This window comes from Faecalibacterium faecis (assembly GCF_040096475.1).
Taxonomy (GTDB): domain Bacteria; phylum Bacillota; class Clostridia; order Oscillospirales; family Ruminococcaceae; genus Faecalibacterium; species Faecalibacterium taiwanense.
Map to the genome: position 1 here is coordinate 56,508 of NZ_JBBMEP010000005.1, position 89,021 is coordinate 145,528.

General features: G+C 58.2%; 79 protein-coding genes, 1 rRNA gene and 2 riboswitches. Of the genes, 41 read left to right on the top strand and 39 right to left on the bottom strand.

All coding sequences use genetic code 11. The annotated features are described in order from the left end of the window. Window positions 1–74: 74 nt before the first annotated feature. The 10 genes from WMO17_RS03660 to WMO17_RS03705 form a co-directional block, all read right to left on the bottom strand. On the bottom strand, window positions 75–1,037 hold the full coding sequence (locus WMO17_RS03660; RefSeq protein ID WP_349137499.1) for an AEC family transporter: 963 nt from the start codon (window positions 1,035–1,037) through the stop codon (window positions 75–77). A gap of 3 nt (window positions 1,038–1,040) precedes the next feature. Continuing rightward, entirely contained in the window at window positions 1,041–2,579 is a 1,539-nt protein-coding gene (locus WMO17_RS03665; protein WP_349137500.1) for an ATP-binding protein, read from the bottom strand. Between the two features lie 11 nt (window positions 2,580–2,590). Next, entirely contained in the window at window positions 2,591–4,042 is a 1,452-nt protein-coding gene (locus WMO17_RS03670; RefSeq protein ID WP_337679872.1) for a vWA domain-containing protein, read from the bottom strand. A 172-nt stretch (window positions 4,043–4,214) separates the two neighbouring features. Continuing rightward, on the bottom strand, window positions 4,215–5,318 hold the full coding sequence (locus WMO17_RS03675; RefSeq protein ID WP_349137501.1) for a leucine-rich repeat protein: 1,104 nt from the start codon (window positions 5,316–5,318) through the stop codon (window positions 4,215–4,217). Window positions 5,319–5,461: 143 nt separating this feature from the next. Further along, entirely contained in the window at window positions 5,462–7,381 is a 1,920-nt protein-coding gene (locus tag WMO17_RS03680; RefSeq protein ID WP_349137502.1) for an ABC transporter ATP-binding protein, read from the bottom strand. Continuing rightward, entirely contained in the window at window positions 7,381–9,132 is a 1,752-nt protein-coding gene (locus WMO17_RS03685; RefSeq protein ID WP_349137503.1) for an ABC transporter ATP-binding protein, read from the bottom strand. The genes WMO17_RS03680 and WMO17_RS03685 overlap by 1 nt, the downstream gene beginning before the upstream one ends. 302 nt (window positions 9,133–9,434) lie before the next feature. Continuing rightward, window positions 9,435–9,920 (bottom strand): MarR family winged helix-turn-helix transcriptional regulator, encoded by a 486-nt coding sequence (locus tag WMO17_RS03690; RefSeq protein ID WP_349137504.1) that lies wholly within the window; start codon window positions 9,918–9,920, stop codon window positions 9,435–9,437. A 417-nt stretch (window positions 9,921–10,337) separates the two neighbouring features. Further along, window positions 10,338–10,928: a TVP38/TMEM64 family protein gene (locus WMO17_RS03695; protein ID WP_349137505.1), complete on the bottom strand. Its 591-nt coding sequence runs from the start codon at window positions 10,926–10,928 to the stop codon at window positions 10,338–10,340. Between the two features lie 156 nt (window positions 10,929–11,084). Further along, complete coding sequence (locus WMO17_RS03700; RefSeq protein WP_349137506.1) at window positions 11,085–12,074, bottom strand: 3'-5' exonuclease; 990 nt, start codon at window positions 12,072–12,074, stop codon at window positions 11,085–11,087. Window positions 12,075–12,092: 18 nt separating this feature from the next. Next, on the bottom strand, window positions 12,093–12,908 hold the full coding sequence (locus WMO17_RS03705; RefSeq protein ID WP_005944024.1) for a Cof-type HAD-IIB family hydrolase: 816 nt from the start codon (window positions 12,906–12,908) through the stop codon (window positions 12,093–12,095). 95 nt (window positions 12,909–13,003) lie between these two features. Here WMO17_RS03705 and WMO17_RS03710 point away from each other — a divergent pair, with 95 nt between their 5' ends. After that, window positions 13,004–13,141, top strand: a complete 138-nt coding sequence (locus WMO17_RS03710) for a hypothetical protein (protein ID WP_154255525.1) — start codon at window positions 13,004–13,006, stop codon at window positions 13,139–13,141. A 78-nt stretch (window positions 13,142–13,219) separates the two neighbouring features. After that, on the top strand, window positions 13,220–14,767 hold the full coding sequence (locus tag WMO17_RS03715) for an alkaline phosphatase (protein WP_349137507.1): 1,548 nt from the start codon (window positions 13,220–13,222) through the stop codon (window positions 14,765–14,767). A gap of 231 nt (window positions 14,768–14,998) precedes the next feature. Here the strand turns inward: WMO17_RS03715 and mscL are convergent, their stop codons facing one another. The 7 genes from mscL to WMO17_RS03750 form a co-directional block, all read right to left on the bottom strand. Then, complete coding sequence (gene mscL, locus WMO17_RS03720) at window positions 14,999–15,451, bottom strand: large conductance mechanosensitive channel protein MscL (RefSeq protein ID WP_349137508.1); 453 nt, start codon at window positions 15,449–15,451, stop codon at window positions 14,999–15,001. A gap of 171 nt (window positions 15,452–15,622) precedes the next feature. Continuing rightward, the gene (locus tag WMO17_RS03725; RefSeq protein WP_349137509.1) at window positions 15,623–16,114 is read right to left on the bottom strand and encodes a cytochrome C; all 492 of its coding nucleotides are present in this window, start codon (window positions 16,112–16,114) and stop codon (window positions 15,623–15,625) included. Window positions 16,115–16,418: 304 nt separating this feature from the next. Continuing rightward, a complete protein-coding gene (locus WMO17_RS03730; RefSeq protein ID WP_005944040.1) occupies window positions 16,419–17,219 on the bottom strand; it encodes a gluconate 5-dehydrogenase in 801 nt (266 codons plus the stop codon). Between the two features lie 81 nt (window positions 17,220–17,300). After that, window positions 17,301–18,149 carry a 5-dehydro-4-deoxy-D-glucuronate isomerase gene (gene kduI / locus WMO17_RS03735; RefSeq protein ID WP_349137510.1) on the bottom strand — a complete coding sequence of 283 codons (849 nt, stop codon included), beginning with the start codon at window positions 18,147–18,149 and terminating at the stop codon, window positions 17,301–17,303. Window positions 18,150–18,168: 19 nt separating this feature from the next. Continuing rightward, a complete protein-coding gene (locus tag WMO17_RS03740; RefSeq protein WP_005944043.1) occupies window positions 18,169–19,194 on the bottom strand; it encodes a sugar kinase in 1,026 nt (341 codons plus the stop codon). Window positions 19,195–19,287: 93 nt separating this feature from the next. Further along, a complete protein-coding gene (gene eda, locus WMO17_RS03745; RefSeq protein WP_154260708.1) occupies window positions 19,288–20,250 on the bottom strand; it encodes a bifunctional 4-hydroxy-2-oxoglutarate aldolase/2-dehydro-3-deoxy-phosphogluconate aldolase in 963 nt (320 codons plus the stop codon). Window positions 20,251–20,463: 213 nt separating this feature from the next. Then, window positions 20,464–21,375, bottom strand: coding sequence for an HAD-IIB family hydrolase (locus WMO17_RS03750; protein WP_349137511.1), 912 nt, complete (start codon window positions 21,373–21,375; stop codon window positions 20,464–20,466). Window positions 21,376–21,522: 147 nt separating this feature from the next. On the opposite strand from WMO17_RS03750, the gene WMO17_RS03755 reads away from it, so the two are divergent. The 3 genes from WMO17_RS03755 (at window position 21,523) to WMO17_RS03765 (ending at window position 24,172) form a co-directional block, all read left to right on the top strand. Continuing rightward, entirely contained in the window at window positions 21,523–22,158 is a 636-nt protein-coding gene (locus tag WMO17_RS03755) for a phosphatase PAP2 family protein (protein WP_005944050.1), read from the top strand. A 199-nt stretch (window positions 22,159–22,357) separates the two neighbouring features. Next, the gene (locus WMO17_RS03760) at window positions 22,358–23,032 is read left to right on the top strand and encodes a GntR family transcriptional regulator (protein ID WP_337679883.1); all 675 of its coding nucleotides are present in this window, start codon (window positions 22,358–22,360) and stop codon (window positions 23,030–23,032) included. Between the two features lie 210 nt (window positions 23,033–23,242). Further along, window positions 23,243–24,172, top strand: a complete 930-nt coding sequence (locus tag WMO17_RS03765) for a hypothetical protein (RefSeq protein ID WP_120120856.1) — start codon at window positions 23,243–23,245, stop codon at window positions 24,170–24,172. A 72-nt stretch (window positions 24,173–24,244) separates the two neighbouring features. On the opposite strand, the gene WMO17_RS03770 is transcribed toward WMO17_RS03765, so the two are convergent. The 5 genes from WMO17_RS03770 to WMO17_RS03790 all read right to left on the bottom strand — a co-directional run bounded on the left by WMO17_RS03770 (window position 24,245) and on the right by WMO17_RS03790 (window position 29,663). Then, on the bottom strand, window positions 24,245–24,991 hold the full coding sequence (locus WMO17_RS03770) for a J domain-containing protein (protein ID WP_005944056.1): 747 nt from the start codon (window positions 24,989–24,991) through the stop codon (window positions 24,245–24,247). Window positions 24,992–25,089: 98 nt separating this feature from the next. Then, window positions 25,090–25,929 (bottom strand): DUF5685 family protein, encoded by an 840-nt coding sequence (locus WMO17_RS03775; protein ID WP_097777430.1) that lies wholly within the window; start codon window positions 25,927–25,929, stop codon window positions 25,090–25,092. A 6-nt stretch (window positions 25,930–25,935) separates the two neighbouring features. Beyond that, window positions 25,936–26,331 carry an RING finger protein gene (locus WMO17_RS03780; protein ID WP_005944061.1) on the bottom strand — a complete coding sequence of 132 codons (396 nt, stop codon included), beginning with the start codon at window positions 26,329–26,331 and terminating at the stop codon, window positions 25,936–25,938. Between the two features lie 126 nt (window positions 26,332–26,457). Then, a complete protein-coding gene (locus WMO17_RS03785) occupies window positions 26,458–28,845 on the bottom strand; it encodes a glycoside hydrolase family 2 protein (RefSeq protein WP_349137512.1) in 2,388 nt (795 codons plus the stop codon). A 197-nt stretch (window positions 28,846–29,042) separates the two neighbouring features. Next, the gene (locus tag WMO17_RS03790; protein WP_005944067.1) at window positions 29,043–29,663 is read right to left on the bottom strand and encodes a flavodoxin family protein; all 621 of its coding nucleotides are present in this window, start codon (window positions 29,661–29,663) and stop codon (window positions 29,043–29,045) included. Window positions 29,664–29,851: 188 nt separating this feature from the next. Here WMO17_RS03790 and rsmD point away from each other — a divergent pair, with 188 nt between their 5' ends. The 11 genes from rsmD to WMO17_RS03845 all read left to right on the top strand — a co-directional run bounded on the left by rsmD (window position 29,852) and on the right by WMO17_RS03845 (window position 43,505). Continuing rightward, entirely contained in the window at window positions 29,852–30,439 is a 588-nt protein-coding gene (gene rsmD / locus WMO17_RS03795; RefSeq protein WP_044953972.1) for a 16S rRNA (guanine(966)-N(2))-methyltransferase RsmD, read from the top strand. Then, on the top strand, window positions 30,436–30,897 hold the full coding sequence (locus WMO17_RS03800) for a hypothetical protein (protein WP_005944071.1): 462 nt from the start codon (window positions 30,436–30,438) through the stop codon (window positions 30,895–30,897). The genes rsmD and WMO17_RS03800 overlap by 4 nt, the downstream gene beginning before the upstream one ends. Window positions 30,898–31,136: 239 nt before the next feature. Next, window positions 31,137–32,102 (top strand): 16S rRNA (cytosine(1402)-N(4))-methyltransferase RsmH, encoded by a 966-nt coding sequence (gene rsmH / locus WMO17_RS03805; RefSeq protein WP_005944076.1) that lies wholly within the window; start codon window positions 31,137–31,139, stop codon window positions 32,100–32,102. Window positions 32,103–32,138: 36 nt separating this feature from the next. Further along, on the top strand, window positions 32,139–32,618 hold the full coding sequence (locus WMO17_RS03810) for a hypothetical protein (RefSeq protein WP_005944079.1): 480 nt from the start codon (window positions 32,139–32,141) through the stop codon (window positions 32,616–32,618). A gap of 127 nt (window positions 32,619–32,745) precedes the next feature. Continuing rightward, window positions 32,746–35,229, top strand: a complete 2,484-nt coding sequence (locus tag WMO17_RS03815) for a penicillin-binding transpeptidase domain-containing protein (RefSeq protein ID WP_349137513.1) — start codon at window positions 32,746–32,748, stop codon at window positions 35,227–35,229. Window positions 35,230–35,423: 194 nt separating this feature from the next. Then, window positions 35,424–36,806, top strand: a complete 1,383-nt coding sequence (locus WMO17_RS03820) for a UDP-N-acetylmuramoyl-tripeptide--D-alanyl-D-alanine ligase (RefSeq protein ID WP_118528655.1) — start codon at window positions 35,424–35,426, stop codon at window positions 36,804–36,806. Between the two features lie 29 nt (window positions 36,807–36,835). Beyond that, window positions 36,836–37,846, top strand: a complete 1,011-nt coding sequence (locus WMO17_RS03825; RefSeq protein WP_349137514.1) for a glycosyl transferase family 4 — start codon at window positions 36,836–36,838, stop codon at window positions 37,844–37,846. A 32-nt stretch (window positions 37,847–37,878) separates the two neighbouring features. Further along, a complete protein-coding gene (locus WMO17_RS03830; protein WP_097774339.1) occupies window positions 37,879–39,207 on the top strand; it encodes an FtsW/RodA/SpoVE family cell cycle protein in 1,329 nt (442 codons plus the stop codon). Between the two features lie 92 nt (window positions 39,208–39,299). After that, window positions 39,300–40,424 carry an undecaprenyldiphospho-muramoylpentapeptide beta-N-acetylglucosaminyltransferase gene (gene murG, locus WMO17_RS03835; RefSeq protein ID WP_097774340.1) on the top strand — a complete coding sequence of 375 codons (1,125 nt, stop codon included), beginning with the start codon at window positions 39,300–39,302 and terminating at the stop codon, window positions 40,422–40,424. 33 nt (window positions 40,425–40,457) lie between these two features. Continuing rightward, window positions 40,458–41,999 carry an FtsQ-type POTRA domain-containing protein gene (locus WMO17_RS03840; RefSeq protein WP_349137515.1) on the top strand — a complete coding sequence of 514 codons (1,542 nt, stop codon included), beginning with the start codon at window positions 40,458–40,460 and terminating at the stop codon, window positions 41,997–41,999. Window positions 42,000–42,026: 27 nt separating this feature from the next. Continuing rightward, window positions 42,027–43,505 (top strand): UDP-N-acetylmuramoyl-L-alanyl-D-glutamate--2,6-diaminopimelate ligase, encoded by a 1,479-nt coding sequence (locus WMO17_RS03845; protein WP_349137516.1) that lies wholly within the window; start codon window positions 42,027–42,029, stop codon window positions 43,503–43,505. 57 nt (window positions 43,506–43,562) lie between these two features. On the opposite strand, the gene WMO17_RS03850 is transcribed toward WMO17_RS03845, so the two are convergent. From WMO17_RS03850 to serC, 4 genes are all read right to left on the bottom strand, one after another. Further along, a complete protein-coding gene (locus WMO17_RS03850) occupies window positions 43,563–45,665 on the bottom strand; it encodes a heavy metal translocating P-type ATPase (RefSeq protein WP_349137517.1) in 2,103 nt (700 codons plus the stop codon). 144 nt (window positions 45,666–45,809) lie between these two features. After that, window positions 45,810–46,091: a DUF6110 family protein gene (locus tag WMO17_RS03855; RefSeq protein ID WP_005944105.1), complete on the bottom strand. Its 282-nt coding sequence runs from the start codon at window positions 46,089–46,091 to the stop codon at window positions 45,810–45,812. 448 nt (window positions 46,092–46,539) lie between these two features. Beyond that, complete coding sequence (locus WMO17_RS03860; RefSeq protein WP_349137518.1) at window positions 46,540–47,700, bottom strand: phosphoglycerate dehydrogenase; 1,161 nt, start codon at window positions 47,698–47,700, stop codon at window positions 46,540–46,542. Window positions 47,701–47,865: 165 nt separating this feature from the next. Next, complete coding sequence (gene serC, locus WMO17_RS03865; protein WP_349137519.1) at window positions 47,866–48,948, bottom strand: 3-phosphoserine/phosphohydroxythreonine transaminase; 1,083 nt, start codon at window positions 48,946–48,948, stop codon at window positions 47,866–47,868. A gap of 331 nt (window positions 48,949–49,279) precedes the next feature. On the opposite strand from serC, the gene WMO17_RS03870 reads away from it, so the two are divergent. Then, window positions 49,280–49,702 carry a BlaI/MecI/CopY family transcriptional regulator gene (locus WMO17_RS03870; RefSeq protein WP_349137520.1) on the top strand — a complete coding sequence of 141 codons (423 nt, stop codon included), beginning with the start codon at window positions 49,280–49,282 and terminating at the stop codon, window positions 49,700–49,702. A 15-nt stretch (window positions 49,703–49,717) separates the two neighbouring features. Further along, window positions 49,718–51,145, top strand: a complete 1,428-nt coding sequence (gene rlmD / locus WMO17_RS03875) for a 23S rRNA (uracil(1939)-C(5))-methyltransferase RlmD (RefSeq protein WP_349137521.1) — start codon at window positions 49,718–49,720, stop codon at window positions 51,143–51,145. A gap of 62 nt (window positions 51,146–51,207) precedes the next feature. Here rlmD and WMO17_RS03880 read toward each other — a convergent pair whose 3' ends face one another. The 6 genes from WMO17_RS03880 to ribD are packed head-to-tail and all read right to left on the bottom strand — an operon-like array spanning window position 51,208 to window position 55,530. Further along, the gene (locus WMO17_RS03880) at window positions 51,208–51,660 is read right to left on the bottom strand and encodes a low molecular weight protein-tyrosine-phosphatase (protein WP_005944118.1); all 453 of its coding nucleotides are present in this window, start codon (window positions 51,658–51,660) and stop codon (window positions 51,208–51,210) included. Continuing rightward, complete coding sequence (locus WMO17_RS03885; RefSeq protein WP_349137522.1) at window positions 51,657–52,073, bottom strand: winged helix-turn-helix domain-containing protein; 417 nt, start codon at window positions 52,071–52,073, stop codon at window positions 51,657–51,659. The genes WMO17_RS03880 and WMO17_RS03885 overlap by 4 nt, the downstream gene beginning before the upstream one ends. Before the next feature lie 20 nt (window positions 52,074–52,093). Beyond that, the gene (ribH, locus tag WMO17_RS03890) at window positions 52,094–52,570 is read right to left on the bottom strand and encodes a 6,7-dimethyl-8-ribityllumazine synthase (protein WP_097781396.1); all 477 of its coding nucleotides are present in this window, start codon (window positions 52,568–52,570) and stop codon (window positions 52,094–52,096) included. Between the two features lie 21 nt (window positions 52,571–52,591). Next, window positions 52,592–53,788, bottom strand: a complete 1,197-nt coding sequence (locus WMO17_RS03895) for a bifunctional 3,4-dihydroxy-2-butanone-4-phosphate synthase/GTP cyclohydrolase II (RefSeq protein WP_097781397.1) — start codon at window positions 53,786–53,788, stop codon at window positions 52,592–52,594. Between the two features lie 12 nt (window positions 53,789–53,800). Next, window positions 53,801–54,442, bottom strand: coding sequence for a riboflavin synthase (locus tag WMO17_RS03900; protein ID WP_349137523.1), 642 nt, complete (start codon window positions 54,440–54,442; stop codon window positions 53,801–53,803). Then, the gene (gene ribD, locus WMO17_RS03905; RefSeq protein ID WP_338427636.1) at window positions 54,406–55,530 is read right to left on the bottom strand and encodes a bifunctional diaminohydroxyphosphoribosylaminopyrimidine deaminase/5-amino-6-(5-phosphoribosylamino)uracil reductase RibD; all 1,125 of its coding nucleotides are present in this window, start codon (window positions 55,528–55,530) and stop codon (window positions 54,406–54,408) included. Before ribD ends, WMO17_RS03900 begins: the two co-directional genes overlap by 37 nt. A gap of 151 nt (window positions 55,531–55,681) precedes the next feature. Continuing rightward, window positions 55,682–55,796, bottom strand: a riboswitch (FMN riboswitch). A 319-nt stretch (window positions 55,797–56,115) separates the two neighbouring features. Here ribD and WMO17_RS03910 point away from each other — a divergent pair. Beyond that, window positions 56,116–56,619: a resolvase gene (locus tag WMO17_RS03910; RefSeq protein WP_338427634.1), complete on the top strand. Its 504-nt coding sequence runs from the start codon at window positions 56,116–56,118 to the stop codon at window positions 56,617–56,619. A 144-nt stretch (window positions 56,620–56,763) separates the two neighbouring features. Then, complete coding sequence (locus tag WMO17_RS03915; RefSeq protein WP_349137524.1) at window positions 56,764–57,279, top strand: hypothetical protein; 516 nt, start codon at window positions 56,764–56,766, stop codon at window positions 57,277–57,279. A gap of 58 nt (window positions 57,280–57,337) precedes the next feature. On the opposite strand, the gene WMO17_RS03920 is transcribed toward WMO17_RS03915, so the two are convergent. The 4 genes from WMO17_RS03920 to WMO17_RS03935 all read right to left on the bottom strand — a co-directional run bounded on the left by WMO17_RS03920 (window position 57,338) and on the right by WMO17_RS03935 (window position 61,670). Continuing rightward, window positions 57,338–58,219: an aldose epimerase family protein gene (locus WMO17_RS03920; protein WP_120120846.1), complete on the bottom strand. Its 882-nt coding sequence runs from the start codon at window positions 58,217–58,219 to the stop codon at window positions 57,338–57,340. A gap of 3 nt (window positions 58,220–58,222) precedes the next feature. Continuing rightward, window positions 58,223–58,387: a hypothetical protein gene (locus tag WMO17_RS03925; RefSeq protein WP_005944144.1), complete on the bottom strand. Its 165-nt coding sequence runs from the start codon at window positions 58,385–58,387 to the stop codon at window positions 58,223–58,225. A 77-nt stretch (window positions 58,388–58,464) separates the two neighbouring features. Then, window positions 58,465–59,955, bottom strand: coding sequence for a UxaA family hydrolase (locus WMO17_RS03930; protein ID WP_005944146.1), 1,491 nt, complete (start codon window positions 59,953–59,955; stop codon window positions 58,465–58,467). 200 nt (window positions 59,956–60,155) lie between these two features. Further along, complete coding sequence (locus WMO17_RS03935) at window positions 60,156–61,670, bottom strand: tagaturonate reductase (RefSeq protein ID WP_349137525.1); 1,515 nt, start codon at window positions 61,668–61,670, stop codon at window positions 60,156–60,158. A 326-nt stretch (window positions 61,671–61,996) separates the two neighbouring features. Here WMO17_RS03935 and uxaC point away from each other — a divergent pair, with 326 nt between their 5' ends. Continuing rightward, window positions 61,997–63,430, top strand: coding sequence for a glucuronate isomerase (gene uxaC, locus WMO17_RS03940; protein WP_349137526.1), 1,434 nt, complete (start codon window positions 61,997–61,999; stop codon window positions 63,428–63,430). An 86-nt stretch (window positions 63,431–63,516) separates the two neighbouring features. On the opposite strand, the gene WMO17_RS03945 is transcribed toward uxaC, so the two are convergent. Together WMO17_RS03945 and WMO17_RS03950 are read right to left on the bottom strand one after the other, a co-directional pair. Next, a complete protein-coding gene (locus tag WMO17_RS03945) occupies window positions 63,517–64,191 on the bottom strand; it encodes a hypothetical protein (RefSeq protein WP_349137527.1) in 675 nt (224 codons plus the stop codon). 151 nt (window positions 64,192–64,342) lie between these two features. Next, window positions 64,343–66,034, bottom strand: a complete 1,692-nt coding sequence (locus WMO17_RS03950; RefSeq protein ID WP_349137528.1) for a M3 family oligoendopeptidase — start codon at window positions 66,032–66,034, stop codon at window positions 64,343–64,345. Window positions 66,035–66,236: 202 nt separating this feature from the next. Beyond that, window positions 66,237–66,332: riboswitch (THF riboswitch) on the top strand. 155 nt (window positions 66,333–66,487) lie between these two features. Between WMO17_RS03950 and WMO17_RS03955 the strand changes: the two genes are divergently transcribed. The 7 genes from WMO17_RS03955 (at window position 66,488) to WMO17_RS03985 (ending at window position 74,019) form a co-directional block, all read left to right on the top strand. Beyond that, the gene (locus tag WMO17_RS03955) at window positions 66,488–67,000 is read left to right on the top strand and encodes a folate family ECF transporter S component (RefSeq protein ID WP_097781364.1); all 513 of its coding nucleotides are present in this window, start codon (window positions 66,488–66,490) and stop codon (window positions 66,998–67,000) included. 14 nt (window positions 67,001–67,014) lie between these two features. After that, window positions 67,015–68,289: a bifunctional folylpolyglutamate synthase/dihydrofolate synthase gene (locus WMO17_RS03960; protein WP_349137529.1), complete on the top strand. Its 1,275-nt coding sequence runs from the start codon at window positions 67,015–67,017 to the stop codon at window positions 68,287–68,289. Window positions 68,290–69,372: 1,083 nt separating this feature from the next. After that, complete coding sequence (locus tag WMO17_RS03965; RefSeq protein ID WP_223388192.1) at window positions 69,373–70,749, top strand: MATE family efflux transporter; 1,377 nt, start codon at window positions 69,373–69,375, stop codon at window positions 70,747–70,749. Window positions 70,750–70,768: 19 nt separating this feature from the next. Then, window positions 70,769–71,521, top strand: coding sequence for an exodeoxyribonuclease III (locus WMO17_RS03970; RefSeq protein WP_097781367.1), 753 nt, complete (start codon window positions 70,769–70,771; stop codon window positions 71,519–71,521). A gap of 51 nt (window positions 71,522–71,572) precedes the next feature. Then, window positions 71,573–72,058: a COG2426 family protein gene (locus WMO17_RS03975; RefSeq protein ID WP_005944184.1), complete on the top strand. Its 486-nt coding sequence runs from the start codon at window positions 71,573–71,575 to the stop codon at window positions 72,056–72,058. 129 nt (window positions 72,059–72,187) lie between these two features. Beyond that, complete coding sequence (locus tag WMO17_RS03980; protein WP_337680211.1) at window positions 72,188–73,576, top strand: Sapep family Mn(2+)-dependent dipeptidase; 1,389 nt, start codon at window positions 72,188–72,190, stop codon at window positions 73,574–73,576. An 8-nt stretch (window positions 73,577–73,584) separates the two neighbouring features. Further along, complete coding sequence (locus WMO17_RS03985) at window positions 73,585–74,019, top strand: DUF3842 family protein (protein WP_044954000.1); 435 nt, start codon at window positions 73,585–73,587, stop codon at window positions 74,017–74,019. A 307-nt stretch (window positions 74,020–74,326) separates the two neighbouring features. Here WMO17_RS03985 and epsC read toward each other — a convergent pair whose 3' ends face one another. Beyond that, window positions 74,327–74,998 carry a serine O-acetyltransferase EpsC gene (gene epsC / locus WMO17_RS03990; RefSeq protein WP_005944190.1) on the bottom strand — a complete coding sequence of 224 codons (672 nt, stop codon included), beginning with the start codon at window positions 74,996–74,998 and terminating at the stop codon, window positions 74,327–74,329. Between the two features lie 495 nt (window positions 74,999–75,493). Here epsC and WMO17_RS03995 point away from each other — a divergent pair, with 495 nt between their 5' ends. The 13 genes from WMO17_RS03995 to WMO17_RS04055 form a co-directional block, all read left to right on the top strand. Continuing rightward, window positions 75,494–76,684 (top strand): dihydroorotase, encoded by a 1,191-nt coding sequence (locus tag WMO17_RS03995; RefSeq protein WP_097777454.1) that lies wholly within the window; start codon window positions 75,494–75,496, stop codon window positions 76,682–76,684. Between the two features lie 57 nt (window positions 76,685–76,741). Further along, window positions 76,742–77,608, top strand: coding sequence for an orotidine-5'-phosphate decarboxylase (gene pyrF / locus WMO17_RS04000; RefSeq protein ID WP_349137530.1), 867 nt, complete (start codon window positions 76,742–76,744; stop codon window positions 77,606–77,608). Next, window positions 77,589–78,362 (top strand): dihydroorotate dehydrogenase electron transfer subunit, encoded by a 774-nt coding sequence (locus tag WMO17_RS04005; protein WP_308595067.1) that lies wholly within the window; start codon window positions 77,589–77,591, stop codon window positions 78,360–78,362. Before pyrF ends, WMO17_RS04005 begins: the two co-directional genes overlap by 20 nt. After that, window positions 78,362–79,288: a dihydroorotate dehydrogenase gene (locus tag WMO17_RS04010; protein ID WP_294648827.1), complete on the top strand. Its 927-nt coding sequence runs from the start codon at window positions 78,362–78,364 to the stop codon at window positions 79,286–79,288. Before WMO17_RS04005 ends, WMO17_RS04010 begins: the two co-directional genes overlap by 1 nt. Before the next feature lie 133 nt (window positions 79,289–79,421). Then, entirely contained in the window at window positions 79,422–80,015 is a 594-nt protein-coding gene (gene pyrE, locus WMO17_RS04015; RefSeq protein ID WP_005944207.1) for an orotate phosphoribosyltransferase, read from the top strand. 21 nt (window positions 80,016–80,036) lie between these two features. Further along, on the top strand, window positions 80,037–81,146 hold the full coding sequence (locus WMO17_RS04020; RefSeq protein WP_005944209.1) for a carbamoyl phosphate synthase small subunit: 1,110 nt from the start codon (window positions 80,037–80,039) through the stop codon (window positions 81,144–81,146). Window position 81,147: 1 nt separating this feature from the next. Continuing rightward, on the top strand, window positions 81,148–84,399 hold the full coding sequence (carB, locus tag WMO17_RS04025; protein WP_097774361.1) for a carbamoyl-phosphate synthase large subunit: 3,252 nt from the start codon (window positions 81,148–81,150) through the stop codon (window positions 84,397–84,399). A 219-nt stretch (window positions 84,400–84,618) separates the two neighbouring features. After that, window positions 84,619–84,924, top strand: a complete 306-nt coding sequence (locus tag WMO17_RS04030; RefSeq protein ID WP_005944215.1) for an HU family DNA-binding protein — start codon at window positions 84,619–84,621, stop codon at window positions 84,922–84,924. Between the two features lie 256 nt (window positions 84,925–85,180). Beyond that, window positions 85,181–86,368: a DEAD/DEAH box helicase gene (locus WMO17_RS04035; protein ID WP_120080637.1), complete on the top strand. Its 1,188-nt coding sequence runs from the start codon at window positions 85,181–85,183 to the stop codon at window positions 86,366–86,368. Window positions 86,369–86,584: 216 nt separating this feature from the next. Continuing rightward, a complete protein-coding gene (locus WMO17_RS04040) occupies window positions 86,585–87,238 on the top strand; it encodes a MerR family transcriptional regulator (protein ID WP_207698913.1) in 654 nt (217 codons plus the stop codon). Beyond that, a complete protein-coding gene (locus WMO17_RS04045) occupies window positions 87,219–87,530 on the top strand; it encodes a heavy metal-binding domain-containing protein (protein WP_005944222.1) in 312 nt (103 codons plus the stop codon). The genes WMO17_RS04040 and WMO17_RS04045 overlap by 20 nt, the downstream gene beginning before the upstream one ends. After that, complete coding sequence (locus WMO17_RS04050; protein ID WP_207698912.1) at window positions 87,527–88,417, top strand: CPBP family intramembrane glutamic endopeptidase; 891 nt, start codon at window positions 87,527–87,529, stop codon at window positions 88,415–88,417. Before WMO17_RS04045 ends, WMO17_RS04050 begins: the two co-directional genes overlap by 4 nt. Before the next feature lie 542 nt (window positions 88,418–88,959). Then, a 16S ribosomal RNA gene (locus tag WMO17_RS04055) occupies window positions 88,960–89,021 on the top strand; the annotation flags it as partial.

Sequence of the window (89,021 nt, forward strand, 5' to 3'; positions counted from 1 at the left end):
TTCCCCAAGCAACATCTGAAAAGCAAACAGCGGACAGCCTGCAGGCCGTCCGCTGTTGTGCTATGCAAAAGATGTTATAAAATATATCCGAGGCTCCGCAGCACGAACAGCCAGAAGGTCAGGCTGAATGCGCTGAACAGGGTGGTGGTAACGCACACGCTGCCGGTAAGCACACCTTCGTGGCCCATCTGCTTTGCCATAACGTAGCACGCCGGGGTGGTGATGCTGCCCAGCATCACCAGCAGGGCCACCAGCTTTTCGTCGGTAAAGCCAAAGCGCACAGCCAGCGGCAGGAACAGCGCAGGCAGCACCATCAGCTTGACCACAGTAGCCACAGCGGTAGGCTTGAGGTATCCCAGAGCTTTTTGGCCCTTGAAGCCTGCACCAATGGCAAGCAGGGCCAGAGGGCTGGTCAGGCCGGCCACATTGGAAAGGGCCTTATCCAGCATGGCAGGCATGGAAATGTGCAGCATGCTCCACCCAAAGCCCGCTGCAATGCCCAGAAGGATGGGGTTCGTCAGGATGCCTTTCACACTCTTTTTGAGCTTTTCAGCCATATTGCCGGTCTGAGCCTGCGCAGTGGGCGCTTCCAGCATCAAAATGACCACTGCCATGATGTTATACAGCGGCACACTGCCAAGGATCATCAGGCTGGACATGCTGGCATCGCCGTAGATGCTCTGCAGAAAAGCCGAGCCGAGGATGGCAGCCGACGAGCGGTAACACACCTGAACGAACTCGCCCACAAGGCCGGTGCCCTTTAAAAACAGCTTTGCCAGCGCCCAGATCACAAGGATGCACGCCAGTGTGACCGCAAAGCAGAACAGCACATACCGGCCATCGAAGGTGGCGCGGACATCGTTTTTGCCAAGGTCGCGGAACAGCTGCACCGGCAGTGCCACATAAAACACGAACTTGTTGGCCCCGGCCACGAACGCATCGCTCAGAAAACCGGTGCGGTGCAGCACATAGCCCAGCAGCATGATAAAGAACAGCGGCATGGTGCTGTTCATGCTGAACAGAAGATTTTCCAGCATGGCTCACACCCCGCCGTGGCGGCGCTGCTCTGCAGCCAGCTCCTGCTGCAGGGCAGCTTTGCGGTGGTCCAGCAGCAGGTCTTTGTTGTACTGGAAGTAGCGTTCGCAGCCGTTCTCGGTGAGGAAGGCGTGGGACACCGGGTTCACCGTCAGCTCGGTGACGAACACCACCATCTCCTGGCTTTCGGCAAAGGCCTGTTCCATAAAGTCGAAAGCGGCTTCCAGCGCGGCGCTGGCGGTCTGCTGGGCCTTTTCGCGCTCATCGGCAAGGGACTGGAACTGCCCGCGCAGCAGGTCGAAGGCTTCCTGTGTACCGGCGGCGTTGGCACGGCGCAGTTCGCCCTCCCAGCCGCGCAGCACGGCCAGCACTTGCAGGCGGGTGGTCAGAGCATCTTTGCTCAGCAGCCCGGCGGCACGCTTTTGCTGTGTTTCGGTGTCGTGGTCCATGATCTGCTGGTGGAACATTTCTGCCGAGCCGTCCGGGATATCCTCCGGAACGGTGGCAAGGGCTTTTTTGGTCTCCCGCAGAAAGGCATAGCAGCTGTCGGCTACTGCATCTGCCTGACGGGAGGCCGTGAACCGGGTGCCGAGGCCTGCAAGGATCAGGCTGACCAGCGAAAGCCGCTCGTCGAAGGGGGCCTGCAGCAGCCGTGCGAACACGGCGGGCTTTGCCTGTCCGGCCAAGATCTCCTCTACGCCGTAGTCGTCGCGGTACTTATAGTAAAGGTCGAGGTAGGCGGAGAAGTCCTCTGCGATCTTCGGGTGCTGGATGTACTCGCGGATCAGGTCTTCATCGGCCTGCAGACCCAGTGTTTCGTAGGTGTCCAGCAGATTGGAAAGATCCTCCCAGCCGCGGGCGGTCACGAACTGGGTGCCGTCCACATCGGCGTTGATCTGGTAGAAGTTCTGCGGGTGCAGCTCCAGATAGCTCAAAATGGCGCTGTGGATGTGGGCAGCGCGGGCATAGTCCTTCCACACGGGCAGGTCCGGCTCAATGTCCATGCGGCGCACGCGGTCCAGCGTAACGATATCAAAGTCGCGCACAGATTTGTTATATTCCGGTGGGTTGCCTGCCGCCACGATCACCCAGCCCGCAGGCACGGCCTGATTGCCAAAGGTCTTGCATTGCAAAAATTGCAGCATGGTGGGGGCCAGCGTTTCCGACACACAGTTGATCTCGTCGATGAACAGAATGCCCTCGGAGAGGCCGGTGGCCTCCATCTTGGCGTAGATGCTGGCAATGATCTCGCTCATGGTATATTCAGTCACTGAGACATCTTTTCCGCCGTAGTTGCGCTGGCGGATGAAGGGCAGGCCCACGGCGCTCTGGCGGGTGTGGTGGGTGATGGTGTAGGCCACCAGCGCCACGCCGCACTCCCGGGCTACCTGCTCCATCACCTGCGTCTTGCCAATGCCCGGAGGCCCCATGAGCAGAATGGGACGCTGCCGGATGGCCGGGATGGCGTATTCGCCCAGAGCATCCTTGGCAAGGTAGGCTTTTACGGTGTGTTCAATTTCTTCTTTGGCTCGTTTGATATTCATAGCAAATTCCCTCACGAATTGTTCAGGTCACGGTACAGGTCGTCCTCTTCGGCCAGCGCGTCGGCAAGGGTGCTTTGCGGGCGGGCTGCTGCACCGGTAAATTCCTCTTCATCCAGAACCACCTTCATGGCCCACGGCGGTACATTGGCATCGTCGAACCGCTCCCCCAGAAACAGAAAAGCGGTGTCGTAGGCCGGGCGCTTGGCGGGGTAGGTGCCCATGCCGTCGGTGAAGTACAAAAGGCCCCGCAGGTTCGAGAACTTCTTCTCGGCGCACAGCTGGTTCACGTATTCAAAGGCCGGGCGGAAGTCCGTTCCGCCGCCGCCCCGCAGCTCAAAGTGGTTCATGGCGTGGATCAGCTCGTCCTCATTGTGGATCAGGATATCCTGCCGGATGGCGTTATCGGCCTGGATCAGGTGCAGGTTCATCCGGTGGAAAAAGTTCTCCTGTCCCTTCAGCAGAGTGTAGGTCTCCGCAAGGAACGCCCGCACCAGTTCACCGGAGGTGGAGTAGCTGGTGTCGATGACAAGGGCCAGCTCCTCGATCTTTTTGCTCTCCCTGCTTTCCAGAGGCTCGATGAGGGGCAGGTTACCGTACACCGAAAGGCCGTAGGTGTAGAAGTTCAGGTCAAACTCGTCCGGGTCCAGCTTTACTTCCTCCCGCAGCACGCAGAACCGGCGCAGAAAATCCCGGTAGCTGCGGCGGCTGCGGTTGGCGGCTTTTACCTGCTGCTTCAGGGCATCGGCACCGTCCCCGGCTTCCTTATCCCGCAGGTCCAGCTCTGTCTGCATCCGCTCCCCGATCTTCTGCCACGTTTTCTGGGGCAGCGGCGTGGGCATCTGCTGGGGCTGGTCAGGCGCATCCTTCGGCCACAGACGGTGGTCGTCGGTCACGAACTCCCGCTCCAGCTGGCGCAGCACACCGGGTGTCTGCCGGGTGAGCCACCGATACACCGGCGCGGCTGCCACCACGGTTTCCTCGGCGGTGATCTGCTGGTAGGCGTTCTGGCGCACATAGGTCAGCGGGCGCTTGACGCTGGTGCGGTTCAGGCTGTCGATAACGTTTTCCACTGCGATATCACAGGCAAGGCTCCACAGCTGCGGCTCCCGGCGGCCTTTCAGCCACAAATGCCGGAATACGCAGTGGAATATGGTGTGCAGATACAACCGGTTGAGATATTTTGGATTGTCCTGATAGAGCCGCAGCAGGTGGCTGGGCTGATAAAACAGGACCTGACCGTCCGTAGCCAGCACCCGGCAGCGCTCGTCCGGGGCGGGGGACAAGGCACTGAGCGCCATATCCAGAAAGCGGAAGTCCAGATACAGCCCGCTGCGCACCACCGCCAGCACCTCGCCGCCCATGCGTGCCTGCCACTCCTCGTGGGTCTCCGGCCGCTGGGACTGGAACGGCTTGCGCGGGTCAAAAAATTTTTCTTTTTGGATCGTTTGGGGCAAAAGTGTCACCTCACTTAGAACCCTCTCAGCCTCGCTGCAAACTCCCCCAGTCATCGCTGCGCGATGCCAGCCCCCTCAGGGATGGGGTCTCTGGCGAAAACGGAAGCTTACCCTTACTGCCAAAGGCTCCCTCTTAGAGGGAGCTGGCGCACGAAGTGCGACGGAAGGAGTTTTCTGCTGTTTAAAAATCAAAATCGTACCGCTGCTTTTTGGGCTGAGGAACATACTTTTTGTGCTCCGCATCCGCCAGCAGAGCGGCGGCAGCGGCGTTCCCGGCCTTGGCGGCAAGGGCTGAAGCTTCGGCAAAGCCGTCTTTGTCCAGCACATCCAGCGCAATGAGTGCACGCACGGCATCATTGTCCTGCGCCTTCAGCAGGCGGGCCAGCACCCGGTCGGTGTTGGCTGCCAGAAATGCCCGGTAGTGCCCGGCAGCGGCTTCGGTCAGCTGCCACGGATACCGCAGCCGGTCAAAGCAGAGCATTGCCATCACATTGGCATCGTCGGCATCGTGGCCCTGCGGGAAGATCGCGTCGTATTCTGCGGGGAGGAATTTGTTCTCTAAAAAACACTGCCGGTAATGATATCCTTGGCCGGAAAAGGTGTGTAGAAGAATGTGGGCGGGGGTCTCCTCGATATCCTCCCAGTAGGCGGGATACCAAAGCGCTGCCAGCGGGGCTGCTGTACCGGCAGGGCAAAACTCAGCCCGTACCGCTTCGGTGATGTTGTTCACAAGGGCAAACAGGCCGGTGGGTTCTTCAGGGCCTGCCTGCACCCGGATGGTCTCCAGCGCGAAGCAGTTCAAAAACACATCGCTGCCCATGGTCAGGCTGCCCGTGCCCACGGTGAGCAGACGAAGCTTGCGGCAGTTGTAGAATGCGCAGCTGCCGACGACCTGTAAGCTGTCCGGCAGGGTCAGCTCTTCGAGAAAGTTCCCACACACCGGGTGCAGGTCGTCTGCATCCGAACCGGCAGCGGGCGCGTCAAAGTCGAAGTCGTACCGGCGGCAGGTGCCGCCTACCGCCTGCCCAAAGGCCCGAGTCAGCCGCGCCGTGCCGTCCGGGGCCGCCTCGTAGCGGCAGGTCTTGTCTGCCGCAGGCAGGCTGCGCGGCTTTTCGGAAAAGCAGTAGTCGCCCAGTTCGGTAACAGCAAAGCTGCCGCCCTCCGGTGCTGGCAGGGTGCCGGGCAGCGCGATACACGGCTCTGTGCCGTACACCCGCACCAGCCGGGCTGTGTCTGCCGAAAGCGGCAGGATGTCCAATGTAAGGGCGTTTTCCGGATATGCCATGTTCTGACCTCGTTTTCCTGCAATTCATTCAAGGTCCAGTATACCGCGAACAGGGGGTGATTGTCCAGAGCGGAGAAGAGAAAAGGAGCCGCCGCACGGCGGTGTGCCGGTGCGGCGGCTCTTTTGAGAAGGTAGAAAAAAGCTTAGTCCTCGGCCAGATTGCCGGTGTACAGCTGGTAATACTTGCCCTTCTTGGCAATCAGCTCGTCGTGGCTGCCGCGCTCGATGATGCGGCCCTGTTCCAGCACCACGATGCAGTCTGCATTGCGGACGGTGGACAGGCGGTGCGCAATGACAAAGCTGGTGCGGCCGTACATCAGGCCGTCCATGCCGCGCTGCACCAGCGCTTCGGTGCGGGTATCGATGGAGGAGGTGGCCTCGTCCAAAATCAGCACCGGGGGGTCTGCCACGGCGGCGCGGGCGATGGCCAGCAGCTGGCGCTGACCCTGCGAGAGGTTGGCACCATCGCCGGTGAGCATGGTGTTGTAGCCCTCCGGCAGACGCTTGATGAAGCCGTCGGCGTTGGCAAGGCGGGCAGCGGCGATGCACTCTTCATCGGTGGCCTCCAGCCGGCCATAGCGGATGTTCTCCATCACCGTGCCGGTGAACAGGTGGGTGTCCTGCAGCACGATGCCCAGAGAACGGCGCAGATCGGCCTTTTTGATCTTGTGGATGTTGATGCCGTCGTAGCGGATCTTGCCGTCCTGAATGTCGTAGAACCGGTTGATGAGGTTGGTGATGGTGGTCTTACCGGCACCGGTAGAGCCGACAAAGGCGATCTTCTGGCCCGGACGGCCATACAGGTTGATATCGTGCAGGACGGTTTTTTCCGGCACATAGCCAAAGTCTACATCGGTAAAGGTGATGCTGCCTTCCAGCTTGTGGTAGGTGGTAGTGCCGTCGTGGTGCGGGTGCTTCCATGCCCAGATGCCGGTGCGCTCGGTGGCTTCCACAAGGTTATCGTCGCGGTCATACTTGGCGTTGACCAGCGTGACATAGCCCTCGTCGGTCTCGCTCTCTTCGTCCATCATCTTGAAGATACGCTCGGCACCGGCCAGAGCCATGATGATGCTGTTGGCCTGCATGGACACCTGACTGATGGGCATGTTGAAGCCCTTGTTCAGGCTCAGGAAAGCCACCACCGTGCCAAGGGTCGTGCCGCCCATGCCGCTCACGGCCATGGCTGCGCCTGCCAGCGCGCAGACGGCATAGCTGATATTGCCCAGCTGGGCGTTGACCGGCATCATGATGTTGGCAAAGCTGTTTGCTTTGTTGGCGCTGTCCTTCAGCTGATCGTTCAGCTGGCGGAAACCGGCCAGAGCCTTCTGTTCGTGGGTGAACACCTTGACGACTTTCTGGCCTTCCATCATTTCTTCGATGTAGCCGTTCAACTTGCCAAGATCCCGCTGCTGCTGGATGAAGTATTTGCCGGACTGCTGGGTGATCTTTTTGGAGCAGAACATCATCAGCGCCACCATCAGCATGGTAACGATCGTCAGCTGCCAGCTGAGCATGCACATGCTGAAGAACACCGAAACAATGGTAATGGCGCTGGACACCAGCTGCGGGATGCTCTGGCTGAGCATCTGGCGCAGGGTATCCACGTCGTTGGTGTACACGGACATGATGTCGCCATGGGGATGCTGGTCAAAATACTTGATGGGCAGGCTCTCCATGTGGGTGAACAGCTGGGTGCGCAGGTTGCGCAGGGTGCCCTGCGTCACGTTGACCATAATGCGGGCGTTGCCCCACGCTGCCAGAATGCCAATGACGTAGATGATGCCTACCCGCAGCAGAGCCGCAGCCAGCGGGGCAAAATCCGGATCCTGCTGCTGGGTCATGGGCACGATGTAATCATCCATCAGGGTCTTTAAGAACAGACTGGCCTGTACGTTTGCCAGCGCGCTGACCACGATGCAGACAAGCACAAGGATGCAGTGGGGCAGATAGTGCCGGAATACCTCATCCATGATGCGCTTCAGCAGCTTGCCCGGGTTTTCCACTTTGGGCCGGGGGCCGCCCATGCGGGGGCCGGGGCCGCGAACTTCTTTTGCCTGAGCCATTACTGTTCACCTCCCTGTTTGTCAAAGTCGCCGCTGCCCTGGGTCTGGCTGTTGTAAACTTCCTGATAGATGGCGTTGGTCTTGAGCAGCTCTTCGTGGGTGCCCAGACCATCGATCTTACCATTATCCAGCACAAGGATGCGGTCGGCGTCCTGCACCGAGGAAATGCGCTGTGCAATGATGATCTTGGTGGTGCCGGGGATCTCCTCCCGGAATGCCTTGCGGATCTTGGCATCGGTAGCGGTATCCACGGCGCTGGTGGAGTCGTCCAAAATCAGAACCTTGGGCTTGCGCAGCAGGGCGCGGGCGATGGTCAGACGCTGCTTCTGGCCGCCGGACACGTTGGAGCCGCCCTGCTCGATCCATGTATTGTATTTGTCCGGGAAGCGCTCGATGAACTCATCGGCGCAGGCAAGCTTTGCCACACGGATGCACTCTTCCTCGCTGGCGTTCTCGTCGCCCCAGCGCAGGTTATCCAGAATGGTGCCGCTGAACAGCACGTTCTTCTGCAGCACCATGGACACCTCGCGGCGCAGCACGTCGAGGTTGTAGTCGCGCACATCCACGCCGCCCACGCGCACGGTGCCGGTCTCGGCATCATACAGGCGGGGGATCAGCTGCACAAGGCTGGATTTTGCGCTGCCAGTGCCGCCGATGATACCTAAGGTCTCACCGGGCTTGATGCTGAAGGTGATATCATTCAGCACCGGCTGGCCGCTGCCGTGCTTATACTTGAAGGTGACATGCTCGAACTCGATGCCGCCGTCCTTCACCTGCTGCACCGGCTGCTTTGCGGGGGGCAGGTCGGTGGTCTCGTCCAGCACTTCCACAATACGCTTTGCGGAAGCGGCAGACATGGAGATCATGACAAAGGCCATGCTCAGCATCATCAGGGCCATGAGGATGTTCATGATGTAGCCGAACAGAGCGTTCAGCTGGCCGGTGGTGATGGCACCATGCAGAACGTACTTGGCACCCAGCCAGCTCAGGGCGATGTTGCAGCCGTAAACGGCGGTGAGCATGGCAGGGTTATTGAAGCTCAGGCGGCTCTCAGCGTTCACAAACTGGTCGTACAGGCTCTGGCAGGCTTTGGTGTACTTCTCGTTCTCAAAGCCCTCGCGCACGAAGCTCTTCACTACGCGGATGGCGGAGACGTTTTCCTGCACGGAAGCGTTCAGGGCATCGTAGTTTTTGAACACCCGGTCAAAGATGTGGAAGGTGGGCACCATGATGCCTGCCAGCACCGCCACCAGAAAGACCACAGCCACCACGAAGATCAGTGACAGCGGGCCGCCGATCATCAAGGCCATGAACAGGGCGAACACCAGATGCACCGGGGCGCGCACGCACATGCGCTCGATCATCTGGAATGCGTTCTGTACGTTGGTCACGTCGGTGGTCATGCGGGTGACAAGGCCTGCGGTGGAGAATTTATCAATGTTGGAAAAAGAATAATGCTGGATGTTCTCATACATAGCATCGCGCAGATTTCCGGCAAAGCCGGTGGATGCCTCGGCGGCGTATTTGCCGGCCAGAACGCCCAGCGCCAGCGCGACCACAGCCACCAGAAAGGTGAGCAGGCCGTACTTGAGGATGGCGTTCATATCGCCCTTTTCAATGCCCTGATCGATGATAAAGGCCATGATGGTGGGCAAAAGCACATCCATCACGGCTTCCAGAGCGGCAAAGAGCGGTGTCAGGACTGCGGCGCGTTTATACTCGCCCAGATGTGACACTAACTTTTTGATCATCTGAGTTACCTCCTGTTACTTTTTATTTGTTTGGTACAGAACAATTTTATACAAAACATTTTAATTGTCAAGACGTTTCAAAAAATGTTCATAATTACTAATTTAGCAAGCCGATTTTAGGCAAGTTGACAAACCCTCTCAGTCAAAGCCTGTCAGCTTTGCCAGCTCCCCCAAAGGGGGGGGGAGCTTTTCTTGCTCTGAACGATACGACCTGCTTTGAATTGGACGCATCACCCTTTGTATTATGGTGCACATAGCTCCCCCTTCGGGGGAGCTGGCGAGCAAGGCGAGCTTGAGAGGGTTCATTTCAGTGCATCCCGCAGCTTGTTCAGCAGCCGCAGCAGCTCGGTATTTTCCTCCGCTGTCAGCAGCCCAGCCACATAGTCGTCGGTCTGGTGGAAGCAGAGCATCGTCTTTTCGTGGAAGCAGATGCCCTCTTCGGTGAGCACCAGCTGCTTGAGCCGGGCGTCCTGCGGCACGCTGCGCCGCTCGATATACCCCTTGCGCTCCATCAACTGCAGGATGTTGGTCACGGTGGAGCGGGTGATAGAGAACTCCCGCTCAATGTCCCGCTGGAACACGGGGGTGTCCCGGTGGCGGTAGAGATACCCAATGATCCACCCGTGCATGGGGGTGGCCTGCTCCACGTCATTTTCGCGGGCAAACTGGTTGATCTTGCGGAAGATCAGGTTGTCCACCCGGCGGATCTGCGCCGGGATGACCTGTGGGCCTTCCCAAGGGGGATCGGCGTGATTGCAGCACTCGTTTTTGGTTTCGTCACACATCATGGTTTTGTCCTTCATGGTTGTTTTGGCATTGAACAGTTTCAAATAAAACTGTTTGATAGCATACATATTATACAGCAGTCAAAGTGAATGTCAAGGGGAAGGGAACGATTTTAAATGCCCTCCGCTTTGCTCTGGGCATAAAATAATGAAATATTATTTTTTATATTGCAAACCAGCCAAGCCTGCGGGCTTGGCTGGTTTGCTTTTTCACGGAAGGGGCCGTAGTTGCAAGCGGCATATTTTCCGGTTGCGCGGTCATTTCCGAAGGAAATAAGCGCAACAGATGGAGTTTACCTTTTGGGCCATTACTGTGAAAATGCAACAGCAGACAGCCCGCAGGCTGTCTGCTGTTGCCCTATTATAAAAATATTTTTCCGCTAAATATGCCCAGAGCGAAGCGGAGGGCATTCTAAATTATTATTCCAGATTGTGTTTTTTGCAGAACTGTTTGCTCACCCAGTACATCCCGCCCCACAGCAGAACGGCCAGCACCAGATACAACGGGTTCTTCATGGAACTGACCAGCGACTGCCCAAACACTGCCATCATGGCAATCATCACGCCCTTGCCCAGCAGCATGGTAATGAGATAGCGCTTTTCGTCAAAGTCCGAGATGCCAAAGGCCAGATGCATAAAGGAGCTTGGCGCGAAGGGCAGCAGCGCGAGCATGAACAGCGACGAAGTGTCAAAGCGGTTCACCCACTGCTGAGCCTTTTCCAGCTTGGGCGAGCGGGAGGCAAACTTCCAGAAGAAGCACTTGACCACCCGCCGCCAGAACAGGAACATGATGCAGCCACCCAGCGCCACACCGGCCCAGCTGTACAGAAAACCCAGAATGCCGCCGTGAGCCGCTACATTCAGCGCCACAATGGCAATGAGCGGCAGCGGCGGAAAAAACGACTCCACCATGGCCAGCATGATGGGGGCAATGGGGCCAAGGTTGCCAAAACTGTCCAGCAGAGTTTCCCAGAACTCCAGCGTTCCCAGCTGGCGCAGACAAAAGTTCATTGTGCACATCCATCCCTTCCGCCTGCGCTTTCCCATCCGCAGGTTCCTCTATCCGTAGTATATCCATATTGTATGACACAAGCATGAACACAAAGCGACATTTTTTTTGCCCTGTGCACAGCTTCCTTGGGATACTACGAAGCTGCCGGTGCTGTTTTACTCCGCAGCCTGCTTTTCTGCGCGGGCCTTCATACGCTCCAGCTGGGCGGTGCGCTGCTTTTCCCACCGGGCAAGAGAAGCATCGTCCGGGATCTGCAGGCAGCGGGCGTAGCTCCAGTGCAGGCCGTCGCGGCGGGCCAGCTTGTAGCGCTGGAACACACCCTTGCCTGCGGCATTGCTGCTGCCGGCGCAGTGGGGGCACTGGCTCAGGGTGTACCAGCTGTTGCTGCCCTTTTTCAACCATACATCATCGGGCTTGAGCGGTGCGCCGCACTCCGGGCAGCTCATGGTGTAAATTTTGGGGTCGGTGCGCCAGGTGTACTGCTCCACATAGCCGTGGAAGACCTCAAAATCCCGGTAGTCGCCGGGGGTGGGGCACAGGCTGGCCCGCAGGGATTCCTCTTCAGTGGGGTAGGCCGCAAGACCGGCCCGCAGGTCGAGCATCCGGCAGACATCGGCGGTGTACAGCGTGTCGGAAAGGGCATCGTGGAACTGCCGCTCCATGGGCAGCCCTAAGCGGGTGACGACGCTTTCCAGCGTCATGCCCTCGCCCTCTTTGCGGGGATGCTCCCGCAGGAACACCTGCTGCAGGTCGTACCAGACGGTGGGCTTTGATTCATCGATGTTGCACAGGTACAGGTTCTGCTTGAGCACCGGTACGTCATCCATGCCCCACTCGGCAAATTCGGCATCCGGGCCGCACCACTGCATAAAGCGGCGCAGGCCCTGCACGATGGGCTCACCCTTGTCCAGATCGGCCTGCGTCAGGCCGGTGACTTTAGCAATGTGATGCTGCAGCTTACGGAAGATGCGGGGCCGCAGATGGATGGAAAAGGTGTCCAGCACGTTGGCATCCTCGTCGATCTTCACGGCACCGATCTCCACGATCTCGCCCCGGAAGGTCTGCTGCACGCCGTGGTAATTAAAGGTATACGGCTGGTAGCCGATATTCCATTCCAGATCAAATAAAACCAGATTGCGCGGCATTGTTTTGTGTTCCTCTCGTTACTTTAAAATAAACTTCTCCACAGCCTCGGCCACACCGTCGTGGTCGTTGTCGGCGGCAGTCACATAGTCGGCTACGGCCTTTACCGGCTCTTCGGCGTTCTGCATGGCCACGCCCACACCGGCGTACTCGATCATGGAGCGGTCATTCAGGCCGTCGCCGCAGGCCATCAGGTTTTCGCGGCCAAGGCCCATGTGCTCCAAAAGGGCGGCAAGGCTGCCGTCCTTGGCAACGCCCAGCGGCACGGCTTCAATAAAGAACGGGCTGGAGGGGTACAGGTCGATGCGGCCGTCAAACTGCTTTTTGCCGGCGGCCCACACCTCGTCCCGGCGGGCTGGGTCCAGCGTGATGAGCATTTTGCAGATGGGGTAATCCACATACTTTGCCAGATCGTCCACGCCGGTCATGGGCAGCTTGCAGGTAAAGCACTCGCGCAGTGCCCATTTGTCGTCCGGGTGCTCGGTGACAACGCCTTCTTTATTATAGGTGATAATGGTCACGTTCTGTGCGGCGGCAAAGGCGCACAGCTCGGGTACGTACTGGGCATCCAGCTGTTTCTGGTACAAAGTCTCGCCGGTGCGGCAGTCGATGATCTTGCCGCCGTTGTAAGAAAGGATGCAGCCGCCCTTTTTATCCAGCCCCAGTTCCTTTGCCAGCGGCAGCACGCCCGCGGTGGGACGGCCGGATGCCAGCACGATGGTGACACCCTTTGCAATTGCGGCATCCAGTGCGGCGCGGGTGCGGGGTGTAACTTCCTTCTGGCTGTTGGTCAGGGTGCCATCCAGATCCAGTGCCAGAACTTTGATCTCTGCCATATAAAATCCTCTCAATTTATATAAAGGTAAAAAAGCACTTACCCTCTTATTGTACAATGAAATGCCATCATCTTTCAACCCTTGCAGAGACGTTTGTGGAAAAAGTGGTGGCACTTGAGCAGGATTTTACATCCCTTTCCGGCTTTTTACGTTGGCGCGGATGCAGCCGCACCGGTTTTACCAAAGCTTTGCGGCGGCATGGTTTTTCCCCGCAAGGCGGTGCGCTACAATAAAAGCGTTCCCACAAGAAGAAAAACGGGGCCTGAGGCAGGCCCGCAATGTTTGATTGAATGAAAAGAGAGGACCACGTCATGAAAGAAAACAAGATCTCCCGCCGCAGCTTTCTCAAGTTTGGCGCAGCTGCTTCTGCCGTCGGCATGATGGCTGCTGCACCCGTTGCCGCAAACGCAGCACAGCCGGATGCGGATGCCGCAGCCGACGAGGAGAACTGCCTGCTGGGCCTGTTCCAGAAACCCAAGTACATCTTCCTGTTCATCGGCGACGGCATGGGCACTGCCCAGATCCAGTCTGCCCGCTTCTACAAGGGCACCGTGGACAACAACGGCGCTGTGACCGAGGCCGACCTGAGCTTCACCAGCTTCCCCACCGTGGGCAGTGTGACTACCTACGACAGCACTTCTTTCTGCCCGGACTCCGCTTCCACCGCAACCTCCATCGCCACTGGCCACAAGACCGAGAGCGGTGTCATCAATATGTGCCCGTGGACCCGCGATGTGCCCTATGAGACCATTGCCGAAAAGCTGCACGCCCAGAAGGGCTACAAGGTGGGCATCATCTCCTCGGTCAATATCGACCACGCCACTCCCGCCGCCTTCTACGCTCATCAGAAGACCCGCAAGAACTACTACCAGATCGGCGTAGAGCTGGCAAACTCCGGCTTTGAATACTTTGCCGGCGGCGAGTTCCAGAAGGTGAACGGCGACGGTGCCGGCCCCAACAACCACGAGGTGGCTGCTCAGGCCGGATACAATGTCGTCACCACGCAGGCGGGTGCTGCTGCACTGACCGCAGGCGCAGGCAAGACCCTGATCATTGCCGAAAATCTGGCCGACGGCAAGGCCATGAACTACGCCATGGATGCCGCCGCAGGCGAGTGGCAGCTGACCGACTACGTGAAAAAGGGCATCGAGCTGCTGGATAACCCCAAAGGCTTCTTCCTCATGACCGAGTCCGGCAAGATCGACTGGGCCTGCCACGCCAACGATGCCGCTGCTTCCATCCACGATGTGCTGGAGATGAGCAACGCCGTGCAGGCTGCCGTGGAGTTCCAGCAGAAGCACCCCAATGATACCCTGATCCTCGTCACCGCCGACCACGAGACCGGCGGCATGGCCATCGGCTACAAGACCACCAACTACGACACCTTCCTGACGAACCTGACCCACCAGAAGATGTCCTACGCAAAGTTTGATTCCACCTATGTGCAGAACTACATCGCCAACAAGACCCCCTTTGAAGCTGCCATGCAGGATGTGAAGGCAAACTTCGGTCTGACCCTGCCCAGCGACCCGGATGCCGCCAACGCCGGCAAGCTGCTGCTGACCGACTACGAGGTGCAGAACCTGCGCACCGCCTACGAGCGCACCCTGAAGGTCGGCTCTGCCAGCCAGAAGGAAATGTCTCAGCAGGACTATGAGCTGTACGGTACCTATATCCCGTTCAGCATGGCAATCTGCCACACCATCAACCACAAGTCCGGCATGGATCATACCACCTACGCCCACACCGGTGCCATGGTGAACGTCTACGCCAACGGCGTGGGTGCGGAGAAGTTCGGCGGCGTGTTTGACAACACCGAGATCTATCACAAGCTGGCCGACCTGACCAAGGTCAAGTAAAGCTTCACCGGACTGATTTTCCATATTTTTCCCGGATAAAATAAAACCTCCCTGCTCTGGAACCGCAGCGACTGCGGCCGGGCAGGGAGGTTTTGCGTTGATTATGCCGTTTGCCTTTGCGGCTCCGCGGGTGAAAAAACAAATCGGGAAAGTCCGCAGACTTTCCCGATTTGTAATTTAGAAAATGATTCCGCTGAATATGGCCAGAGCAAAGCGGAGGCCATTCAAAATTTAATTGTTGATCTCCGGGAAGCCCTCCAGCTTGCTGGTGCAGTGGGGGCAGCGCACCGCCTTGATGGAGATCTCGCTCTGGCAGTAGGGACACACCTTGGTGGTGGGCTCTGCGGGAGCTTCCGGCTCAGCAGGCTTCTTGTGCAGGGAGTTGATGGTCTTGATGACCACGAACAGCACAAAGGCCACGATCAGGAAGTTGATGATGGCGGTGATGAATGCACCAATGCCGATCATCACGTCACCCACATGGATGCCGACGTCCGAGAAATCGGCGTTGAAAAACAGGCCGATGGCGGGGTTGATGATGTCGTTCACCAGCGAGTTGACGATGGCGGTAAAGGCACCGCCGATGACAACGCCGACTGCCATATCCAGCACATTGCCACGCATGGCAAAGGCCTTGAACTCTTCAAAAAACTTTTTGATGCCCTTGATCTCTTTTTCTGCCATAAGAAAATCCACTCCTTTACTCCCTTTATGCCGCAAGGGAACGTATTTGCGTCTATGATAGCGGATTTTTGGCGTGATTGCAAGGGAAAATGACAGCCTCAGCCCTCTTTTGGCAAAAAATAAAACGGGAAAGCCCGCAGACTTTCCCGTTTTGCAAGGATGAAACAGTTTTTACTTTTCCGGTGCAGTAAAAGCGATGGGGGTAGCACCTGCAGCGGCATCCACACTCAGCAGGGAGATGGGAGCGACCTCGTAGTGCAGGGTCTCAAAGCTCTGGGTCTGGCCGTCCTCGGTGGTGAACTCCAGAATGTAGGTCACGTCGGACTGCTTGTCGGCCTCCACATCGCGGGTGATGACGATGTTTTCGCCGTCAGCCAGACCGTTCTCACCAGCCAGATTGTCGCCCTTCTCGTCGCTGCCTGCATCGTACAGGTACAGCTCGGTGACGGTAGAACCGGTGGTGTTGTACACAGTGTACTCAGCGGTGGTGGACTCAGCTGCTTCGCTGGAAGCAGCCTCAGAGCTTGCAGCCTCGGAAGAAGCGGCAGCAGAAGAAGCCACAGAAGAGGAAGCGGCGGTGGAGGATGCAGAAGAACCGCAGGCGGTCATGCCAACAGCCAGTGCTGCAGCGGCAGCAACGATCGCAATGTTCTTGAGTTTCATGTGAAATATACTCCTTTGAAATTTCTTCGTATTCAGATCAACCAACAGGGTGTGATGGATGATGAAGACGATTATACGGGAATTTCGACAAAAAATCAAGACGTCTATGTGCATTTTGAACGATGAAACAGGAACTGTTACCGATTTGACATGAAATTGGAACATTTTAACATGAGCTCACATGAAGCAAAGTTTTGTAGGAAAGGCTGCTTGCCGCTTCGTAAAAAGACAGCCCCATGCAGATCTTGGTCTGCACAGAGCTGTCTGGTCGGAAGGTTAAAGAAGACGCAGGGCCCAAATGGCTTTACTTGGGCTGACGGCCGATGTAAGCCAGAATGCCGCCGTCGGCGTACAGGATCTGGCCGTTCACAAAGTCGGAAGCGTGGCTTGCAAGGAACACGCAGGGGCCCACTATGTCGTCCGGCTCACCCCAGCGGCCTGCGGGGGTCTTGGCGGTGATGAACTGGTCGAAGGGGTGGCGGCTGCCGTCCGGCTGCACCTCCCGCAGAGGTGCGGTCTGGGCGGTGGCAATGTAGCCGGGGCCCATGCCGTTGCACTGGATGTTGTACTCGCCGTACTCGGAAGCGATGTTCTTGGTGAGCATCTTCAGTGCACCCTTGGCGGCAGCGTAGGCGGAGACGGTCTCGCGGCCCAGCTCGCTCATCATGGAGCAGATGTTGATGATCTTGCCCTCGCGCTTTTCCATCATGTCCGGCAGAACGGCCTTGGAGCAGTTGAAGGCACCGCCTACATGCACGTCGATGACCCGCATAAAGTCGGCGTGGCTCATCTCGATCATGGGCACGCGCTTCATCAGGCCGGCATTGTTTACCAGAATGTCCACAGGGCCCACCTCGGCCTTGATCTTTGCAACCATGGCGTTCACAGCGTCCTCATCGGACACGTCGGCCACATAGCCGTGTGCGTCGATGCCGGCTGCCTTGTATGCTGCAAGGCCCTTTTCAAGGCTTGCTTCGGAAGAGCAGTTGAAGCAGATGGCGGCACCGCACTTGGCCATGCCTTCGGCGATGGAAAAACCGATGCCGTGGGCACCGCCGGTAATCAGAGCCACCTTGCCCTGCAGGTTGAAAGCGGAAAGATCCATGATTTTCTCCTTCTCAAGTTAAATTTTTAGCAAAAAGCCCCGTACCGGTGGACCCGGTACGGGGCTTGTGTATGGTGCTTTTTAGCGCAGGTCAGTGGTAGCGATGTTGTCCATGTCGTCAAACTCCATGTTCTCGCCGCCCATTGCCCAGATAAACGTATAGTTCGAGGTGCCTACGCCGCTGTGAATGCTCCAAGAAGGGCTGATGACAGCATCCTCGTTGTGCATCACGATGTGGCGGGTCTGGGTAGGCTCGCCGCACATGTGGAACACCACCTGCCCCTCGGGCAGTTCAAAGTAGGTATAAATTTCCATGCGCCGCTCGTGGGTGTGGCTGGGCATCGTGTTCCAGTTGGAACCGGATTCCAGTTCGGTCATACCCATGCTGAGCTGGCAGGTCTTCAGCACATCCGGGTGGATGAACTGGTTGATGGTGCGCTTGTTGCAGGTCTCAACGCTGCCCAGAGGACGATGGTTTGCATCGGCCATCTTGATCAGACGGGTCTCGTAAGAGCAATGTGCGGGAGCGGATACCATGTAGAACTTGGCGGGATGCTCCGGGTCGGCGGAAGCAAAGGTGACTTCCTTGGTGCCCTTGGTGATGTACAGGCAGTCCTTGTAGCCCAGCTCGTACTTCACGCCGTCGGCCACCACGATACCAGTGGAATCCTTGCCGATGTTGAACATGCCGATCTCGCGGCGCTCCAGAAAGTAGTGGGTGCCGAAGTTTGCCCACACATCGATGCCCTTGTCGATGGACACGGTCTCGTGCACCGGCATGCAGCCCAGCGTGACCATTCGGTCCACATGGCTGTACACAGCAACGACCTCATCGGCCTTGTACAGGCCAGTGATGAGCATTTCGTTCCGCATTTCCTCAGTGGTATAGCGCTTGAAATCCTTCTGGTTGCAGGAGTAGCGGATATCCATTCTGGACTCCTTCCTGCAATTAGCGCTGGATACGGCCGGAACCGTCGCCGCCAGCCAGCTTCTCGACCTCGGACACGGTCATCATGTTGTAGTCGCCCTCGATGGAGTGCTTCAGAGCAGAAGCAGCAACAGCGAACTCAACAGCTTCCTGAGTGGTCTTGCCGGTCAGCAGGCTGTAGATCAGGCCGCCGCCGAAGGAGTCACCGCCGCCAACGCGGTCGATGATCTTCAGCTCGTACTTCTTGGAGAAGCAGTACTCATTGGAAGCAACATCGTACAGCATTGCGCTCCAGCCGTTCTCGGAAGCGTTGTGGCTCTCACGCAGGGTGATAGCGACCTTCTCGAAGTGGAACTTGTCAGCCAGCTGCTTTGCAACGCTCTTGTAGCCCTCAGCATTCAGCTTGCCACCGTAGATATCGGTAGCCTCGGCCTCGATGCCGAACACGTCCTTTGCGTCCTCCTCGTTGGAGATGCACACGTCAACATACTGGCACAGATCGGTCATGGCAGCGCGGGCCTGCTCACGGGTCCACAGCTTGCCGCGGTAGTTCAGGTCGCAGCTGATCTTCACGCCGTGAGCCTTAGCAGCCTTGCAGGCCTCGCGGCAGATCTCGACGACATTCTCGCCCAGAGCCGGGGTGATGCCGGTGAAGTGGAACCAGTCCACGCCCTCGAAGATCTTATCCCAATCAAAGTCGGAGGGCTGAGCCAGCTGGATGGCACTGTTGGCACGGTCGTAGATGCAGACGGAACCACGCTGAGAAGCACCCTTCTCGTTGTAGTAGATGCCAACGCGATCGCCGCCGCGGGTGATCATGCTGGTGTCAACGCCGTAACGGCGCAGGCTGTTGACAGCGGCCTGACCGATTGCGTGTGCGGGGAGCTTAGTGACGAAAGCTGCGTCCAGACCGTAGTTGGCCAGAGAAACAGCAACGTTTGCCTCGCCGCCGCCGAAGCTGAACTCCAGGCTGTTAGCCTGAACGAAACGCTCGTAGTTGAACGGCTGCAGACGAACCATCAGTTCGCCAAAAGTAACGACTTTCATTGGTTATTCTCCTTTTATTTACAGGTGTTTATGACCTTCTGCTGCGGGGCATCTCCGGCGCAGCAGGGCTTTCACGGATAGGGGAGCCGGAGCTCAGGCCTGAACCAGGTGGAATGCGAAGCCGCCGATCTCGTCTGCAAAGTAGCAGGCGATGGTCTTGCCGTTCTTCACGACCTTGCTGTCCAGATCGAACTTGGCACCGCGCTGAGACAGGTGATAGATGGCACGATCCACGTTGTTGCAGCCGATGGCGATGTGGCCATTGGTGCCGCGGCCGACCTTCTTCATGATCTCGAACTCCTTGTTGCCGACAAAGATGCTGGAATTGCCGGGAGCGACCTTCATGTTCAGCAGGCTGCCGATGAGGTTTGCCAACTTCATGGCCTCTTCCTCGTTCTCGGTGTTGATGCCAATGTGCATCAGCTTCAGGCCCAGCATGGTGTCAACAGCTTCCTTGCTCTGAGCGGTGATCTTTGCCCAGTCGCCGGCTTTGATCACGTCGCTCTTGCACATCCAGGTGCCGCCCACAGCGAAGATCTGGTCATAGCCCAGATAATCGTTGACGTTCTTTGCGTTGACACCGCCGGTGCACATCCAGCGTGCGCTCTTCAGGGCAGCGCCGATGTTCTTCAGCATGCCGACACCGCCGTTTGCCTCAGCGGGGAAGAACTTCAGGGCCTCGCAGCCCATGTTCATAGCCTGCTGCATCTCGCCTGCAGAGCAGGTGCCGGGCATCATAATGCCGCCCTTGTCGATGACGTGCTTGCAGACTTCGGGGTCGAAGCCGGGAGCAACGATGAAGGAAGCACCAGCTGCCATTGCACGGTCAGCCTGCTCGGTGGTCAGGACAGTGCCTGCGCCCAGCAGCATCTCGGGCATCTCCTCGTGGATCTTGCGGATGCACTCCTCAGCGCATGCGGTACGGAAGGTGACCTCAGCTGCGGGCAGACCGCCGTCAGCCAGAGCCTTGCACAGGGGCAGGGCTTCATCAACGCTGTTAAAAGCGATAACAGGGATAATGCCGATCTGATAGACCTTTTCTACGATGGGATTCATAAATGCATTTCTCCTTTTTGAATTTGACTTTCTTGGTGCGCGTGGGCTGCCGTTTGGGCATGGTACACCCATCGTGCGTTTGTAATATTAGTATAAACGACGGAAACAAGTTTGGTAATGCTCAACAAGCACAATGTTTTGCATAAGAGCTTGTATACATTGCACAAAAATGACGAATGACCTGAAAAGCAGGGCTGTTTTGACCCTGTTTGCTCAAATACCAAGCCTGCCGAACAGCTCTGCAACGCCGTCGTGGTCGCAGTCGGCTTCGCTCACAATGCTGCCAATGGCCTTGATCTGGGGCATTCCGTTGGCCATAACAGCGGCGATCCCTGCCTTTTCCAGCATGGCGCGGTCGTTCTCGCTGTCGCCCACGGCAAGGGTATTCTCGTGGGGGATGTCCAGCAGGTCGGCCAGAGCCAGCAGGGCACTGCCCTTATCCACACCGGCAGCGGTCACTTCAATGTTATCCGGCGAACCCTGCACCACGGCCACGCCCGGGATAGCCTGAAACTTTGGCAGGGCAGCGGCGGTCTTTTCGGTGCTGTCGAAGAACATGCACAGTTTTTCGATCTCGTGCGCATGGCGGGACATCCAGCTCTCGATGCCGGGAATGACGGTAAAGCGGCCGTCGGTCAGGTTCTGCCGCGCCTCGGAGGAGAGAAAGCGGGCGGTGCGGGAGGTGAGCTTTGCAATGCCCTCCGGAGTCTTGATGGCAAGGCCGTCGCTGAATACGCTCAGCTCGCCATCGTACTGCTGGAACAGGTCAAAAGCTTCCCGTGCCACTTCTGTCGGCATCAGGCGGTGCAGCAGGCAGGCGGGTTCGCTGGTGTGGCGTTGGGCAGCGTTGGCATAGCGGCTGTGCACAGCACCCATGGGGTCATCGCCAAGGTCCCACACGGCGGCACCGTTGGAGGTGATGGCATACCGGATGCCGGGCAGCTTTGCCACAACAGGCGGCAGACTGGCCAGCGGGCGGCCTGTGGCGGGCACCACCACCACGCCATGCTCTACAGCGCGGGCAATGGCTTGACGGGTGGCAAGGGTGACCTCGTTGTTCCGGTTCAGCAGGGTGCCGTCCAGATCCAGCGCGGCAAGGCGGACAAGGGGAAAGCTTTGCAACATAATGGCTCCTTTTATAATAGGTACGCTCAAAAACAGAGCGCAAGTTTACAACACTCTTTTTATTTTATCGCACCGGAAAGGTTTGCGCAAGATGGCGTGATGTGGTATAATTATATCTTATCACATTGAAAATATAGGAGAAATACCATGAATCCCAAACAATTGTGGAGCCGGCGCCGCCCGCACCTGTGGTTCCAGCTGTACTGGGTGGTGTATCTGATCTGGTTCTTCTGGCTGGATCTGACCATCAAAGATCCCAAATATATCATCCACGCCCCGCTTGATGACCGGATCCCCTTCAATGAGTGGTTCATCTTTCCGTATTGCAGCTGGTTTGTGCTGCTGGCTGGTGTGACGGCCCTGCTGTGGTGGTGCGACACCCAAAGCTACGATAAGCTCTGCCTGACCATGTTTTCCGGCATGACCTTCTGCCTGATCCTGTACATGCTGCTGCCCAACGGTCTGGATATCCGCCCCACAGTGGATGCGGTGGGCCGCAGCAACATTGCAATGAGCATCATGCAGCTGATCTGGAGGGCGGACGCCTCGGTCAATGTGTGCCCGTCCATCCATTGCCAAAGCTCGGCCTGCATGGCACTGGCGTTCAGCCACAGCAAGCTGGCAAAGGAGCGCCCGGCCCTGAAAATTCTGGCCTGGGTGTGGGCTGCACTGATCTGTGCGTCCACCGTGTTCACCAAGCAGCACTCCATTATTGATGTGGTGTGCGGTCTGGCCGTAGCCTTTGTGTGGGTGCCGGTGGTGTACCGTTCCGCTAAAAAGTAAACGCAGCAAAAGCCCTTCACCCGGAGGGCTTTTGTGCTGCCATGGGGCCTGTCTTGACAAAACAGAGAAAAATGTTGGCGATTTTTAGTTGCAGCCACACTTGACAGCCGCCCTGTGGTTGGGTAATATGGTCTTGATAACTTCAATACTAGTATATCAATTTTTGCTTTACACCGGAGGTTGAAGGGAGAGAGACCACATGCCATTACTGAGTGCGCGCGAAACGGCATACCAGACGATCCGCAGCCGGATCATCACGATGGAGCTGAAGCCCGGTGATCCGCTGAATGACCGGGAGCTGGCCGAAGAGCTGGGCATCAGCCGCACGCCCATGCGGGAGGCTTTGCTGATGCTCAATCTGGCCCGCATGGTGGACATCAAACCGCAGAGCGGCACCCATGTGGCACCCATCAACCTAAAGTTGATGGAGATGGAGCAGTTTGCCCGCTATACACTGGAAAAAGAGATCCTGAACCGGCTGCGCGGCCGTGTGACACCCCGGCAGGAGGAAGAATACCGCAGCAACATTGAGACATACCGTGTGCTGGAAGCGGATATGAGCCAGCCGGACCGCACTGCCCGTATGCTGGAGCTGGATAATGCATTCCACCGCAAATCCTTTGAGTTGTGCGGCATGGAAGCTCACTACGACCACATGCTGGCCAGCCTGCAGCATGTGGAGCGCATCCGCAAGTTCAGCCTGCTGACCGAGGAAAACAAGTCGGTCTGCTCCTCGCACACGGCAATTCTGGAAGCACTGCTGCACGGCAGCGCGGACGACGTGAGCGAAGCGCTGGAAAGCCACCTGAGCCGGTATAAGCAGTCGGTGGCGCAGGCCCGCAGCGTCCACCCGGAATATTTTATTGATGAATGAACTTGAGGGAGAAACCGCTGGAAGAGGGCAGGTTCCTCTTTTTTGCATAAAATATAAAAAAATTGAATTACTTGAATCACGTTATTGACCAAAACAGCGTTTTGCGGTAAAATCGAGGTGCAACAGGCATGGTATCATGCCGGTTCCCGACGCAGTGTGCCGTGGGGCGCGGCTGTGCGATCCCTTTACAGAATAAGGAGGTCTTAAGCAATGAAGGCCAAACGATTGATAGCTCTTGCACTGGCAGCAGTGTTCATGCTCAGCGCGGCAGCAACGCCGGTGTTTGCCGCAGCAGCTCTGCCGCAGGAAAATGCAGCGCTGGAGCAGCAGAATGATATGGTTTCCATCCGGCTCAAAGCCACGGGCGACCTTGTTTATGGCTCCAACTACAAGCTGGAGGTGCAGACCAACCCTGCCGATACCCAGTATATCGGTGTTGTGGTGGGCGTTGGCGGCGAAGCGAATGGCTATGTGACGCTGGTGCTGTCGGATAAGATCCGCACGCTGCTGAAGATGATCCCGCTGCCCAAGAAGATGTCCAAGACACCGGATCAGGCAGAGGAGTTCAATGTGTACAGCTACCTCAAGCAGCTGATCGACGGCAACGATGTCAGCGTGCTGCTGCGGGTGGCCGATGAGGCCGTCTCGGTGATGGATGTACTGCACTTCTATGTGCCTACCATCGATCAGGTGTCCAACGGCCTGCGCCTTGCGCTGAACCTGATCCGCAAGTATCTGCCGGAGGGCGCGTTCAGCCGCATTTATCTGGACGAGCAGCCGGTGGATGCCGGCAACTATGTGGCCGGTGCACTGGCGCTGGAAAGCAGCGATATGAACACCGCAGGCTTTGCCATGTTCAAGATCAAGCCCAAGACAAACGGCGTGCGCATGTACTGGGCACAGCAGGCCGAAAAGCCCATGACCGCCGAAGAGCTGCAAAGCTTCAATGAAGCGGCTGTGCTGGAAGTGGATGGTCAGGTAGTGCCCACCGATAAGATCCGCTACAGCTACAAGAAGTCCGGCTGGGGCTGTGATGCCACCAGCGAGCTGCCCACAGAGCCGGGCACCTATGTGCAGACGGCAGAGATCGGCGGCAATTACTCCTGCAGCAAGATCAGCCGCAACATCACCGTAAAGTGATGTCGTAAAGCAAAAACAAGGCCCCGCACCAGAAGGTGCGGGGTCTTGCTGTATCCTATGAGAAAAACGGGATCACATGCGGAACCGGAAGCCCCAGCCGCCGCAGCAGCAGTTGCAAAGCAGGTTCAGCAGGATCATGCTCCAGCACCACTGCATCAGGCCGCCGGGGCTGGTGTAGGTGGCCTGTGTGGTGCGGTAGGTCTGGCCGGGGTTCTGCATCCGGCGCAGGTGCATCTGGTACTCGGTGTTGCCCGGGTCCAGCTGCACGGCACGGCGGGCATCCTGCAGCGCATCGATGCGGTTGCCCAAGCCCTGATTTGCGAGGGAGGACAGATAATACCACCGGGCATTGCGGCCGGTCATGCCGTCCAGCACGCGGCGGGCCTCCGCATAGCGGCCATTGGCCACAAAGTTGCGGGCGGCCTGCATCTCCGGGCTGTCGGAGCCGGAATAGCTTGCGCCCTGCTGGCCGTAACCCTGCTGGTAGCCGCCAAAGCCAAACCCGAAACCGAACGGGTCAAAGCCATCGAATCCGTCAAAACCGCCGTAACCGTTCTGATAACCCTGCTGCTGGTAGTTCTGCTGGCCGTAACCCTGTTGTTGGTAGCTGCCGTAGGGATTTCCGCCCATCTGGGGGCCGGTCTCGCCCTTGGTAATGGCATCGTAAGCCGCCTGCACTTCCTTGAAGTGCTCCTCGGCGGTAGGATCGTTGGGGTTCAGGTCCGGGTGCCAGCGCTTGCACTTGGCGCGGTATGCTTTTTTGATCTCGTCATCGCTTGCGCCGCGCGAAACGCCCAGCACCTCATAGGGGTCTCTCATGGATATACTTCCTCACGTCTCATTTCGCGCAGCCACAGCGCCGCGCAATGTTTATAGTCTACCGTATTGCCGTGGAAAAATCAAGACAAAGCCGCCATTCAGCCACGGCTGCGGGCCTGCTTGGCTGTTTTGCAGTTGTATTTGAGCCATACGCCGGAGTAAAGGATGTTGCGCAGCAGGTCTGCGTCCTCCACGCAGGGCAGGCGTTCAAAGCTCTGGGCACACTGCGCCAGCAGCAGCTCAAAGATCTCTTTCATCTCTTCCTCATAGCCGGGCTGCTGGCTGAGTGCTTTCAGCGGATTGTAGGCCCCCTTGCGCTGGTCATGCTCCAGATCGTCATAGGCATCCAGCAGGTAGATGAACTTGCCCAGATGGAAGCCGATGCTGCGCAGCTCCGGCGACCAGTGATCCTGCCGGTAGTCGAACAGCTCTGCCATCAGCTCGCCAAAGCAGCCGGACACGGCATCCAGATCTTCGCTCCCGGCAGCTTCATATTCTGCCAGCCTGTCCAGACAGGTGCGGATGGCGCTGCACTGACGGGGCCAGCGGCTCTCGGCAGCCTGCTTACAGCCGGTAAGCAGCTTTTCATATCCAAGGCCCAGCAGGCTGCGGTCGTCCTTCCACTTATCCTCGGCGTTGTAGTAGTGCAAGGCTACGCTCAGATCTGCACAGTAATCGGTGGGGGAGGCTGCCCGCCATTCCACACCGCCCAAGGGGTGGATGGGGCACCGGTCGTGGCCGGAAGAAGCTTCGGTCTCGCCCTCGTACAGGCTGCACAGCAGCAGGTTCAGGAAGGTGAGGTCATAGCTCAGCGTAAAGCGGCCCCGCAGGCCGTGCAGTGCGTCGATGCGGCGGCACAGCCCGCAGTAGGCGGTGCGGTAGCGCTTTTGTGCTTCGTCCGAAAGCGCAGCCTGATTGGGCACAACATAACCAAACATGGCCGCTCAGCTCTTTTTGATGAACTGGGTGCCGCAGCGCGGGCAGGAGATCTGGATGCGGCCGCGGCCACGGGGCACACGCAGCTTCTGGCGGCACTTGGGGCAGCGGTAGTAGTGGTAGAGCTTGCGGTTGGCCCACTGATCCTTCAGACCGCGGAACTTACGGTCTACGCGGTCCTTCAGGGCATAGTACTGGTAGTTCTCCTCCGTGCGCTTGGAAATGTTGCGGCTGAGCGAGCGGTAGTAGCACAGCACCAGCAGCACCAGACCCAGCCATGTGAACAGGCTGAAGCGGGTGAGCAGCGAGATCAGCAGCAGCACGATGGACGCGATGCTCAAAAACTGGTTCAGGCCATCGGTACCGTAGCGGCCGATCATAAACTGACGGAATTTTTCTCTCATAACTCCTGCATCCTTTGTTTTGGAATCAAAGCGGGCGCGCCCGCCGTTATTTTACAGTTCTTAGGATACCAGTCAACCATGATGAAATTTTGAACAGAGTGAAAATCTATCATGAAGGGACGGAAATTAAGCTTCCCGGCAGCGGATGGTCACCACGGCATCGGTATCCAGCGCACCCTCCATGCGACAGTGCAGCACGGCACGGCCCGCTTCGCCGGTAGTGGCAAGGTAGGTGCCCGCCATGCCGCCGCGCAGCGGCACCACGCTGGGACCAATGATCTTCAGCGGGCCGTCCACGCTCAGCTGAACGGCTTCGCCGCAGTAGGGCAGCAGGCTGCCGTTCTGGTCGATGGCGCGCAGGCTGACAGCGGCGCAGTCCCAGGTGGGGCCGTCGGTGAGGATGGGATTGTGCACGGTGCATTCCAGCCGGACGCTCTGCACCGGTTCCCGCACCACGGTGCGCACGGTGCGGCCATGCCACACGGCTTCAAAACGGTAGGCTGCGCACGGTGTGCCCAGCACGCCGATGTATTTGTAATACATGCGGGCTACCTCGTTCCAGCTCAGCCGCAGCGAAAGCATCCGCGCCTTGGAAAGCGGCGAAAGCTCCATGGCATCCCGGCGCATCTCGTTCAGGATAGCGGCTGTCATCTGGGCGGAGGCCGGGTCCATGCCCTCGTACTTTTCCAACAGAGAACCCACAAAATCGTTGATCTCAATGGGCGGATGCGTCATGGCGGCAAAACGGCCGTGCCGGTCAGGCGTGAACTCGGCAATGTAGTCGTTGCCGCGGTACAGCCGCACGCTTTCGGCGTTGGTGAACACCCAGCAGGCCGTGGGAACGCCGCCGGGCAGGTCGCCCAGTGCCATGCCGGAAGAGACTTCCAGCACGATGTCCGAGGGGGAACGCGGCGTTTTCTGGCTTGCATATACCGCCGCCGAAAGCTTCGGGTTGCGGAACATATCCATCACACCGTGGTAGCAGATGCGGTCGCCGCTGCCAAATTCCCGGTGGGTGTTGTAATCGGCCATGCACCAGCCAAAGCTGCCGGCCACGCCCTGCTGCGCAATGGAATCGTTGATCCCGGCGGCATAGCGCAGAGCCTGCACCAGCCGGTGGGTCTCGTCGTCAAAGGGCTTGGTGGGCAGCTGCTGCCCGCCGAATTCGCTGATGAGGTAGCCCTTGCGGGGATCGGAAGTCACCGCGGCGCGGGCTTCGCAGGCGGCACCGCGCCCACGGTAAGAGTAATCGTTGTAGGCGTAAACATCCTCCAGCAGCTGGCTCTTGCGGTGGTTCCGCGCGCCTGCCGTGGGGCGGGTGGGGTCCAGCCGGTGGATGGCCTCGTTGGTGCGCTTATAAAACGCTTCGTCGTCGGCGCTGCCGTTCACACGGGCACCCCACAAAAAGATGCTGGGGTGGTTGCGGCACTGGCACACCATCTCGCGGCAGTTCTGCAAGGCCTGCGCCTTCCAGCTCTCGTCGCCGATGTACCGCCAGCCGGGCATCTCGGTGAACACCAGCAGGCCCAGCTCATCGCAGGCATCCAGAAACGCCGGGCTCTGGGGGGAATGGCTGGTGCGCACTGCGTTGCAGCCAAGGTCTTTTTTCAGGATCTGAGCATCCAGCCGCTGGATGCTGTCCGGCATGGCATAGCCCTGATAGGCGTAGCTCTGGTGGCGGTTCAGGCCCCGCAGCTCCACGCGCTGACCGTTCAGGTACAGCCCGCCTGCCACGAACTGCACGGTGCGGAAACCGAAGCGGATGGTCTTTTCGTCCAGCACACGGTCCGGCAGACCGGCAGAGCCGGGACGGATCAGCTGTACGGTGAGGGTGTACAGGGTGGGATGCTCGATGCTCCACGGGTGCACACCGTTCAGCACGCCGGTGATGGGCAGGGAAAGCTCGCCGCTGTAGGCGGCGCGGCTGCCGGAAGGGCTGCGGATCTCGGCCTGCAGGGTGCAGCCAACCGTCTCACCCACGGTGGAGGTATAGATGCGGAAATCGCCCTCGGCTTTTGCCTCGATGAACACATCCCGCAGGTAAGCGGGTTCCTTGATGTCCAGACTGACGGCACGGTAGATGCCGCCGTAGGTCAGGTGATCGATCTGCCCGCCAAAGGGAGGAATGTTCAGATCCTCACGGCTGTCGCAGCGCACAGCCACCACGTTATTCTGACCCAGATGCAAAGCGCTGGTCAGATCTACCGTGAAGGCGGTGTAGCCGCAGGCGTGGTGGAACAGCCGCCGCCCGTTGCAGAACACGGTCGCGTCATGGGCAACGGCACCAAAGGTGAGCAGAACAGTGCGGCCTGCCCACTCTCTGGGTGCAAAAAACTCCCGCCGGTAGCCGCACAGGCACTGGTATTCATTTTCGTTGCAGTAATTGTAGGGCAGCACCCGCACAGTGTGGGGGATGCGCACCGGTTCCAATTCCAGTCCGCACTCCGGCCGCACCAGTGCCGGGTCGAACCGGGGCGTGAACAGCCAGCCTTCGTTCCAATCGTAGTGTTCCATACAAGGGTCTCCATCCTGCTAAAATCACTTTACATCTTATAGTAACACAAACTTATGAACGAAAAAAGAAGCTGCAGCCCCATTTCCAAAGGATTTTTGCCGCTTTTGGCACGAAATGGCGTGGACTGCAAAGAAAAAGAGGCTCAGAGCAGCTTATGGACTGTTCTGAGCCTCTGGATCAGAAATTGATTTTCCGATCAGCGGATAAAATTAGTCATGGGGCGCTTGGGGTTCTGCGGGTGTTCAAAGCCTGCGGCCCTGCCTGCTTCGATGCAGTGCAGCAGCCATGCCATGTTGCGGCCCAGCTCCTGCATTACGGCGCAGCCCTCGGCATCCTGCAGCACCTGCTCGGCATTGGAGCCGTGCACCATGGCCCAGTAGGAGCCGTTCACCAGCGGCATGTGGAAGAACTGCGGGTACTTTACCAGCTGGTCCAGCGTGGTGGTGGTGCCTGCACGGCGGGCCGAGCAGCAGATGGCGGCGGGCTTGTAGGCCAGATATCTGCCGCCCGCGTAGGCAAGGCGGTCCATGAAGCTGGTCATGTTGCCGGATGCGGATGCGTAGTGCACCGGGCTGCCGAACACGAAGCCATCGGCAGTTTTGGCCTTCTCGATGGCCTCGTTGACCACGCCGCCAAACACGCAGCCGTTGCCTGCGGCACAGCCGCCGCAGCCGATGCAGCCGCCCACGGGTTTGCCGCCGACATGCAGGATCTCAGTGTCCACACCGGCATCGTTCAGTTCCTTTGCAATGAGCGAAAGGGCGGTATAGGTGCAGCCTTTTTCGTGCGGGCTGCCGTTGATGAGCAGAACTTTCATGGGAATACTCTCCTTTTATGCCAGAATGCGCCGCAAAAGCCCGGCGCTGCCGGTTTTATTGTAGCACAAACCGCCAGACGGCGCAACGCGCGGCCCTTGACAAGAATATGCAGTTGGGTGATAATAAAGTGATACAAAAAACGTGTTTGCAGCCACATCTTCCGGCTGCAAGGAGGAGGAAAGAGAACATGCGCGTGATCGCAGGAGAAGCCCGGGGCCGCAGTCTGGAGGCCCTGCCGGGGACCGACGTGACCCGGCCCACCCTTTCGCAGGTAAAGGAGGCGATGTTCAGCATCGTCCAGTTCGACCTGCCCGGCGCACGGGTGCTGGACCTGTATGCGGGCAGCGGCCAGCTTGGCATTGAAGCACTAAGCCGCGGCGCGGCGCGCTGCGTGTTTCTGGACGAGAACCGCGAGGCGGTGAACATCATCATGCGTAACTGCAAGGCCTGCGGCGTGTTCGACCGCAGCCGCGTCAATATCGGCGAAGCTGCGCGGTATCTTTCCGCCTGCCGCGAGCAGTTCGACATCGTACTGCTGGACCCGCCCTTCCGCAATGGTACACTGGAAAAGATCCTGCCTGCGGTGGATAAATGCACCGCGCCCGGCGGCATCGTGCTGTGCGAGAGCGAGACCGGCATCGTGCTGCCGGCCGAGGCTGGCGGCCTGACCCTGAAAAAACAGTACAAGTACGGCAGGGTGCTGCTGTGGAAATACACAAAGCCCATGCAGAACACAGACCCTGCCGAGAACGAACCGAAGGGAGAAGCACTATGAACGTGAACGAACTTTTGGATACCATTGAGGATGCGCTGGAGGAAGGTGCCAATGTGCCCCTTTCCGGCGGCAAAAAGATCGTGGATGTGGAGCAGATCCGGGATTATCTGGACGAGATCCGCGCAAACCTGCCCGGCGAGCTGCGGCAGGCCCAGCAGATCGTGAACGACCGCGCTCAGATCGTGGAGACGGCCAACGCACAGGCGCAGGCCATTGTGAAAAAGGCTGAGGAGCGGGCGCGCATTCTGGTGAGCGAAGCCGAGATCGTGAAGGCTGCACAGCAGCGCGCCGGGGAAATCACCACTGCAGCCCAGAACGAGGCCCGCACCCTGCGCCAGACCGTGACCGACTATTGCGACAACATGCTCAAGAACACCGAGGAAACGATGGTGGAAAATGCGGCACAGGTAAAGAACGTGCGCGCAAATCTGCGCCAGAACGCCAAGAAAAACGGCTGAAGACAGCCTTTTTCACACACAAATTACACATACGGCAAAAACCAAAGTTCCTGCAGGCAGAAATGACGGCCGACAGGGACTTTTTTTGTTGCATTTTGCGGCAAAAACGGGAGCACAAACCCTTGCAATCAGGGGCCTGATTTGTTAAAATAAAACTGTGTTATCGGGTAAAAGTGTGCGCTGTGTGCACAGTACCCGGAACACGGAAAGCTTATGAACTGAGAAAGGAGGCCGCAGCGATGGAACTTGAAACACAAGCAGCCTTTGACCCGGCCTCGTTTGAGCATATCCCCGTTCTGCTGAACGAGTGTCTGGAGGGTCTTTCCATTGATCCGGCCGGCACCTACCTTGACGGCACTGCAGGCGGCGCGGGACATTCTCGCCAGATCGCCTTGCGGCTGGATGCAGAAAAGGGCGGCAGGCTGATCTCGCTGGATCAGGACCCGGACGCGGTGCAGACCGCGCGTGCCCGCCTTGCGGGCCTGCCTGCCACGGTGGTGCAGATCAACTTCCGCTATGCCGGACAAGCTCTGGAAAGCCTTGGCATCGACAAGGTCAACGGCGCGCTGCTGGATCTGGGCGTTTCCAGCCATCAGCTGGACGATGCGGCCCGCGGCTTTTCCTACCGTGCGGATGCACCGCTGGACATGCGGATGAGCCAGCAGGGCGAAACGGCAGCGGACCTTGTGAACACCGAGAGCCGCGAAGAGCTGGCACGCATTCTGCGGGATTACGGCGAAGAACCTTTCGCATGGCAGATCGCGGGCAGGATCGTGGAGGCAAGGGAGAATTCTCCCATCGAAACGACCCTGCAGCTGGCAGACATCGTGGCCAGCGCCATGCCCCCGGCGGAACGCCGCAAAAACAAGAACCCTTCCCGCCGCACCTTTCAGGCGCTGCGCATTGCAGTGAACCATGAACTGGATGCGCTGGAAGAAGGCTTGGACACCATTTTTGATCACCTTGCGCCGGGCGGCCGGCTGTGCGTGATCACCTTCCACTCGCTGGAGGACCGGCTGGTGAAGAACAAATTTCGCCGCTGGTCCACCGCGTGCACCTGCCCGCCGGAGTTTCCGGTGTGCGTATGCGGCGGCAAAGCCAAAGCAAAGCTGATCACCCGCAAACCCATTGAAGCAAACAGTCAGGAATTGGAAGAGAACCGGCGCAGCCGGTCCGCCCACCTGAGAGTTTTGGAAAAATGCTGAACGGCAGAAGCCGTTGTGTGAGGAGGAGAGCAAACCATGGGTCAGGCAGCATATGATTATAACGCGGTACGCCGCAGAAAAGCCCCGCAGACACAGCGCAAGGCAGATCTGCGGGTAGCAAAGGGCGGCAAGCGTCGGCTTTCGCCGCTGCAGGCAGCGGTGCACAACGCCATGCATCTGGTAGCAGCAGCACTGCTGGTGGGGTTTGCCATCAGCCTGCTGTGGAGCGAGTCCAAGCTGGTGGAGCTGAACGACCAGATTCAGGACGCAAAGGCTCAGCTGGTCAGTGAGCAGAGCCAGTATACTTACTATAACAGCACCCTGAACAGCAAGACCAACATTACCAGCGTGGAAGAGACGGCCGGCAGGCTGGGCCTGATGAAAATTGATCAGAGCCAGATCACCTACATCCGTTTGGGCGAGAGCGACACGCTGGAGCGCACCCAGTCCGCTGTGCGGCAGTGGACCGACTTTATCTACAACGGTGCCGTGAACATTCTTGGCACTGTAAAGTGAACCAAATACGGGAAAGCGTGCGGCAGCGCACGCTTTTTCGGTTTATACACCCTGTTTGCAGGGCAGTTCCAAATTTGACAAAAGCGCGGCAGAAGGCAGCAAATGCCCGCTGCCGCAGGAGCATACCATGTGGAAATTCTTCCGAAAATTCATCAAAAAAATAAAAGGCCCCTGGCCGGAAACCAGCACCGGTGCCCGCATGAACCCCAGAACCAGTCTGATCTGCGGCGGTCTGGCCCTTGTGGTCATGGGCCTTGCTGCGGCCCGTGTGACCTACAGCCTGTATGATATCCAGATCAAAAACGGTGACACCTACCGCCAGCTGGCCGCAAAGCAGCAGCTGCTGGATACCACCATCAAGGCCACCCGCGGCGAGATCTACGATACCTCCGGCATCACGCTGGCCTCCACCAGCGTGGTGTGGACCATCTGGGCCGACCCGGACAACAGCAAAATCTTATATACCACCACCGGCAAGGATGAGGAGGCGGTGCGCACGCTGGACACGGCCATGTGCGCCGAGGTCAGCCGGGAACTGACCCTGCGCCTGCTTTCCGGCGACGGCGAAAGTCTGGACGCGGTGGACACTTCCTCGGAAGCGTACCAGACCCAGTACCAGAAGGTTTACGATGCACTTTCCAAGATGGACACCAAGTATCAGGTGCTGGCCACCAAGGTGAACAACGCTGTCAAGCTGTCCATCGAATCCTACGTTTCCCAGTTCAACAAGGCACACAAGCGTGCCACTGAGACCTCCCGCAAGGGCAACATCTCGGTCGGCAGCGAGAAGAGCTTCCAGCGCAATTACCCCTACGGAGCGTTTGCAGCGGCAGTGCTGGGCTTTACCGATGCGGACGGCATTGGTACTTACGGTCTGGAAAAATCCTATCAGTCCACGCTGGCCGGTGTGGATGGCCGCACCATTACCCAGCGCAATGCCTACGGCAACGCCATTGCGGACGAGAATGCCACCACCTTTGCAGCCAAGGATGGCTCCAATCTGGTGCTTTCGCTGGATGTGAATGTGCAGGAGATCGTGGAACGGTATCTGAACGAAGCCATTGCAGCCAACACGGTGGAGAACCGCGGCTGCGCCATCGTGATGAACGTCAAGACCGGTGCCATCCTTGCCATGGCTTCCAAGCCGGATTTTGACCCCAACGACCCGCTGGACTACAGCGCAAATCTGGATTACCTCAACGAGCTGGTGCGCGCTGAGCCGGAGCTGTACGGCATCTACAAAAAGGATGAGAACGGCAACGAGCTGAAGGATGCAAACGGCAACCGCATTCTGGACGAGGAGGGCGATTACTCCGGCTACTTCCGCGATATCCAGTGGAAAAACAAGGCCATCACCGAGTTGTACTACCCCGGCAGTGTGTTCAAGGTGATCACCTCGGCCATGGGCGTGGACTCCGGCCTTGCAAACATCAACACCACCTTTACCTGCGCCGGTGCTTACGGCGTGGCAAAGGAGACCTACCACTGCGCAGGCCACAAAGCCCACGGCACCATCACACTGGCCGAAGCTCTGCGCCAGAGCTGCAATATCTACTATATCCAGCTGGGTCAGCGCGTTGGCTCCCAGACCTTCTATAACTACTTCGATGCCTTTGGCTTTACCAGCCGCACCGGCGTGGACCTGCCCAGTGAGACGGGCTTCATGCAGTATTATAAGGCCAACCAGCTGGGCGAAGTGCAGCTGGCTTCCTCGGCCTTTGGTCAGGCAATGGCCATCACCCCGCTGCAGATGTGCACCGCTGTGGCCGCGGCCGTCAACGGCGGCTATCTGGTCACGCCCCATGTGGTGGATAAGATCACCGATGCAAATGGCAACGTGATCGAGGAGATCGGTGCCAATGTGCGCCGTCAGGTCATCAGCGAGAGCACCAGCAATGTGATCCGCCAGATCATGGAATATGAGGTGGGTGCCGGTACCGGCGGCGGCAAGTATGCCTATGTGTCCGGCTACCGTATCGGCGGCAAGTCCGGCACTTCCGAACAGCTGAACATGGACCGCCGCGCCGACGGTGACTACAAGAAAGTGGCATCCTTTGCCGCTGTCCTGCCCGCCGACGACCCGGAGATCATCGTCTATGTGATGCTGGATGACCCCAACAACGCCAGAACGGACTACTCGTCCCTGCTGGCAGCGCCCGTTGTGGGCAACATCATCAGCGAGATCGCACCCTACCTTGGCATTGCCGCCGACGGCGAGGATCGCAGCCAGACTGTGGTCACTGTGCCGAATCTGGTGGGCACCGAGTGGAGCAGTGCGCAGGTGCAGCTGAACATCAAGGGCCTCAGGCATCAGCTGGCCGAAAGCACCACCAGTCAGGCGGCAGCAGCTGTCACCTACCAGTATCCGCACGCGGGTGCAAAGGTGGCCTACGGCACCACCGTGTACCTGTATACCGATACCTATGAGGGCAGCCATACCGATGTGCCGGATGTGACCGGCAAGAGCGCGGACTTTGCCCGCCAGATGCTGTCTGCCGCCGGATTGAACTGTGTGGTGGAGGGCAATGCGAACGGCACCGTGCAGGCCCAGAGTGCAGACCCCGGTTCCAGTGTGCAGCGCGGCACCGTCGTGACCATTACCTGTGGGTAACAAGAACCCTCTCAGGCGCTTGCGCGCCAGCTCTCCCGAAGGGCGAGCTTTATGAGTGGGCACGGTAAAGTGAATCTTCTGAAGAACTGCACTTTATCGTAAGATGCAAAAGAGCTCCCCTTTCGGGGGAGCTGGCAATGCCGCAGGCATTGACTGAGAGGGTTTTACAAGATAAAAGAGAGGGGACATGAACAATGGAAAAAATTTCTGCAAGCAAGCTTCTGGCAGGGCTGGTGCCCGCAGACTTCATCCGGGAAGAGGTGCAGGTGGAACTGGTGACCACCGACAGCCGCGAGGTGCGGCCCGGCTGCATTTTTGTAGCGTTCCCGGGTGAAAAATTTGACGGCCACGATTTTGCGGCCAAAGCACTGGAGAACGGTGCTGTTTATGTGGTGGTGAACCACCCGGTGGAGGGCGTGCCTGCGGAAAAGGCCATCCTCTGCCCGGACAGCTACCACGCCATGATGGTGATGGGCGCGAACTACCGCAGCCAGTATCACCCCAAGATGGTGGGTGTGACCGGCAGCGTGGGCAAGACCACCACCAAGCAGATGACCTACGCCGCCCTTGCAGGCTTTGGCGAGACCATCAAGACCGAGGGCAACCAGAACAATGAACTGGGCATGCCCCGCACCCTGATGCGGCTGGAAAGCAGCACTGAGTATGCCGTGATCGAGATGGGCATGAGCCATGCGGGCGAGATCGACCGTCTGGCCCGGGCCGCACGCCCGGATGTGGGCATCATTACCTGCATCGGTGTGTCCCACATCGGCAATCTGGGTAGTCAGGAGAACATCTGCAAGGCAAAGCTGGAGATCTGCAACGGCCTGCCGGAGGGTGCACCGCTGGTGCTGAACTATGATGATAAGTTCCTGCGCGCCGCAAAGCTGCCCGCCCACGTGAAGCCGGTATGGTTCAGTCTGGCAGATGAGAACGCTGATGTGTGTGCACTGTCCATCCGGCAGGAAGAGGACGGCATGAGCTTTGTGCTGGAAGATCAGGAAGAGGGCACCTTTGTGGTCAAGATCCCGGCCATGGGCAAGCACAATGTGGCAAACGCTCTGGCTGCCTACTGCGCCGCCACCCGCTTGGGCTGCGACCCGCGCGGTGTCATCAAGGGGCTTTCCAATTTTGAGCAGACCGGCCGCCGCCAGAAGGTGGTGCACAGCAAGGGCGTTACCGTCATTGAGGATTGCTACAATGCAAACCCCGACAGCATGAAGGCCGCGCTTGCCATGTTCAAGGAATTCCCCTGCAAGCGCCGCTTTGCCCTGCTGGGCGATATGCTGGAGCTGGGCGAGCTGTCCCGCGAAGCCCACGAGGAGCTGGGCCGTCTGGCTGCGGAGAGTGATCTGTACTGCCTTGTGACCTACGGCGAAAACGCAAAGCGCACGGCTGTGGTGGCTGCGGCCAAGGGGGTCAAGACCCTCCATGCCAACAACTACCGCGAGGCAGCGGATGCTCTGCTGAACCGGATAGAGCCGGGCGATGCCCTGCTGGTGAAGGCAAGCCGCGGCATGGCGCTGGAAAAAGTGCTGGAAATTTTCTACGCAGAGCAGAAAGATGCCGAAGAATAACCCTTTGGCATGAATTTGGAGATTGAAAAATGATTCGTTTCGCCTTGGTCGTCGCGTCGGTGCTGGGTTTTGTGCTGACTGCGGCGCTCGGCAATATGATGGTGCCGCTGCTGCGGGAGCTGCAGCGTGCGGCACGCGGTACACAGCCGGACAGCGATGCCCCGGACAGCCCGGTGCCTACCATGGGCGGGCTGTGCCTGATGGTGGGCACCCTTGCCGCTGTGGGCGTGGGCTGGCTGGCCGCATGTGCTGCACAGCCTTCCCTGCTTGGCAGCGACCGGCAGATGACCTCCCGCCTGCTCATTGCACTGCTGGGGTCGCTGGCCTTTGGCGCAGTGGGGCTGGCCGATGATCTGGCCCGCATCCGCAGCCGCTACCCGAACGGTTTGGGCCTTGGCCTGCGTCGTACGCAGCGCCTTGCACTGGAATGCATCGCTGCAGCGCTGGTGCTGGGCCTGCTGGCACTGAACGGGTGCCTGCCCACAGGGCTGATCCTGCCGGGAGCAGGTTATGTGAAATGTACGCTGGCACCGCTGCTGTGGGCTGTGCTGCTGGTGGCGATGGCCGAGGCGGCCCGCGTGGCCGACGGTGCCGACGGCACGGTGTGCGGCGCGGCCTTTGCGGCCATGCTGGGCCTGATGATGCTGGAAACGCAGCTGGGCTGGTTCCCGCTGGCAGTATTCCCGGCGGCACTGGCCGGTGCACTGATGGCCTTTCTGCTGTGGGATTTTCCACCGGCAAAGCTGCACCCCGGCCGGTGCGGCTGCTTGTATGCAGCGGGAGCCATTGGCTGCATTCCGCTGTGCATTGGCTACGCAGAGCTGAGCATCCCGCTGGCACTGCCCTTCTGGGTGGAGGGCGGCATGGTGGTGCTGCAGGTCCTGTTCTGCCGCTGGAAGGGCAGGCCGCTGTTTGCGGCGGCACCGCTGCACCGCTGGCTGGAAAAGCGCGGCATGAGTGCAGTGAATATTTTTTACAGCCTGTGCGCACTGAGCGTGTGCGGGCTGGCGCTGGCCGTGCGTCTGGCACGCTGGGCCTGAGCGCCTGATTCTGAAAATAAGGGGGCGTGGCAATGGCAGCCACCCGCAGACAACATAAAAACCAAAAAGAAAGTGCATGGGTGCCGCCGCTGCAGCGGGACCCGGGACCGTGGAACCGGCTGCTGCTCAACTGGCTGGCAACGCTGGCCATTATCATGGTGTTCGGCCTTGTAATGCTGTACAGCGCAAGCTACACCACCGGCTACCTGCGCATGGGCGACAGCCTGCACTACATCAAGCAGCAGGCTATCTGCACGGCCATTGGCATTGGCTGTATGGTAGTCATGAGCTATGTGGATCACCGCTTTCTGCGCTGGGCGAGCAAGCCGCTGTACTGGGTGGTGCTGGCTATGCTGGCCGTCACGCTGACCTTTGCACCGCTGAACGGCTGCCGCCGCTGGATCCGTCTGGGCGGTCTGACTCTGCAAACCTCTGAGGTGGCAAAGTTTGAGATGATCCTGCTCTCGTCCCATCTGGCGGCAAGTGCGCCGCAGATCGGCCGGTTCAGCCCGTCGCTGAGAGAAAAAATCAAGCCAAAGGATTGGTTGTTCATCCGCATCGTAAGGCAGCTGATCGTGCCGGTGCTGCCGCTGGTGCCGGTGGTGCTGCTGCTGTTTTTAGAGCCGCACATGTCCGGTATCCTGCTGACCACCGCCATCGTGGGCACCATCCTCATGCTGACCGGCTGCGGCGGTGTATTGACATGGTGCGGGGCCGCAGCGGCGGCTCTGCTGCTGAAACCGGCCCTGACGCTGGTGGAATCCATTGGCTATCTGCAGGACCGCCTGAACACATGGTCCGATGATCTGGAAGCGCTGAACGACCAGACCAAGCAGAGCTTGTACGCCATCGGCTCCGGCGGACTGAAGGGCCTTGGCCTTGGCAACAGCGTGGAAAAGCAGCTCTGGCTGCCGGAAAGCACCAACGACTTCATCTTCAGTGTGGTGTGCGAAGAGTTGGGCTTCATCGGTGCGGTGCTCATCATCGTGCTGTTCATACTGCTCATAGCGCAGGGCCTGATGATCGCCTATAAGGCCGAGAACCAGTTCTGCACCATGGTGGGAATTGGCATTATGGCGCAGATCGCCTGGCAGGTGTTCTGCAACATCGCCGTGGTCACCAACACCATCCCGAATACCGGCATCAGCCTTCCGTTTTTCTCGTCCGGCGGCACCAGTCTGATCTTGCTGCTGGCAGAAATGGGCGTGATGGTGAACATTGGGCGCAACGGAGAGCGGGCGGCGCAGCAGAGGGCAGCGGCCCACGCACAGCGGCAGGCTGCAAAGGCTCAGCGTGATGCGGAGCTGAAGGACCGTACCATCAATCTGGACGATGCCCGCCGTGCGCGCAATGAACTGTAACGACTGTTTTGAGGGCGCAGGCCAGTGGGAAGCTCCCCGATGGCCTGCCCAGATGCACTACCAGATGCACTAATAATAGAGGAGGAATCGTCATGCGAGTTCTGATCGCTGCCGGCGGCACTGCCGGCCATATCAACCCGGCACTTGCCATTGCAGGTGCTATCAAAAAGGCAGACCCTTCTGCCGAGATCCACTTTGCCGGCCGCAAGGAGGGCATGGAGTACCGTCTGGTAGGACAGGCGGGCTATCCCTTCCACCATATCGAGATCACCGGTTTCCAGCGCAGGCTGTCGCTGAACAACATCAAGCGCAACATCGTTACGCTGTGGAATCTGGCCCTCTCTGGCCCCAAGGCAAAGGCCATTATGAAGGAGGTCAAACCCGATCTTGTGATCGGCTGCGGCGGCTATGTGTCCGGCCCGGTGGTGCGCTGTGCCGCCAAAATGGGCATCCACACCGCCATTCATGAGCAGAACGCCTTCCCCGGCGTGACCAACAAGCTGCTGGCACCGGATGTGGATCTCGTGTTTGCCGCCGTGCCTGCTGCTGTGGAAAAGCTGGGCGCACCTGATAAGACCATCGTGGTGGGCAATCCGGTGCGCCCGGAGGTGTTCACCAAGGCAAAGGACCGCGATGCCATCCGCGCTGAGCTGGGCGCGGGCGACCGCACGGTGATCCTTTCCTTCGGCGGCAGCCTTGGCGCACGCCGCGTCAACGAGGTGGTGGCTGACCTGTGTGCATGGGAACAGCACGAGAAGAAGCCGGTGCTGCATCTCCACGCTACCGGCCAGTACGGTGTGCAGCTGTTCAAGGATCTGGAAAAGGAAAAGAACTTCGCGGAGGGCGACGGCCTTGTGGTGAAGGAATACATCAACAATATGCCGGAACTGCTGGCTGCGGCAGACCTTGTCATCAGCCGCGCCGGTGCGCTGACGCTGGCCGAGCTGGAAGCTGTTGGCCGTGCAGCCGTGCTCATCCCCAGCCCCAATGTGGCTGAGAACCACCAGTACTTCAATGCCATGGAACTGCAGAAGGCCGATGCCGCTGTGGTGATCGAGGAAAAAGACCTGACCGGCGAAAAGCTGGTGAGCACGGTGTCCGACATGCTGGCACAGCCCGGCAAGCTGGCTGAGATGGGCAAAAATGCCCGCAGCCTGTCGGTGGATGACAGCCTTGACCGTATTGCAGACGCTCTGATGAAACTGGTGCAGAAGTAAAACAAAACCTAAACCGGAAAGGAGGTGTGCGCCATGCAGCAATACCGCAATAACAGAAACAACGGCAATATCTACGACCTGCGGAAAGACCTGCAGCATACTCCGCCGCCTTCACAACAAAAAGGATCTTCCGGCAGTGCGGACGGGCGCTATGGCTTCAACGGGGAACCGCTGAGCTTTGCGCCGGACCGCACCGCCAATGGTACGGTGCGCCGCACCCGTACCGATAACAGCATCGAGTTCCCTTCGCAGCCGCGCCGCACCGAACAGAGCGGCACCCGGCGCACCAGCGGCCAGAACCGGAACCGTACCGCGCAGCGAAGCCGCACGGCCCAGCCGGAGCAGCGTGCATCCGGCACGGCCCGCAAGCCGCAGCAGCGCCGTTCACAGGGGCAGAAGCCGCGCAAGACAGCAGCTCAGGCAGCACAGCAGCGCTACAAAAACCAGCGTCTGCGCCCGGCACAACAGCAGCCACGCGACCCGGTACAGCGGGAAAAACGCAAGAAGCGCCGCCTGACCCGCGCCGCACTGAAGCGGCGGCGGATGCTGCGGCGGCTGATGGCCTTTGTGACCCTGCTGGCCGTGATCGCCGCCGGTGTTTACCTGACCATGACCATGCTGTTTAAGATCGGCACCATTCAGGTGCAGACGCCGGACGGCACCGTGGTGCAGGAGGTGGGCGGCTATTCCAGCAGCCAGATCCTGCAGGCACTGGGTGTGCAGACCGAAGAGAACATTTTCAGCTTTGACCCTGCCGCCAAGGAAGCGGAACTGGAAAAGCAGTTCCCGCTGCTGGAATCCATCAGGGTGGTTCGGGATTACCCCAACACGGTGGTGGTGCAGGTGACCGAGGCGGTGCCTACCTATGCCATGCAGACGAAGAGCGGCTGGCTGACCCTCTCGGATCAGTTCAAGATCCTAGCCTGCGAGTCTGCCCAGCCGGAAGAACTCAAGACCCTATACGGCGGCGAGCCGGTGTCGGTGACACCCGGCGACCAGCTGACCTTTGCAGCGCAGGCAGACCCGGCGGCATCGGATGCATCCGGTTCGGCAGCAGCTTCGGCAGCGGTGCAGACGGACGACCGTCTGGATGCGCTGAATGAGCTGCAGGCAAAGCTGGAAGAGTATGGGATGCTGGACGATGTGACCCGCATGGAATTTGCGGACACCGACCAGATGGCATTTTTGTATCAGGATCGTGTCAGTGTGCTTCTGGGTACACGGAACGATCTGGATTATAAGCTGGATCGCGCACGCTATGTGCTGACCAACGCCGACGGCAAGGGTTGTGCCCCTACCGACACCGGCAGACTGGATTTCAGCCATGTCAGCGCGGGCAGCACCCGTAAAATTTACTTTGCACAAGGCCAGCCGACCCTGCCCTCCGGTTATGTTGTGCCGGAAAAGACCGTGCCGGAAGAGCCTGACACCTCTGCTGCCGAGGATACTGCGGCAGACGGTGCAGAGGATGCCGCTGCGGCCCAGCCTGCGGACGATACGGCGGCAGCTGCGGAAGAAACACCGCTGACCGACCCCGCCCGCATGACCACAAATAACGAAGAAAACCCCATGTGACAAAATGTTTTGAGGAGTGTGTGCAGTATGAAACTGGAACAGTTACTGGAAGGCGTGCCCTTTACCCTTGCGCAGGGTAGTCTGGACACCGAGATCTCGGATATCATCTACGACAGCCGCAAGGCGGCACCGGGCCTTTTGTTCGTGTGCATCGTGGGCACCCAGCGTGACAGCCATGAGTTTGCCGCCGACTGTGCGGCAAAGGGTGTCAGCGCACTGGTCATCCAGCACGACATCGACCTTTCTGCCCTGCCGGGCGTGACCGTGGTCAAGGTGGAAAGCAGCCGCTATGCCATGGCTCTAATGAGCGCGAACCTCTTCGGCAACCCGTCCCGCAAGATGACCATGATCGGTGTGACCGGCACCAAGGGCAAGACCACTACCACCCACATGATCAAGAGCGTGCTGGAAGCAGCGGGCCGCAAGGTGGGTATGATCGGCACCAACGGCATTTATTATATGGGCCGCCACAAGGATACTGCCAACACCACCCCCGAAAGCTACGAGCTGCAAAAGACCTTTCGGGAATTTCTGGATGCAGGCTGCGACACCGCGCTGATGGAAGTTTCCAGCCAGGGCCTGATGATGGACCGCGTGGCCGGTGTGCACTACAATGTGGGCGTGTTCACCAACCTTTCGCCGGATCACATCGGCCCCGGCGAGCACAAGACCTTTGAGGAGTACCGCAGCTGGAAGGGCCAGCTGTTCAAGCGCTGCGACGTGGGCGTGGTGAACATTGACGATGAGAATACCGAAGCACTTCTGGAAGGCCACACCTGCCGCCTTGTCACCTATGGCCGCGCTGAGCAGGCGGACTACCGCGAGACCGGCTTTGAACTGCTGCGCACCCACGATTTTCTGGGCGTGAAGTTCCATGTGACCGGCAAGGACGAGATGGATGTGAAGGTGAACATGCCCGGCGAGTTCAGCGTGTACAACGCGCTGGCAGCTCTGGCGGTGGGCAAGGTGCTGGGCCTGCCGGATCAGGCAATCCACGACGGCCTTGGCAAGTGCGTGGTCAAGGGCCGCGTGGAGCTGGTGCCCATCAGCAAGAAGTTCACCATCCTGCTGGACTACGCCCACAACGAGGTGTCCACCGAAAGCCTGCTCACCACTCTGCGGGCCTACAAGCCCCACCGTCTGGTGGTGGTGTTCGGCTGCGGCGGCAACCGCTCCAAGCTGCGCCGCTACGGCATGGGCGAGATCTGCGCCAAAATGGCCGATTTCTCCATCCTTACCGAGGACAACAACCGCTTTGAAAAGGTGGAGGACATCCTTGCTGATATCCGCGTGGGCATGAACAAGGGCAACCCGGACGCAAAGTTCGTGGAGATCCCCGACCGTCTGGATGCGCTGCACTACGCAGTGGATCACGCGCAGGAGGGCGACCTGATCGCCGTCATTGGCAAGGGCCACGAGACCTACCGTGACCGCGAGGGTGTCAAGACTCCGTTCCTGGAGCGGGAGCTGCTGGAAGAGTATGCACAGCAGATCGGGCTGGAATAACAGATAAAAAATAACGCCGTGTCGAATGTTCAGACACGGCGTTATTTTTTGCGGTAATTATGCTTTCAGCTGCGGAGCCTTGTTCTCCGGCAGGAGATTGGTCATGCTCTTCAGGCTGATGCCGATGGTGGAGAGATTATGCAGCATGGCAGAGGAGGCCGGCTGCAGGATGCCCAGAGCACCCAGCGCGATGAGGGCCGAGTTGAAGGTGAGCACGAAGCGGTAGTTTGCGTGCACGCGCTTTTGCAGAGAGTTGGCGATGGCCTTGAGGGCCACCAGCTCCTCCAGACTGTCGGCTTTGATGGTCACATCGGCGATTTCGCGGGCGATGGCAGCACCGGAGTTGATGGCGATGCCAATGTCGGCAGCGGACAGGGCGGGGGAGTCGTTGATGCCGTCGCCGATCATCACCACGGTGTGGCCCTCGGCCTTGGCCTGCTGGACGAAGTTTGCCTTGTCCTCGGGCAGCACCTCGGCAAAGAAGCGGTCCACGCCCACCTGCTTTGCAATGGCGGCAGCGGTACGCTCGCTGTCGCCGGTCATCATGACGGTGTTCCGGATGCCCAGCGCACGCAGACCGTTCAGCACAGCCGCAGCTTCCGGGCGCAGCGGGTCGGAGATGCAGATGACGCCCACCAGCTGCCCGCTGGCTGCCATGTACAGGTGCGAATACGCGGGCTTGAGGGCATCGAACTTCTGCTGCTCGGCTGTGGGGATAGTACACTTTTCATCCTCAAAGACGAAGTGGTGGCTGCCAATGACCACGCGCTCGCCGCCCACGCGGCTTGCAATGCCGTGGGCCACGATGTACTCCACCTCGGAGTGCATCTCCTCATGGGAAATGCCGCGCTCCTTGGCGGCACGCACCACGGCGTTGGCCATGGAGTGGGGAAAATGCTCTTCCAGACATGCGGCCAGCTGCAGAACTTCGCGCTCGTTGCAGCCGGAGAAGGGCACGACCTCCACTACCTGCGGGGTGGCACGGGTGAGAGTGCCGGTCTTGTCGAACACGATAGTGTCGGCCTGAGACAGCGCTTCCAGATACTTGCCGCCCTTGACGGTGATGTGGTAGCTGCCGCACTCGCGCATGGCGGAAAGCACGGCCAGCGGCATGGAGAGCTTGAGCGCGCAGGAGAAATCCACCATCAGGCAGGAGATGGCGCGGGTGGCGTTGCGGGTGAGCAGATAGGTGACCACCGTTGCGCCCAGACACCATGGCACCAGCTTGTCGGCCAGCACCAGCGCACGGTTCTCGGTGTTGGACTTGAGCTTTTCGGATTCCTCGATCATGGCCACGATCTTGTCGTAGCGGTTGGAACCGCCTTCGGCCTTGGCGATAAAGACACACTCGCCCTCCTCCACAACGGTGCCGGCATAGAGGGTGGACCCCTCTGCCTTGCGCACCGGCATGGCTTCGCCGGTCAGGGCAGCCTGATTCACCATGGCTTCGCCTTCCAGCACGGTGCCGTCCAGCGGGATCATGTTGCCGCTGCGCACGACCACCTCATCGCCGGAGCGTACTTTGGTCAGAGGCACCAGCACTTCGGTGCCTTGGCTGCGCACCCACACCTTGTCCACGTTCAGGGCCATGCTGCGGGCCAGATCGTCCAGACTCTTCTTGCGGGTCCACTCTTCCAGCAGAGAGCCCAGATTCAGCAGGAACATGACAGAACCGGCGGTGCCAAAGTCGCCGCGCAGCAGCGAGACGCCGATGGACAAAGCGTCCAGCACCTCCACTTCCAGCCTGCGGCTCAGCACGCAGCGCACACCCTTCCAGAGAAAGCGGATGGAGCGGAATGCCGTGTAGGCAGCGTCAAGGGGCGCGGGCAGGAACAGCTTGCGCAGGCAGCGGCCTGCCACCAGATCGAACATTTTATCTTGATATTCCCGGTTCAGCCTGCGGCTGTCGGCGGAGGTGACCAAAGCGTCATACTCGGCCACATCGAACTTATAGCCTGCCAGAATGGCAATGGCGGCGGTGCGCTTGCCGGTATAGGTAATGACCACATCGCCGGTGCGCTCGTAAACGGCGGCATGGACGATGGCATCATGGTGGTTCAGATAAGCTTCCAGCACATCGGCACGGTGCAAAGTCATGCGGACGTTTTCCACATGCACGCGCATCCGGCCTTTGCCTTCATGCAGAATGGTACATTTCATATATCAAATATCCTTCTCTATCTTTTTACCGCAGCGTCAGGCTGCTATACCCTGCACGCCTGCGGCCCCACTCTCACAAAAAAGAGCCGCCCGAAGGCGGCTCGAAAGCCACATTGGGGCTTTCAGTGCTTTACGAACCGAAAATTACTCAGCGGTCTCTTCGGTGGTCTCCTCGGCGGCATCCTCGATCACAGCAGCCTCGGCTTCAACAGCACGAGCCTCGTTGATGGCCTTTGCATCGGCCAGAATGTCACCAGCCTGCTCCTGAACTTTGCTGACGGTCTCCATGGTGGAGTCTTTCATGCGCAGCACAGCAGCAGTGGTCTGGGTGTAGACCTTCTTGGCGTCCTTGCTGGACAGCAGCTTGAAACCGGCAGAACCGAACAACGTGCCGGCGGCGAACAGTGCGATCTTCTTGATATCCATAGTAACTTCCCTACCTTTTCTATTTCCTGTCAGAGGCCCTGCACCGCAGGACCTGTAAGATGAATATACCGGCCCAAAAGCCGGAGAACAGGGTGGACATTTCCCTTCTGTCGAGCCTATTGTAGCACAGAATTTACCATTTTCAAGCTTTTTCTTGAATGTTAATACATGTAAACTTTTTACGATGTGTAGTTAGAAAAAGCTATCTCTAACGCGTTTTTTGAGACAAACTACAGTTTGTAAATGGAAACTAACCGGCAGATGGGACGAGAAAGAATTTCCAGCTTGTAAAAAATCCTGGTTTGGAAATGCGGTTTGCCGCTACGGCCCTTCTCTGTGAAAAAGCAACCCGGAAAAATCCGCAGACTTTTCCGGGTTGCTAAAATAAAAATCGTTTTCCGCTGAAGATGCCAAGAGCGACGCGGCGGACATTTTAAACCGTTTTGCTTTACAGGATGCGCACCCGGATCACGGCGGGGATGGCAGCCAGCTTTTCGGCCAGCTTCTTGTCCACAGCACCGGTGGCATCCAGCATGGTGTAGGCCATGTTCTTTTTGCTCTTGTTCACCATGTTCTCGATGTTCAGGCCGGCTTCGGTGGTCAGGGCGGTGATCTGGCTGATCATGCCCGGCTCATTTTTGTGGATGATGCAGATGCGCTTGCCGCCGGCTCTGGGCTGGTTGACCTCCGGCATGTTCACCGAGTGGATGATGTTGCCGTTCTTCAGGTAGTCGCTCAGCTCCTTTGCAGCCATCACGGCGCAGTTGTCCTCGGCTTCCGGGGTGGAAGCGCCCAGATGCGGGGTGCACACGATGCCGGGCTTGCCCAGAATGGCCTCAGACGGGAAGTCGGTCATGTAGCCGGACACCTTGCCGGTCTCCATGGCTTCCAGCAGGGCTTCGGTGTTCACCAGTTCGCCGCGGGCGTAGTTCAGGATCTTCACGCCGTCCTTGCACAGGGCAAGGGTCTGGGCGTTGATGGTGTCCTTGGTGGTGGGCAGGTAGGGCACATGGATGGTGATGTAGTCGCACAGGGGCAGCATGTCGTTCAGGTTCACGCAGTGGCGTACCTGACTGCTCAGGTTCCAGGCGGCGTCAATGGAGATGTAGGGGTCGTAGCCGTAGACCTCCATGCCCAGCTCAATGGCGCAGTTGGCCACGCGGGAGCCGATGGCACCCAGACCGATGACACCCAGCGTCTTGCCCTTGATCTCGTTGCCCACGAACTGCTTCTTGCCCTTTTCCACGGTCTTTGCCATGGCGGGGTCGCCGGTCAGGCCCTGACACCACTGGGCAGCAACAGCCACATTGCGGCTGCCGGCGATCAGCATGCCGATCACCAGCTCGGCCACAGCGTTGGCGTTGGCACCGGGGGTGTTGAACACCACGATGCCCTGCTCACTGCAGCGGTCCAGCGGGATGTTGTTCACGCCGGCACCGGCGCGGGCGATGGCCAGAAGATTGTCGTTGAAGGCGGTATTCAGCATGTCGGCGCTGCGAACGAGGATGCCGTCCGGGGCATCGGTGTCCACAGCCACGTCAAACTGCTTGTTGTTCAGCTTTGCCAGACCCACCGGGCTGATGGCGTTCAAAGTTTTGATGGTGTACATAGTCCAGATTTCCCTTCTATTATACAGGAACCCTCTCAGTCACGGCTTGCGCCGTGCCAGCTCTCCCGATGGGCGAGCTTAGAAAGCGGGTTCGATCAAGTTGTCCCTCTGATAAAAAGCTCCCCCCTCGGGGGAGCTGCCGAACGAAGTGAGGCTGAGAGGGTTTTATGCATTTGCCTTGCGGAACTTCTCCATGAAGTCCACCAGCTTGTCCACACCCTCGGCGGGCATTGCGTTGTAAATGGAAGCGCGCATACCACCTACCAGACGGTGGCCCTTCAGGTTCACGAAGCCTGCTTCTGCAGCTTCGGCGCAGAATTTCTTGTCCAGATCTGCATTGGGGCTGGTGAAGGTGACATTCATGGTGCTGCGGTAGCGGTGCTCCACAGGATTCGTGAAGAAGCCCTGACCGTCCAGATAGTCGTACAGCACTTTGGCCTTGGCTTCGTTGATCTTCTGCATGTTGGCAAGACCGCCGATGTCGTTTTCCAGATACTTGAGCACCAGACCGGTCATATAAATGCACCAGCAGGGGGGCGTGTTGTACATGCTGTCCTTGTTCAGCAGAGTGGTGTAGTTCATCATGGTAGGCACATTGTCGGCGGCATGGCCCAGCAGGTCGTCGCGGACGATGGCAATTGCCATGCCGGCGGGAGCTACATTCTTCTGCACGCCGAAGTAGATGCAGCCGTACTTGGTCACATCCACGGGCTTGGAGAGGATCATGGAGCTCATGTCGGCTACCAGAGGCACACCCTCCACCTGCGGCACCTCGACAAACTGAGTGCCGAAGATGGTGTTGTTCTGGCAGATGTGGATGTAGCTGGCATCCTTATCATAGTTGATGGCGTTCACATCCGGGATGTAGGTGAAGTTCTTGTCCTTGCTGGAAGCAACGATGTTCACCTCGCCGAACTTGGCGGCTTCCTTGGCGGCAAGGTTCGAGAAATTGCCGGTGACAAGGTAATCTGCTTTGCCGGTGGTCATGAAATTCAGCGGGACCATGGCAAACTGCTGAGTGGCACCGCCCTGAAAGAAACCGACCTTGTAGTTGTCGGGAATGTTCATTACCCGGCGCAGGGTGGCCTCGGTGTCCTTGATGATGGCATCGAACCACTTGCTGCGGTGGCTCATCTCCATCACGCTCTGACCGCTGTCGCCATACTCGAGCAGCTCTGCCTGTGCCTGCCTGAGCACCTTCTCGGGCAGCATGCTGGGGCCTGCGCTGAAGTTGTAAACTCGTGCCATAATGAACTCTCCCTTTCCTGTATCGCACAGCACCGCGGTTTTCTGCGGTGCGTTCTGTTGATTGCTGTAGCCGTAGTATACCGGTTTTGCAGGGATGAAAACAAGAGCATCTTTGCACAAAGATACGGCGCAAAAGCCCCTGTGCGGGCACAAAGCACACAAATGTCCTTAATGGAAAAACAAAAACGAAGACAAATGTAAAATAGAGCTGAAAAAGCCTGATTCCATCGGCGTTTCCGGCTCTTGCGCTTTGGCGCAGAAATTGGTATAATAATAAAACAAAGACAAACGTAAAAACAAAAAAGATGCGGAAAGGAGGGAGAACAGCAGGATGTATGGCATCCCGGACAGTGTAAAACCGCTTTCGGCGGCAGAGGAGCAGGTGATGCTGGCGGTGTGGGCCTGCCGTGCGCCCGCGACCCGGCGGGATATCGACGAAAAGCTGCGCGCAAAGGGCTGGGCCCCGGCGACCGTGCTCAACTTTCTTTACCGGCTGGAGGAGAAAGGCTGGGTGAAAAGCGGCAAGGATGGCAACCGCAATACCTACACTCCGGCCATTACCCAGCGCGCCTACAACGTGTGGAGTATGCGGGAACGGCTGGATACCCTCTTTGGCGGCGACCTTGCGGCGGCGGTGCGCGCGCTGGTCAGCGAGAGCGGCTGCGGCCAGAGCGAGCTGGAACAGGCCATGAAGGTGCTGGAGGAAAAGCATCTGGAAGCGGAAGAATATGATCTGTATGACCCTTATGGGTAAAAAGGAGAGCGGAAGATGGATTGCAAACTGCGTGCCAAAAACTGCGGCGGCTGCCCGATGCTGGGCATGGACTACGCCGCACAGCTGAAACAGAAAGAAGAGACCGTGAAAAAGCTGCTGGGAAAGTACGGCCCGGTGGAGCACATCCGGGGCATGGAAACGCCGTACCACTATCGGAACAAGGTGATCTCCACCTTTACCACCGGCTGGGGTGGAAAACTTACCTCCGGCATCTATGCGGCAAACAGCCACAAGGTGCTGCCGGTGGAAAGCTGCCTTTTGCAGGACGAAGTGCTGGATAAGACCATGCTGGCCGTGCGTGCGGCAGCGGGCACCTGCCATTACCAGCCTTTTAATGAGGATAAGGGCACCGGCCTTCTGCGTCACTGCCTGCTGCGGCGGGGCGTTATGACCGGGCAGGTGATGGTGGTGCTGGTGACGGCTCAGCCGGTGCTGCCGGGTGCCAAGAACTTTGTCAAAGCCCTGCTGACCGAAGCCGGAAAGCAGGGCGTGGCCATCACCACCATCGTCCAGAACGTGAACGACCGCAAAACCAGCGTGGTGCTGGGCGATATGGAAAAGGTGCTGTACGGCAAGGGCTTCATTCTGGATACCCTCTGCGGCAAGACCTATGCCATCAGCCCGCGCAGTTTTTACCAGATCAATCATACCCAGACCGAAGTGCTGTACGGCCTTGCGGTGGACGCGGCGCATCTCACCGGCAAAGAAGTGGTGCTGGATGCCTACTGCGGCATCGGAACCATCGGCCTGACCGCCGCCGACCATGCAAAGCAGGTAGTGGGCGTGGAGGTGAACCGCGAAGCGGTGCACGATGCCATAGGCAATGCAAAGCACAATGGCGTGAAGAACGCCCGCTTCTTTGCCGCAGATGCCACCCGGTGGATCGGCGAAGCCGCTGCGGCTGGTGAACGCGCAGACGTGATCTTTATGGACCCGCCGCGGGAGGGCTCTACGCCGCAGTTTATCGAAAGCGTGGCCCGCATGGCCCCGAAACGTGTGGTCTACGTGAGCTGCAACCCGGTCACGCTGGCCCGGGATCTGGAGCTGCTGACCCGGAAGGGATACAAAGTGGAGAGCAGCACGCCGGTGGATATGTTCCCCCACAGTGAGCATATCGAGACGGTATGCGCATTGTCCAAACTAGATATCTACCAGAAGATCACGGTGAATCTGAAAATGGATGAACTGGATGTGACTGCTGCAGAGACCAAGGCTACCTATGAAGAGATCCGGGAGTACGTCAAGGAACACACCGGTCTGAACGTGAGCGACCTCTATATTGCACAGGTCAAGCAGAAATACGGCATCAAGGAGCGGCAGAACTACAACAAGCCTAAGGCTGAGAACCCCAAGCGGCTCAAGTGCCCGGCGGAGAAGGAAAGAGCCATCCGGGAGGCGCTGAAGTATTTTAAGATGATTTGAAATAAAAAAATAGACGGATGTCTGTCAACTGGCAGACATCCGTCCGTTTTTATGATAATCTGTTATGATCGCAGTTCCTCAAGCAATGCCGTGCATCCTTCCAGTATATCCTGCCATGTGGCTTCAAAATCTCCCGTGAACCATGGGTCTGCCACTTCACGGGGATGATCCGTATGCGCCATCAGCAGCGAGACTTTATGCTGTGGGTCTCCGCCGACAAGCCGCAGGATGTCGCACAGATTACTTTCGTCCATGCCAATCAGATGATCATACCGTGCATAATCCAGCCGGGTCATCTGCCGGGCGGTCTTGCCGTTGCAGTCGATGCCATGTTCTGCCAGCTTCTGCCGTGCAGGAGGATAGACCGGATTTCCGATTTCCCATGCACTGGTGGCGGCTGATGCGATTTCAAATTGCTCGGATAGTCCTGCCTTGGACGTAAGGTCTTTCATCACATACTCCGCCATCGGGCTTCGGCAGATATTTCCGAGACAAATAAATAAGATCCTGGTCATGCCGGGTCGTTCTCCTTTTGGCTTACAAAAGCATAGCCGCCGTGGATAGTGCGGATAAAGCTACCGCAGCCGGCCAGCTTCTTTCGCAGATTGGAAACGGTATTTGCCACGACCTTTAAGGTGTCGTCACAGTTTTGTCCCCACACAGCACGGAAAAGCTCTTCTTTTGAGAAGATTTGTCCTTCGTGGGAGGCAAGCATCAGCAGCAAATCGAACTCCAGTCGTGTAAGGGAGACTTTTCTGCCGTTGCACGACACTTCGTGGGTCATTCCGTCCAGTGTAAGCCCCGGAAGAACCAACTTCTCCCATGAATCAATGGATATTTGCTCTGCCTCAATGTGCTCTCGTTCCAGAAGCATCCGGATCTTCTGCTCCAATTCCGGGTCAGGCTGTCGGGTCTTTATAACGATCATGGCAAACTCCTGCGTGTATTTTACTCTGCGGCGGTATCCATTTCCCGGAGCAGGTTTACCATCTCGATGGCACTGACTGCACAGTCATAGCCTTTATTACCTGCTTTGGTGCCTGCCCGCTCGATGGCCTGTTCGATGTTTTCGGTGGTCAGAACACCAAAGAGGACGGGAACCCCGCTTTCCAGCGAGACCGTGGCAATGCCTTTGGAAACCTCATTGCACACATAGTCGTAATGGCTGGTAGAACCGCGAATCACGGCACCAAGGCAGATCACAGCATCATACTTTCCGCTTTTTGCCATTTTAGAGGCAACCAGTGGGATCTCAAAAGCACCCGGAACCCATGCAACATGAATATCAGCGTCCTGCACATCGTGCCGGAGCAGACCATCCATTGCTCCGCTCAGAAGTTTGGACGTGATAAATTCGTTGAATCGGGCAGCTACGATACCGACCTTGATATTCTGAGAAACCAGCTTGCCTTCAAATGTTTTCATTTTTAAATACCTCTTTCGTTGTTAATATTCCAGAAGATGCCCCATCCGTGCCTGCTTCGTTTTCAGGTAAAACAGGTCATACGGGGTCGCCGTCATCTGAATGGGTACGCGCTCGGAGATCTCCAGCCCAAACTCGGAGAGCTGATATACTTTGTCCGGGTTATTGGTAAGCAGGCGCAGGCTTTTTACGCCAAGTTCCCGGAGGATCTGTGCGCCGAGATAATACTCCCGTTCATCTCCATGGAACCCCAGAGCGAGATTGGCTTCCAGCGTATCCATGCCCTGCTCCTGAAGTTCATAGGCACGCAGCTTGTTGATCAGACCGATGCCCCGGCCTTCCTGCCGCATATAGAGCAGGATACCCCGGTCTTCTTTTTCGATCTGCGTCATGGCAGCGGCCAGCTGCTGGCCGCAGTCACAACGCAAAGAGCCAAATGTATCTCCTGTCAGGCATTCCGAGTGGACGCGGCACAGAATATCCTTTCCATCGCCAATGTCACCTTTTACCAGTGCAATGTGATGCTCTCCGTTCAGGCGGCTCACAAAACCATAAGCTCTGAAGGTGCCATACTTGGTGGGCAGGTTCACTGCCGTCACCTGATCGACCAGTTTATCGTGACACTTGCGGTACTCCTGTAAATCACGGATGGTGATGAATTTGATCTGGAAACGCTCTGCCAGCTTTGCCAGTTCAGCGGTGCGCATCATCGTGCCATCCTCCCGCATGATCTCGCAGCACAGGCCGCATTCTTTCAGCCCTGCCAGACGGCACAGGTCAACGGTTGCTTCCGTGTGACCGTTGCGCTCCAACACACCGTTCTTTTTTGCCAGAAGGGGGAACATATGGCCCGGTCTGCGGAAATCTTCTGCTTTTGCGTGATCGTCCACACAAGCCATCGCCGTAATGGAACGCTCTGCGGCAGAAATGCCCGTAGAAGTAGAAACGTGGTCGATGGACACCGTAAATGCCGTTTCATGGTTGTCGGTGTTATGCTGCACCATCTGCGGAAATTGCAGCTTCTGGACGAAAGCCTCGGACATCGGCATACAGATCAGACCTTTGCCGTGGGTCGCCATAAAGTTGACGTTTTCGGTGGTGGCAAATTCGGCAGCACAGATGAAGTCCCCCTCGTTTTCACGGTCGGGGTCATCCGTTACCAGAATGATTTTTCCTTGCTTCAGGTCTTGCAAAGCTTCGGGAATGGTATTGAAGTTCATCGTAAACTCTCCTTAAAAGCCGCAGCGCAGCAGCATTTCTTTTGTGAGCGTGTTTTGCTTCGGTGTTTCTGATGGAAGCAGCCTCTCGATATATTTTCCAACAACATCGGTTTCCAAATTGACAAAATCCCCTTTGTGCCGTTGGTTCAGGTTCGTCTGACGGACGGTGTGCGGTATCGTGGACACGGAAAAGCCCGTAGGTTCCACCGCAGCCACGGTCAGGCTGATACCGTCTATTGCGATAGAGCCTTTTTCAACGACATAGCGAAGGATCGCAGAATCTGCATGAATGGTGTACCAGATAGCCGTATCGTCTTTTCGGATATTAGCAATGCGTCCGACGCCATCCACATGGCCTGCTACGATGTGTCCGCCAAAACGTCCGTTGGCCGGCATGGCACGTTCCAGATTGACAGCACTTCCAACGGTGAGCTGTGCAAGTGCAGAGCGGTTCAAGGTCTCGTGCATGACATCCGCAGCAAAGCTATCCGGGAAGAGCTGCCTGACGGTCAGACAGATGCCGTTGACGGCGATGCTGTCACCGATCCTGGTTCCTTCCAGAACCGCTTTTGCACGAACAGTCAGTACGGCAGAATGCTGTCCCCGATTGATGGATTTTATTGTTCCGACTTCTTCCACGATTCCGGTAAACACGGGTACTCCACCTCACTTTCGATCAGGAAATCTTTGCCAAGCTGTTCCAATCGGCTGTTCTTCAGGCGGAATGCAGCATCCGGAAGCGGGACACCTGCACCCTCAATGGGTGCTTTGGCATCCCTTCCTCCGAACAGCTTCGGGGCAATGTAAGCCTGTACCTGCTGCACGATACCGCTTTCCAGTGCAGACCAGTTCAAGGTTCCGCCGCCTTCCAGCAGAATGCTGTCGATCTGCTCCTGCCCCAGCTGTTCCATCAGTTGCAGAAGATTCACATGACCGCAATGCGCTTCCAGACAAAGGACCCGGCACCCGGCCTGTTGATATGCCGCCTGCTTCTCCGGGTCGCCGCAGCAGGTCGCAAGAATGGTCGGAACCTGTTTGGCGGTCATGACCACCTGTGATTGCAGCGGTGTCCGCAAATGTGTATCACAGATGATCCGGACGGGATCACGGCCACCCTCTATCCGGCAGGTCAGCAGCGGGTCATCTGCTAGGATGGTTCCGACTCCCACCATAATGCCGCGGAATCGGTGTCGCTGCCGTTGAACATGATTCCGGGCAATTTCCCCGGTGATCCATTTGGAAGCGCCTGTGTATGTGGCGATTTTTCCGTCCATCGTCATGGCGTATTTCATGGAAACGAAGGGGCGTTTTGTGGTGATATAGTGGAAGAACACCTTGTTCAGCGCATCGCATTCCTCTTGCAGAACATTTTCGGTCACATCTATGCCGTGTGCGCGCAGGATTGCAATTCCTTTTCCAGCCACCAGCGGATTCGGGTCAGCAGAACCCACGACCACCCGGTGAATGCCCGCGTCCAGAATCGCATCCACGCAGGGCGGCTGCTTTCCGTAATGGCAGCACGGCTCCAATGTCACATACAGGGTCGCTCCCTGCGGATCTTCGGTGCAGGATGCCAGCGCATTGCGCTCCGCATGAGCCTGACCGTATCTCTGGTGCCAGCCCTGTCCGATGGTCCTGCCCTCTTTTACGACCACGGCACCCACCATCGGGTTGGGAGATGTCCATCCGCAACCCTTTTTTGCAAGCTGCAAAGCCAGACGCATATACTCTTTGTCGTTCATCGTGTCGCCTCCAAAAGAAAAAGCCCTGAACAAAAACGTTCAGGGCAAGCCGAAAAGACACAAGGAACCCTTATGCAAAAAAGAAAGCTCCAGAATGCAAACGCATCCCAGAGCAGCCTCCACAAGCGCCGAACCGTGCGGGCTCTGCGCTTGGTATCTTCTTTCATCCAGACTGTACTGTCGGCTTCGGAGTTTCACCGAATCATGCCTTACGGCTCGTGGGCTGTACCACCGGTAGGGAATCGCACCCTGCCCTGAAGATTTCTGATTCAATTACAGCGGCATTATAGCACGGCTCCTTTCGGATTGCAAGGGCATTCTGCAAACCGGGACGAAACCGGGATGAAGCGAATCGCTACAACAATAAAATCACATCGTCCGTAGGACAATGTGAACGGAGAATCCAAAGGGGCGCGGGTCGCCAGTGGCAACCTCAAAATGCGTTGCATTTTGAAGCGCTTGACCGAGCCGACAGGCGAGAGCAGCGCCCTTTGGCACACGACTTTGCCTGCAAAGTCTATTCCGAACAAGACGGTACGAATGGGAGGTGCTGGAAATGGCAGCAGAAAAGACCAAGGTCTACACATGAAGGTAGATACCACTGCCATTGAGCAGGAGATCGCCGCCTATGAGAAGCAGCTACGGCAGCACTACTCCACAAAATCCCGGCTTATGGAGGAGATCGACAGCCTTGACCCGGACGACCGGCACTTTATCGCCCGAAAATCCGACCTTGACGACCGCCTTTATAAGATGTACGATAAAATCGAAGAGGTGGAAAATGGACTGATGGATGCCCGGGCAAAGAAGCAGGCCATTGAAGCCGACAAAATCACAGGCGACAACATCTATAAGATCCTGATTTGCTTTGACAAGCTTTATGCCACCATGACCGAGGCGGAACGCCGCAGACTGGTGGAGATTTTGATCGACGAGGTGCAGATCTACCCGGAACGCCAGCCTAATGGACAGTGGCTGAAGTCCGTCCGGTTCAAGCTGCCCATCATCGACCATGACCTTGAATTGAGTTTGGACAATCAGGATCGTGTCGAGGTCGTGTGTTCGATGGTTAGATTCAAAAAGCATTGATCTAATGTGAAGTAGGGTGAACCGTTTTATGGATTCTGTTACACAGCGTATAAAAATGATCCAGCAATATGAAGGAAAATAAGAAGACCTGTGCGGTCTGGTGAAAAATAACAACACAAATAGTACAGAGAAAAGGAGCATCCCATGAACGCAAATATCAATTATGATGAGATCCCGGATACCAGTGCCGTGCAGGAGGATCTGCTTGCGGCGCTGAGCAGCCAGCATGTGACCGTGCACACGAATGAGGAGCCGGACTTCGACTACATGGAAAACGGGGATGTGGCTTTTGTGGTCAAGAACCCGCACAATGATGAGAATTTGCTCATTGAACTGGGCGGCGAGTTCTCGGTGTTCTTCGGCCTGTGGCATGGGCAGTACAAGGCCGTGGAGTACGACTACGACCGCATGAAGAAGGACATTGCAGCCATTCTGGCGGGCAATGCCGGTGCGCTGAGCCTGTATGCCGACGGCAGGTGGCAGGGCAGTGCCCTCTGCCCGGAGAAGGTGTCTGCTGATGCCGACATGGAAAAGCTGCTGGAACGCTGCTGGCAAAAGCAGGAGCCGAAGGAAAAACTGCTGGCACAGGGCGGCAGGGTGGAACTGCTTTATTGGGACCCGGCGGAAAATAAGAGCTTTATGATTTCGGCAAAGAACTGAATTATAACAAAAAGGACACACCACAACGGTGTGTCCTTTTTGCTATACGATATGAAGCTTAGACCTTCTCGATGGTGATGCTCCAATCAGCGGTCATGGCCTCGTCCGGCTCCAGCACTTCGTGCTTGCCTTCCTCATTGACGCTGTTGGCCCAGCCGTTCCACGGCTCCATGCACACAAAGCTCTCGGCATCCTGCTGCCACAGCACGGCGTGGTCGAAGCTGTCGTCGGCATCCACAGTCACCTTGTGGCCGTTGCCGCTGTCGGTGAGGGTCATGGGGAACTGCACGCCGGTCAGCAGGCGCACGCTGTTGTCAGCACCTTCCTTGCGGGTGAGGGTGATCTTTTCCGGGGCAGCGGGCTGCTCGCCCTTGGCGCTCTCGGAACAGGTGGCGCACTTGATATCGAAGTCCACATTCTCCAGCTTGGAAGCCTTGAAGTAGGGGTGGAAGCCGAAGCTGAAGGGCATGTTGGTATCGCCCTCGTTGATCACGGTCATGTTGATGGCGGCAGTGTTGCCCTCAAGGTTATAGTTCATCAGCACGGTGAAATCGAAGGGATAGAGGAATTTGGTCAGCGGGGTGGACTCCAAAATCAGGGTCACGCCGTCCGGGCCGACGCTTTCCACATCCCATGCGCACAGGTCGGCAAAGCCGTGGTTCTCCATGGGGTATGCCTTGCCGTCAAAGATGTGCACGCCGTTATCCGGCAGGCCGCAGTTGGGGAACAGCACCGGCACGCCGAAGCGGGGGCGGTTGCACTCGGAAAAATTGGGGTGGCGGGTCCAGATGTACTCCTCGCCGTTCAGGGAGAAGCCGGTGATCATGCCGCCGCGCTCCGGGGTGATGACCAGCTCGGTCTTTGCCTCAGCATCGGTGATAACGTACTGCTCATAGCAGGCACCGTTTTCGGTGACATAACGGGTGGTGATCTGATTCATAGTTCAGTCCTCCTTATGTTTCTGGTTCTGTGCCAGTTTTTCAAAATAATAATCAATGCCATAGCGGATGAGATATTTTATGACCCTTGCAATAACGGCCACGATAGCGGCAAAAATGCCGCCGTAAAGCAGAAACGCATAGATCATCATGCGAGTGGTCATAGCCATAAAAACACTTCCCTTCCGTTTTCATGCACAAAGAGGCTGCCGTACAGCCAAAGTGCCATACAGCAGCCTCGAAACGATTACAGAACGACGCCGTCCTTGAAGATGGAGATCTCGCGGAAGCCGTGCTTCTCGGCCTTGGTCTGCTCACCGCTTGCAACGCGGATGACCAGATCCAGCAGATCCTTTGCGGCCTCGTCGATGGTCTTTTCGCCATCGGCGATCACGCCGGTGTTGAAGTCGATCCAGCCGGATTTCTTCTGGGCCAGCGGGGTGTTGGTGGAGATCTTCAGGGTGGGAGCCGGGGCCGAGAACGGAGTGCCGCGGCCGGTGGAGAACAGGATCAGGTGTGCGCCTGCAGCGGTCATGGCCGTGGCAGAAACCAGATCGTTGCCGGGGCCGTACAGCATGTTCAGGCCCTTGGTGACAACGGGATCACCGTAGCCGATCACGTCCATGATGGGGGCGGTGCCGCCCTTCTGCACGCAGCCGCAGCTCTTGTCTTCCAGCGTGGTGATACCGCCCTGTTTGTTGCCCGGAGAGGGGTTATCGTAGACCACCTCGTTGTGGCTGATGAAGTAATCCTTGAAGCCGTTGATCATGTGCTCAGCCTTGACAAAGACGTCATGGTTGATGCAGCGATCCATCAGGAAGCCCTCGGCACCGAACATCTCGGGTACCTCGGTCAGCACGGTGGAACCGCCGCGCTGGCCCATCATGTCGGAGAAGCGGCCGATGGTGGGGTTGGCGGTGATGCCGGACAGGCCGTCCGAGCCGCCGCACTTCATGCCCACCACCAGATCGGACACGGGGATAGGCTCACGCTTGAACTGCCCGGCATAGGCAGCCAGCTCCTTGAGGATATCGCGGGCAGCGGTGAACTCGTCGTCCACCTCCTGACAGGTGAGGAACTTCACACGGTCGTGGTCGTACTCGCCCAGCTCTTCCACGAACTGATCGTGCTGCAGGTTCTCGCAGCCCAGATGCAGCACCAGAACGGCGGCAGCATTGGGGTGGCGCACCAGCGCAGCCAGCAGCTTGCGGGTCTGTGCATGGTCGTGGCCGGTCTGGCTGCAGCCGAAGGGATGGGTGAAGGTGTACAGGCCCTCGATGGAGCCGGTGACCAGATCCTGATTGTCGGCAACGATCTTCTTGGCGATGTCGTTGACGCAGCCCACGGTGGGGATGATCCAAATCTCATTGCGGATGGCGGCACGGCCGTCCTTGCGGCGGAAGCCCATAAAGGTCTCCGGCTCGACCTTGGGCAGGGGAGCCAGATCCGGGGCGGGGTTGTAGCTGTACTCTACCTCACCGGACAGGTTGGTGTGCACGTTGTGGGTGTGCATCCAGCTGCCGGGAGCGGCGTCAGCGGTGGCGTGGCCGATGGGGAAGCCGTACTTGATGACGTTCTCGCCGTTCTTGATGGGCTTGACCGCCATCTTGTGGCCCTGCGGAATGTCCTCCAGAGCAGTCACAGAAAGACCGTCCACTTCCACCAGCGTGCCCTTGGCAATGGGGTGCAGGGCAACGACCACGTTGTCGATGGGGCTGATATGAATTGCCTGCGGCATAGTTGTTCTCCTTATCGTATCGCATAAAAGGGAATGAACCCTCTCCGTCATCGCCATGCGATGCCACCTCTCCCGAAGGGCGAGGTCTTTGCGATGAAAACTTTACGTTTCCGCAAAAGCTCCCCCCTCGGGGGAGCTGGACGCGAAGCGGACTGAGAGGGTTCACACCTCAAAGCAATGTTTCTTTTAAACAATCAGGCTTACAGGCAGCTCTTGTAAGCAGCCTCGGCACCCTGAGTGCGGATCATTTCCAGATCAGCCAGAACAGCGGCCTCGAGACCCTCGATCTTGGTCAGATCCTGATCCCACATCTGGGTGTTGGTCAGTACAGCGTGCACCAGCTGGGCTGCGGTGTCGTCCTTGTGTGCATAGTAGAAGTCCAGAGCCCATGCGTCATCCTGGATCTTGTAGGTGTTGCCGGCAGGACGCTTGCAGATCAGGCCGTCGGCGGTGCGCTCCTGAATGTCGCTGGAATAGAAGGCAATGTAGGCTGCCAGAGACATGGTCAGGCACTTGGGCAGCTGCTTCTGCTCCTCGATGTAAGCCAGGAAGGAAGGCATGTTGCGGGCCTTCCACTTGGAGGTGGAGTTCAGGGAGATGCTCATCAGCTCGTGGTTAACGAAGGGGTTGTTGAAGCGGTCCTCAACAGCGGAAGCAAACTCTTCCAGATCCTTCTTGTCCAGCGGCAGGGTGGGGATGATCTCCTCGTGCAGCATCTTGTTCATGAAGCCGCGGATGGTGTCGTTGTGCATGCAGTCACGCACAATGTCGAAGCCGGCCAGATATGCGCCCAGAACGAAGCCGGTGTGTGCACCGTTCAGGATGCGGACCTTGCGCTTCTTGTAGGGGGTAACATCGGGCACGACCATGACGTTCACGCCGGCCTTCTTGAACGGCAGCTTGTCCTCCAGCTCAGCGGGGCCTTCGATGACCCACACGCCGAACACTTCGCCCACGTCCAGAGCGGCATCATGGTAGCCGTTGGCCTCTTCCATGGCAGCCAGTTCCTTGGGATCGCGGATGCGGCCCGGAACGATGCGGTCCACCAGAGTGGAGCAGAAGGTGTTTGCGTTGTTCATCCAGTCGATGAATGCAGGCTCCAGATTCCAATCCTTGGCGTAGTTGTTGCAGCACTTCTGCAGCTCCTTGCCGTTGTTGTCGATCAGCTCGCAGGACAGGATGGTCAGACCCTTGTCAGCAGCGCCGTTGAATGCCTTGTAGCGCTCGAACAGCACGCGGGTCAGCTTTGCGGGGAAGCTGTTGGGAGGAACCTGATCGAACTGGCTGTCGCCCTGCGTGTAGGCGATGCCGGCCTCAGTGGTGTTGGAAACGATGGTCTCCAGATCGGCAGAACGTGCCAGTTCCAGCACTTCGTCCCACTTGCCGTCGATGTAGGGGCACACACAGTCGGACACGCAGGAGATCACGCGCTTTGCATCGACCTTCTGGCCCTTCTCGCTGCCGCGCAGGTACAGGGTGTACAGGCCCTCCTGCTCGTTGATCCAGTCTGCCATCTGGGGAAAGTTGCTGATGGGCTGCACCAGCTTGACCTTGCCGTTGTAGCCGGCCTTCTCGTTTGCGATGTCATAGAAGTAATCCACGAAAGCACGCAGGAAGTTGCCCTCGCCAAACTGCATGACCTTGACGGGTGCATCCTTCAGGATGTAGCCGTTGTAGCCGGTGCCTTCCAGAACCTTGTAGTTCAAAGTTTCCATCTTGTTGATCTCCTTTATAAACTTGCTTTGCTTATCAGAGAGCCTCTTTGTCTGCCCTCTGCTCCTTACCCTATTTTATGCTGTTGTATACAAATAAGTCAAGAGCTTTGTGCAATATTTTTAGCCGTAAGGTGACGATTTGGGGCATTTCCAGCGAAAAGCACAATTGTGTGCTAGAAAATTTGTCACTTTTTCAGTTGTATACATGCGCGTTTTCCGTTATACTAAAGGTAAGACAAACCTGCCCGTGCAGGCGGGCGTCCCGTTGTACACAAGGTTTGACGGACTTTTAACAAAAACCATCAGAGAAAAGGAGTTATCGACCCATGAAAGCATTTATGGATAAGGAATTCATGCTCCAGTCTCCCACTGCTCAGCATCTGTACCACGACTACGCTGCGGATATGCCTATCTGCGACTACCACTGCCACATCCCTCCCCGTGAGATCTACGAGAACCGCCGCTTTGAGAACATCGCTCAGGTATGGCTGGGCGGCCGCAACCCGGACGGCAGCTACTTTGGCGACCACTACAAGTGGCGCGTGATGCGTTCCAACGGTGTGCCCGAGGAGTACATCACCGGTGATAAGCCCGACCGCGAGCGCTTCCAGAAGTTTGCAGAGGCTCTGCCCATGGCCATCGGCAACCCGATGTACCACTGGACCAACCTCGAGCTGCATGTGTTCTTTGGCTACGAGGGCGTGCTGAACGGCGATACCGCTGAGGAAGTCTGGAACCTGTGCAACGACAAGCTGCAGCACGATCCCAAGCTGACTGTCCGCGGCCTGATCGAGCAGTCCAACGTGGCCTTCATCGGCACCACCGATGACCCCATCGATGATCTGTACTGGCACAAGAAGATCAAGGAAGATCCCACCATCAAGTTCACCGTGGCTCCTTCCTTCCGCCCCGATAAGGCCATCAACATCAACAAGCCCGGCTTTGCCGAGTACATGGGCAAGCTGGCCGCTGTTGTGGGCAAGGAAAAGCTGGCCTGCATCGACTGCGTCACCGACGCTCTGACCAAGCGCATCGAGTTCTTTGCCGAGATGGGCTGCCGCGCTTCGGACCACGGTCTGGATTACATCCCCTACCGTGAGGCCACCAAGGAAGAGGTCAACGCCATTTACCAGAAGGTGATGGCCGGCGAGACCTGCACCACCGAAGAGGCTGAGAAGTACCAGACCTACATCCTGATCCATCTGGGCAAGCAGTATCACCGTCTGGGCATCGCCATGCAGATCCACTACAACTGCCTGCGCGGCGTGAACCGCAAGATGAACGCTCTGCTGGGACCCGACACCGGCTTTGATATGATCAACACCGCTACCTGCGGCGGCGAGATCGCAAGCCTGCTGAGCGCCCTGAACGACACCGACGAGTGCCCCAAGACCATCATCTACAGCCTGAACCCCGCCGACGACGCACAGATCGGCACCATTCTGGGCTGCTTCCAGAACAGCGAGGTGCCGGGCAAGATCCAGCACGGCTCCGCATGGTGGTTCAATGACCACAAGATCGGCATGGAAGAGCAGATGACCCGTCTGGCAAGCCTGGGCCTGCTGGGCAACTTCGTTGGCATGCTGACCGACAGCCGCAGCTTCCTGAGCTACACCCGTCACGACTACTTCCGCCGCATCCTGTGCAACATCATCGGCCAGTGGGTCGAGGATGGCGAGTATCCCAACGACGAGAAGGCTCTGGAGAAAATCGTCAAGGGCATCTGCTTCGACAACGCAAAGCGCTACTTCAACCTGTAAGAAGTTCTGCCTAAACTGAATAAGGCAATAGAAAGCCCCCGGAACGGATTACCGTTCCGGGGGCTTTTGCTGTAAGCAGATAATGTTTACTTTACAAGGCTGCGCAGCACAACGCGGGCAGTGGAAACGTCGGAACCAAGCAGGGTGTCGTAGGCGTTCAGGATGTCGCGGATGGCCTGCAGGTTGTCCTTGGTCAGGGTGTAGGTCTTGGTGGAGCCGTCCTTGCCGGTAAAGGTGGCGGTGACGCTCTTGGCGGCAAGCCACTCGTTCAGCCAGCTGGTCTCGTCGTCCATATCGAACAGCTCATAGTCAAACCATGCCTTGAGGTCATTGTCGTAGCCGCCGATGAACTCTTCATCACAGGTGAAGTCGTAGTAGTTATCCTCGGTCTCTACCCGAACAGATTTCATGTCCAGCTTTTTATTGCCGAAGTAGGTCATGCCCAGACTGAGATACACGGTGGGATCATCGTTGGTAACGAACAGGTAGGGGTACAGACCGCAGGAGGCCTTTTCCATGCTGGCATCCTCGTGGGGAGAATCGATCTGCCAGCCCTCAGCCTCGCTGTCATAGGTGACAGTGAGCTTGGACAGGGCAGAGCGCAGCTGCGCCTCCGACACCGCATTGGTCACAGAAAGCTCTACCGGGGCAGGCTCGTCCGGAAGAGCGGGGCTCAGGGCAAAGGCGGAGACGCCGCCCATCAGGATGGCGGCGGTGCACAGGCAGGCGGCACCGCGCTTGAACAGTCCGGTCAGTTTCATAAGGATCTCCTTTCGCTTCACAGAAATGCTTTTTCTCTGTCCAGAGCATACCAGATTTTACGGTCCCTGACAGCAAAACGGCATGAATCGCCCCTCAGATGCATCAAAACGACCGTTCAGGCAGGGGAGCGGTGCGGATGAAAACGGCTTCTTATACCTGATGGGTCTCCAGCCAGTCGGTCATCTGCTGGGCGATGCCCTTAATGCTGCCCTCCTCAAAGGGAACTTTCAGCCCGGCGGTCTCCAGCAGCTCGGTGTAGCTGGCCATGCCTGCACGGCGCACAAGGCGCAGATAGCGCGCCCATGCGTCCTTGTGGTCGGTCAGGCTCAGCAGAAAGAACTGCAGTGCGGCCATGGTGGACAGGCAGTAGTCGATATAGTAGAAGGGGCACTCATAAATGTGCAGCTGACGCTGCCAGCCTGCACCGCGGCCATAGAAGGGAAGACCGGCAAAATCGATCCACGGGCGGTACTTCTTTTCCAGCTTGAGCCACTCGGCATTGCGTTCATCGGGGGTCAGGTCCGGGTTCTGGTACATGATGTGCTGGAACTCGTCCACTTCGCATCCGTAAGCAAGGAACACAAAACTGTCCTCAGCGTGGAGCAGAGCGTATTTGTCGGTATCCCGGCCGAAGAGCAGATGATGCCACGGTGCGGTCAGAAACTCCATGGCCATGGAGTGGATCTCGGCGCTCTCCATGCCGGGGCATTCCAGATCGGCAGGCACTTCGGGATCACGCTCGGCCACATAGCCCTCAAAGGCGTGGCCGCACTCGTGGGTCAGCACGTCCACATCGCCGGAGGTGTTGTTCCAGTTGGCAAAAATGAAGGGGGCCTTGTAGCTGGGCAGGCTGGTCATGTAGCCGCCGGACATCTTGCCGGGGCGGCTCTCCACATCGAACAGCTCGTTGTCCTGCATAAAGTCGATGAACTCGGCGGTTTCCGGGCTAAGCTCATGGTACATGGTGCGGGCGGCATCCATACGGGCTTTGTAGCCGGGAATGGGCTTGGGATTGCCGTCCTTGAACATGATGGGCAGATCGGTGAAGGTGGGGCGGGCAATGCCGGTGCGCTTTGCACGCAGGGCCATCACCTTTTGCAGCTGGGGCACCACATCGTTTGCCACCTGATCGCGGAATTTCCGGATCTCCTCCGGGCCGTAGCCGATGCGGTTCATGCGCACATAGGAAAGCTCACTGTAGTCGTGATAGCCCATCACCCGGGCCTGTGCATTCAGGTTTTTCACGATCTCGCCGTACAGCTCGTCCAGTTCGGCACGGTGGGCATCAAAATAACCGGCCTCGGCCTCGTAGGCGGCGCGGCGCACGGCAGGGTCCAGATCCTCCTTGTAAGGGCCCAGCTGCGGGATGGTGAGCTGTTTGCCGTCCAGCTCCACCAGTGCGCCGCCGTAGATCTGCTGGTAGCGGCTCACCAGAGCATTGAACTGCTGCTGCAGCTCCACGGTGCGGTCATCCATGCCCAGAACGGCATTCTTCATACCGGCCACACAGGTGGTGCCGAATTTTTCGGTCAGGACATCCACATGCGGGTTCGCAAGGAAAGCGCGGCTGATCTCCACGCTGGCGTTGGTCACAGCGGGGCCGTTGGCATCAAAGAAGTCCTGCTCGGCCTTCCAGTAAGCGTCGCGGGTGTCGCAGGTGTAGTGGATGTTGGCAAGGTTCGCGGCGGTGTTGTACTCTGCAAAGGCTTCGCTCTGCTCATAGTAGAGCCGGACAAGGGCATCGCCGTCCGGTGCGGCAGCGGCCTTTGCGGCCAGCTCCCTGCACCGGGCCAGCAGGGCACCGATGTCCGGGCGGGTATAGGTCATTTCGTTGAATTTCATCGGGAAACATTCCTTTCCGGGAGAAGACTCCATATTTAAGGTTAAACCCATCTTACCACGTTATGCGGCAAATGAAAAGGGGACACAGGCCAAAACCCGGCAGATGCTATGCACAACTGCTAAAAATTGGTACTGTGTTTTAGCAAAGTTATCCATTGATATGGTTGCAAGGCCGCAAAAAAAAGACTATAATAAAGCCATCAACAGAGTAAGACCATGTGCGTTAAGTGCCGCATCAACGGGGAGTTGTGCTGTGGACGAAGGTGTACCCGCGGTGCATGGTCTGCATCCCGCTGCTGCATGGACTTGGGTGCAGGCGAGACGGCTTGCGTCCCGCCCGGAAGTGAAAGTTGTTGGATTCACGCCCTCCTTTGTGCGGTTTGTCACAGGGAGGGCGTTTTTGTTTGTGCAGACCGCCCACCCGGTATTCCTTTTGCAAGGAGGACAGTTGATATGAACAACTCGAAAAATTCCGTCCGCACGCTCACCATGCTGGCCCTGCTGGTGGCAATGAGCATCGTGTTCAGCCGGGTGCTGAGCATCTCCACCGGCTTTGTGCGGTTCAATCTGGGCAGCCTGCCGGTGCTGCTGGCAGCGCTGCTGTTCGGCCCCGGTGCCGGCTTTGCTGTGGGCGCTGTGGCCGATATGATCGGCGGCGTGCTGGCAGGCTACGCCATCAACCCGCTCATCACGCTGGGCGCGGGTGCCATTGGTCTGGTGGCGGGGCTTGCATGGCAGAAGCTGCCTGGGCTGCGCACCGGCCTGCGGCTGCAGATCAGCGTGCTGCTGGGACACTTTGTGGGTTCCATGGTCATCACCTCGCTGGCACTGCGCATCTTCTACGGCTACCCGTGGGCAACGCTGGCAGTGCGCATCCCCAATGCACTGATCCTGGCTGCGGTGAACACTGTGCTGCTGCGCATCCTGCTGGAGAACCGTACCCTGATGAAGATGGTGAAAAAGTAAAAAGAGGCATTACAATGAATTACGAACAGGCAATGGAATACATCCATGCGGTCCAGTGGGCCGGCCACAAGCCCGGCCTGACGCGCACCCGCACCCTGCTGGCCGCACTGGGCGACCCGCACAAACAGCTCAGATTCGTGCATGTTGCAGGCACCAACGGCAAGGGCAGCACCGCCGCCATGATGGCATCCTGCCTGCAGGCCGCGGGCTATCGGGTGGGCCTGTACACCTCGCCCTTCATCAACCGCTTCAACGAGCGCATTCAGATCAACGGCGTGCAGATCCCGGACGAAGAGCTGGTGAAACTGGTGGAGCAGATAAAGCCCGCCGCCGATGCCATGGAAGATGTGCCCACCGAGTTTGAGATCATCACGGCGCTGGGGATGCTCTATTTTGCCCAGCAGAAATGTGAGATCGTGGTGCTGGAGGTGGGCCTTGGCGGCACGCTGGATTCCACCAACGTCATTGATGCCCCGGAGTGCGCAGTCATCACGGCACTGGGGATGGATCATGTGAAGGAGCTTGGTCCCACCCTTGCGGACATTGCCGCCGCCAAAGCGGGGATCATCAAGGAAGAGTGCCCGGTGGTGAGCTACGGCGGCGTGCCGGAGGCAGATATTGTTATCCGCCGCGTCTGTGCTGAAAAGCATGCCGAGCTGACTGAGGTGGATTTCAGCAGGCTGAAATACGAGGGCGGCAGCCTTGACGCAGTGGAGTTCGACTTTGACGGCCTGACGGATGTGCACCTGCCCCTGATCGGCAGCTACCAGCCGCGAAATGCGGCGCTGGCTATCACGGCTCTGCGGGTGATGCGCACCCATGGCTGGAACATCCCGGAAAATGCCATCCGTACCGGTCTTGAAACGGTCAGCTGGCCGGGCCGCTTTGAACTGCTGCGGCACGCGCCCGCGTTCCTGCTGGACGGCAGCCACAACGCCCACGGAATGCGTGCCACGGTGCAGAGCCTGAGAGACCGCTTCCCCGGGCAGAAGTTCGTTTTTCTGGTCAGCATCATGGCAGACAAGGATGTGGACCAGATGCTCAGCCTGCTGGCACCGCTGGCGGTGCGGTTCGTCACGGTGGCGGCGCACACGCCGCGCGCCATGCCTGCCGAAACGCTGGCAGAACACATCCGGGCCTATGGCTGCAGGGCGGAAGCGGCAGCTTCCATTGAAGCGGGCGTGGCCCGGGCGGTGGAGCTGGGCGGCGAAGGCCCGGTGTGCGCACTGGGCACGCTGTATTTCTCTGGCGATGTGCGGAAGGCGTTTGCGGAACTTGTGAAGGGCTGAAGATTTAAAATGGCTCCGCGTGCGCTGCGCCATCATCAGCGGAAAAATATTTTTATATTTGCAAATCAGGAAAATCTGCGGATTTTCCTGATTTGCTTTTTTCACGGTAAGGGCCGTAACGGCTGACGGCATCTTGCTGCTGTCAGCCTGCGGCTGTCGCGCAGCGGATAAAGCGAAAGCTTGCCCGCACGGCTTGTCGCGTAAGCGACTTCAAATCGGCGGAACACAAAAAATCCTTTAGCGAAGCGACTTGGATTTTTTGTATGGAGCCCAACAGCTTTGGGGTCTGAAAGGGGCGAGCAGCCCCTTTCTCGTTGCGGGGTGGGTGGAGTCCAGAGGCAGGGAGGGGGGACTCGAAACACCCCTCCCTGCCTCTGGCCCAGCGGAGCGTCCCCGGCGGCGATGATTTTTATAAAAGCTATGAAGCCTGTCCCACGCGACCGCTCTCTGCACAAGAAGCAACTTTTTCTGTGAAAAAGCAAACAAGCCAGCTCCGCAGGGCTGGCTTATTTGCAATAAAAAATAATTTTCCGCTGAAAATGCCCAGAGTGAAACGGAGGGCATTTAAATAGTTAGGCCTGCGATAGCACAGACAAAAAGAAAAAGCGGTGACTCGTGCAGGTTGAGTCATCGCTTTTCTTGCCCCTTGCGGGGCAGGCAGGGTAAATGATAAGAAGGTAAATGAAGAAAATAGCAATTTTAAGAACAAAGGTTTTGTGCTGAGCGAAGAACCGCTCGTAGAAGTTCATGTATCCAACGTAATGCCTTTGTTGGATACAACATACCACTTTTTTGGAAGAATTACAAGCCCTTTTTTCGATTTTTCACCAATAAACGTGCGAAAAATCGCATTTTTGGAGAAACGCACAAATTCAACGAGAAGTTCCCGGCAAACTGACGAACAAGCATAAAAATGAGCCGGTGCGGCCCGGAACAGCGGCAAAAAAGACGCAGAATGCGACAGTTCTTTACAAGAACCGGTCCGTGTGCTAAGATGAATACATTCAATGGGAAGTCTGCCCTGCGAAGGGTGGGCGTATGTGTCCGAGCGGGATGGCCCGGCACGGGGAAAGGAGCATATCAATGGAAAATCAGGCGGTGAGCGGAACAAAAAAGCCGCTCTTCGGAGGGCGGAAGCCGCTGTTCACACAAAAGGAACTGCTGCTGCTGACCGGCCCGCTGCTGGTGGAGCAGCTGCTGGAAGTGACCGTGGGTATGGCCGATACCATGATGGTGTCCCGCTGCGGCGAAGCGGCCATTTCCGGTGTCAGCCTTGTGGACATGATCAACAACCTCATCATCGTGCTGTTTGCGGCGCTGGCCACTGGCGGCGCAGTGGTGGTAAGCCAGTTTTTGGGTGCGCGGGAGCAGAAGGAGGCCGATGCAAGCTCTGGCCAGCTGCTTTTGCTCAGCGGCGTATTCGGTTTGCTGGTGGGGGCATTCTGTTTTGTTTTTGCAAGACCGATGATCCGGCTGTTCTACGGTGCCATCGATGCCGATGTGCTGGATGCCAGCGTGCTGTACCTGCGCATCATCGCCATCAGTTATCCGTTTCTGGCACTGTATAACGGCGGTGCGGCACTGTTCCGCAGCATGGGCAACTCCAAGATCTCCATGCAGATCAGCTTTTTGATGAACGTGATCAACATTGTGGGCAACGCAGTGTGCATCTTCGGATTTAAAATGGGCGTAGACGGTGTTGCATGGCCCAGCGTGCTGTCCCGTGTGGTGGCAGCGGCCCTTATCCTGCGCAAGTGCTACCAGAAGGGCAATGCCATCACGGTGCCAAAGACCACCCGGCTGGATGCAAAGATGACAAAGCGCATTCTGGGCATCGGCATCCCGTCCGCCTTTGAGAACAGCCTGTTCGAGGCCGGACGCATTCTGGTGGTGAGCATGATCTCCACCTTCGGCACAGTGCAGATCGCAGCAAACGCCGTGGCAAACAATCTGGACGGCATGGGCGTTATCCCCGGCAAGGCCCTGAGCCTTGCCATGATCACGGTGGTGGGCCGCTGCATCGGTGCGCGGGACGACGAGCAGGCTGTTTATTATACCCGCAAGCTGACGGTGTGGTCTTACATCGCAATGAGTCTTTCCAACGGTGCCATCCTGCTGTTTTTGCACAAGCTCATCGGCATCTACGCGCTGTCCGGTGAGACGATGGTGCTTTCTGAGCTGCTGGTACGTATCCATGCAGGCTTTGCCATCCTGCTGTGGACCCTGTCCTTCGTGCTGCCCAACGCCCTGCGTGCAGCCAACGATGTGAAGTTCACCATGATCGTGTCCATCCTGAGCATGGCGGTGTGGCGGCTGGGCTTCAGCTACCTGCTGTGCGTGCGCATGGGCTGGGGCGCTGTGGGCGTGTGGATCGCAATGATCATTGACTGGGTTTGCCGCGTGACATGCTTTGTGCTCCGCTTCCGCAGCGGTGTATGGAAAACCAAATATCAGGCATAACATAAAGAGGAGTATACCTATGAAACTGATCAGCTGGAACGTCAACGGCCTGCGCGCCTGCCTGACCCATGGCTTTGCCGAGAGCTTTGCGGCTCTGGATGCCGATATCTTTTCGGTGCAGGAGACCAAGATGCAGCCCGGTCAGGCGGATTTTGCGCCGGATGGCTACACCGAGTATACCTATTCTGCCGAGAAGAAGGGCTACTCCGGCACGGCCTGCTGGTGCCGTGAGCAGCCGCTGACCGTGACCGCCGGCATCGGCATTGAGCAGCACGACCACGAGGGCCGTGTGCTCACGCTGGAATACCCGGGGTTCTGGCTGGTGAACTGCTATACCCCCAACAGTCAGGACGGGCTGAAGCGTCTGGACTACCGCATGGAGTGGGAGGATGCCTTCCGTGCCTACCTGCTGGCACTGGACGCAAAAAAGCCGGTGATCCTGTGCGGTGACCTGAATGTTGCCCATAGGGAGATCGACATCAAGAACGACAAGACCAACCACATGAGCGCAGGCTTTACCGATCAGGAACGCGGCAAAATGACCGAACTGCTGGACGCAGGCTTTGCCGACAGCTTCCGCGTGCTGCACCCGGACGAGGTGAAGTACAGCTGGTGGAGCTACCGCTTCCACGCCCGCGAGAAGAATGCGGGCTGGCGCATCGATTACTTCATCGTGTCCCGCCGCATTGCCGATAAGATCCGCGCGGCGGAGATCCACAACGAGATCTTCGGCTCAGACCACTGCCCGGTGGAGCTGGACATTGACCTGTAACCTGTAAAAAAATGCCTGCTCTCCCGGAAAGAGCAGGAAAAAGGAGACTCTATGCTCAAAAGCTATCTGTTGGTATTTTTTGTTTCCATGGTGCCGCTCATTGAACTGCGCGGAGCCATCCCCATCGGGCTTGGCATGGGCCTGCCCATCCTGCCCACCTATCTGGTGTGCGTGGTGGGCAACATGATCCCGGTGCCGTTCATCTATCTGTTTGCACGCAAATTCCTGATCTGGGGCTACCACAAGCCCCTTATCGGGCCCATCTGCAAGTTCTGCATCGTCAAAGGCGAGAAAGGCGGCCGCGCACTGGAAGCCAAGGCGGGCCGCGGCCTTGTGGTGGCGCTGCTGCTGTTCGTGGGTATCCCGCTGCCGGGCACCGGCGCGTGGACCGGCACGCTGGCGGGTTCGATCCTGGATATGAAGTTCAAGGACGTGGTCAAGGCCTGCATGGGCGGCGTGCTGCTGGCGGGCATCATCATGGGTCTGGCCAGCGCGGGCCTACTGGGTGCGCTGAGCACCCTGTTCTCGGTGGGCTGAGAAAAAAAGACTGTGTTCTGGCAAAGAACAACAATTGACAATGGCATTTTGCCGCTGAGTATGCTAAAATAAAAAGGTGTTTTGAAACCGGCGGCGCAAAGCTGCCGGACAGAAAGGAACGATAAGATCATGGATCAGGCACTGAATCAGAAAATCGACGCATATATTGCGCAAAACAAGGAACAGCTGCTGAAGGATATTGCCGCTCTGGTGGCAGTCAACAGCGTAGAGGGCACCCCGGAAGAGGGTGCACCCTTCGGCGCAGGCCCCCGCGCCGCACTGGACAAGACGCTGGAGCTGGCTGCAGGCATGGGCCTTGCCACCCGCAACTGCGAAAACTACATCGGCTATGCAGAGCTGGCCGGCAAGGACCCTGAAAAGTATCTGGCGACCATCTGCCATGTGGACGTGGTGCCCGTGGGCAACGGCTGGACGGCCGACCCCTTCACCATGCGCATTCAGGACGGCTGGTTGCTGGGCCGCGGCGTTGCCGACGACAAAGGCCCCATGGTGGCTACCCTGTATGCCCTGAAGTTCCTCAAGGAGCAGGGCTATGAGCTGCGCTACCCCATCCGCGCACTGGCAGGCACCAACGAGGAGACCCACATGCAGGATGTGGACTACTACCTCAAGAACTACCCGGCTCCCGCTTTCTGCTTTACCCCGGATGCCGAGTTCCCGGTGTGCAACGGCGAGAAGGGCCTGTTCGGTGCCAAGATCGTCAGCCCGGTGTGCAACGGCGTCATCATGGAGATCGAGGGCGGCGTGGCAAACAACGCCGTGCCCGACCGTGCAAGTGCACTGGTCAAGACCGACATCTCCAAGCTGAAGAATGCCCCCAACATCACGCTGGAACCGGAAGGCGACGGCGTGCGCATCCGCGGCTGGGGCAAGTCCGGCCACGCAGCCATGCCGCAGGGCACCGTGAACGCCATTGGTCTGGTGGTGAACTACCTGCTGGACAATGACCTGTGCAATGAGACCGAGCGCGCCTATCTGGAGGCCGTGCGCAAGCTGCACGCTTCCACCGCCGGTGAGGGTCTGGGCATCAACTGCGCCGACGGCCCCTTTGGCCCGCTGACCGTGATCGGCGGCCGCATCTACATGGAAGATGGCCGCATTTTCCAGACCATGGACAGCCGCTTCCCCACCTGCACCAACGGCAAAAAGATGACCGAGCAGATCCGTGCCGCACTGGGCGACGGCGCTGAGCTGCGCGATGTGACCGCTGCCGAGCCCTTCTATATTGAAGCAGACAGCCCTGCCATTCTGGCCTGCATCAACACCTACAACGAAGTGACCGGCGAGAACGCCAAGCCCTTCACCATGGGCGGCGGCACCTATGCCCGCCACTTCCCCTATGCTGTCAGCTTCGGCCCCGAGCATGTGGACCTGCCGCTGCCGGAATTTGGCGGCCCGATGCACGGTGCAAACGAAGCGGCACCCATCGACAAGCTGCTGGAAGCCGTGAAGATCTATATCATCGCGTTGCTGCGCCTTGAGGAGATCGACTTCTGATGCAGCCGATGAATGTGCTCGTCATCGACGGGCAGGGCGGGGGCCTTGGCAAACAGCTGGTGGCAGCCTTGAGCACGCAGTGTCCGGAGGCCCGGCTCACTGCGGTGGGCACCAACAGTCTGGCGGCAAACGCCATGCGCAAGGCCGGTGCCCCGCGTGCCGCCACCGGCGAGAACGCCGTGGTGGTGAACTGCCGCAGCGCGGATATCATCGTGGGGCCCATCGGCATCGTCGTTGCGGATGCACTGCTGGGCGAGATCACGCCCGCCATGGCCACAGCCGTGTGCCAGAGCCATGCGACGCGGGTGCTCATCCCGGTGAACCACTGCGAAAACTATATCGTGGGTGTGCCGGAGCAGCCCATCAGTGATCTGGTGGCCGCTGCGGTGCAGAAGGTGAAAGCTCTCTGCGCCGGGGAAGGCTGCGGAAAAAGGGTTTATTGAAAATGCCCTCCGCTTGCGCTCTGGGCATCTTCAGCGGAAAAATATCTTATAATAGAGCAACAGCGGACAGCCTGCGGGCTGTCCGCTGTTGCATTTTCACGAAAGGAGGCCAAGAGGGAAACTTGATCTGTCTGTGCTTGCTTCCTGCGGAAACAGCCGCACAGCCGGGAAACAGGCCACTTCTTCATTGCGCCCGCTCCAGTGAAAAGGCAAGTCGGAAAATCCCGCAGGATTTTCCGACTTACTTCTAAAAAATATAAATTCCTTGAATAATGCCCAGAGCGCAAGCGGAGGGCATTCTGAATCGTTACGACTTCTGTCGTGCGGCGATCTGCGCTGCCGTGGGCGGGGTGTCGCCCTGCGCAGCGTTTTCCAGTGCGCCGAGGCGGCGGTCCAGATCGGTCAGGCGCTGGGCTACGATATCCGGCAGATCCTGCTGATCCAGATCGTCCGCCGGGTTCACGGCCTTGTTGTTGATGCGCACCACCTCGGCGGGCACGCCCACAGCGGTGCAGTTGGCGGGCAGATTGCGCAGCACCACGCTGCCTGCGCCGATGCGGGAGTTGTCCCCGATATACACCGGGCCAAGGACCTTGGTGCCTGCACCGATCAGCACGTTGTTGCCCAGAGTGGGGTGGCGCTTGCCGGTGTCCTTGCCGGTGCCGCCCAGAGTGACACCGTGGTAGATGGTGCAGTTGTCCCCGATCTCACAGGTCTCACCGAACACGATGCCCATGCCGTGATCAATGAACAGGCATCTGCCGATGGTGGCACCGGGGTGGATCTCGATGCCGGTGCGGCGGCGGCCATGCTGGCTGACCCACCGGGCCAGAAAGAACCGCTTGTGCTGGTATAGCCAGTGCGCAATGCGGTGATACACCAGAATGTGAAAGCCCGGATACAGCAAAATGACCTCCAGCACGTTGCGTGCAGCGGGGTCCTTGCGCTGGATGTTCCGCGCGTCCTCCAACAAACCCATGGGAAAACCCTCTCTTTCCTGATTCCGATGAAGCTGCTCTGAATAAAAATCACGCCTCTGCCATGAAAACAGCCTCTGACTCTTTTGACCATATTATAATAGCACACCCGGACGGGAATGTACAGCAATATGCTAGGAATTGACGTGACTAACCCTGAATCTGGCGGGGAAAAACTGCTTTTGGGTAGAGTAGCTAAAATTCCGGGAGGGAAGCGGCAAACCTTTTTGCAACAAAATATATGCGGAAGCATTGACACATTTCGCGCTTCTATGCTAAAATATTATGAAAAGATTCCAGACTTATAAAAGGAGACAGCACCATGCAGAAAAGCGCGATGTGCACCAAACTGAACAAGCAGTTCGCATCCGGTTTTGCCGTGGGTTCGTTGTTTCCTTTTTTTGTGGAATGAGCTTTTCCCTTTGCGGGGAAAAGTTTTTTTTTGCCCGTAAGCCGGAAAGCCGAACCAGACAAACGCAAATCAGGAGGGAACTGCGATGCTGCTTGTAAATGCTGTGAACACCGAAGGAAGACCGCTTGAGATTTTTGTAAAGGACGGCAGGATCGCTGCTGTAGGTCAGGAGCTGGAGGCACTGGCCGGGGAGAACGAAACGGTCATTGATGCCGGTGGGCTGACCGTGCTGCCCGCCTTTGTGGACCTGCACTGCCACTGGCGCACCCCGGGCTTTGAGTACAAGGAGGACATCGAGACCGGCAGCCGCGCCGCAGCCGCCGGCGGTTACACCTTCGTGAACCTGATGCCCAACACAAAGCCGGTGTGCTCTTCTGCGGCACAGGCGTTCATGGTGGAGCAGAAGGCTGCCGAAGTAGGCCTGTGCGATGTGAACCAGACCGTCTCCATCACCGAGAACTTTGACGGTGTGAGCATCGACCACCTCAAGACCCTGCCTGCCGGTGTGAAGTTCATCACCGAGGACGGCCACGGCGTGCAGGACAATGCCACCATGGCAAAGGCTTTCGCCATCTGCACCCAGAAGGATATCACCGTGATGAGCCATGCCGAGGATATGGAGATCAGCCCGTGGGACTACCGTCTGGCTGAGGACATCGAGACGGTGCGCAACTGCTGGCTGAGCGAATACTACCAGACCAAGCTGCACATGTGCCACGTGTCCACCCGCGGTGCGCTGGATGCCATCCAGATGGCAAAGCTGCGGGGGGCACCCGTCACCTGCGAGGTGACCCCGCACCACCTGTGGTTCACCAATGATACCTGCGATTACCGTGTGAACCCGCCCATCCGCACCGCCGACGATGTGCAGGCGCTGGTGGACGGCATCCGCACCGGCATCGTGGATGCCATTGCAACCGACCACGCGCCCCACTCCGAAGAGGACAAGCTCAAGGGCATGGCCGGTATGGTGGGCAGTGAGACCGCTTTCGGTGTCTGCTACACCAAGCTCTGCAAGCAGGAAGGCCTTCCGCTGGAAGTGCTGGTGCACCTGATGAGCACCCGCCCGGCAGAAATTCTGGGCCTTGCCAAGGGTCAGCTGGAGCCGGGCTACGACGCGGACTTTGTGCTGGTGGATCTGGATACCCCCTACACCGTGGACAAGGACAAGCTGCACTCCAAATCTCACAACACCCCATTCGACGGCGCTGAGCTGTACGGCAAGGTGTGCGCCACCATCAAGGGCGGCAAGCTGACCTATCAGGCAGAGGATTGAAAAAACAATACTATATAAGATAAGAATCGATAAGAGAGCAAACAGGAGGAACCCACAATGACCAACATGGATAAGCTTTACGAAGCAGTGGAAGCCCGCGGCCCGGTGTGCGTAGGTCTGGATACCGATTTCAGCTACCTGCCCGAGGACTTCGTGGACAGCACCCTGACGAAGGGTGAGAACATCGTGCGCTTCAACAAGAAGCTCATCGATGCCACCAAGGCCGTGGCTGGCTGCTACAAGGTGCAGATCGCTTACTACGAGTCTCTGGGCCTTGAGGGCATGAAGGCCTACGCCGACACCCTGAAGGCTGTGCGCGAGACCGGTGTGCCGGTGATCGCCGACATCAAGCGCGGCGACATTGCCAAGACCGCCGAGATGTACGCCATGGGTCACTTTACCGGCGATTTCGAGAGCGATTTCGTCACGCTGGCACCCTATATGGGTCTGGACTCCATCAGCCCCTACCTGCCCTACGCTGAAAAGCAGGGCAAGGGCATGTTCGTGCTCTGCCGCACCTCCAACGGCGGTGCCAAGGACTTTGAGTATGAGAAGCTGGCCGACGGCCGCCACGTCTACGATCTGGTGGGCGACAAGCTGAACGCTCTGGGCAAGGACTACATGGGCGAGCACGGCTACTCCTCCATCGGTCTGGTCATCGGCGGCACCCACATCGAGGAGGCCACCGAGATCCGTGCAAAGTATCAGGACAGCTTCTTCCTGATCCCCGGCTACGGCGCACAGGGCGGCAAGGCCGAGGACATTGCCCAGTACCTCACCAAGGGCAACGGCGGCGTGGTCAACTCCAGCCGCGGCATCCTGCTGGCCTATAAGAAGCAGCCGGGCACTGCCTTTGACGAAGCCGCTTACAACGAATGTGTGAATATGAAGGAGGCCATTGCTCATGCGTGCAGCCTGCTGTGAAGCCACTGTTCTGCGCAATGAGGTCATTGCCCCGGACATCCGCCTGCTGACGGTGGTCTGGCCGGACCGCGACCACGCACCCCACGCAGGCCAGTTCTTTACCCTGCGTGCGTGGGGCGCAGACGAAGCCCCCTTCCTGTCCCGGCCCATCAGCGTGCACCGCTGGAACCCGGACAGCAGCACCATCGAGTTTCTGTATCAGGTGGTGGGCGAGGGCACTGAAAAGATCGCGCAGCTCAAAATGAAGGATACCTTCCAGCTCACCGGCCCTATGGGCAACGGCTTTGATGTGCCGGACATCCTGAGCAAGTACAAAAAGATCGCTGTGGTGGGCGGCGGCATCGGCACCGCGCCCATGTTCCAGCTCACCCGCGAGCTGGCAGCGGCAGGTGTGAAGCCGGATGTGTTCTTCGGCTTCCGGGATGCCCCCTACTGCATGGAGGAGTACCGCGAGATCGCAAACCTTGTCAAGGTGTCCACCGACACCGGCGCGGTGGGCTTCCACGGCTTTGTCACCCAGCTTTACGACCCCGCCGACTACGATGTGGTGCTGGTGTGCGGCCCCACGGTCATGATGAAGAACGCCGCCCGCCTGTGTGCCGAAAAGGGCACCCCCTGCTTTGTGAGCATGGAAAAGAAGATGGCCTGCGGCATTGGTGCCTGCCTTGGCTGCACCTGCGAGACCAAGGGCGGCGAGGGCAAGAGCGTGTGCAAGAACGGCCCGGTATTTGATGCAACGGAGGTGTTCTTCTGATGGCTGACCTGAAAACCAACCTGCTGGGCTTTGTGATGAACAGCCCGGTCATCGGCGCATCCGGCACCGTGGGCTACGGTGTGGAGTACGAAGAGCTGGCAGACTTTGCCAAGATCGGCGGCATCTCCGGCAAGGGCCTGACCCTGCACGGCCAGTACGGCAACAAGGGCGAGCGCCTGTGGGAGACCCCCTCCGGCCTCATTAACAGCATCGGCCTGCAGAACCCCGGCGTGCAGCACTTCATTGACGTGGAGCTGCCCGAGATGCTGGAACTGAAGCAGAAGTACGGCACGGTGGCCATTGCTAACCTTGGCGGCCACAGTGAGGAAGAGTATGTGGAAGGTGCCTCGATGCTGAGCGACAGCGCAGTGGACATCGTGGAGCTGAACATCTCCTGCCCAAACGTCAAGGTGGGCGGCATGGCCTACGGCGTGAAAGCCGAAGCTGCCGGTGAGGTGGTGCGCATGGTGCGCGCTGCCTGCAAAAAGCCCCTGATGGTCAAGCTGAGCCCGCAGGCCGAGAACATCCCTGAGATGTGCAAGGCCGTGGAAGCCGCCGGTGCGGATGCCATCAGCCTGACCAACACCTTCCAGGCCTGCGCCATCGATCTGGAAAAGCGCCGCCCGGTGTTCAACAACATCTTTGCGGGCCTGTCCGGCCCGGCGGTGCGGCCCATTGCCCTGCGCATGGTGTGGCAGGCCGTGGGCGCTGTGAACATCCCGGTGGTGGGTCTGGGCGGCATCGCCACGGGCCGTGACGCACTGGAGTTCATCATGGCCGGTGCTGCGGCGGTGCAGGTGGGTGCCGCAAACTTTGCCAACCCCCGCGCCATGGAGACCATTGCCGACGAGATGGCCGCATGGATGGACAAGAACGGCGTGAAAACGCTGGACGAGATCCGCGGATGTGCCCGGAATGCTGAATAATCCAATTGATATACCAGAAAAATACTGATTTATACGCATAAAAACGAAGTCACTGCATAAATTTGCAAATCACGCAAAAGCGTGGTACAATACCGTTCAAAAGACATTTTTATAAAAGAGAGGGAGAAGTACAATGAGTGAAGCACTTGAGATCCTGAAGAGCTGTGACGCGTTCCTGGAAGGCCACTTCCTGCTGTCCTCCGGCCGCCATTCCAGCGCATACTGCCAGATGGCTTATCTGCAGCAGTACCCCGACCGTTGCGCCGAGGTGATGAAGACCGTGGCAGATAAGGTCAAGGAAATGGACGTGGATGTGATCGTCGGCCCGGCCATGGGCGGCATCGTGTACGCCTACGAGCTGGCCCGCCAGACCGGCAAGCGCGCCATCTTTACCGAGCGCGTGGACAATGTGATGACCCTGAAGCGCTTCGCCATCCACCCGGGTGAGAAGTGCCTCATCGCTGAGGACGTGGTCACCACCGGTATCTCCTCTCTGGAGACCAAGCGCGTGATTGAAGAGAACGGCGGCATCTGCGTGGGCATCACCTGCGTGGTGGACCGCACCAAGCCCGAGGCTCCGTCTCCCATTCCCATCGTGGCAAGCGCCCTCAAGCTGGACCTGCCCAACTACGCACCGGAAGAGTGCCCCATCTGCAAGGAAGGCAAGCTGCCGCTGGTGCATCTGGGCAGCCGCAAGATGAAGCAGGAAGCAAAGCAGACCCTGTAATGTGTTGAAACGAGGAAAACTATGAACGCATATCTTCTTTTGGCAAATGGCATGGTCTTTGCCGGCCAGTCGGTGGGTGCCGAGGGCGTCACCGTGGGCGAGGTGGTCTTTGCCACCGGCATGGTGGGCTTTCAGGAGACCCTGACCGACCCCAGCTACTATGGCCAGATCATCACCCAGACCTACCCCCTTATCGGCAACTACGGCATGAATAAGGACGACATGGAGTCCGACCGCATCTGGGCAAAGGGCTACATCGTGCGCGAGGCCTGCACCACCCCCTCCAACTGGCGCTGCGAGGAAACGCTGGACAGCTTTTTGAAAAAGAACAACACCATCGGCATTGAGGGCATCGACACCCGCCACCTGACCCGCATCATCCGCGAAAGTGGTGTGATGAACGGTGCCATCCTGACCACCTTCGACCCCGCCGACCCGGCCAACAAGGCCGAGACCGAGGCTCTGCTGGCTCAGATCCGCGCCTACGCCGTCACCGATGCGGTGAAGAATGTTACCTGTGAAAAGCCCGAGGTGTTCAACCCGCAGGGCGAGACCCATATCGTGCTGATGCACTACGGCTGCAAGCGCAACATCGTGCGCTGCCTTGTCAAGCGCGGCTGCAAGGTGACGGTCATGCCCGCCTTTGCAACGGCAGAGGAGATCAAGGCCCTTGCTCCGGATGGCATCATGCTGTCCAATGGTCCCGGCGACCCGGCGGAACCCGTGGAGGTCATCGAGAACCTCAAGCACATCTTTGAGCTGAACATCCCCACCTTCGGCATCTGTCTGGGCCACCAGCTGAGTGCTCTGGCAGCCGGTGCCAAGACTATGAAGCTCAAGTACGGCCACCGCGGTGCCAACCAGCCCGTGACAGACTTTGAGTCCGGCCGCACCTTCATCACCAGCCAGAACCACGGCTATGCTGTGGTGGGCGACGAGCTGCCCGCCGAGATGGGCGAGGTGGCACAGGTGAACGCCAACGACGGCACCTGTGAGGGCATCAAGTACAAGAAGTGGAACTGCTTTACCGTGCAGTTCCACCCGGAAGCAAACGGCGGCCCCAAGGATACCGAGTTTCTGTTCGACCGCTTCCTGAACAACGTCAAAGCAGCAAAAAAGGAGGCACGCTGAAATGCCGAAGGACCCTAGAATCAAGAAGGTGCTGGTCATTGGCTCCGGCCCCATCATCATTGGTCAGGCTGCGGAGTTCGACTACTCCGGCACGCAGGCCTGCCGCGCCCTGAAGGCAGAGGGCATCGAGACCGTTCTGCTGAACTCCAACCCCGCAACCATCATGACCGACCCGGATGTGGCCGACCATGTTTACATCGAGCCCATGACGCTGGAAGTCGTGGAGCGCATTCTGGACATCGAAAAGCCGGACTCCGTGCTGCCCAACCTCGGCGGCCAGATGGGCCTGAACCTGTCCATGGAGCTGGCCCGCTCCGGCTATCTGGACCGCACCGGCATCCGTCTGCTGGCCTGCAAGCCCGAGACCATCGACCGTGCCGAGGACCGCGAGCTGTTCAAGGAGACCATGGAAAAGCTGCACCAGCCCATCATCCCCTCTGAGGTGGTGGAAACGCTGCAGGACGCTCTGGCCTGCGCCGACCGCATCGGCTACCCGGTCATCGTGCGCCCGGCCTTTACCATGGGCGGCACCGGCGGCGGCATCTGCGAGACCCGCGAAAAGCTCATCGAGATCGGCACCAACGGCTTGCGCCTTTCCCCCATCCATCAGATTCTTGTGGAAAAGTGCATCGCTGGCTGGAAAGAGATCGAGTATGAGGTCATGCGCGACCACAAGGGCAACGTGATCACCGTGTGTAACATGGAGAACCTGGACCCTGTGGGCATCCACACCGGCGACTCGGTGGTCGTGGCTCCCTCCCAGACCCTGACCGACCACGAATACCAGATGCTGCGCACCGCTGCTCTGGATATCATCACCGAGCTGGGCATCGAGGGCGGCTGCAACTGCCAGTTCGCCCTGAAACCGGACAGCTACGATTACGCGGTCATCGAGGTCAACCCCCGTGTGTCCCGCTCTTCCGCACTGGCTTCCAAGGCCACCGGTTATCCCATTGCCAAGGTGGCTACCAAGATCGCCATTGGCTACACGCTGGACGAGATCACCAACGATGTCACCGGCAAGACCTGCGCCTGCTTTGAGCCTGCGCTGGACTACATCGTGGTCAAGTACCCGAAGTGGCCCTTTGATAAGTTCGTCTACGCCGACAAGTCTCTGGGCACCCAGATGATGGCCACCGGCGAGGTGATGAGCATTGGCAATAGCTTCGAGGCTGCCATGATGAAGGCAGTCTCCTCCATTGAGCTGGGTATGGACACCCTGACCCACAAGCCCTTTGAAGAGCTGACCGATGACGAGATCGTGGCCCACATGCATGTTCAGGATGCCGAACGCGTGTTCTGCGTGTACGAGGCCCTCAAGCGCGGCATCGACCACCAGACCATCTACCGCATCACCAAGATCGACTGGTGGTTCCTGGACAAGATGCAGCATCTGGCAGATCTGGAAAAGGGCCTTGCCAAGTGCAACGGCGTGCTGACCGAAGAACAGTACAAGACTGCCAAGAAGTACGGCTTCCAGGATAAGACCATCAAGCGTCTGGCTCAGGTGGACACCCTGCCTGTGGAGAACTACCGCGCTGGCTTCAAGATGGTGGATACCTGTGCTGCCGAGTTCTCGGCCAACACCCCCTATTTCTACTCCACCTACGACGGCGACAACGAAGCTGCTGAGTTCATTGCCGAGAAGGAAGCCGAAGCATCCGCCAAGGGCGAGCCCAGGAAAAAGAAGGTGCTGGTCTTTGGTTCCGGCCCCATCCGCATCGGTCAGGGCATCGAGTTCGACTACTGCTCGGTGCACTGTGTGTGGACCCTGAAGAAGCACGGCTGCGAAGCCATCCTTGTAAACAATAACCCCGAGACCGTCTCCACCGACTTTGACACCGGCGACCGTCTGTACTTTGACCCGCTGAACCCGGAGAGCGTGGACAACATCATTGCCACCGAGAAGCCGGATGCCTGCGTGGTGCAGTTCGGCGGCCAGACCGCCATCAAGCTGGCAAAGCACATGGACGAGATCGGCCTGCCCATTCTGGGCACCCCGGCAGATGCCATCGACGAAGCAGAGGATCGTGAGCGCTTCGACGAGCTGCTGGAGCGCTGCAGGATCCCCCGCGCACCGGGCCGCACTGTCTTCAATCTGGACGAGGCTCTGGCTGCCGCCGACGAGATCGGCCTGCCGGTGCTGATGCGTCCCTCCTACGTGCTGGGCGGTCAGAACATGATCGTGGCCTACACCAAGGCGGACGTGATCGAGTACATGGGCGTTATCACCGAGCATGTGGACATGGATCACCCTGTGCTGCTGGATAAGTATATTCTGGGCACCGAGTGCGAAGTGGATGCCATCTGCGACGGCGAAAACTTCCTGATCCCCGGCATTATGGAGCAGGTGGAGCGCACCGGCGTGCACTCCGGCGACTCCATCTGTGTCTACCCGGCACAGCACCTGACTCAGGCCGAGATCGACACCATGGTGGATTACACCGGCCGCTTTGCCCGCGAGCTGCATGTCAACGGTCTGGTGAACGTGCAGTACGCAGTTTCCAACGGCAAGGTGTACGTCATTGAGGTGAACCCCCGTTCCTCCCGTACCGTGCCGTATATCTCCAAGGTCACCGGCGTGCCCATGGTGGATCTGGCAGTGCGCTGTTGTCTGGGCGAAAAGCTGGCAGATATGGGCTACGGCACCGGCCTGCACCCCAACGCACCTTATGTGGCCGTCAAGGTGCCTGTGTTCAGCTTTGAAAAGCTGCACGGTGTGGATACCCAGTTCGGTCCCGAGATGAAGTCCACCGGCGAAGTGCTGGGCATTGCCCCCAACTACCACGATGCCCTGCTCAAGGGCCTCATCGGCGCGGGCTACACCTTCAAGACCCCCGGTCCTGCAAGCTGCTGCATCTTCACCGTGAAGGACAGCGACAAGCCGGAGTTCGTGGATATCGCATGGAAGCTCAAGAGCATGGGCTACAAGCTGTACGGTACCTCCGGCACCTGCGCATGGCTCAACAAGCATATGGTGCCCTGCAACGAGGTGCGCAATATGTCCGGCGAGTCGCCCAACATCGTGGACCTGCTGCAGAGCGGTCTGGTGGATTATGTGTTCTCTACCAGCGCTAAGGGCCGTGACCCCAAGCGCGACTCCGTCCGCCTGCGCCGCAAGGCTGTGGAGCTGAGCATCCCCTGCATCACCGCAGTGGATACCGCCAACGCTCTGGTGGACTGCCTGCGCAGTGATCACAGTCTGGAAAATATCCCGCTGGTGGATATTGCCACCCTGTATCACCGCAAATAATTACCTCACGAATTACCCGTAAAATGCTTTTTTGCAGCGCCCGCCAAAACAGCGGGCGCTGTATTTGTGAAGGACGGAGAGAGATTACATAAGTTCGTGCGCAATAAATGACGTTTTGTGCGCAATCTGTCGCAAACAGTGTGTGAATTATGTTATACTCAACAACGCAAAATTTGCCAAAAGACGTTACTTTTGGACACTCCAGGAGGATATAGATACATGACCCGTTCCCAGATGATCGAGACTGTGGCACGCAAGACCGGCTTCACCGAAGCACAGGTCGAGACCACGATGGATGCAATGTTTGACCAGATCGCCGACTGCCTGCGCGCAGACGAGAAGGTGACCATCGCAGGCTTTGGCCGTTTTGAGATGCGTCCCCGCAAGCCCAAGGCCTACACCAACCCCAAGACCAAGGTTTCCAGCCGTCTGGAGTCCACCTCCATCCCCGGCTTCAAGGCCAGCGGCCGCTTCAAGCAGAAGCTGGAAGCAGGCAAGGCTGCCAAGACTGAGGAAGCTGTCTGATCCTCAAATCAAATGCAAAGAGCTGTGCCCTCCACTCGGGGCGCAGCTCTTTTTGTTTGGAGCTCCCTCCGTTTCGCTTTTGCTCAACAGCTCCCTCGGAGAGAGAGCCTCGCCGTGCGGAAAAATCTCCCTCTGGGAGGAAGGTGGCATCGCATTAGCGATGACGGAAGGAGTTCGTTAAGAACCTGCTGACAAGTGCGGCATTTCATGCTATACTGGGTTCAGAATATAAAATGACAAAGGAACGGAGAATCAGATGCTTTACAGTGAGTTGCAGTGCAGCGATGCCATCCACAAGGCCGTGGAGCGCATGGGCTTTGCCGAAATGACCGAAATTCAGGAAAAGACCATCCCCGTCATGATGGCGGGCTATGACGTGATCGCAAAAGCCCCCACCGGCACCGGCAAGACCTGTGCCTTCGGCATCCCGGTGGCGGAGCATATCCTCCCGGAAAACAAGTACCCGCAGGCCGTGATCATGGCCCCCACCCGGGAGCTGGCCCAGCAGATCGCGCAGGAGCTGGAAGAACTGACCTATTTCATGCCCGAAGTGCAGGTGGCCTGCGTGTACGGCGGTGCCAACATGGAAAAGCAGGCAAAGCGCCTTGCCGAGGGCTGCCAGATCGTGGTGGCAACGCCGGGCCGTCTGATGGACCACTACAAGCACCATTCCATTGATATCTCCCATGTGACCCAGATCGTGCTGGACGAGGCCGACGAAATGCTGAACATGGGCTTCTATAAGGATGTGCGGCATATCATTGAAATGATGAAGGCCCGCAAGTCCCTCTCCATGTTCTCGGCCACCATCAGCCGCGAGGTAATGGACATCGGCTGGCTGTACCAGCACAACGCCGAGGAGATCACCGTTCAGCCCAAGGAAGAAAGCCAGCCCAAGATCACCCAGTATATGCTGGAGACCTCCGGCCGCAACAAGCTTTCCGACCTTGCACAGATCATCATTGGTGAGAACTACAAGCGGGTGATGGTGTTCTGCGATACCAAGTTCAACACTGCCACTCTGGCCAATCAGCTGGCACGGCTGGGCTTCTCGGTGGACTGCCTCCACGGCGACCTCTCCCAGAAGGAGCGCAACCAGATCATGAAGAACTTCCGGGACGGCAAGCTGGCTATTCTGGTAGCCACCGACGTTGCCGCCCGCGGCATCGATGTTTCGGATGTGGATGCCGTGATCAACTACGATGTGCCCAGTGAGAACGAACATTACACCCACCGCATCGGCCGCACCGGCCGTGCCAAAAAGGAGGGCGTGAGCTACCTGTTCTATGTGCCGGAGGAGAAAAAGCGGGTGCAGGAACTGCTGCGCTTGACCCGCAATACCGACCTGTGCACCCCGGTGCACTTCGACTTCAACCATGAGCACATTGTGGTGGAGAAAAAGCAGGACAGCGCCGACCGGTTCCAGATCAAGTGCTACTTCTGATAAAATAAGAACTCCTTCAGTCTCGCATTCGCTCGCCAGCTCCCTCAAGGAGGGAGCCTTTGGCAGTGCGGCAAAGTTTTATGTTTTGCCAAAGGCCCCATCTCCGAGGGGACTGTCTGCGAAGCAGACTGGGGGAGTCTCACTTTTCTATTAAAATCTATTGACCTTCCCCTTTCTGGAAGGTGTAACATAGGCACGTAAGGAGGCACCGGAACCATGAAGATCAACGAAGTGGAAGCCGCTGTGGGCGTGACCAAAAAGAACATCCGCTTTTACGAGGAGGAGGGGCTCATTACCCCCAGCCGCGAGCCGGGCAACGGCTACCGCAGCTACTCGCAGGCGGACGTGGAACGCCTGCGCCGCATCAAGCTGCTGCGCAAGCTGGATGTGCCGCTGGCCGAGATCCGGGAAATGCTGGAAGGGCAGAAGACGCTGGCCGAGGGAATGGCCCAGCAGCTGGAACGTCTGAGCACCCGCCGCAAGGATCTGGACGAAGCCATCGGCTTTTGCAAGCTGCTCCAAAAGGACTCCGGCAGTCTGGAAGAACTGGATGTGGAGCAGACGCTTGCGCGCCTTGCTGCACGGGAGAAACAGGGAGTGACCTTTGTGAACATTGAACGCACAGACCGAAAAGGCGAGCGCATCCGCGGCGCCTGTATCGGCGCTGCCCTTTTTGTGGCGCTGATGGCTTTTGTGATCGCAACGATGGCGTGGGCCTTTTACAGCGACCCGCAGGAAGCGCCACCGCTGCCGCTGCTCATCGTATTGTTCGGCATCCCGGTGGGGTGCATCGTGGGCACGCTGAAGGTGTTGCTGGAACGCATTGAAGAGATCGGAAAGGGAGAAGAAGATGCTTATCGTAACTATTAACGAAGTGCCCGGCAAAAAGCTGGAAGCGCTGGGCGTGGTGCGCGGCAGCACGGTGCAGAGCCGCAATCTGGGCCACGATCTGATGGCGGGGTTCCGCACGCTGGTGGGCGGTGAAGTGACCGACTATGCGGATATGCTCACCGAAGCCCGGCAGATCGCCACAGGACGCATGGTCAAGGATGCAGAGGCCCTTGGTGCGGATGCAGTTGTAGGGATGCGCTACGCTTCCGCCAGCGTCATGCAGGGCGCAGCAGAGGTCATTGCTTATGGAACGGCGGTGAAGTTCGTATGACCACAAAAGAAAAGCAGGGCTTCGGCCTTTATTTCCTGTTAGCATTTGGTCTGGCATGGCTGTGTCAGGTCGGCGGCTGCATGGTGCTGCTGCAAAAGCAGAATGCCGTGCTGTATCAGTTGGCGCTGGTCGCCACCATGCTCTGCCCGCTGCTGGCGGTGCTGCTGGTGCAAAAGGTCTTTCTGCGCCAGCCCACCGGCATCGGCTGGAAGGTGCAGGGCAAGCGCCGCTACTGGCTGGCGGCGTGGTTCGGCCCGGCGGTATTTACGGTGCTGGCCGCAGTGCTCTACTTTGCGGTGTTCCCGCATCGACTGGACCTCTCCGGCAGCTGGCTGGCAGCGGCCTACGGCGGCGAGATGGACGCTCAGACCCTGCGCAGGGAGCTGGGCGTATCCAACCTCAGCTACATGCTGGAAACAGGCCTGTTCGCGGTCACGCTGGCTCCGGTCATCAATATGTTCGCAGCTTTGGGCGAGGAAGCCGGCTGGCGCGGGTATATGATGCCCCACCTGAAGAAGCAGCTCGGCCTGCTCAACGGCCGCCTGCTGGGCGGCGTGATCTGGGGTGTCTGGCACTGGCCGCTGATGCTGCTGGTGGGCTACGAATACGGCACCAACTACTTGGGTGCGCCAGTGCTGGGCCTTTTCGTGTGGTGCATAGTCTGCTTTGCGCTCAATACCCTGTTGGACTGGCTCTATGAAAAGACCGGGTGCATCTGGGTTCCGTCCATCGCACACGGCGCATTCAATGCGGTGGCAGCGCTGTTTGTGGTTTTGACGAACCCGGCAGACAGCTATTACAATGTATTGGGGCCGGCACCCATTGGCCTGATCGGAATGCTGCCCATGCTGGCTGCTGCAGTCTGGCTGACCCTGCGAAGATCCTGAAAACCTGAATAGTTCCGGGAGAGGACTCTTCCGCTTTTGCCGCCGCAGCTGCAATGCAGCTGCGGCGTAGTTTTTCCTGCGGCCTGCTGCTGTTTTGGGGTGCACGCAAAAAAGAATGGAAAAAATCTGTCAAAAAGTGTTGACAAGGAGGCGGGGGTGTGGTATTATACTTGAGCGCCAAGCGCTGAGGCAAAAGAATGACTTCCAAAGCCTCGGCAGGAAGCCCTTGAAAAGAACCAATAGACGCAGAAAACACCAGTTGACACTGAGATGTTTGAAGCGCTCCAAGTTCAGAAAGTTCAAAAGCTTCTAAAAAATAAGGCTTGACAAAAAACCACTTCGGTGGTAAAATAAACAGGTCGTCAGCCGCAAGGCTGAGGCGCTACAGGACCTTGAAAATTGAACAATATCGAAAAACTTGTAAGGAACCTTTTAAGTGTTTGGAAAAACACTAAAAACAATTCCAAAAGTAATTCACACAGGACGCAAGCGATTGCGTGCTGAGCGAACAAGATTTAACACTTTAAAAGTGATAAATATCATTTATAAAGAGTTTGATCCTGGCTCAGGACGAACGCTGGCGGCGCGCCTAACACATGCAAGT

What these genes read in the sequence shown, in the direction of transcription:
- WMO17_RS03810 (WP_005944079.1), top strand. Translation starts at nt 32,139, where the DNA reads ATGGGTCAGGCAGCATATGATTATAACGCGGTACGCCGCAGAAAAGCC.
- WMO17_RS03975 (WP_005944184.1), top strand. Translation starts at nt 71,573, where the DNA reads ATGCTCAAAAGCTATCTGTTGGTATTTTTTGTTTCCATGGTGCCGCTC.
- WMO17_RS04045 (WP_005944222.1), top strand. Translation starts at nt 87,219, where the DNA reads ATGCTTATCGTAACTATTAACGAAGTGCCCGGCAAAAAGCTGGAAGCG.
- WMO17_RS03695 (WP_349137505.1), bottom strand. Translation starts at nt 10,928, where the DNA reads ATGAACTTTTGTCTGCGCCAGCTGGGAACGCTGGAGTTCTGGGAAACT.
- ribD (WP_338427636.1), bottom strand. Translation starts at nt 55,530, where the DNA reads ATGAACGACAAAGAGTATATGCGTCTGGCTTTGCAGCTTGCAAAAAAG.
- WMO17_RS03790 (WP_005944067.1), bottom strand. Translation starts at nt 29,663, where the DNA reads ATGAAAGTTCTGCTCATCAACGGCAGCCCGCACGAAAAAGGCTGCACC.
- WMO17_RS04040 (WP_207698913.1), top strand. Translation starts at nt 86,585, where the DNA reads ATGAAGATCAACGAAGTGGAAGCCGCTGTGGGCGTGACCAAAAAGAAC.
- WMO17_RS03915 (WP_349137524.1), top strand. Translation starts at nt 56,764, where the DNA reads ATGAACGCAAATATCAATTATGATGAGATCCCGGATACCAGTGCCGTG.
- WMO17_RS03780 (WP_005944061.1), bottom strand. Translation starts at nt 26,331, where the DNA reads ATGAGAGAAAAATTCCGTCAGTTTATGATCGGCCGCTACGGTACCGAT.
- WMO17_RS03725 (WP_349137509.1), bottom strand. Translation starts at nt 16,114, where the DNA reads ATGAAACTCAAGAACATTGCGATCGTTGCTGCCGCTGCAGCACTGGCT.
- WMO17_RS03755 (WP_005944050.1), top strand. Translation starts at nt 21,523, where the DNA reads ATGAATCCCAAACAATTGTGGAGCCGGCGCCGCCCGCACCTGTGGTTC.
- WMO17_RS03680 (WP_349137502.1), bottom strand. Translation starts at nt 7,381, where the DNA reads ATGGCTCAGGCAAAAGAAGTTCGCGGCCCCGGCCCCCGCATGGGCGGC.
- WMO17_RS03760 (WP_337679883.1), top strand. Translation starts at nt 22,358, where the DNA reads ATGCCATTACTGAGTGCGCGCGAAACGGCATACCAGACGATCCGCAGC.
- murG (WP_097774340.1), top strand. Translation starts at nt 39,300, where the DNA reads ATGCGAGTTCTGATCGCTGCCGGCGGCACTGCCGGCCATATCAACCCG.
- pyrF (WP_349137530.1), top strand. Translation starts at nt 76,742, where the DNA reads ATGACCAACATGGATAAGCTTTACGAAGCAGTGGAAGCCCGCGGCCCG.
- WMO17_RS03850 (WP_349137517.1), bottom strand. Translation starts at nt 45,665, where the DNA reads ATGAAATGTACCATTCTGCATGAAGGCAAAGGCCGGATGCGCGTGCAT.
- WMO17_RS03830 (WP_097774339.1), top strand. Translation starts at nt 37,879, where the DNA reads ATGGCAGCCACCCGCAGACAACATAAAAACCAAAAAGAAAGTGCATGG.
- WMO17_RS03765 (WP_120120856.1), top strand. Translation starts at nt 23,243, where the DNA reads ATGAAGGCCAAACGATTGATAGCTCTTGCACTGGCAGCAGTGTTCATG.
- WMO17_RS03965 (WP_223388192.1), top strand. Translation starts at nt 69,373, where the DNA reads ATGGAAAATCAGGCGGTGAGCGGAACAAAAAAGCCGCTCTTCGGAGGG.
- WMO17_RS03750 (WP_349137511.1), bottom strand. Translation starts at nt 21,375, where the DNA reads ATGTTGCAAAGCTTTCCCCTTGTCCGCCTTGCCGCGCTGGATCTGGAC.
- WMO17_RS03665 (WP_349137500.1), bottom strand. Translation starts at nt 2,579, where the DNA reads ATGAATATCAAACGAGCCAAAGAAGAAATTGAACACACCGTAAAAGCC.
- WMO17_RS03845 (WP_349137516.1), top strand. Translation starts at nt 42,027, where the DNA reads ATGAAACTGGAACAGTTACTGGAAGGCGTGCCCTTTACCCTTGCGCAG.
- WMO17_RS03880 (WP_005944118.1), bottom strand. Translation starts at nt 51,660, where the DNA reads ATGACCAGGATCTTATTTATTTGTCTCGGAAATATCTGCCGAAGCCCG.
- rsmH (WP_005944076.1), top strand. Translation starts at nt 31,137, where the DNA reads ATGGAACTTGAAACACAAGCAGCCTTTGACCCGGCCTCGTTTGAGCAT.
- WMO17_RS04005 (WP_308595067.1), top strand. Translation starts at nt 77,589, where the DNA reads ATGCGTGCAGCCTGCTGTGAAGCCACTGTTCTGCGCAATGAGGTCATT.
- WMO17_RS03855 (WP_005944105.1), bottom strand. Translation starts at nt 46,091, where the DNA reads ATGGATATCAAGAAGATCGCACTGTTCGCCGCCGGCACGTTGTTCGGT.
- WMO17_RS03800 (WP_005944071.1), top strand. Translation starts at nt 30,436, where the DNA reads ATGAACGTGAACGAACTTTTGGATACCATTGAGGATGCGCTGGAGGAA.
- WMO17_RS03985 (WP_044954000.1), top strand. Translation starts at nt 73,585, where the DNA reads ATGAATGTGCTCGTCATCGACGGGCAGGGCGGGGGCCTTGGCAAACAG.
- mscL (WP_349137508.1), bottom strand. Translation starts at nt 15,451, where the DNA reads ATGGCAGAAAAAGAGATCAAGGGCATCAAAAAGTTTTTTGAAGAGTTC.
- WMO17_RS03870 (WP_349137520.1), top strand. Translation starts at nt 49,280, where the DNA reads ATGTATGGCATCCCGGACAGTGTAAAACCGCTTTCGGCGGCAGAGGAG.
- rsmD (WP_044953972.1), top strand. Translation starts at nt 29,852, where the DNA reads ATGCGCGTGATCGCAGGAGAAGCCCGGGGCCGCAGTCTGGAGGCCCTG.
- WMO17_RS04020 (WP_005944209.1), top strand. Translation starts at nt 80,037, where the DNA reads ATGAACGCATATCTTCTTTTGGCAAATGGCATGGTCTTTGCCGGCCAG.
- WMO17_RS03960 (WP_349137529.1), top strand. Translation starts at nt 67,015, where the DNA reads ATGAATTACGAACAGGCAATGGAATACATCCATGCGGTCCAGTGGGCC.
- WMO17_RS03815 (WP_349137513.1), top strand. Translation starts at nt 32,746, where the DNA reads ATGTGGAAATTCTTCCGAAAATTCATCAAAAAAATAAAAGGCCCCTGG.
- WMO17_RS03860 (WP_349137518.1), bottom strand. Translation starts at nt 47,700, where the DNA reads ATGTACACCATCAAAACTTTGAACGCCATCAGCCCGGTGGGTCTGGCA.
- WMO17_RS03700 (WP_349137506.1), bottom strand. Translation starts at nt 12,074, where the DNA reads ATGCCGCGCAATCTGGTTTTATTTGATCTGGAATGGAATATCGGCTAC.
- WMO17_RS03955 (WP_097781364.1), top strand. Translation starts at nt 66,488, where the DNA reads ATGAACAACTCGAAAAATTCCGTCCGCACGCTCACCATGCTGGCCCTG.
- WMO17_RS03820 (WP_118528655.1), top strand. Translation starts at nt 35,424, where the DNA reads ATGGAAAAAATTTCTGCAAGCAAGCTTCTGGCAGGGCTGGTGCCCGCA.
- WMO17_RS03775 (WP_097777430.1), bottom strand. Translation starts at nt 25,929, where the DNA reads ATGTTTGGTTATGTTGTGCCCAATCAGGCTGCGCTTTCGGACGAAGCA.
- WMO17_RS03770 (WP_005944056.1), bottom strand. Translation starts at nt 24,991, where the DNA reads ATGAGAGACCCCTATGAGGTGCTGGGCGTTTCGCGCGGCGCAAGCGAT.
- WMO17_RS03885 (WP_349137522.1), bottom strand. Translation starts at nt 52,073, where the DNA reads ATGATCGTTATAAAGACCCGACAGCCTGACCCGGAATTGGAGCAGAAG.
- WMO17_RS04030 (WP_005944215.1), top strand. Translation starts at nt 84,619, where the DNA reads ATGACCCGTTCCCAGATGATCGAGACTGTGGCACGCAAGACCGGCTTC.
- WMO17_RS03740 (WP_005944043.1), bottom strand. Translation starts at nt 19,194, where the DNA reads ATGAAAGTCGTTACTTTTGGCGAACTGATGGTTCGTCTGCAGCCGTTC.
- WMO17_RS03705 (WP_005944024.1), bottom strand. Translation starts at nt 12,908, where the DNA reads ATGGCAGAGATCAAAGTTCTGGCACTGGATCTGGATGGCACCCTGACC.
- carB (WP_097774361.1), top strand. Translation starts at nt 81,148, where the DNA reads ATGCCGAAGGACCCTAGAATCAAGAAGGTGCTGGTCATTGGCTCCGGC.
- kduI (WP_349137510.1), bottom strand. Translation starts at nt 18,149, where the DNA reads ATGGATATCCGCTACTCCTGCAACCAGAAGGATTTCAAGCGCTATACC.
- WMO17_RS03945 (WP_349137527.1), bottom strand. Translation starts at nt 64,191, where the DNA reads ATGAAACTGACCGGACTGTTCAAGCGCGGTGCCGCCTGCCTGTGCACC.
- WMO17_RS04035 (WP_120080637.1), top strand. Translation starts at nt 85,181, where the DNA reads ATGCTTTACAGTGAGTTGCAGTGCAGCGATGCCATCCACAAGGCCGTG.
- WMO17_RS03895 (WP_097781397.1), bottom strand. Translation starts at nt 53,788, where the DNA reads ATGAACTTCAATACCATTCCCGAAGCTTTGCAAGACCTGAAGCAAGGA.
- rlmD (WP_349137521.1), top strand. Translation starts at nt 49,718, where the DNA reads ATGGATTGCAAACTGCGTGCCAAAAACTGCGGCGGCTGCCCGATGCTG.
- WMO17_RS03660 (WP_349137499.1), bottom strand. Translation starts at nt 1,037, where the DNA reads ATGCTGGAAAATCTTCTGTTCAGCATGAACAGCACCATGCCGCTGTTC.
- WMO17_RS04050 (WP_207698912.1), top strand. Translation starts at nt 87,527, where the DNA reads ATGACCACAAAAGAAAAGCAGGGCTTCGGCCTTTATTTCCTGTTAGCA.
- WMO17_RS03920 (WP_120120846.1), bottom strand. Translation starts at nt 58,219, where the DNA reads ATGAATCAGATCACCACCCGTTATGTCACCGAAAACGGTGCCTGCTAT.
- eda (WP_154260708.1), bottom strand. Translation starts at nt 20,250, where the DNA reads ATGAATCCCATCGTAGAAAAGGTCTATCAGATCGGCATTATCCCTGTT.
- ribH (WP_097781396.1), bottom strand. Translation starts at nt 52,570, where the DNA reads ATGAAAACATTTGAAGGCAAGCTGGTTTCTCAGAATATCAAGGTCGGT.
- WMO17_RS03715 (WP_349137507.1), top strand. Translation starts at nt 13,220, where the DNA reads ATGAAAGAAAACAAGATCTCCCGCCGCAGCTTTCTCAAGTTTGGCGCA.
- WMO17_RS03950 (WP_349137528.1), bottom strand. Translation starts at nt 66,034, where the DNA reads ATGAAATTCAACGAAATGACCTATACCCGCCCGGACATCGGTGCCCTG.
- WMO17_RS03825 (WP_349137514.1), top strand. Translation starts at nt 36,836, where the DNA reads ATGATTCGTTTCGCCTTGGTCGTCGCGTCGGTGCTGGGTTTTGTGCTG.
- WMO17_RS03840 (WP_349137515.1), top strand. Translation starts at nt 40,458, where the DNA reads ATGCAGCAATACCGCAATAACAGAAACAACGGCAATATCTACGACCTG.
- WMO17_RS03910 (WP_338427634.1), top strand. Translation starts at nt 56,116, where the DNA reads ATGAAGGTAGATACCACTGCCATTGAGCAGGAGATCGCCGCCTATGAG.
- WMO17_RS03690 (WP_349137504.1), bottom strand. Translation starts at nt 9,920, where the DNA reads ATGATGTGTGACGAAACCAAAAACGAGTGCTGCAATCACGCCGATCCC.
- WMO17_RS03930 (WP_005944146.1), bottom strand. Translation starts at nt 59,955, where the DNA reads ATGCCGCAGGCAATTCATATCAGCCCCATCGACAACGTGGTCGTTGCC.
- WMO17_RS03675 (WP_349137501.1), bottom strand. Translation starts at nt 5,318, where the DNA reads ATGGCATATCCGGAAAACGCCCTTACATTGGACATCCTGCCGCTTTCG.
- WMO17_RS04010 (WP_294648827.1), top strand. Translation starts at nt 78,362, where the DNA reads ATGGCTGACCTGAAAACCAACCTGCTGGGCTTTGTGATGAACAGCCCG.
- WMO17_RS03995 (WP_097777454.1), top strand. Translation starts at nt 75,494, where the DNA reads ATGCTGCTTGTAAATGCTGTGAACACCGAAGGAAGACCGCTTGAGATT.
- WMO17_RS03980 (WP_337680211.1), top strand. Translation starts at nt 72,188, where the DNA reads ATGGATCAGGCACTGAATCAGAAAATCGACGCATATATTGCGCAAAAC.
- WMO17_RS03970 (WP_097781367.1), top strand. Translation starts at nt 70,769, where the DNA reads ATGAAACTGATCAGCTGGAACGTCAACGGCCTGCGCGCCTGCCTGACC.
- WMO17_RS03935 (WP_349137525.1), bottom strand. Translation starts at nt 61,670, where the DNA reads ATGGAAACTTTGAACTACAAGGTTCTGGAAGGCACCGGCTACAACGGC.
- epsC (WP_005944190.1), bottom strand. Translation starts at nt 74,998, where the DNA reads ATGGGTTTGTTGGAGGACGCGCGGAACATCCAGCGCAAGGACCCCGCT.
- WMO17_RS03730 (WP_005944040.1), bottom strand. Translation starts at nt 17,219, where the DNA reads ATGGATCTTTCCGCTTTCAACCTGCAGGGCAAGGTGGCTCTGATTACC.
- WMO17_RS03685 (WP_349137503.1), bottom strand. Translation starts at nt 9,132, where the DNA reads ATGATCAAAAAGTTAGTGTCACATCTGGGCGAGTATAAACGCGCCGCA.
- uxaC (WP_349137526.1), top strand. Translation starts at nt 61,997, where the DNA reads ATGAAAGCATTTATGGATAAGGAATTCATGCTCCAGTCTCCCACTGCT.
- serC (WP_349137519.1), bottom strand. Translation starts at nt 48,948, where the DNA reads ATGGCACGAGTTTACAACTTCAGCGCAGGCCCCAGCATGCTGCCCGAG.
- pyrE (WP_005944207.1), top strand. Translation starts at nt 79,422, where the DNA reads ATGAGTGAAGCACTTGAGATCCTGAAGAGCTGTGACGCGTTCCTGGAA.
- WMO17_RS03925 (WP_005944144.1), bottom strand. Translation starts at nt 58,387, where the DNA reads ATGGCTATGACCACTCGCATGATGATCTATGCGTTTCTGCTTTACGGC.
- WMO17_RS03785 (WP_349137512.1), bottom strand. Translation starts at nt 28,845, where the DNA reads ATGGAACACTACGATTGGAACGAAGGCTGGCTGTTCACGCCCCGGTTC.